The organism is Lacibacter sp. (genome assembly GCF_035299325.1).
GTDB lineage: Bacteria > Bacteroidota > Bacteroidia > Chitinophagales > Chitinophagaceae > Lacibacter.
In genome coordinates, this window is record NZ_DATGWT010000004.1 from 173,015 (window position 1) to 288,357 (window position 115,343).

General features: G+C 40.5%; 77 protein-coding genes and 2 tRNA genes (2 of these 79 running past the window's edge). 20 read left to right on the forward strand and 59 right to left on the reverse strand.

Going from position 1 to position 115,343, the window contains the following annotated elements; genetic code table 11:
- Both VK159_RS02550 and VK159_RS02555 read right to left on the reverse strand, forming a co-directional pair.
- A protein-coding gene (locus tag VK159_RS02550) for a hypothetical protein (protein ID WP_324228569.1) crosses the window boundary here: on the reverse strand, positions 1-59 show its 5' end (the start). The gene continues 337 nt to the left of window position 1, outside the view; the window shows 59 of its 396 coding nt (coding positions 1-59); the start codon lies at positions 57-59; its stop codon lies off the left edge, out of view.
- Between the two features lie 54 nt (positions 60-113).
- Positions 114-184, reverse strand: a tRNA-Cys gene (locus VK159_RS02555).
- Between the two features lie 95 nt (positions 185-279).
- Here VK159_RS02555 and VK159_RS02560 point away from each other — a divergent pair.
- The 5 genes from VK159_RS02560 (at position 280) to VK159_RS02580 (ending at position 4,792) form a co-directional block, all read left to right on the forward strand.
- Positions 280-1,155, forward strand: coding sequence for a nucleoside phosphorylase (locus tag VK159_RS02560; protein WP_324228570.1), 876 nt, complete (start codon positions 280-282; stop codon positions 1,153-1,155).
- An 818-nt stretch (positions 1,156-1,973) separates the two neighbouring features.
- Positions 1,974-2,753, forward strand: coding sequence for a diaminopimelate epimerase (gene dapF, locus VK159_RS02565; protein ID WP_324228571.1), 780 nt, complete (start codon positions 1,974-1,976; stop codon positions 2,751-2,753).
- A gap of 31 nt (positions 2,754-2,784) precedes the next feature.
- Positions 2,785-3,357, forward strand: a complete 573-nt coding sequence (locus tag VK159_RS02570) for a DinB family protein (RefSeq protein WP_324228572.1) — start codon at positions 2,785-2,787, stop codon at positions 3,355-3,357.
- Positions 3,358-3,383: 26 nt separating this feature from the next.
- Entirely contained in the window at positions 3,384-4,322 is a 939-nt protein-coding gene (locus VK159_RS02575) for a magnesium transporter CorA family protein (RefSeq protein ID WP_324228573.1), read from the forward strand.
- 14 nt (positions 4,323-4,336) lie between these two features.
- Positions 4,337-4,792 (forward strand): NUDIX domain-containing protein, encoded by a 456-nt coding sequence (locus VK159_RS02580; RefSeq protein WP_324228574.1) that lies wholly within the window; start codon positions 4,337-4,339, stop codon positions 4,790-4,792.
- 75 nt (positions 4,793-4,867) lie between these two features.
- Here the strand turns inward: VK159_RS02580 and VK159_RS02585 are convergent, their stop codons facing one another.
- Together VK159_RS02585 and VK159_RS02590 are read right to left on the reverse strand one after the other, a co-directional pair.
- Positions 4,868-5,653: a queuosine precursor transporter gene (locus VK159_RS02585; RefSeq protein WP_324228575.1), complete on the reverse strand. Its 786-nt coding sequence runs from the start codon at positions 5,651-5,653 to the stop codon at positions 4,868-4,870.
- Positions 5,650-5,925, reverse strand: coding sequence for a hypothetical protein (locus VK159_RS02590; protein ID WP_324228576.1), 276 nt, complete (start codon positions 5,923-5,925; stop codon positions 5,650-5,652). Before VK159_RS02590 ends, VK159_RS02585 begins: the two co-directional genes overlap by 4 nt.
- 269 nt (positions 5,926-6,194) lie before the next feature.
- On the opposite strand from VK159_RS02590, the gene VK159_RS02595 reads away from it, so the two are divergent.
- Both VK159_RS02595 and VK159_RS02600 read left to right on the forward strand, forming a co-directional pair.
- Positions 6,195-8,702, forward strand: coding sequence for a YfhO family protein (locus VK159_RS02595; RefSeq protein ID WP_324228577.1), 2,508 nt, complete (start codon positions 6,195-6,197; stop codon positions 8,700-8,702).
- The gene (locus VK159_RS02600; RefSeq protein ID WP_324228578.1) at positions 8,703-9,809 is read left to right on the forward strand and encodes a glycosyltransferase family 4 protein; all 1,107 of its coding nucleotides are present in this window, start codon (positions 8,703-8,705) and stop codon (positions 9,807-9,809) included. It abuts the gene before it with no gap.
- A gap of 6 nt (positions 9,810-9,815) precedes the next feature.
- Here the strand turns inward: VK159_RS02600 and VK159_RS02605 are convergent, their stop codons facing one another.
- The 3 genes from VK159_RS02605 to VK159_RS02615 all read right to left on the reverse strand — a co-directional run bounded on the left by VK159_RS02605 (position 9,816) and on the right by VK159_RS02615 (position 12,532).
- Entirely contained in the window at positions 9,816-10,691 is an 876-nt protein-coding gene (locus VK159_RS02605) for a glycosyltransferase family 2 protein (protein WP_324228579.1), read from the reverse strand.
- Between the two features lie 104 nt (positions 10,692-10,795).
- Entirely contained in the window at positions 10,796-11,938 is a 1,143-nt protein-coding gene (locus tag VK159_RS02610) for an NAD-dependent epimerase/dehydratase family protein (protein ID WP_324228580.1), read from the reverse strand.
- Positions 11,939-12,532 carry an acyltransferase gene (locus VK159_RS02615; protein WP_324228581.1) on the reverse strand — a complete coding sequence of 198 codons (594 nt, stop codon included), beginning with the start codon at positions 12,530-12,532 and terminating at the stop codon, positions 11,939-11,941.
- A gap of 157 nt (positions 12,533-12,689) precedes the next feature.
- On the opposite strand from VK159_RS02615, the gene VK159_RS02620 reads away from it, so the two are divergent.
- A complete protein-coding gene (locus VK159_RS02620) occupies positions 12,690-13,592 on the forward strand; it encodes a hypothetical protein (protein ID WP_324228582.1) in 903 nt (300 codons plus the stop codon).
- A gap of 56 nt (positions 13,593-13,648) precedes the next feature.
- Entirely contained in the window at positions 13,649-14,380 is a 732-nt protein-coding gene (locus VK159_RS02625) for a class I SAM-dependent methyltransferase (RefSeq protein WP_324228583.1), read from the forward strand.
- A gap of 63 nt (positions 14,381-14,443) precedes the next feature.
- Here VK159_RS02625 and VK159_RS02630 read toward each other — a convergent pair whose 3' ends face one another.
- A complete protein-coding gene (locus VK159_RS02630) occupies positions 14,444-15,358 on the reverse strand; it encodes an FkbM family methyltransferase (protein WP_324228584.1) in 915 nt (304 codons plus the stop codon).
- A 128-nt stretch (positions 15,359-15,486) separates the two neighbouring features.
- Here VK159_RS02630 and VK159_RS02635 point away from each other — a divergent pair, with 128 nt between their 5' ends.
- Together VK159_RS02635 and VK159_RS02640 are read left to right on the forward strand one after the other, a co-directional pair.
- Positions 15,487-16,221: an FkbM family methyltransferase gene (locus VK159_RS02635; RefSeq protein WP_324228585.1), complete on the forward strand. Its 735-nt coding sequence runs from the start codon at positions 15,487-15,489 to the stop codon at positions 16,219-16,221.
- 61 nt (positions 16,222-16,282) lie between these two features.
- Positions 16,283-19,843 (forward strand): LamG-like jellyroll fold domain-containing protein, encoded by a 3,561-nt coding sequence (locus VK159_RS02640; protein WP_324228586.1) that lies wholly within the window; start codon positions 16,283-16,285, stop codon positions 19,841-19,843.
- Between the two features lie 334 nt (positions 19,844-20,177).
- Here the strand turns inward: VK159_RS02640 and VK159_RS02645 are convergent, their stop codons facing one another.
- The 4 genes from VK159_RS02645 to VK159_RS02660 form a co-directional block, all read right to left on the reverse strand.
- On the reverse strand, positions 20,178-21,455 hold the full coding sequence (locus VK159_RS02645; protein ID WP_324228587.1) for a PKD domain-containing protein: 1,278 nt from the start codon (positions 21,453-21,455) through the stop codon (positions 20,178-20,180).
- Between the two features lie 788 nt (positions 21,456-22,243).
- Entirely contained in the window at positions 22,244-22,993 is a 750-nt protein-coding gene (locus tag VK159_RS02650) for a LytTR family DNA-binding domain-containing protein (protein WP_324228588.1), read from the reverse strand.
- 118 nt (positions 22,994-23,111) lie between these two features.
- Positions 23,112-26,063 carry a sensor histidine kinase gene (locus tag VK159_RS02655; protein WP_324228589.1) on the reverse strand — a complete coding sequence of 984 codons (2,952 nt, stop codon included), beginning with the start codon at positions 26,061-26,063 and terminating at the stop codon, positions 23,112-23,114.
- A 31-nt stretch (positions 26,064-26,094) separates the two neighbouring features.
- On the reverse strand, positions 26,095-26,835 hold the full coding sequence (locus tag VK159_RS02660; protein ID WP_324228590.1) for a menaquinone biosynthesis protein: 741 nt from the start codon (positions 26,833-26,835) through the stop codon (positions 26,095-26,097).
- A 152-nt stretch (positions 26,836-26,987) separates the two neighbouring features.
- Here VK159_RS02660 and purB point away from each other — a divergent pair, with 152 nt between their 5' ends.
- Positions 26,988-28,334: an adenylosuccinate lyase gene (gene purB / locus VK159_RS02665; protein WP_324228591.1), complete on the forward strand. Its 1,347-nt coding sequence runs from the start codon at positions 26,988-26,990 to the stop codon at positions 28,332-28,334.
- Positions 28,335-28,405: 71 nt separating this feature from the next.
- Here purB and VK159_RS02670 read toward each other — a convergent pair whose 3' ends face one another.
- Complete coding sequence (locus VK159_RS02670; protein WP_324228592.1) at positions 28,406-28,759, reverse strand: YraN family protein; 354 nt, start codon at positions 28,757-28,759, stop codon at positions 28,406-28,408.
- Between the two features lie 109 nt (positions 28,760-28,868).
- Here VK159_RS02670 and VK159_RS02675 point away from each other — a divergent pair, with 109 nt between their 5' ends.
- Positions 28,869-29,429, forward strand: coding sequence for a DUF6580 family putative transport protein (locus VK159_RS02675; RefSeq protein ID WP_324228593.1), 561 nt, complete (start codon positions 28,869-28,871; stop codon positions 29,427-29,429).
- A 58-nt stretch (positions 29,430-29,487) separates the two neighbouring features.
- Here the strand turns inward: VK159_RS02675 and VK159_RS02680 are convergent, their stop codons facing one another.
- Both VK159_RS02680 and VK159_RS02685 read right to left on the reverse strand, forming a co-directional pair.
- Positions 29,488-30,042 (reverse strand): hypothetical protein, encoded by a 555-nt coding sequence (locus VK159_RS02680; RefSeq protein WP_324228594.1) that lies wholly within the window; start codon positions 30,040-30,042, stop codon positions 29,488-29,490.
- Positions 30,043-30,070: 28 nt separating this feature from the next.
- Positions 30,071-31,696 (reverse strand): acyl-CoA carboxylase subunit beta, encoded by a 1,626-nt coding sequence (locus tag VK159_RS02685; RefSeq protein WP_324228595.1) that lies wholly within the window; start codon positions 31,694-31,696, stop codon positions 30,071-30,073.
- Positions 31,697-31,811: 115 nt separating this feature from the next.
- Between VK159_RS02685 and VK159_RS02690 the strand changes: the two genes are divergently transcribed.
- Complete coding sequence (locus VK159_RS02690) at positions 31,812-33,134, forward strand: GntP family permease (protein ID WP_324228596.1); 1,323 nt, start codon at positions 31,812-31,814, stop codon at positions 33,132-33,134.
- 46 nt (positions 33,135-33,180) lie between these two features.
- Positions 33,181-33,254: transfer RNA gene (locus VK159_RS02695), tRNA-Ala, on the forward strand.
- 59 nt (positions 33,255-33,313) lie between these two features.
- On the opposite strand, the gene VK159_RS02700 is transcribed toward VK159_RS02695, so the two are convergent.
- The 15 genes from VK159_RS02700 to VK159_RS02770 all read right to left on the reverse strand — a co-directional run bounded on the left by VK159_RS02700 (position 33,314) and on the right by VK159_RS02770 (position 51,662).
- Positions 33,314-34,711, reverse strand: coding sequence for a c-type cytochrome domain-containing protein (locus tag VK159_RS02700; RefSeq protein WP_324228597.1), 1,398 nt, complete (start codon positions 34,709-34,711; stop codon positions 33,314-33,316).
- A 113-nt stretch (positions 34,712-34,824) separates the two neighbouring features.
- Positions 34,825-35,760, reverse strand: coding sequence for a sugar phosphate isomerase/epimerase (locus VK159_RS02705; protein WP_324228598.1), 936 nt, complete (start codon positions 35,758-35,760; stop codon positions 34,825-34,827).
- Positions 35,761-35,787: 27 nt separating this feature from the next.
- The gene (locus VK159_RS02710; protein ID WP_324228599.1) at positions 35,788-37,296 is read right to left on the reverse strand and encodes a DUF1501 domain-containing protein; all 1,509 of its coding nucleotides are present in this window, start codon (positions 37,294-37,296) and stop codon (positions 35,788-35,790) included.
- Between the two features lie 17 nt (positions 37,297-37,313).
- A complete protein-coding gene (locus tag VK159_RS02715; protein WP_324228600.1) occupies positions 37,314-40,082 on the reverse strand; it encodes a DUF1553 domain-containing protein in 2,769 nt (922 codons plus the stop codon).
- A gap of 159 nt (positions 40,083-40,241) precedes the next feature.
- Complete coding sequence (locus VK159_RS02720; RefSeq protein WP_324228601.1) at positions 40,242-41,177, reverse strand: AraC family transcriptional regulator; 936 nt, start codon at positions 41,175-41,177, stop codon at positions 40,242-40,244.
- A 351-nt stretch (positions 41,178-41,528) separates the two neighbouring features.
- Positions 41,529-42,251 carry an alpha/beta fold hydrolase gene (locus VK159_RS02725; protein WP_324228602.1) on the reverse strand — a complete coding sequence of 241 codons (723 nt, stop codon included), beginning with the start codon at positions 42,249-42,251 and terminating at the stop codon, positions 41,529-41,531.
- A gap of 66 nt (positions 42,252-42,317) precedes the next feature.
- Positions 42,318-43,163 (reverse strand): methylated-DNA--[protein]-cysteine S-methyltransferase, encoded by an 846-nt coding sequence (locus tag VK159_RS02730; RefSeq protein ID WP_324228603.1) that lies wholly within the window; start codon positions 43,161-43,163, stop codon positions 42,318-42,320.
- Between the two features lie 156 nt (positions 43,164-43,319).
- Positions 43,320-43,523, reverse strand: coding sequence for a heavy-metal-associated domain-containing protein (locus tag VK159_RS02735; protein WP_324228604.1), 204 nt, complete (start codon positions 43,521-43,523; stop codon positions 43,320-43,322).
- A 76-nt stretch (positions 43,524-43,599) separates the two neighbouring features.
- A complete protein-coding gene (locus VK159_RS02740; protein ID WP_324228605.1) occupies positions 43,600-44,658 on the reverse strand; it encodes an iron-sulfur cluster-binding domain-containing protein in 1,059 nt (352 codons plus the stop codon).
- Between the two features lie 7 nt (positions 44,659-44,665).
- The gene (locus VK159_RS02745) at positions 44,666-46,081 is read right to left on the reverse strand and encodes a DHA2 family efflux MFS transporter permease subunit (RefSeq protein WP_324228606.1); all 1,416 of its coding nucleotides are present in this window, start codon (positions 46,079-46,081) and stop codon (positions 44,666-44,668) included.
- Between the two features lie 211 nt (positions 46,082-46,292).
- Positions 46,293-47,789, reverse strand: coding sequence for a hypothetical protein (locus VK159_RS02750; protein ID WP_324228607.1), 1,497 nt, complete (start codon positions 47,787-47,789; stop codon positions 46,293-46,295).
- 39 nt (positions 47,790-47,828) lie between these two features.
- On the reverse strand, positions 47,829-48,023 hold the full coding sequence (locus VK159_RS02755; RefSeq protein ID WP_324228608.1) for a hypothetical protein: 195 nt from the start codon (positions 48,021-48,023) through the stop codon (positions 47,829-47,831).
- Positions 48,024-48,049: 26 nt separating this feature from the next.
- Positions 48,050-48,283 (reverse strand): hypothetical protein, encoded by a 234-nt coding sequence (locus tag VK159_RS02760; RefSeq protein ID WP_324228609.1) that lies wholly within the window; start codon positions 48,281-48,283, stop codon positions 48,050-48,052.
- Between the two features lie 464 nt (positions 48,284-48,747).
- Positions 48,748-51,018, reverse strand: coding sequence for a heavy metal translocating P-type ATPase (locus VK159_RS02765; RefSeq protein WP_324228610.1), 2,271 nt, complete (start codon positions 51,016-51,018; stop codon positions 48,748-48,750).
- A 92-nt stretch (positions 51,019-51,110) separates the two neighbouring features.
- On the reverse strand, positions 51,111-51,662 hold the full coding sequence (locus tag VK159_RS02770; protein ID WP_324228611.1) for an AraC family transcriptional regulator: 552 nt from the start codon (positions 51,660-51,662) through the stop codon (positions 51,111-51,113).
- A 144-nt stretch (positions 51,663-51,806) separates the two neighbouring features.
- On the opposite strand from VK159_RS02770, the gene VK159_RS02775 reads away from it, so the two are divergent.
- The 4 genes from VK159_RS02775 (at position 51,807) to VK159_RS02790 (ending at position 55,479) form a co-directional block, all read left to right on the forward strand.
- Complete coding sequence (locus VK159_RS02775) at positions 51,807-52,382, forward strand: helix-turn-helix transcriptional regulator (RefSeq protein WP_324228612.1); 576 nt, start codon at positions 51,807-51,809, stop codon at positions 52,380-52,382.
- 142 nt (positions 52,383-52,524) lie between these two features.
- Positions 52,525-52,743, forward strand: a complete 219-nt coding sequence (locus VK159_RS02780; RefSeq protein ID WP_324228613.1) for a heavy metal transport/detoxification protein — start codon at positions 52,525-52,527, stop codon at positions 52,741-52,743.
- A 64-nt stretch (positions 52,744-52,807) separates the two neighbouring features.
- Positions 52,808-53,290 (forward strand): DUF3347 domain-containing protein, encoded by a 483-nt coding sequence (locus tag VK159_RS02785; RefSeq protein ID WP_324228614.1) that lies wholly within the window; start codon positions 52,808-52,810, stop codon positions 53,288-53,290.
- A gap of 5 nt (positions 53,291-53,295) precedes the next feature.
- Entirely contained in the window at positions 53,296-55,479 is a 2,184-nt protein-coding gene (locus VK159_RS02790) for a multicopper oxidase domain-containing protein (protein WP_324228615.1), read from the forward strand.
- 139 nt (positions 55,480-55,618) lie between these two features.
- Here the strand turns inward: VK159_RS02790 and VK159_RS02795 are convergent, their stop codons facing one another.
- The 21 genes from VK159_RS02795 to VK159_RS02895 all read right to left on the reverse strand — a co-directional run bounded on the left by VK159_RS02795 (position 55,619) and on the right by VK159_RS02895 (position 100,128).
- On the reverse strand, positions 55,619-57,640 hold the full coding sequence (locus VK159_RS02795) for a DUF2264 domain-containing protein (protein ID WP_324228616.1): 2,022 nt from the start codon (positions 57,638-57,640) through the stop codon (positions 55,619-55,621).
- A 27-nt stretch (positions 57,641-57,667) separates the two neighbouring features.
- A complete protein-coding gene (locus VK159_RS02800; RefSeq protein WP_324228617.1) occupies positions 57,668-59,806 on the reverse strand; it encodes a family 43 glycosylhydrolase in 2,139 nt (712 codons plus the stop codon).
- Between the two features lie 6 nt (positions 59,807-59,812).
- Positions 59,813-60,670 carry a glycoside hydrolase family 16 protein gene (locus VK159_RS02805; RefSeq protein WP_324228618.1) on the reverse strand — a complete coding sequence of 286 codons (858 nt, stop codon included), beginning with the start codon at positions 60,668-60,670 and terminating at the stop codon, positions 59,813-59,815.
- A gap of 4 nt (positions 60,671-60,674) precedes the next feature.
- Positions 60,675-63,815 (reverse strand): glycoside hydrolase family 2 TIM barrel-domain containing protein, encoded by a 3,141-nt coding sequence (locus VK159_RS02810; RefSeq protein ID WP_324228619.1) that lies wholly within the window; start codon positions 63,813-63,815, stop codon positions 60,675-60,677.
- Between the two features lie 123 nt (positions 63,816-63,938).
- Complete coding sequence (locus VK159_RS02815; RefSeq protein WP_324228620.1) at positions 63,939-66,344, reverse strand: BNR-4 repeat-containing protein; 2,406 nt, start codon at positions 66,342-66,344, stop codon at positions 63,939-63,941.
- 21 nt (positions 66,345-66,365) lie between these two features.
- On the reverse strand, positions 66,366-68,138 hold the full coding sequence (locus VK159_RS02820; protein ID WP_324228621.1) for a RagB/SusD family nutrient uptake outer membrane protein: 1,773 nt from the start codon (positions 68,136-68,138) through the stop codon (positions 66,366-66,368).
- A gap of 22 nt (positions 68,139-68,160) precedes the next feature.
- Positions 68,161-71,289 carry a TonB-dependent receptor gene (locus VK159_RS02825; RefSeq protein ID WP_324228622.1) on the reverse strand — a complete coding sequence of 1,043 codons (3,129 nt, stop codon included), beginning with the start codon at positions 71,287-71,289 and terminating at the stop codon, positions 68,161-68,163.
- Positions 71,290-71,320: 31 nt separating this feature from the next.
- The gene (locus tag VK159_RS02830) at positions 71,321-73,084 is read right to left on the reverse strand and encodes a RagB/SusD family nutrient uptake outer membrane protein (protein WP_324228623.1); all 1,764 of its coding nucleotides are present in this window, start codon (positions 73,082-73,084) and stop codon (positions 71,321-71,323) included.
- Positions 73,085-73,095: 11 nt separating this feature from the next.
- On the reverse strand, positions 73,096-75,813 hold the full coding sequence (locus VK159_RS02835; RefSeq protein ID WP_324228624.1) for a SusC/RagA family TonB-linked outer membrane protein: 2,718 nt from the start codon (positions 75,811-75,813) through the stop codon (positions 73,096-73,098).
- A gap of 380 nt (positions 75,814-76,193) precedes the next feature.
- Positions 76,194-80,294, reverse strand: a complete 4,101-nt coding sequence (locus VK159_RS02840; protein ID WP_324228625.1) for a hybrid sensor histidine kinase/response regulator transcription factor — start codon at positions 80,292-80,294, stop codon at positions 76,194-76,196.
- Positions 80,295-80,444: 150 nt separating this feature from the next.
- The gene (locus VK159_RS02845) at positions 80,445-82,748 is read right to left on the reverse strand and encodes a family 20 glycosylhydrolase (protein WP_324228626.1); all 2,304 of its coding nucleotides are present in this window, start codon (positions 82,746-82,748) and stop codon (positions 80,445-80,447) included.
- A gap of 21 nt (positions 82,749-82,769) precedes the next feature.
- On the reverse strand, positions 82,770-85,346 hold the full coding sequence (locus VK159_RS02850; protein ID WP_324228627.1) for a family 20 glycosylhydrolase: 2,577 nt from the start codon (positions 85,344-85,346) through the stop codon (positions 82,770-82,772).
- A gap of 9 nt (positions 85,347-85,355) precedes the next feature.
- Entirely contained in the window at positions 85,356-87,734 is a 2,379-nt protein-coding gene (locus tag VK159_RS02855) for a glycosyl hydrolase family 95 catalytic domain-containing protein (protein ID WP_324228628.1), read from the reverse strand.
- A complete protein-coding gene (locus VK159_RS02860) occupies positions 87,731-89,227 on the reverse strand; it encodes a sialate O-acetylesterase (protein WP_324228629.1) in 1,497 nt (498 codons plus the stop codon). Before VK159_RS02860 ends, VK159_RS02855 begins: the two co-directional genes overlap by 4 nt.
- A 34-nt stretch (positions 89,228-89,261) precedes the next feature.
- Positions 89,262-90,497 (reverse strand): AGE family epimerase/isomerase, encoded by a 1,236-nt coding sequence (locus VK159_RS02865; protein ID WP_324228630.1) that lies wholly within the window; start codon positions 90,495-90,497, stop codon positions 89,262-89,264.
- 26 nt (positions 90,498-90,523) lie between these two features.
- Positions 90,524-91,684, reverse strand: a complete 1,161-nt coding sequence (locus VK159_RS02870; protein WP_324228631.1) for a sialidase family protein — start codon at positions 91,682-91,684, stop codon at positions 90,524-90,526.
- Positions 91,685-91,711: 27 nt separating this feature from the next.
- Positions 91,712-92,944 (reverse strand): MFS transporter, encoded by a 1,233-nt coding sequence (locus VK159_RS02875; RefSeq protein ID WP_324228632.1) that lies wholly within the window; start codon positions 92,942-92,944, stop codon positions 91,712-91,714.
- On the reverse strand, positions 92,941-94,086 hold the full coding sequence (locus VK159_RS02880; protein WP_324228633.1) for a Kelch repeat-containing protein: 1,146 nt from the start codon (positions 94,084-94,086) through the stop codon (positions 92,941-92,943). Before VK159_RS02880 ends, VK159_RS02875 begins: the two co-directional genes overlap by 4 nt.
- 6 nt (positions 94,087-94,092) lie before the next feature.
- Positions 94,093-95,034, reverse strand: coding sequence for a dihydrodipicolinate synthase family protein (locus VK159_RS02885; protein WP_324228634.1), 942 nt, complete (start codon positions 95,032-95,034; stop codon positions 94,093-94,095).
- 97 nt (positions 95,035-95,131) lie between these two features.
- Positions 95,132-96,694 carry a RagB/SusD family nutrient uptake outer membrane protein gene (locus VK159_RS02890; protein ID WP_324228635.1) on the reverse strand — a complete coding sequence of 521 codons (1,563 nt, stop codon included), beginning with the start codon at positions 96,692-96,694 and terminating at the stop codon, positions 95,132-95,134.
- Between the two features lie 23 nt (positions 96,695-96,717).
- Positions 96,718-100,128 carry a SusC/RagA family TonB-linked outer membrane protein gene (locus VK159_RS02895; RefSeq protein WP_324228636.1) on the reverse strand — a complete coding sequence of 1,137 codons (3,411 nt, stop codon included), beginning with the start codon at positions 100,126-100,128 and terminating at the stop codon, positions 96,718-96,720.
- 172 nt (positions 100,129-100,300) lie between these two features.
- Between VK159_RS02895 and VK159_RS02900 the strand changes: the two genes are divergently transcribed.
- A complete protein-coding gene (locus VK159_RS02900; protein ID WP_324228637.1) occupies positions 100,301-101,008 on the forward strand; it encodes a FadR/GntR family transcriptional regulator in 708 nt (235 codons plus the stop codon).
- A gap of 8 nt (positions 101,009-101,016) precedes the next feature.
- Here VK159_RS02900 and VK159_RS02905 read toward each other — a convergent pair whose 3' ends face one another.
- The 8 genes from VK159_RS02905 to VK159_RS02940 form a co-directional block, all read right to left on the reverse strand.
- Positions 101,017-102,099 carry a sulfatase-like hydrolase/transferase gene (locus tag VK159_RS02905; protein WP_324228638.1) on the reverse strand — a complete coding sequence of 361 codons (1,083 nt, stop codon included), beginning with the start codon at positions 102,097-102,099 and terminating at the stop codon, positions 101,017-101,019.
- A gap of 127 nt (positions 102,100-102,226) precedes the next feature.
- Positions 102,227-105,148: a GH92 family glycosyl hydrolase gene (locus VK159_RS02910; RefSeq protein WP_324228639.1), complete on the reverse strand. Its 2,922-nt coding sequence runs from the start codon at positions 105,146-105,148 to the stop codon at positions 102,227-102,229.
- Positions 105,149-105,167: 19 nt separating this feature from the next.
- Positions 105,168-106,490 carry an alpha-L-fucosidase gene (locus VK159_RS02915; protein ID WP_324228640.1) on the reverse strand — a complete coding sequence of 441 codons (1,323 nt, stop codon included), beginning with the start codon at positions 106,488-106,490 and terminating at the stop codon, positions 105,168-105,170.
- Between the two features lie 35 nt (positions 106,491-106,525).
- Positions 106,526-108,523 carry a glycoside hydrolase family 2 protein gene (locus VK159_RS02920; RefSeq protein WP_324228641.1) on the reverse strand — a complete coding sequence of 666 codons (1,998 nt, stop codon included), beginning with the start codon at positions 108,521-108,523 and terminating at the stop codon, positions 106,526-106,528.
- Between the two features lie 112 nt (positions 108,524-108,635).
- Positions 108,636-110,549, reverse strand: coding sequence for a SusD/RagB family nutrient-binding outer membrane lipoprotein (locus tag VK159_RS02925; protein ID WP_324228642.1), 1,914 nt, complete (start codon positions 110,547-110,549; stop codon positions 108,636-108,638).
- An 18-nt stretch (positions 110,550-110,567) separates the two neighbouring features.
- Positions 110,568-113,696 (reverse strand): SusC/RagA family TonB-linked outer membrane protein, encoded by a 3,129-nt coding sequence (locus VK159_RS02930; protein WP_324228643.1) that lies wholly within the window; start codon positions 113,694-113,696, stop codon positions 110,568-110,570.
- A gap of 72 nt (positions 113,697-113,768) precedes the next feature.
- The gene (locus VK159_RS02935; protein ID WP_324228644.1) at positions 113,769-114,989 is read right to left on the reverse strand and encodes an ROK family protein; all 1,221 of its coding nucleotides are present in this window, start codon (positions 114,987-114,989) and stop codon (positions 113,769-113,771) included.
- Positions 114,990-115,283: 294 nt separating this feature from the next.
- On the reverse strand, positions 115,284-115,343 hold the end of the coding sequence (locus VK159_RS02940; protein WP_324228645.1) for a DMT family transporter. Its footprint extends 822 nt past the window's final position; 60 of the gene's 882 nt are visible here — the last part of the coding sequence; the start codon falls outside the window, past its right edge — the gene reads right to left on this strand; the stop codon is at positions 115,284-115,286.

Sequence of the window (115,343 nt, forward strand, 5' to 3'; positions counted from 1 at the left end):
ACGGCTGCTATGATCATAAGCAATCCGGCAAAAATTCCGATATAATTTGAATTACGCATAGTTTACAAACAGAAAAAGCGCAGGATGGTTTCCAACGCTTTTCATTTTTTTTGAGGTCCCGAGCGGATTCGAACCGCTGTACGAGCTTTTGCAGAGCTCTGCCTAGCCACTCGGCCACAGGACCAATTTGTGAGTTCTGTCTATCCGCCAACGGCGGACTACAGGACCAATTTGTGAGGTGCAAATGTAGTATATTCGGGTAAATACTCCCAAAGAACTATGCAAAGAATTGCAGAAAGTGAACTGATCATCAATAACAGAGGCGCAGTTTACCACCTGAATGTCAGGCCCGATGAATTGGCAAACACCATCATTACCGTTGGAGACCCTGATCGTGTAAAGGAAGTGTCCAAACATTTTGACAAGGTTGAACACACGCTGCAACACCGTGAGTTTATTACACACACCGGTTATATCGGCAGTAAACGCATCTCCGTTGTATCAACAGGCATCGGTCCCGACAATATAGATATTGTGGTAAACGAACTTGACGCCTTGGTGAATATTGATTTTGAAACAAGAACCATCAAACCCAATTTAACGTCGCTTCATATCATCAGGCTGGGCACTTCGGGTGCTTTGCAGGCCGGCATACCTGTTGATGGATTTGTGGTATCAACGCATGGTTTGGGTATTGATAACCTGCTGCATTTCTATCGTCATGATAACAATGAAGAAGAGAAACAATTACTGCAGGCATTCATCACACATACACAATCGCAAGACAGTTTATCTTATCCATACATTACAGGCGCAGGCTCTCAACTGCTCAAACATTTTGTAGAAGGCTATCATCATGGCATCACTGTAACCTGTCCGGGTTTTTATGGTCCACAAGGCCGTGTGTTGCGTTTAGGTCTCTCCAACCCTGCTCTCATCGATCAATTAACGCAATTTCAATTCGGTCAACACCGCATTACCAATTTTGAAATGGAAACCTCAGCCATTTACGGTTTGGGTAAAATGATGGGGCATCAATGCCTTTCCATCAGCGCCATTGTTGCCAACCGGGTAAAGAAGGAATTCAGTAAAGATGGCGGTGCGGCGGTTGAGAATCTGATCAAAAAATCGATGGAGATTATTGCTACTATTTAGTTTAACAGAAACGGACTTTAATTTACCCCTGATTTAACGGATGAATTAAGATTGGTTTTTGCTTCACCATACCCGTCGAATATCTTCTTTATGGCAAAAGCAGTATTGCAGTTGAACAGACTTTCACTACCAGTTTGAGCGCTTTTAATACGGCGTAAGGTGGCTTAAGAGTAGCTTTAGCCTGCCAGTATCCTCCTTTTTTGGGGAGAACCTAACAACAATTCATGTGTGCAAAAGCGGCATAAACAGTCAAAAAGTGGCAGAGCGGCCGATTGAGTTTCATGCTGCGACCGGATTTTCTATCATGTACATATGGCGACGCAAAACGGTTATTAAAAATTACGGGGGCGATTGTCAGTATTTGTTTTACTGTATAGATGGCGTGAACTATGCAAGGGGGAAGAGTTTACTTTCCGGCGAGCGGGTAAAACATGATCCTGCTTTTGCGGAGACAATGCGTTGTGCAAAACGGATGCGCAGTGCTTCGAAAATTACTTCTGTTCTTTACCGGCGGGCTGTGCCACAGCATGAGCGAAGCAGGGAGATGATGAGAATAGTGAAGCTGGGGGGACACAGATGGACATTGAGTAATGAACTATGCTAAGTTGTAACCAGTGAATATAATCGTTGATTTTATTGCAAAAAGATTACCATCTCACTTTGCAAGCTGTTTGCGGTTCAATCAATTATCCGGGCAGGTTTGTGCCCGTTTCTATAGTACAGAGCTGAACGTTTAATGTTTAACGTTTTCAGGCATTACAACGAACAGGTATCAGTTTAATAAGTTGTAATTTTAACCTCCAACTTTAAACTGATTCATGACCATTCCTTTCTACAAATACCAGGGCACCGGAAACGATTTCGTTATTCTGGATAATCGTACAGGTAATTTTACGCAATTAACCAGCGTAGAAATAGCCAATTTATGTGATAGAAGATTCGGCATTGGAGCCGATGGTTTGATGATGTTACAGCTGAAAGAAGGCTATGATTTTGAGATGGTTTACTACAATGCCGATGGTAAGGAAGGCAGCATGTGCGGCAACGGCGGACGCTGTTTAGTGGCCTTTGCAAAAGACCTAGGCGTGATCGATAAAACCGCTGCATTCCTTGCTACAGACGGGTTTCACGAAGCCATTGTGAAAGAAAACGGCTGGGTGGAATTGAAGATGAAAGACGTGGATAAAGTTGAAAAATTTGCAGACCATACCATTTTAAATACGGGTTCGCCCCATTACATACGGTGGGAAAAGGATATCGCAAAAACCGCAGTTTTCGAAGAAGGCAAGCGCATTCGTTACTCACCCCCATTTTCAGAAGTGGGTATCAATGTTAATTTTGTTCAGCTTCATGACGATGCTCTCAGTGTACGTACTTATGAACGGGGTGTAGAAGCCGAAACCCTGAGTTGTGGTACGGGTGTTACAGCCGCAGCAATTGCTGCAAGCAGCAGCACCATCGGCCAGCAGGAGAAAAAGATCCTGACGCCGGGCGGAGAGTTAAAAGTGAAGTTTGAAAAAAAATCCGATACGTCCTTTGAAAACATCTGGCTCTGTGGACCTGCCACATTTGTCTTCTCGGGTAGTATCGAACTTTAATCCAAATCCTAAACCCTAACCCCAACACCCGATGATTGCCAAACGGTATCATTTAAACAAATTTCAGATCATCAGCCATGCTGAGAACACCATTGACGATATCGTCAAGCAGTGCCGGCAAATGGATGAGTCTCTGTTTTTTTATAAATCAGAGCAATGGTCTGTTGCAGAAAATCTTGAACATCTCTCCTTAAGTCTTCATAAAAGCTGGCTTGGTTTATTTGCTCCTAAGTTTTTTCTGAAATGGAAATACGGCAAACCCGATCACGCATCACGTTCATACGAAGAACTGCTACAAGACTATTATCAAAAGCTTGATGCAGGTTACGAGCAGGATAAGCGTTACATACCGAATGTAAAAGAAGAGAAAGGTGCTAAAGAAAAACTCATTTTCAGGTTTGAACATATCTGCACAAAATTCCTCGACCAGATAAGATATTATTGGGAAGATGATTCAATGGACGAATACCAGGTGCCACATCCTGTACTTGGTCTCATTACCATTCGTGAGTTACTTTATTTTAACCTGTTTCATAATACGCATCACTACAAAACCATCCGAAACAGGAAAAACGAAGCCATCGAATTTTCAACCGCAGATTAACAACGGGCACTTACCTTTGCGCCGCTATGCTGCAATTTTTTAAAAACGAGAACGGCAAAACACTTGCCATCGAAAAACCTGAATCAGGTGCGTGGGTAAATATTGTGCCCCCTCTGAAACAGGAAGAGTTTACAGAGATTGCAGAAACATTAGATGTTCCCCTCGATTTCTTAACCGATTCACTGGATATTGATGAACGTTCACGCTATGAGCTGGAGGATAATGTAAAGCTCATCGTCATTAAAACGCCGGCTGAGAACAATTCGTTCAACGATAGTGATGCCTTTTACATCACGATTCCTATTTGTATTATTCTTACACATAACCAGATCGTAACAGTAAACTCGTTCGATAACGGTGCCATCAAAAAGTTCCTGAATACATTTCAAAACCGTCACCCCGATAAACGGAACATGATGGTGTTGAAGATCTTTGAAAAAGTGGTGCAGGCTTATATGGAATTTTTGAAAGAGATCAATCACCGTCGCAACTTGTTAGAGCAAAAACTTTATGACGCCAACAGAAATGAAGAACTGCTCGACCTGATGCGCATCCAGAAAAGTCTTGTATATTTTGTAACTGCATTACGCAGCAATGAAATGTTGTTGATGAAACTGCAACGAACAAATTTCCTTGCATTGAATGATGAAGAAGATGAATTTTTGCAGGATCTGATCGTTGATACCAGCCAGGCATTGGAGATGGCAAATATTTATACCAATATCCTGAGCTCAACCATGGATGCATTTGCCAGCATCATCAGCAATAACCAAAACCAGGTGATGAAGCGTTTGACGTCTGTAACAGTAATGTTACAATTACCAACATTGGTTGCAAGTATTTATGGTATGAACGTGCCTATTCCAGGCTCTCATTCTGCTTTTGCATTTTATTTCCCGATCCTGATATCACTTGGCTTATCGCTTTTACTCGGCATCTATTTTCTTCGGAAGAAATTATTTTAAATAGCTGAACAATTATGACACTGACGGTTCGTGTTTACGGCATTATTATTACTGACGATAAGAAAGTTTTGGTAAGTGATGAATATATTCGTGGAGCTTACATCACAAAATTTCCCGGTGGTGGTTTAGAAATTGGCGAAGGCACGAGAGATTGTTTGAAGCGTGAGATAAAAGAAGAACTGTTTATCGATTCAGAGATAGGTGAACATTTATATACAACCGATTTTTACCAGCAGAGTGCATTTAATACTGCACACCAGATACTCTCCATTTACTATTATGTAAAACCTCTTGAGCCGATCTTGCTCCCTTTCAAAACAACTCCTTTCGATTTTGAACCACACCAGGTGGCAGATCCAAAAGGTGAATCGGAAGTAATACGATTAATTGATTGGGAACATTTCAATGAGGAAACAGTTACACTTCCTATTGATAAATTGGTTGCACGGATGCTGAAGGAAAAACATTAAAAGAAAAGTGAGTGACGAGTAGTGAATGGCGAGTTATCTTTCTGTCGTCCGTGGTCTATCGTCCATCGTCTTTTCTTAATCCAACATTGCAGCTTTTTTCATTTCAGCTGCTTTTTCATGCCCGAGGTATCTTTCAATAACACCGTGAATCAGATAGATCACCGGCGTAAGTACAATTGCCACAATAAATTTATAGATGTAGTTACCTGTTCCTGTAACCAGAATCTGTTTTAAACTCCATGCATCTCCCTGCCCTTCCTGCAGTCTCCGGCCAATATAAAATGCGATAAATAATACCACAAAACTATCAACCAATTGAGAGATCAACGTTGAGCCTGTTGCACGCAGCCAGATACTTTTCTCCCCGGTTACTCTTTTTATCCGATGGAATACAAATACATCAAGCACTTGACCTATTAAAAACGCCACCATCGAACCGATGATAATCCATAACCCCTGGCCAAAAATCCCTTTAAATGCATTGTTGGCATTATCAATATCATTTCCAATTGTAAAGTATTCAGATGGCTTTAAACCAATTGCACCCGAAAACATAAGAAAAGAATACGCAATCAGGGTAACAGTTAAATAGGAAAGAAACTTCACCCCTTTTGAACCGTAATACTCATTTATAATATCAGTCATAATGAATACAACCGGCCACAACAAAACACCGGCGGTAAGATGAAAGCTGAAGTTACTTCCAAACAAAGGCAGCTCTAAACGTTTAATACCAACCGTATCTTCTAATGAAAAAATCTTAACACCAATAAATTCAGCGATCATCGCATTGGCGATAAAAAATCCCGACAGGATCAGAAACAGTTTGGTCGACTTGTCAGAAAGTATCTGTTTGATCATATAAAAAAGATGAATAATTGAATAATGAGCACCACAAGGTTTATAAAGAAAATGCTGTTGATCTTTAGTTCAATTCTTTTTCTAATCAACAGAACTACAAACCAACTGTTGATGAAAAGGTTCACGATCAAGCTCAGGAATAATCCGCCAATCACAAGTATGGCCGCAGCAGATTGTGGCAGGTCGACACTTATATATCGAAACCCTAAAGCAACAAAGAATAACACATTCAGAATAAAGGCCACCTTGCTGAAAAACAAAAATCCGTTCATCCGTTCATTGATATTTTGGCTATTGCCAGATGGTATTTACCCTAAAAGAATATTCATTTTGTAAGGTGAAACTAATGAATATTCTTTCCGGGACATTTCATACCGTTAAAAATGCTGTCAATCCCCCAAAATACCATTATTTTGCCTCACTGAAACTGAAAATTTTTCCTCATGAAATGAGTCCTGAAATTTTCATTGGTAGTTTCCCTTTCAGCAATGAAAATTTCAGGACGAATTCTATGTGACCAAAAAGAAATAAAAAATAGCACATGAACTTTGATTTCAAAAAGCTGATTCCACACGCCATTGCAGTAATCGTTTTCGTTATTGTCGCAATCGCTTATTGCAAACCTGCACTCGATGGACAGGTATTGAATGCACATGATAATATTGGCTGGAAAGGAATGGCTCAACAGTCGTTTGAAAAAAAGGAACAGCTTGGTCATTTTCCAAAATGGACAAACAGTATGTTTGGAGGTATGCCTACCTACCAGATCGCATTGGAAGGCACACACAATATTTCGTTTCACTATGTGAGCTATATCTTAACCCTCGGCTTGCCGAAACCAATCAACTTCTTTTTCCTTGCCTGTTTATGTTTTTACTTACTGGCATTGGTATTACGAATAAATCCATGGATCGGTATTATGGGTGCGTTGGCCTATGCTTATTCAACCTACGATCCGGTTATCATCGGTGCAGGTCATGATACAAAAATGCTGGCCATCGGTTATGCACCACTGGCAGTTGCAGGCTTGTTACTCCTGTTTCAGAAAAAATGGTGGCTGGGAAGTGCAGCACTGGCAACAGGTCTTGCACTACAGCTTGGTACCAACCACTTGCAGATCGTTTATTACACCCTACTCATTTTAGGCGCTGTTACTGTTGGCTATTTCATTGACAGCTTTAAGAAAAAAGAAATTGCAGCTGCATTAAAAGCAACAGCACTTGCGGCAATCATTGGTATTATCACTTTAGGTACAAATGCCATTGGCACACTCACCACATGGGAATATGCTAAAGAAAGTATGCGTGGTGGAGTGAGTGAATTGAAAGAAACAAAAGATAAGAATACCACCAGCGGTGGATTGGATAAAGACTATGCATTTAAATACAGTGTTGGTATAGCAGAAACATTCACCTTACTTGTGCCGGGTATTTATGGTGGCAGCAATGGTGGCAATGAATACAAGACTTCTCAGTTTGCTGATGAAATGCAGAAAGTAGGTTATCCTGAAGACCAGGCCCTTCAGTTTGCAAATGGCATTTCATATTGGGGACAACAGCAACCAACATCAGGCCCTGTTTATTTTGGAGCTGTTATTATGTTGCTGTTCATATTTGCGATGTTCTTTGAATCAGGCTGGTTCAAATGGAGCCTGTTTGCAGCAGGTATGTTCGGGATCATTCTTGCCTGGGGTAAGAACGCAGAAGCGATCAACTACTTCCTGTTCGACTATCTTCCTTTGTACAAGAAATTCCGTGCGCCTTCAATGGGTCTTGTAATGCCACAACTTTGTTTTGTAATACTTGCAGTTGTTGCTGTCAATAATTTGTTGTTTGGTGATAACAGTGCAGAAAAGATCAAGAAAGCATTTAAGCAAACAGCTATTGCTACTGCAGCCATTGTAGCTATTCTCGGCGTTCTTTATTTCTCGTTCGATTATGCATCACCAGGTGACGCACGTTTAAAAGAAAATATGAGTACGGCCATGTTACAACAAGCCACTCAACAAGGACAGCAACCAACAGCTGAATTGCAACAACAGGCCGAACAGTTCGGAAAAGGTTTTGTAACAGCTATTCAAACCGACCGTAAAGGATTGTTTGCAGGCGACCTTACACGTTCTGTCATTTTATTATCACTTGCATTAGTCGTATTATGGCTTGCCGCAAATAAAAAACTGAAGCCATTACCTGTAATGGTCATACTGCTGCTGCTTAGCAGCTTCGATCTGTTATCCGTAGGTAAACGTTATTTGAATGATGGCAACTTTGTTGATCCATCTGATTTTGACAATGCATTTGCGATGACAGATGCAGATAAAATGATTAAACAGGATAAAGGTTATTACCGGGTATTAAACACTACTGTTGATTTCACCAATGAATCAGTTACAGCTTATCATCATAATTCAATTGGAGGTTATCATCCGGCTAAGTTGCAGATCTACCAGGATCTGATCGAAAATCAGATCGGTAAGAATAATATGCAGGTGTTAAATATGCTCAATACAAAGTATTTTATAGTACAGAATCCGCAGACCGGTAAGCCCATTGCACAACAGAACCCAGGAGCCTTTGGGCCAGTTTGGTTTGTGAAAGGAATTAAATATGTAGCTGATGGTAAAGAAGAAATGAAAGCATTGGACAGCACTAATCTGCGTGATACAGCAGTTGTGCAAACAAAATTCAAATCATTAATCGCAAACCAACCTGTCGCTGATTCCACAGCAAGCATTCAACTGATCGAAAATAAAAACGACATCATCAACTACGAATCAAATGCTGCAACCAACCAGTTTGCTGTATTCAGTGAAGTGTATTACACAGCAGGATGGAATGCATTCATAGATGGCAAGAAAGCTGAGATCGTTAAAACAAACTACGCTCTTCGTGGACTGGCAGTTCCTGCAGGCAAACATAAAATTGAATTCCGCTTTGAACCGAAATCTTATGAGCTGGGAGATACGTTGAATCTTGTATCATCAATTCTTGTTTACCTGATCGTACTTGGCGGTTTATTCATGGCCTGGAAAACAAGCAAGCAGGCATAAATGAAGAAGGTATTGAATATTGTCCCCTACCAGTATCTTCCTTATTTCTCCGGCGGACAAAAACTCATTGCTCACTTCAATCAATACGTGGGTGAGCAATGCGTTTTACATGTTGCAGGAACAGCAGATAATGATGCTGCACTTGCAAACACATACACATTACACCCGATTTTAAAGAACACTCGTTTCCGCTATGCGGATATTGGTTCCTTTTTTCGCCTGCAAAAACTGATAAAGAAAGAACAGATCGATACTGTTATTATTGAGCATCCCTATCTCGGCTGGCTTGGTTGGATGTTGAAAGTAACCTGCAAGATCAAACTCATTGTTCATACACATAATATCGAATACGAACGCTTCCGCACGCTTGGAAAAAGCTGGTGGCCTATTTTGAAGTTCTATGAAAGCTTTGTGTTGCGCCAGGCTGATAAAGTATTTTGTATTACAGAAGATGACCGGCAATGGATGATCAACAACATGAAACTGCAGGCAGAGAAATGTATTGTTGTTCCTTATGGCATCACACAAAAACAAATGCCGGATGATAAGCAGCAGTGCAAGCAACAGGTTTGCAATAAGCATAAACTTGATTCGACGGCATCGCTTTTCTTGTTCAACGGCTTGTTAGACTACAAACCAAACCTTGATGCCTTACATGCAATTCTTGAGCAGATCAACCCTCTTCTTATAAAATCAAATCTGCATTGTAATATTATCATCACCGGTAAGCGGCTACCCGCCGAGCTAAATGAATTGAAAGCATGGAATCAACATCATATTCATTACGCAGGATTTGTTGATGATATTGATCTTTACTTCAAAGCAGCCGACCTTTTTCTGAATCCTGTACAAAGTGGTGGTGGTGTGAAAACAAAAATGATCGAAGCTATTGCCTGCGGCACAACCGTGATCTCGACAGAGACCGGCGCAATTGGCATTGAGCATGCTGTAACAGGAGAAAAACTGATAAGAGTTGCGGATAACGATTGGAATGGATTTGCAGAGGAAATCTTGAAACACGCACAGCAACAAACTGACACTCCGGTTAATTATTATAAGTATTACAACTGGCAACAGATTGCTGAACAGGTTGTACGCTCCGTCTGACGGAAATTAGACAGGATAAGTCATACCATTTTTCAACGCCTGCACCAATTTCTTCCGTTGATCTTTATTGAAGCGAAGCCAATAAAAAATTCGTGTAAAGAACGTGTATCCGATTGCGAAGTATTTTAAGAAGCCGGAGAAATTCTTACGGATAAAATAAAGCTTATTCCGGTTAGAGTAAAAAATGTAGAAAGAGGAATCGCCACCTGATGAATGCGATACTTTATGAATGATGGTCACCGATGGATCGTAATAAAGTTTGTAGCCGGCATCACATGAGCGATACACAAAATCAGTATCATCATAATAAGCGAAATATTTTTCATCCATCATCCCAACCTTTTTAAATACTGATGCATCGACCAACATATAACAGGTAGGTGCGTAGGTGATATATTTTGGCAGATTATACGCTTCGCTATCGGCTTTGTTATACCCATAATGAATACCCAAGGCCCGCCATTTCACCATTTCCCCTCCCGCCATCCAGATCGTTCTGTCGGGATAATAGATTTTCGGAACAATGATCTTCTCCCCTTTTTCCATCAACAGCAACTGTGAAGCAAAAGCTGTTTCCTGTTCTATTTCAATATCATTATTCAGTATGAGAACATGCGTACAGCCATCCTTTAATGCAGCTTCAATACCAATATTATTTCCTTTGGCAACACCAACATTATCTGTATTCTTAATGTGCTGATAAGCTGAGATGGGATGTGCAGCAAGACAATCGGCAATGACTTTGTTTGATTGTTCATTTACTGAATTATCAACAAGGTACAGGATGTAATCTTTATGTGTTTGCCTTGAAACACTTTTAAAAAAGCCATCGAGCACCTCATCGCTTTTAAACAACACTGTAACTAAGCCAATTTTTGCCATAGCTTTATTTCATGCGTTCTTTTAAAAATTTTTTTGGCCGCATGTTATTCGCCATAAAAACGAACCTCGTAAGTTGACATAATTTACTCGTTCATTTTTGTGGCTCATTTCATTAAACCTTTTGCTTTCATTTCACGTATCGACTCTTCGTACTTACTGCTTTGCACCTGTTGCCCATTCACCCATTCAGTAAATTTCTTTAAGCCTGTTTTAAAATCAACGGAAGGTTTAAAGCTAAGTGTTCGTTCAATCTTACTAATGTCTGCATAATTATGACGGATATCGCCCAGCCGATAATTACCACTAATCTGAAGCGGAACTTTCACATTGTAATATTCAACCAACAAAGACGCCACTTCCTCAACTGTTGTAGCAACGCCTGTTCCTACATTGAATACCTGGCCGTTTGCCTCGTCTTTTTCAATACCAAGAAATGTTGCGTTCACCACATCATCAATAAATACGAAATCACGACTTTCTTTCCCGTCTTCAAAAATATTTATGGGCTTGTTATTCTTAATGAGTGTAGAAAAAATGGAAAGAATACCTGTGTATGGATTGCTTAATGATTGTCCCGGTCCGTACACATTCTGGTAACGGAAAGCAACCGCTGCAATACCAATAGATGAACAAACCGTCATCACCATTTGTTCCTGGTTATACTTTGTAATTCCATAAACTGATGAAGGATGGACTTTCGACTCTTCATCAGTAGCAGTTAATTGCAACGGACTTGTTGCGCCGGGATATGTTACTTCAAAATCACCTGCATCCATCAAAGCAGCCGTACGATGTTCAGGATAAACAACACCCAACTCTTTCGAAATGTATTTTCCTTCACCATAAATAGCACGTGAAGAAGCGATCACTACTTTCTTTACATTAGTTTTATGATTGGCCAACAGATCGAGCATAATTGCTGTGCCACCAATGTTCACATCGACATACTTACTTACCTGGTACATCGATTGACCTGTACCTGTTTCAGCAGCCAGATGAACGATCACCTCATTATCCGCAATGGCTTTTTTCCAATCATCAACAGAGGTTACTGTTCCTTTAATGAAGCGAACCTTATCTTTTATTGATCGGTATAAAGGAGATGTTGTTTCAGCATCAGTACCATGTATCTGTTCGGAGAGGTTATCCAGCACCGTTACCTCATATCCATGCTCCAGCAAGTGTAATGCAAGGTTTGAACCTATAAAACCTGCTCCTCCGCTAATTAAAACTTTACGATTACTCATTTAAATAAATTGTCCTTCTTTATCTGTTTTGCACCACTGTTTTGCATCAAAATTATAGCGCTTGATAATAACAGCCGGACTGCCAACTGCCACACAATAATCAGGAATATCTTTTGTTACAACTGAATTAGAACCGATCACGCTGTTCTTGCCAACACTGGCCCCAATCACACAAACATTTTCACCTAACCATGCGCCATCTTTTATGATCACAGGATTGGCTTGACGGATTGGCTGATCGATAACAGACAATTCAACATTTTCATAGCCATGCAGGTTATCGCTGAGATAAACCTTATCTGCCATCAACACCTTCTTCCCTATTTCAATTTTTGATGTGGCATAGATATGACTGAAACGACCAATGTATGTTCCATCGCCAATTGTAAGTGCAGCATTTGCATCACCCGTTAATGGTTCGCAGGCCAACCACGCTTTATCATTGACGTAAACTTTTGAACCAATGAAAATGCGGCCGTGGCCTGTAATTGTTGGCGAAATTAAACGGGATGAAGAACCGATCTTGCCCAGCATCAATTTGTAAACAGGATAGCGAAACAGGTAGTAAAATAATAAGCCTATTTTCCTGAGCATAGAAGTCGGTCGTTTCTTGATTGTGTTATCTGCAAAAGCCTGATTATCGGTCGAATTGCAGGCTGGCAAGGTAATACATTTCCATTTAATCACATGGAGGACTGCTGATTACAATGGCGTAAAATAGCTACTTTTGAGGGGCACAGTAAAACAGCATATGAACATTTTAGAGCGGCTCTACATTGCGGTATTTAAACAGGAGGCAAAAAGAAAACTATTTACCAAAGCTCTTTCGAGTGTACGTCAGCCTGACCTGTATCCCGCAACTGAGCCCACTGCTGTTCACTTCAAACATTTTGGATTGGTGGGCGATATCATCTACGCCATACCTGCCATGAAAGCATTGGCAGGCGATAAAAAGATCCATCTTCATTTGCAGATCAATCAGAAATCGTTGTACAAAAAGAGCATGAAGCATGCGAATGAAGGCAAGATCCTCACGGAGAAAAGTGTGGAGATGATCGCCCCTCTTTTACTTTCACAACCTGAGTTTGCAGTTTGTGATGTATTGACTGATCAAAGGATCGATTACGACCTCGATGAATTCAGAAATTTTCCGTTTGATTATAATACCAATCATATCTGTCGCTGGTATTTTCACATGTACGGAATTAGTGCCGATCTTGGAAAACCCTGGTTAGCTGTTGAGCCTGACAGATCATTTGCCGATGAAATTGTAATTGCCCGCAGTTTTCGTTACAGGGCACCTGGTATCAGTTATCAATTTCTGAACACGTACCCGAACCTTACATTTGTTGGGCTGAAAGAAGAATATGAAGATCTGAAACAATCGATTCCAAAGCTGAAATACAAACCCGTTCAAAATTTTCTTGAATTGGCGCAAGTGATTGCCGGATGCAAATTCTTCATCGGCAATCAATCATTCCCTTTTTCATTGGCAGAAGCATTGAAAGTAAAACGTGTGTTAGAAGTTTGTTTCGAATGCCCCAATGTAATCCCTGAAGGGAAAGATGCGTATGACTTTGTTTACCAGGGACAGTTTGAAAAGATTGTGAAGCAGTTATCAATCCCGGCTAAACACACTAATAGTAACGGGTAAAAAATAAAAAACATTTACATTTATTAATTAGTATTAAAACTCATTCAATATAAAACATGCCTGATCTCATTAATGATGAAATAAAAAAAAGTGCCTATTTCTCAAACAGAAATGTGGATGCAAGTTTATATACCAACTATAATCTTCCAAGATACCTTACGCCATATTTCCAGCAAAAAGATAAGGTCTTGAACATTCTGGATATTGGCTGTGGTCTTGGTCAAGCATTAAACTATCTGAAGAATAAAGGGTTTGAAAAATTATTCGGAATAGACATTAATGACGAGTCAATTGATATATGCCGGAAGAATGGTTTAGCAGTTGAGAAAATAACAGACATCAGAGAATTTGCTAAAAACTATACAGGCGAAAAGTTTGACCGTATTATTATGAGTCATGTTCTTGAGCATATAGACAAGAACTTGATCATCGACACTTTAATTCATATCAGGAAATTTCTTTTGAAAGAAGGCGGAGTGTTTTTATTGATGGTACCCAACGCACAATCATATACCGGGTCCTACTGGCGTTACGAAGATTTTACACATACCATTCTTTTTACAGCCGGCTCATGCAATTACGTATTAAAATCTGCAGGCTTTACAACCATTGAGTTTATTGACCCTGATGGCACGAAGCATATGTCAGCCATAAAAAGGTTTATAATTAGAAGCTTGCTTGGTTATCACAAATGGAAGGAAGATGTATGGAATAAAATTCTACAAACATCATTTCACAGAACAAGCCCGAGGATATACACGTTTGAATTGAAAGTGGCTGCCAGCTGATTAAACGGGAGCTATACTTCTATCACTGATACATTGATTCATAATTCAATCAGGGAATTTTTGTTATGAATTCTTCCTGCAATATTCTGCCTCTCCATCGAAGAATTCATCGGCCAACAGATCATCCTGTTGATGAAAAATGCAAATATCGTAATACCCTATCAGGTTGTTTTTCCCGATAGCATATTCATGCAAGTAAGTAATCTCTTTTTGATTTGACATTGAGGTTACTAGTAGCAGCCTTCCATGATAATCAAAAAAAGCAATTTTGTTGTAGCCATATTCAGTAAATGAAAGTAACGTGGATAACCCATCTTCATTTATTGCTTTCATTACATCCCGGTTGTATTCAAAAAAAAGAGCCGGCTGGTCTTTCCTGATACGTTCGTAAGCACCTCGCAAAACAATTGTATCAAAACCTTCAATATCTAATTTTATCAGTTTGATGACTCGGTCATTAAAACCCTCCTGCAATACTTCATCCAATGTTTTAAAGGCAATCACTCTCGTCCCACTTTCTGAAGGGATAACAGTGGTATTAGCACCACTGCTTTCCAATTCAACTTTAAGTTCCTGCCTCTTATCTCCTAGAAAGCTGTTAATAATTGAAATATTAGAAAATTGTTGAGCATTTTGTTTCAGAAAACTGTAGGTAACCTCATCACCCTCAATTCCAATTATCGGCACTTCAACAACAGATTTTACAATCGCAATAGTGTCACCCACATTTGCACCTATGTCAACAATAGTCATTTCAGGATACTTTTTAGCAATTGAAGCTGCAAGCCGCCCTATAATACTATTAAAATCCGGGTAAATGTCATAAGTTCTGGAAAGCGTATTATTGCCTGGCATATTGATAGAATATTTACCAACCTGCACCACATTTTTCTTTCCGCTTTTTGAAACATACCAATCATCTGTTTTAATGACCTCGTATCCAAAACGGTTTAATATTTTTCTGATTATCTTTCTCATTTTATAAAATTAGCTCACGCCAGCTTACTGCAGATCGCCGTTTTTAATATTGTAAAGTATAGCTATTTGCAAATCCCCAACAACCGTATCTTCGTTCAGTAAGAAAGAATCAAAATCGATCCATCTTTATGAGTTTTTTCAACCTAAAGGAATTTAAAAAAATCATCACTTCCACTTTTTTCAGGCACTTAAGATCCAGCTATTCACAAAGTGGCGAAGATATAATTATTAGCGATTTGTTTGCCAGATTGAATATTGTTCAGCCCAGCTACTTAGATATTGGAGCAAATGAACCAGTCGCATTAAGTAATACATACCGCCTTTATACCAAAGGCAGCCGGGGTGTATGCATTGAACCAAACCCCGTTTTGTATAAAAAATTGCGTCAAACCAGGAAAAAAGATGTTTGCATTAATGCCGGTATAGCTTTCAACGAAAAAACAGAAGCTGATTACTATGTTTTCCAGGATGATGCGCATGGACTTAATACTTTTTCAAAAACGGATGCAGATTTTTGGGAACAAACCGGCATTGAAGCCTTGGGCAGGTTTCAGGTAAAAGAGGTTATTAAAACAAAGCTGATCAACATCAACGAGATAATTGCCAATTATTTTAATCCCTACCCCAATTTCATTTCACTTGACGTGGAAGGTCTCGATCTGCAAATTGCACAAACGCTGGATTTCGATAAATACAAACCAGAAGTCTTTTGCGTTGAAACTTTGATGTATACGAGTAATAAAAAAGAAATTAAAAACCTTGAGCTCATCAATTTCTTTGAAGACAATGGGTACTTTGTTTACGCCGATACGTATATCAACACAGTTTTTTGCCGAAAAAGCGCATATAAAAATTTGGCATAAATAAATTATGTTGCTTTAGATGGTAATGTTATTTTTTGACTATTTTAGGCAATACTCCTCTATGACCAGACTACTAATCCTGTTGCTTTTTATCTCTGAAACGCTTTTTGCTCAGGTAAACTTAACTCAAGGCTTAATCGCCCATTACCCATTTTCAGGAAATGCAAATGATGTAAGTGGAAACACTATTAATGGTACTGTTACGAATGCAACTTTAACAACTGACAAAAACGGGAATCCTAATAGTGCTTACTATTTTAATGGGACAAACGCTTACATTCAATTACCTTATTCAGCTCTGTATAACTTTTCACCTCAGGATTCCTTTTCTATCTCTGTTTGGATATTACCTGATCCCGGGAATCAAACTCCAGCTCAGGCACTCGTGGTAAAATCGCCTCCTCATCCTGATTTTACCTTGTCACTTTGGAATTATGGAAGCTACATGATTGATTATAAAGCTATGAGTGGGTATGCCTATACTCACATCTTAAATGGCTCAACAGTATTTACTAATTCACCATGCTGGTATAACATCATAACTACTTACAAAAATGGAGTTTGGAAACTTTATGTTGATGGGAGACTTGAATCAACAGATGCATCTCAAACAAAATTTATACTTCAGGATGGAACTTCCAGAATTAATTTTGGAAAAAAGGGAGAATCATTTGGCAATTTTTATCAAGGCAAAATGGATGATGTCAGACTTTACAATCGTGTATTAAATACGGACGAAGTAAATGCCATTGTTGGCAACTGCCAGGTTCTTCAAACACCGTGTAACAATTGGTTAAAAACAACCAACCCCGGTGATGCAGTTAAAATCGGTGATCTTGATATCACAGGAAACAAAATAACAGTAGAAGCAAGCTTTAACCGAACAGCTCCTTACACAGGTGGCTATTTATACGGAGGTGACCTGGTATCAAAACACGCCGACCCAACTGATTGTAACTACCTGTTAAGACCAAATAATGCCGAAATCACCACAACTAATGGCTTTTTTCAAACACCTCCGGTTTGCGAGATAGAACTTAATAAAACCCATCACGCAGCAATGACCTATGATGGAGCGAGTTTAAAATTTTACAGAAACGGTTTCCTCTTAAAGGAAATCCCGGCTTCAGGCAACCTTATCCTTAACAATTGGCTTACGACTATTGGAGATTTTGCACCCGGCACTCTTGGGGTTACTGAAAACCTGAACGGCTTTATCAATGAAGTTCGCATCTGGAATGTGGCCAGAACACAGACAGAGATAAAAACTTACATGAACTCGCCATTACCAAATCCTGCAGCACAAACCGGGTTACTTGCATATTACAGCTTCGATAATCTGCTTAATAAACAAGGAAATCCCAGTTGGAACGCAACGCTTCTTGGAAATGCATCAATTAATGCAACCAATACTTCATGCACATTTGTAGCAGACTCTTGTTCACTCCCCCTTTGCCCGGCAAAAAGTGATTTTTCTTTTAAGCAAAACGTTTGCAGCCCTTATGAACTTACATTCTCAACAACTGCCAACGGATACCAAAATGTTTTTTGGGATTTTGGTGACACAAATACTGCTACAGGCTCTTCAACTATATCTCATACTTATGCATCGCCGGGCAACTATCTTGTGACAATGATCCTGAAGTATCCAAACTGTTCCGACACGGTGCGTAAAACATTTTCTGCCGCAATACAAAACGACAATCAAACAATTTCAACAGCTGACACAACAATTTGCATTGGCAGCAGCAAACAGTTAAAAGCAGCGCCAGCATTATCTTATTGCTGGTCGCCTGCCACGCATTTAAACAACCCTACAATTCAAAATCCAATAACATCTTCTCCGGCAAGCATTACTTATTATCTTACTTCAGAGAAAAAAGGAACGAACCTTGTGGTGAACGGTAATTTTTCAGCGGGTAACACAGGCTTTTCGTCAGATTATTTATACTCCCCTTCGTCAGGCTTTAATCCCGGTGTTTATACCGTGGGCAACAGCCCTGTAGCATGGCATCCTCAAATGCCAAGTTGTACCGACCATACCGGTGCTGGTGGAAATGGAAATATGATGTTGGTAAATGGAGCTGAAGTATTAAATGTGAAGGTATGGACACAAACAGTTGCGGTGCAGCCTAACACTAATTATGCATTTGAAACATGGTTACAGCATGTTACTAGCGTAAATCCTGCGAGCTTGCAATTTTCAATTAACGGCGTTACGATAGGCCCGATATTCACAGCAAATAATACCAGTTGCGTATGGGACAGGTTTTACACTACATGGAACTCTGGGAATAATACATCCGCTACGATTTCAATTGTAAACCAAAACCAGATCTATACAGGTAATGATTTTGCATTGGATGATATTTCTTTCTCCCCTATAATCATTTCAAGGGATAGTGTAAAGATCACAGTTGACACTCCGCTTATCAGCACCAGTTCTGATTCTGCTATCTGCACAGGATCATCCATCCAAATAAATACATCCGGCGCTTTAAATTACCAATGGTCGCCTGCAAGCGGACTTTCAAATACTGCTATTTCAAATCCGCTCGCTTCTCCATCTGCAACCACAAAATATATTGTTACAGGAACAAACAGTTTTGGTTGTATAGCCAAAGACAGTATTACTGTTACCGTAAAACCAAAACCAACCGTAAGTATTTCGAACGACACATTGATCTGTAGTGGCAGTGGAATACAATTAACCGCTGGCGGAGGCGCTTCTTACAGTTGGTCGCCGGTTAATACTTTAAGCAATGCTGTTATTGCCAATCCTATCGCAATCCCATTGGTTGGTACAACGTATCATGTTACTGTAATAAACGCAGATAATTGCAACAGCACCGATTCTGTTCGAGTAGATGTAAGGCAGCCAAATACATTCAACATCAGCCCATCAACACCAGTTTGTATTGGAGACAGTGTTCAACTAGCAGCTAATGGCGGCGATATTTATAACTGGAGTCCCGCATCAAATCTTTCGAATACTAATCTTGCGAATCCGCTGGCATATCCAACAAACACAACCAGCTATGATGTAACAATTACAGATACCCTTTGTAATATTTCTCAAACATTAACCACAACCGTTGTTGTTAATCCATTACCTGTACTTACTACATCAAAATCAAATGATGTTGATTGCAGCAATGCGACCAGTCAGCTGAATGTTTCCGGAGCCATTCAATATGCATGGATGCCCTCAGGCACATTGAACAATGCAGCAATCCAAAACCCAATTGCATCACCATCAACAACAACAAACTACATTGTTACCGGGAAAGATATAAATGGCTGCAGCAATACCGATAGCATTACAGTTTTAGTAACGGCTGCAAATTCCGGCAACTATTTAATGCCAAATGCCTTTACACCAAACAATGATGGAATAAATGATTGCTTCGGAATTAAAAACTGGGGGCCTGTTACTGATCTCGAATTCAGCGTTTATAACAGATGGGGAGAACGGGTCTTTTACACTACAGATCCTAATAGCTGCTGGAATGGAAATTATAAAGCAACAGCTCAAATTCCGGGAGTTTATTCTTATGTGATCAACGCAAAAAACGCATGCGGCATCATTAAAAGAAGTGGGATTGTAACACTTGTGAGGTAAAAAGTATAGGGTTTTTCACAAAAGGTAAAAAACTATAATGATGCAATGGAATATAATTTGGGGATGTTTCTTTTATTCAATTTAGATGTATTATTAGTTAGCGAGATAATAAAAGTAATAATCTCGATTAAAAGAGCTCTGTCGTATTAAGGCACAGAAAGAAAACAAAAAACACTTCAAACTCATTAAATATTATTGGCTTGTTTACCATATCAGACAACTACAGTAAAACTCATATTTTTCGTTAGCAGCATTATTATACTTTCTGAATATGGAAGATCTATAAAACAGGAAAGGGGCATTGCCCCTTTCCTGTAATTGCACCTCAATTAACTTATCGATATTCTATTACAAGCTTAGGTCTTTTAGCAGCATTTGTATTATTAGAACTTCCAAATGTCATGGAGCGATAATATGTTTCATTCTGAAGCATGAAACAAAATCCATAATTAGCATTACTTGTATTTACCATCGATTTTACCATTTCTGTTACATCTATGTCTGTAACAGTATAACCCCATTGTGAGGTAGAAGCTGGTATAGCTACTCTGTTAGTTTCTGTAACACTTGGTTGTGTATTCCAGGTAACGGAACTTTCTGCCCAGTTACTTGTAACTCTCTTAATCCAAAGCTCGTTAGTGCCAAATGCATTATAACCAGAGCCCGGATAATAAGAATTGCCTACTGTAAATGTCCCACTTGAAGATACCCCGTATAAACTTAGTTTCGCCGATATGATAGTAGCATTTTGAGGTATGGCATTTAAACCTGGGAATTTAAGGAATGATCTAATTTGTCCGGTTGCGCATCCATTATTATCAAATGTCCACGCTCCCACTGGCATATCCTCAACCTGAGGCTGTAAGGTATTGGCTGCATTGGCAAAAGGTGTGCCTGTAGTACAACTTTGTGTAGCAAAAACGTACCCCACCTCTGCATCCGCTGCAGCAGGCTGAAGCGTAAGTAGCTGAATTACCGGTTTTTTCACAACAATCGATGTGGTATCCACACCAACAGCACCTTCATTATCGGTTACCATCAATTGAAAAATGTATTTGCCCTCACTCAAACCAGAAATTTGTGTTGAAGCAGAACCTGGGTTACCAACAATAGAAACTGAAGGACCAGAAACCTGGCTCCATAAATAAGCCGTAATAGTTCCATCACTATCTGTTCCGGACCCATTTAATGTAGCTGTATTTGTTGGCAATGTTATCTCAACGGGATTTCCAGCCTCCGAAGTCGGTACTTTGTTAAATGGCGCCAATACTGTAACAGATATAGTATCGCTTCCTGTTAAACCTTCGTTATCGGTAACAGTAAGCTTAAAAATGTATTGCCCTTTTGTGAAGTTATTAACCACCGTAGCGGCAGTGTTTGCTGATACGATTACCGGGGTTCCTGGTCCCGATACCTTACTCCACAAGTAAGATACTACGGAACCATCAGCATCCTTCCCACTTCCTGAAAGTGTAACTGAGTTGTCTGGTAATTGAATGACTCGGGCCAAACCGGCATTTGCAGTTGGGGGGCTCGGAACTCTATCTTTTTTCTTGCAACTAGAGAATATTAAAAAAGCCGTACATAAGGTAAAGAGGAATTTTCTTTGCATATTTTTTTAAAGTTTTTGACTCAGGCTTAATTTAAAAATTAAGACAACTGCTAAAATATTTACCGAAATAAAAGTAATTGTTTTGTATTTAAAAGATAATCTACTGCTTAAACATATTATGGACGTGCAGATTTCGGCTATATGTGTGCGCAAAAGATATCGTTTGATGATTTACTTGTGAGTATAAATGGATGATTGTCCATTTTTATTAAAGTGCTTTTTTCAGATTGTTGTTTGAAGCAGGTACCTGGTAATTAAGCCCACTCCCAATTTTGGACCGATATTAAATCAGTGAAAAAACGGCTCGGCATGAAAAGATAGGCTTAAGAGCAAGATATTTTTTAAAGTTTTCTTGGTGCCATCATCACATAATAGCACTGAGATAGTTCAAGTTCATCGTTGACACTCCGCTTATCAACGCAAGCTCTGATTCTGCTATTTGTATAAGATTAAAATTGTTACCAATACCGACTGCATTAGAAGATAAGCACAAAGTTTATTTTATATTACATATCCTACTACTTGCTTAACTGGAAATTATAAAACAATGGCTCAAGTTCCGGGAACTTATTCTTATATGATCAGCGGGAAAATGCATACGACTTCATTAAAAGAAGTTGAATGCAAAACTTGTGAGGTAAAAGTATAGGGTTTTTCAAGGGTGGTTAAACAACGGCCATAAAATAATAGGTAATGCGAAGCTAGCCCTAATTCCATAAACATAATGAACAGAGACAGTTTACTTGGCAGGCGTGTAAATAGATAAATAACTGTGTATAAATGACTGGTCAGAAGCCGATACGCCTCAGGAATTCGTCTTTTCGGCGGGTAGCCACCTCAAGAAAGACCCCATTGTCCATTTCCACTTCCCCGCCCCTTCCTTTATGGTATTTTTTCACTTTATTGAGGTTAATAAGATGCGAATGATGAAGCCTGAAGAAAATACTTTCGGGCAGCATTTCTTCATATTCTTTCAGGCTTTTAGCCGATACCAGTTTATTTCCATTCTCTGTAAAAATAAATGTGTAAGCACCGCTTGCTTCACAATAAAGGATGGAATCTGTTTCAATAAATTCCAATTGATCTTTAAACGTAGGAATGGCAACTTTCTGTAAAGCGACAGATGGCTGCTTCATGTTCTGCAGTAAAAAACTCAGTTGCTGATTAATATTTTTTTCATTAACCCTGTGTTCAGCTTTTGTAACAACAGCTTTCAGTTCATCAATATTAACTGGTTTTAAAATGTAATCGAGGGCAGAATATTTGAAAGCCTTAAGTGTATATGAATCAAACGCTGTAACAAATACGATTTCGAAATTTACAGGCATTATTTTATCAAGCAGGTCGAACGCATTGCCATGTGGCATTTCAATATCAAGCAGAACAAGATCGGGTTGCAATTCATTGATCAGTTGACGGGCAGTTTCAATATTATCTGCTTCGCCAATGTGTGTCGCATTGGGACAATACAATCGCAGCAATTCTTTTATAATCCTTAAATTCTTTGGTTCGTCGTCAACTGTTAATACTTTCACCATATGCAAATTATTATTTGTCTGATGCCGGAAAGCGACGCTTTCCATACACAAAAACACTGCCAAGGGTAAAATTAGATAATAATCACACGTTGAACTTTATAAAGATTTTTTAAAGTCATTAAACGGGAAACAGCACCCTTATCCTTGTACCGGAAGCATTCCCGTTCGGGTCTTTCAGGTCTTCAATTACAACTTCAATTTTTCTTTCCTGGCCTTCATTTAAAAGCGTGATACGCTCAGCAGTTAACGACATGCCACGTGACTGGTACTCGATCGGGTTTACTGCCTTTAATTCCATGGCCTTGTCCCTTCCAATACCATTATCTTCAATAATACATTCAAGCAACCCCGGATATTCAATAAATGACAGCGAAATTACACCATCAACATTTTTCAGATAGCGTACACCATGCCGCAAGGCATTCTCCACATATGGCTGCAAGAGCAAAGGTGGAATTTCAAGTTGAGACCCGGGCTGCTGCGTTTGCACGTTTACGTTATAAGTAAACCCACTCTCCATTCTTGCTTTCTCAAGATCAAGATAAGTGGAGAGATAACTAATCTCCTCATCAAGAGTTATAAGCTCCTTTGATGAAAATTCAAGTGTTTGCCGAATTAATTTTGAAAAGCCTGATATAAACTCATTAGCACCTTTCACATCACTGTCTATTACATACTGCTGAATTGAATTAAGACTATTGAAAATAAAATGCGGATTCATTTGTGCTTTTAAAGCCATTTGCTCTGTATCATTGATCTTTTGTTTCAGATCTTCCTGTTGTTTTTGCCGCAACCTGATATCGCTGATCCTTTTCCTGAATAGCAGAATTACGAGAAACATCAATAAAGAAAAAGCAGCTACCCAAAACCAGGTTGTGGCCCAAAACGGAGGCTTACACAAAACTGACAGTTGAATAAAACTCACTGAGCTGCTCCATGCATCGTATTCCCTTTTTGCCTGTATTTCCAGTTTATAACTGCCATAGGGCAATGGATTGAATTGTATCTCCCGGTTATTTGTATAGATCCAGTTTGAATCGTAGCCTGACAATCTGTAGCGGTAATTATTTTTACCGGCAGCACTATAGTTCAATGCTTCAAAGCTGATATTAAGATTCCGCTTTCGATAGCCAAGTTTTAGTAATTCGTCAAGAACAACGGGCATGTTGTTCAATTTAGTCTCTTTTATATACAATGGAAGCCCAGAAACCTCCTTAGACATAACCGCCTCGGGGTTAAGAAATGAAATACCATTATTGGATGCCACTACTACATCTTTGCCATCCTTAATAATCGAGTTTATTTCATTTGAAAGAAGCCCGTCCTGCACTGTAATATTTCTAACCACATAGCGAAATGGCCGTAATGAATTTATTGTGACTATGGAAATACCATTGTTTGATGCCAGCCAAATATCATTTTTGTCAACATAGACCTTCCGGATGTTATCACTTACTAACCCGTCAGAATGCTTAACCTGGTAAATACTATCATTCACCATCAGCAACATACCATTCCCTCTTGTTGAAAGACATAGAAATTTGTTTTGAAAATATGCTATATCTGTTATACGGGAACTAAGGATTTTCTTTGTTGAATCATATGGGGTAATATCCCTTTTAGCATAACGCCACAGGCCGAAATGATTTCCTACGAGTATTGTTCCATTATTTTCTATAAACAATTTAGCTGTTCGGAAACCATTCAATGAATATGTTTCGTAATTTTTAAAATTACCGAACTTATACTCATAAATACCTGTTGCCAACCCGCTGTAAAGGGTGCTATCTCTAATAACAAAATTTGAACTATTAGGTATCTGGAAGTAAGTAACAGGACCAAACTCACTACCACTATCTTCGTCCCATATCTTCAAATTAAACCAGCCTATTGATCCACCAACCAAAATAAAAGACCGGTCAACTTCATATAATGCAGTAATATCTTTTAGCCTGAGTCGAATGCTTTCCAAATTTGAACCGACCTTGAACCTCAGTAATTCATTACCATGCACAGCGGCCAATATTGAGGAATCCTTTAATTTGTATAACAGGTTTATTCGTTTATCAATTATAGTCCCTTTTTGCGCCAGATGTTTTATTCTGAAATGATTCAAATAATAAACTCCATTTGTGAGTGTAGTAAACCAAACACCTCCTTCATAATCCTTTTCGATTGAAGTAACATGTATTCCTCCAAGGTACTTTTCAACCTCTTCCCCTTTCTTATTCAAAAGCTGTATGCCTTGCTCGGTTGCGAGAAAAATATTATTATCAATTTCTTCGACATCGTCAATTGTATATTGTGTTTGTACTAAGCTAAAATCAGTTTCGGATCTAATGATCACATAACAATCTTTGGTATACAATATAAACCTACCGTCGGCCAGCTGTTTCAACCTGCATCGCTCATGTTGAATAAGCTTTGGTATTTTCACTAGTAAGCTTCTGCCTGCTGCATTAATATTGAACTCAGTAATCGTATCATACTTTTGAATAGTATTCAGAAAACCTTGAGGGAAAGTGACTACACGAACAAAAAAGTCTGTTTTTTTTATCTCAATTGTAGTGTATCTCGCCCTGCTTTTAATTTCCATCTGCCTCTTTAGTATACCTTCGGCATTAACAGTGATATAAATTGGCCCCGACGAAGAAACATGCACCACTTCACTACTATCAACATACATTGACTGTATTACACCGGGTTTAATTGCTGCAACCAATTTATCATTCCACTTGTAAATCTCAAACTTCCCATTCTCGTAATAGAACAACCGGCCAGAAAATGTGAAGGCCCATACTCTTTTCTTCCAGTCTTCAAACAAGCCCATGATCGAATTATCAGGCAGGTTGAATGTTTCAAATTCATAACCATTATACCTTGTTACTCCATGATCAGTAGCAAACCACATATAATGATTGGCATCCTGCAATACCTGGTAAGTTTCGGAGCTGGGCAATCCATCTGAGGGGGTGTAATTTTTAAACTGATACCGTAACTCCTGTGCATGAAGAAACACTGTTAAGCAAATGAACAGGAATACGAAACAAAAGCGGAGAATGTAATGCATCCGGTTAACAGGCATATTTAAAAATAAAACTTTACACATTCAAAAACTCAAGGAATTTTTGCATCCCTTTTCGTTTTTCATCATCAAGTAAATAACTGATATTATGTGTGTAATACTTACGCAGATCGTAAACCGGATATTTCTGTTGCTCCGCAATTTCATCGATCACAGTAAAACCCACTGCATTGGCGGCATTAAAACGATCGATCCATTCTTTGCTCATCGGCTTTAAGCTCACCCACAACGCAAATACAAATGGCAAATGCGTCATTGCCTGCCATTCCGCTGCAAGGTCGTAGATATAGGTTGAGAGACGGCGTTGTTCCAAAGCCCTGTCGCCTATAACAACTGCACCTGTAGTACCTTCTATTTTTGTACGATAACTTTCATCTGTTGCATTAATTAGTTCTGGTGAAATACCCCAAAATTCTTTCATCAGCAATTTGGCCAACGCTACCGAAGTGCGGCTTTGGTAATCGAGATAAACAGTGGTTAGTTCATGTACAGGCACTTCGCTGAACAAACAAACTGAAGCCACTTCAAAGTCAGAAGCTATACAGTAATCGCTTACAATGTAATATTCAGGCAAATCATGCAGCAATGCCACCGGTACCAGTGCTACATCCACCACACCGGATTTCAGCATTTCAGCCACTTTCGACGGATAATCGGGCACCAATTCATGATCCTGCAGAAATGCTTCGTTCTGCATACCATACATCATGGGTTTTGTGTTTAAATAACTGACTGCTCCAACTTTTATCTTCTTCAATTCATTTACTTTTGCGCTGCAAAGAAAAGGATTTTTTGGTGGGCAGGCTGTTTGCTGCTAGGGAACTTTGGTTGCGTCGCACACTTGTACCGCAACAACCATACGCAGCAATACTTTTGTCAACTGATCAACTACAAACCATACATTTTTACATGGAACTTCAGAATCTGACAGCCATCTCTCCGGTCGACGGACGTTATCGTAACCAATTGCATCAACTCGATGCTTATTTCTCCGAATTTGCACTTATCCGTTACCGTGTGCTAGTTGAGATAGAATACTTCCTGTTTCTTTCTGAAAAGAAATTCTTTAAACTCACTGCACAGCAAAAACAGTCGTTGAAAGATGTAGTGACGAATTTTACCGTAGCACAGGCGCAGGAGATTAAAAATCTTGAAAGCATTACCAACCACGATGTGAAAGCTGTTGAATATTTTCTGAAACGTGAACTGGAAGCGCTCAACTTAAACGACCTGAAAGAGTGGATCCATTTTGGTCTTACTTCGCAAGACATCAACAATACTTCTATTCCATTATCATGGAAAGAAGCATTGGAAAACGAACTGCTCCCCTCTGTTTCAACATTAATTTTAAAGTTGAAAGGTTTTGCAAAAGACTGGAAAAACATTCCGTTGCTTGCACGCACACATGGGCAAGCAGCATCTCCTACCAAACTCGGTAAAGAGATTATGGTGTTTGTTGAGCGACTCGAAAATCAATTGCAACAATTATCTGCCTTACCAACATCAGCAAAGTTTGGCGGAGCAACGGGCAACTTCAATGCACACTACGTTGCCTTCCCGAAAAAAGACTGGGTGAAATTTGGTAACGAGTTTGTTGAAACAAAACTTGGGTTGCAACGTCAGCAATACACTACACAAATTGAGCATTACGATAATCTTGCTGCGCAAATGGACGGTATTAAACGCATCAATACTATTCTTATTGATCTTTGTCGTGATATCTGGACCTATGTATCGATGGATTATTTTAAACAAAAGATCAAGAAAGGCGAAGTGGGCAGCAGTGCTATGCCGCACAAAGTAAATCCTATTGATTTCGAAAATGCAGAAGGTAATCTTGGTATTGCCAACGCCTTGTTCGAACATTTATCGGCCAAGCTTCCTGTCTCCAGATTACAACGTGATCTTACCGATTCAACAGTATTACGCAATCTCGGGGTTCCGTTTGCACATTCTATCCTTTCACTCAAATCAATTGAAAAAGGATTAAACAAACTCTTGCTGAATGAAGACAAGATCAAACAGGATCTTGAAAACAACTGGGCTGTAGTTGCAGAAGCCATTCAAACAATTCTCCGTCGGGAAAATTATCCAAACCCATACGAAGCATTGAAAGAGTTAACCAGAGGCAACGCTGCTATTACACAAAAATCAATGCATGCGTTTATTAAAGGGCTAAAAGTAAATGCTGATGTGAAAAAAGAGTTGAGTGCCATTACACCCTATAATTATACCGGCGTTAATCCAAAATATTAATACAAGCCGATAGTTGGTATTGGTGAGTAGCAAGTAGTCCTGGCTACTCACTATCAATTATAGGCTATCAGCTAAGAAACATCTTCCAAAAAGAAATAGTCCGGCGCTTTATACCGGTGCAGGCGAATGCTGAGTATGTCATACTGGATTCTTTTCCATTCCGGATATTGATAAAGGAATTCTTCGCCGGCTTTCATCAACCGTTCCAGTTTTTTAGCTGTCACGCCTTTTTCCGGGTGACCAAAAAGATCGTTCGTTCTTGTTTTGACTTCAATGAAATGAAGGATGTTGTCTTTGGAGGCAATTACATCCAATTCAAAATACGAATGCTTCCAATTGCGGTGCAGAAGTACAAAACCCTGTGCCAGCAGCCATTCAGCCGCCAACTCCTCTCCTTGCCTGCCGGTTTCAAGGTGTTTTGCCATTGCACTAAAATAATCCTTTCGGCATTATCCACATATCTGGGAAAGACAATTTCCGAAATGGGTTTTCGGGAGCTGTTTTTAGCTATTTTTGTCGTTCAATACAGGATTTATGAAGTTGAATAAAACATTCGTTTTTACATTGGCAGCACTGATTGTTGTAGCTGCACTGTACCGCATCTTACCAAACCGTCCCTTGGGTTTTGCACCACAAATTGCAATTGCTCTTTTTGCCGGTTCAATTATGAAGGATAAAAAATATGCCTTTGCATTACCAATTCTGAGTATGTTCATCAGTGATGCATTGTATCAGGTGTTGTACAGCGCAGGACTTACTTCCATTAAAGGTTTTTACGGCGGACAGTTGACTAACTATATTTTATTTGCAGGTTTAACTGTGATTGGTTTCTTTATCAATCAAAAGAAAGTATGGCAGATCGGTTTAGGTGCTTTAGCCGGACCAACAGTTTACTTCTTTGTAAGTAATTTTTTGGTTTGGATCGGCGGTGGTGGTTACCATCATCCAAAAACAATGGAAGGATTGATGCTTACTTTAACTGACGGTATTCCATTTTACACCGGCAGCTTGTATGCTACCGTTGTATTTTGCACCATGTTATTCGGCGGTTATGCCTTGTTGACATCAAGAGAATTAAAAGCAGCGAGAGCGTAAGCAACAGCTGTTTCTTTGATATAAAAAGCTCCATCATAAGATGGAGCTTTTTATATTTTTACTTTTTCAGGATGGCATTCTCGTACATATGCAACAAAATCTTATCTGCAATTTTTGAATACGGCCGTTTACTATCAATTGTAATATGAATATTTAGTCTCGCTCCCCACACCGGCTTTTCATCTTCATCGTAAAGGCGTACGTCATACCGCTGACTTGTTTTAGCCTGTCTGGTTTCTAAGCCCTGAATCCCTCCATAATACTCTTTAACTTTTGCTCCGTTTAACGGAGTAAATACCATTACTGCATCCGCTTGCTTTTTATTTATCACACGTAAAAGGTGGTTCGTTGTTTTACTGTTTTCATCACTGAAGTATTCAGTTGTTACAACGATATTTTTCTTTTTTAATTTTTTGGTCAGCTCCAACCCTAGATTCTCCAGAATTGTTCTATCAACAGCAGTACCGGTAAAAACCAGTAATACCGACTTATAATCCTTTAATTGCTTATTGAGATAAGTATCGCTGAGCATTGCTTTGTCAGAAGGCGGACTAAAGCAACTCACTGCAAAACAAAATAAGCTAAGAAAAAAGACGCTATAGAAGCTACGCATAAAATACCGGATAATTGAAATTGTAATTCTATACTTGAAACACTCCCACTCTCAACGCATCCATATCCGGATTATGATCTGCTGCATGAATTCCCTCGCTGATCACACGGCGTGTTTCAAGGGGATCAATAATTTCGTCTACCCATAACCGTGCAGCAGCGTAATAGGGCGTTGTTTGTGTTTCGTATCGTCCTTTTATTTCATCCAATAAAGTCTTTTCATCTTCTGCACTCACTTCTTTGCCTTTTGCTTTCATAGCAGCTACCTGGATCTGCAATAATGTTTTGGCAGCCTGGTCTCCACCCATCACTGCAATTTTTGCGGTCGGCCATGCATAAATAAAACGGGGATCGTATGCCTTGCCACACATGGCATAGTTGCCGGCGCCATACGAATTACCAATAACAATGGTGATCTTCGGCACCACACTATTCGCTACGGCATTCACCATCTTGGCTCCATCTTTAATAATACCACTGTGTTCACTTCTGCTGCCCACCATAAAGCCGGTAACATCCTGCAGAAACACCAACGGTATTTTCTTTTGATTACAGTTGAGAATAAAACGAGCGGCTTTATCGGCACTGTCGTTATAGATCACACCACCTAACTGCATTTCATTCTTTCGATTCTTAACAATAGTCCGTTGATTGGCCACAATGCCCACTGCCCAACCATCAATGCGTGCATAACCACAAAGAATTGTTTTACCATAATCCTGTTTGAACTGATCGAAGTCACTATCGTCTACAATCCGTTCAATAATTTCCAGCATATCATAGGTTTTCCCATCGGCGGGAAACAAACCGTATAACTGCTGTGGATCTTTTTTGGGTGGCTTCGAAGCAATCCGATCGAAACCTGCTTTCTTTTTTTCACCCAACTTGTTCATCAGCTTCTTTACTTCATCCAAACATTCTTCTTCTGTTTTGAATTTGTAATCAGCGATGCCTGATATCTCGGTATGAGTTGCAGCACCGCCGAGTGTTTCAGCATCAATATCTTCACCTATGGCCGCTTTTACTAAATACGGTCCTGCTAAAAAGATCGAGCCATTGCCTTCTACCATCAATGTCTCATCGCTCATGATGGGCAAATAGGCGCCACCTGCTACACAAGCTCCCATCACCGCCGCAATTTGTGTAATACCCATTGCACTCATCCTTGCATTGTTTCGGAAAATGCGTCCGAAATGTTCTTTGTCAGGAAAAATTTCATCCTGCAGGGGAAGAAATACACCGGCACTATCAACCAAATAGATCACCGGCAATCGATTCTCCATCGCTATTTCTTGCAAACGCAAATTCTTTTTACCACTGATTGGAAACCACGCTCCTGCTTTTACTGTTTGATCATTTGCTACGATCACGCATTGTCGTCCGCTTACATAACCAATCCCTGCAACAGTTCCTCCCGCCGGACAACCGCCTTGCTCTGCATACATTTCATACCCGGCAAATGCACCGATCTCAATAAATGGTTTATCTGCATCACGCAAATACTCGATACGTTCACGTGCAGTAAGCTTATTCCGCTCACGCTGTTTTTCAATTGATTTTTTTCCGCCCCCTTCATAGATCTTTTGCAGGCGTTTCCGCATTTCGGTGAGCGACAATTTCATCACATCATCATTCTTATTGAACTGAATATCCATAAGGCTAAAGTTTATTTAAAACAATCGTTAGTGCAAGATAAGGGCAATTCAGTTGAAACGTAAACGCTGTCTGTTTTCTGCCAACAGTGTTATCTTTAAAACATAAACCAAATTCATGATCATTGCCATATTAGTGCTGGCCATAATTGTATTGGTGCTGTTGATTACAAAATTAAAACTGCACCCTTTCCTTGCGTTGCTGCTGGTAAGCCTCGCAACCGGTTTGGTAATGGGAATGAAAACCGATGCATTACTATCAGCCATACAAACCGGATTCGGCGACACACTTGGCAAAATAGGTCTTGTGATTATTCTTGGTGTACTCATCGGTAGCTTTCTTGAACACACCGGTGCTGCCATGGTGCTGGCAAAAGCAATCTTGTCCATCGTTGGGCAAAAACGCATCATCACTGCCATGGGTGTAATTGGCTATATGATCTCGATTCCTGTTTTTTGCGATAGTGCTTTTATTCTGTTGTCAACATTAAACAAAACACTAAGTCGCAAGGCTGGTGTAAGTATTGCCGCTACCTCTGTTGCGCTGGCACTTGGTTTATTGGCAACACATACGCTTGTACCGCCTACACCGGGGCCCGTAGCTGCAGCAGGTATTCTTGGTGCAGATCTAACCAAAGTAATATTGCTGGGCTTTGTTATAGCAGCAGCGGCAACTGCAGCCGGTATTTTATTTGCAAGTAAAATTGCTGTGAAAACGATTATTGAAACAACAGAAAAACTTGTTGAACAAAATCAAAGCAAGCCGCCATCAACATTCAAATCAGCATTACCTGTGTTGGTTCCCATCTTGTTGATTATTTTAAAATCAGTAAGTATTTATTTTGCTGATGCCGGCTGGCAATCAACACTGAAAAGTATCTTTTTATTCACAGGCGAACCATTTATTGCACTGTTGATTGGATTTGCATGTTGTTTATTGTTACCCGAACGCATCGTTAAAAAAATGTTTGCGGCTGACGGATGGACGGGCAAAGCATTAGAAAGTGCGGCATCAATTTTATTTATTACCGCTGCGGGTGGTGTATTTGGGAAAGTGTTGCAACAAGCCGACGCAGCAGGCGAATTAGGGGAAGCATTGACCGCCTCATCGTTGGGATTATTCCTTCCTTTTTTATTAGCTGCAATACTTAAAACCGCACAGGGATCTTCAACCGTTGCAATGATAACAGCAGCTTCAGTATTATCGCCACTTATGGCTTCACTTGGTTTTATAAGCGAATGGGATAAAGCAATGGTGGTAATAGCGGTTGGAGCCGGATCGATGGTTATTTCGCATGTAAATGACAGCTTTTTTTGGGTGGTTACACAGTTCACCGGTATGAACGTAAAGACGGGATACAAACTATTAAGTCTCGGTACGTTCATTGTTGGAACAGTTGCAATGATTGCCCTTTCAATTGTATCTTTTTTCTTTCGCTGAACAATCATTCATGTGTTGCAAATTCGTTTATATTTGCAACCCAACAGGGGAATTAGCTCAGTTGGCTAGAGCGCTTGCATGGCATGCAAGAGGTCACCGGTTCGACTCCGGTATTCTCCACAGCTTTAAAAGTCGCCTTCGGGTGGCTTTTCTTTTTCATTTACTCCCCTTACATGAGGTCATTGTTTGGGCTTTGTAAATACCGTCGTATCGCCTGCAAGTGTCGGCACACTATAACCGCCTGTATCAATCGTTACTTTGAGTAGAGATTTTTTTAGAGATGCATACGCCTTTTTATCAACTGCCGATTGATAAATGTAAACCGCCTGTAACTCTTTATGATTATTTAATTGCATCAGTCCGTTTGTTGTAACGGCTGTGCCAACCAGGTTAAGTGTTTGCAGGTTTGGCAGCTGTTGCAGATGCATGAATCCTTTGTCAGTGATTTTTGTATAGCTGATGTCTAAACGGGTAATCGCTTTGCATTCGGCAATGGCAGCCAGCATAGCATCGTTCACCGGTTGGTTGGCGAACTTTACCCAAACAAGTTGTTTTTTTACTGACAGCAATAGTTTGATGTCTTCTTCTTTTAAATTCTGTAGTGTTACAAAATTTGCCATCAGATAATTACTGTTTTGTGCAACAGGCAACACTACTACTCCCCTGTCCGCCAGTTTTTTTATGGCAGCAGCATCGGCTTTTTCAACCGGGGCTTCCGGGATCTGTGGTTTTGCTTTTACTTCATTGCTTACTGCAGATTGCAAACTCAAGAGCAATGGTTTTATTTTTTCTGTTTGTGCAAGGTCTTTTACTTTTTTATCGAATGACAAACCAGAGTTGATCCACCAATGTAACAACGCAATTTCTTTTTCATTCATCTGTGGTTTTTCTTTTGGCGGCATGTGGTCTTCGTGTTGCTTCGGTAACAAAAGCCGTTTGATGAGTTCACTTTCATCAGCCTTACCAGTGATTACCACTTCACCCTGCTTGCCTCCTTTGCTGATCCATTCAGGGCCATCGAGCCGGAGCTTTCCTTTTTGTTTGGCTGCATTGTGACAGCTGTAACATTTTTCTTCCAGGATAGGCTGCACTACATCTTTGTACACTACAGCTTCCTGCACGTTGGAAATGGGTTTACGTTCTGCTTTTGCTGCAGGAGTAGTGATTGATTTAGTAAGATAATCGGAACCATGTGTAAGTGAGCCACCTGAATGTCCTGTAATAAAAATCAGCAGTGTCATTAACCCGATCGTCCACTTGACAGCATTGTTTTTTCTTGTATGAAGGAAATAGGAAACAATGGCAACAGTAGCAACAGCAAAACCCATCCATTTATGTGTACTCACCATATCGGCTTCATAATCGCCGCTGATGGATAACAAATAACCACTGATGCAGGAACCGACAGCACTCAACATGCCCAGCAACAAAGCAACTGTCGTTGCCTGTTGCAATGTCTTGTATTTTTCACGCAACGACAGCACATAAAATACAGCTGCAATCAATAATATTCCGATTGGCAAATGCACCAGCACCGGATGAAAGCGACCAAGAAATTCTGAAACAGTTAAAAGCATGATAGAAAGCTGCGAGTATTTTACTTTAACTAAAGCTGTTTGTTTTTTTATTCTTTGTAGGATGCCCGTCGTACGTGAGCACACTCATTACTGATCATTCATTACTTATCATCTCATTCATATCTCTTTTTCAACATTTGCATCATGTAAACATTAATCGCCCATTGATCTGCAAGCGGCTGTTTCGTATACGGCAACACAGGCATATAATTTGGCGGACCAAATTCTGTCAGGATCGTCATTTGCTCACCGTTTGCTTTCTTGCGTTTAATTACTTCATCCCACCAGGCCAGGTGTTGTTTCACGGTTGCTTCCCATTCAGGTGCACGTGGATCGTTTACCTGCGGCCCTTCCTGGTGACCAACACGTGAATGGATATGCCCCACTCTGCTCAATGCCAAGTCAACTGTCTCTTTCTGATCGGCCAATAAACTTTCATGCACATTGCACCAATGCGATATATCAAGTGTCAAACGCAACTCCGGGTTCTTTTCAATGAACTGCCGGGTAATGTGTGCAGCAAACAGCATACGGCCTCGATGTGTTTCATGGTAAATGGGAATACCCGTTTCTTTATGTTTCTGCGTGGTATAACTGATGAATTGCTGGTTCTGATCGAACGTAAAATAATCTCTACCCGAATGACAATTAATATACACCGGTTTTTGAATGGTATTACTTGTTGCCGCATCCAGATTTTTTTTGAATGTTGCCAGATGTTCCTGCCAGTTGCTTTGGGAACCACCGCATAAAAATCCAACTTGCAAATTGTGTTTCTTTAATGCAGCAAATAATTCATCCTGTGCTTTTTTATCATCAGCTGGCCACCAGACTTCAATGCCATCATAGCCTTCTTTTTTTGTAGCTGCACAAAAAGCATCTATGTTACCTGCAAAGCCCCAGCTTGTTTGCATGAACAACAATTTGAATTGATCGTTGGCAGGAAACAAAGGCTTTTCTGTTTCAGCCATTGCTGCAAATGGCGCCAGCATAGCTGCAGCTGTTGCAGATGAAGTTGATTTAAGAAAGTTGCGACGGTCTTGTTTCATTGTAATGATGGGTTGTCTTGAATGTGATTAAGCAAGAATATCGGTGATGACTTTTCCGCTCACATCTGTTAAGCGGAATGGTCGACCTTGAAAATTGTACGTAAATTTTTCATGATCGAAACCAAGCTGGTTTAAAATGGTTGCCTGTATATCGAATGCTTCTGTTTTGCCACTTGTAATACTGTAACCGATCTCATCTGTTTCGCCATACGTGGTACCACCTTTAATACCGCCACCGGCCATCCACATACTGAATGCTTCTGCATGATGATCTCTTCCTTTAAAGGGCATTTCTTTTCCATCACGGTTTTCCTGCATCGGTGTACGACCAAACTCTCCTCCCCAAACCACCAGCGTTTCGTCTAACAGTCCCCGTTGTTTTAAATCAAGTATCAATGCTGTCATGGCTTTATCAACCTGTCTGCATTTATTGATCAAACCAATATCCACAGCACCATCAGCACTTGTACCATGTGTATCCCATCCCCAATCGAACAACTGTACAAAGCGTACACCTTTCTCTGCCAGCTTGCGTGCAAGTAATACATTATTGGCAAAACTTCCTTTGCCCGGTTGTGCGCCATACATTTCACGAATGTATTCCGGCTCATCATTAATATTCATCACTTCCGGAACAGAGATCTGCATCTTGTACGCCATTTCATATTGCGAAATGCGTGAAAGAATTTCAGGATCATTAAACTCTTTATACTGCTCCTGGTTCACTTTATTAATTGCGTCGATCGAAGCTTTGCGTAAATCTCTGTCCATACCTTGTGGATCGTTAATGAACAAAACCGGATCACCTTCGCTTCTGCATTGTACACCTTGGTAGACACTCGGCAAAAATCCACTGCCCCATACACTCTTCCCTGCATCGGGATTATTACCGCCCGATGTCAACACCACAAAGCCGGGCAGATTTTGATTTTCTGTTCCTAAACCATACGTCACCCAACTGCCAATACTTGGTCGTCCTAATCTTGCACTACCGGTATGCATCAACAATTGTGCAGGTGCATGATTAAACTGATCGGTTGTTACCGATTTAATGATCGACACATCATCAACAATTGTAGAAAAATGCGGCAGGTAATCACTCACCCACAAACCACTCTTGCCATGCTGTTTAAAGTTTGCCTGCGGCCCTAACATTTTAGGCACACCACGAATGAAGGCAAACTTTTTTCCTTCGAGTAAAGAAGGCGGACAATCCTGTCCGTTGAGTTTTGCTAATTCAGGTTTATAATCGAATAGTTCCAGTTGCGATGGTGCGCCTGCCATGTGCAGATAAATAATGGATCTTGCTTTTGCAGGAAAGAACGGCATGCGTGGTGCCAGCGGATGTGCCGCATCAAACACAGGCGATGAAGCCATGCCCATGTTATTACCGCAACTCCCAAGCAAAGAGCCAAGTGCCAATGCACCAAAACCCATGGCGCTTTCTTTTAAGAAATGCCTGCGGGTAAAGAACTGCAGTTCTTTTTGTTTTGCTTCTGCAGCAAGTCGCTCGTTATTTAATTCGTTACGTGTCATAGTATACGTTTACAGAATTAATTTTTTGTGATCCATTCGTCCAGGTTCAGCATGGCATTCATTACCACTACCAGTGCTGCTGTTTCAGGATTATTGTGTTTACTGTCCATGCCTATCACTTCGCATGCCTTCAGTTTATCTTTACTGAATGTTTGCAATGCTTGTGTGTACAGATCTGTCAGTGCTTTTAATTTTTCTTTGCTGATGGGTTTATACATCATCTGCTCATACCCTTTGCTGATCTGTTGTGTTGCATCTTTCACTCCTTCTTGCTTCAACTCATACGCAAAGTTTCTTGCCATATCTAAATAAGAAGAGTCGTTTAATGTAACCAGCGCCTGCAATGGCGTATTGGTATTAATGCGTCGTGCCACACAAACATTACGTGCTGCACCATCAAACATCATCATAAACGGATAAGGTGCACTGCGTTTCCAGAAGGTGTATACTGCACGGCGGTATTTATCTTCTCCGTCACTCATCTTCCATTTCTCTCCGTTATACGGTGTGAGCCAGATGCCTTGTGGCTGGTAAGGCATAACACTGTGGCCAAACATTTTTTTACTCAACAAACCACTTACTGCCAATGCCTGATCACGCAACTGTTCTGCAGATAAACGAACCCGTGGACCTCTTGCATACCATTTATTGGTTGGATCTTTTTCAATCAACTCTTTTGAAGCAATGGAACTTTGACGATACGTTGCTGATAATACAATTTCTTTGATGAGTGTTTTTAAACTCCAGTTATACTTGTGCATCAGCTGCCACGATAAATGATCGAGCAATTGCTGATGCGTGGGCGGAATACCTTGCGTGCCGAGATCTTCCAATGTTTCTGCAAGACCATGACCAAACAACTGTTCCCAAATACGATTAACAATCGTGCGTGCAACCAACGGATTCTTTTTATCTGTCAGCCACATGGCCAACCCTAAACGGTTTGCAGGTGCATTTGCCGGCATTGTATTTAATGTGTATGGTACACCTGGTTTTACTTCTGCTCCTTTCACCATCCAGTTACCACGTTCAAACACATGTGTTGTTCGTGCAAAACTGTTTGTGCCATCAACCATGATGGGTGTAGATGTATATTGTGTAGAACTAATGAGATCGAAATACTGTTGCCGTACAGAATCATAACCTGGCTGCTCTTTGCCCGGAAAACTTTGTGTAAAATAAAACCAGCTGAAGTTTGCACCGTTATCTTCAGGCTTTTTGAGGTTTGGATTTTTATACGTCAACCAAAGATTATGAACGCCTTCGGTAACAGGTATTGATGCATTTGCAACAGCCCAGCCTTTGGTTATTTTCAGTGGAACACTTGCAATCACTTTACCATTCGTACTATCAAGATGAATTGTCCAAACACCACCTTCAACGCCGGTTGCATAACGAAACAGCAATTGATCTTTTGTATGCAGATCGACTTTCTTAATGCGTGTGCTTCCGTTATTTCGTAATGATAACCATTTCGTATCTGCCAATGCGCTATTGGTAAATGCATCGCACACCACAGAGTTGATAACCGGCTGTCCTGTTTTAAGAAAGCGGATGATCTCTGCTTTCTTCTCTTTTGATACATGTTGCTGCAACCATGCACTCAGCTTTTCAAATTTCAAACTGTCAGCATTTTTATATTCACGCAACACAGGATACTCTTCGTACGTGTCTTCATCACGTGTGTTGTTGAAGAAGGCAAGAAACTGGTAATACTCTTCATGCCTGAACGGATCGTAAGGATGGCTATGGCATTGCACACAGGCGAATGTTGTACCCATCAACGTTTCCCATGTTGTGTTTACACGATCCATTACTGCTGCTGTGCGATACTCTTCATTATCAGTACCACCTTCATCATTTGTCATGGTGTTACGATGAAAAGCAGTCGCAATGTATTGTGCATCGGTTGGGTTAGGCAGCAGATCGCCTGCCACTTGCTCAATTAAAAAGGTATTGTAAGGTTTGTCTTCATTAAACGATTGAATCAACCAATCACGGTAACGCCAAATGGAGCGATAGCCATCACGCTCATAACCTTTTGTATCGGCATAACGGGCCATGTCCAGCCACATCGATGTCCAGCGTTCACCGTATTGCGGAGAAGCCAATAAACTATCCACTAAACGTTCATACGAACCTGCTGTGGAATCATTCAAAAACTGTTGTGCAATTTTTTCTGATGGAGGAAGACCTGTTATATCCAAACTTACACGACGTAACAATGTTGCTTTATCAGCCTCTGGTGAAGGCGTAAGTTTTTGTTCGTTCAGTTTATCGTACACGAAGTAATCAACATCATTCCGTACCCATTCGTTTTTCTTTGCAGGCAGCAAACCAAAGAAACGACTGTTGCCTTTGGGCACTTCCTGTTCTTCCACCGTTGCATAGGCCCAATGTGTTCCCCACTTGGCTCCCTGTTTAATCCATGTACGAAGCACATTGATTTCTTCTTCAGCAAGAGGATGTTCTTTGTAAGGCATGCGCTCTTCTTCATCTTTCAGCGTCAACCTTCTGATCATTTCACTTGCATCAGGATCACCGGGAATAATAGCAGGCTTACCGCTTTTTGTTTCGGCCAATGCTTCTTCTCTGAAGAGTAAACTGAAGCCTCCCTGCTTCTTTACACCACCGTGGCAGGAGATACATTTTTTATTTAGAATGGGCTTAACATCCACATTATAATCGATGCGATGGTTGTCTTTGAACATGAAGGCAACAACAGCGATCAGTGCAACCAATGCAGTTGTAATAAGTAAATACTTTTTACGAAAGAGATTACGCATGATGACGAAAGCAAACGTTGGTTGATCTGAATAACTGAACCGGTTATCACGAACAAGGTTCTATCCTGTTTCAAATATCCTGATTTCAACAATAGAAGCAATGCATTTCCTGCTGATTATGATGGACAATCTTCTGATTTGAATACCGTATCAAAATGCTTACTGATTATCTGATGCGGCCATTCCTGTTGGCTTATTCCTACCCCTGTATTCAGTGGGCGATACTTCCATCAGCTTGGTAAACATCCGTGAAAAGTAATACGGATCATCAACACCCAGTTCATGAGCGATCTCTTTTATCGACTGATCAGTAAACAACAGTAACTGGCAGGCTTTCTGAATTTTTAATTGATTGAAGTATTCAATAGGTGGATAACCTGTACCTGTTCTGAACAAAGCAGAAAAATGCGAGGAAGACAGATTTGCAAAAACAGCCAGTTCCTTCAATGTAAATACACTGTCGAGGTTTTGCTGCATATGTGCAATTACAGCAGCGATCATATCGTTCTTCCGCTTCGGGCTTTCATAGCTGAATTTATCTTCATATAAAATGGAGGTGAGAAAATAATGAAGCGTCATGTTGATGAACCGGAGATTATCGGCACTGTAACCTTTCTCAAGATTGCTGTACATTGCTTCAAATAGCCTGATCTTATTTTCTGCATGTGCAATGTGCAGATGCTCCGTTTTTGCCTTCTGAACAATAAGCTCAACAATATTCGCTGCCAGTTTTCCTTTGAAATGAAACCAGTAAATGCTCCAGGGATCTTTTTCATCGGCTCCGTATTTATGTGCGGTGTTGGCGGGTATGATTATAAATTGCGAAGGTGAAAGAATAATATGCCTCTTGTTGAATTCAACCCAACCCTTCCCCTGTGTGCAATAAATGAAGATGAATTGATCGGCTCCGTTTTTTCGATGCACATAATGATAACGGGCCTTGGGATAATGACCAATGTCCGTAACAAACAATTGGCGGCTTACAGCATCACGTAGCAAAAAATCCCGTTCGATCTTTCTCGGCAGCACAATCATGCGCTGCCCTTCGAAGCCTTCCTGTTTTTTAACCCGAATTTGCCGTTTTTTTGTTTCCATTGAACGGTAAGTTAAGAAACATAAGATAATCCATCCTTACCTAAACCCTGAATGGTTAAGCATTTTCAGTTTAAAATTTTGGTATTCTATCTAATTCTATAAGGTCGATTTTTGGGGTAACTTGGGAAATAACTGAATAATTGTGAGCAAACCACAATTTCCAGTGAAACATCGTTTGCTTATTTCCCTTAGAGAAGAAATCTGCAAAGGTTGCGTAAAGTATTTAATTGTGGAAGGAGAATTCGCAGTTGAAATAGAATCCTATTTCAGTAGTTTAACATCACTCCGTATAGTTAAGGAAGGCAATTCCGCCGAATCGCCTTCCTTAAATTTCTAATTGATCATTCGTTATCAAAGGGAAGCTATTTCCAGAAATAAATCGCAAAGCTCCTTTGGCTTACTAAAGAATGGCGAATGACTTGTATGTATCTGGTAAACTTTCTCGCAAACAGTTTCATTGTACATTTTCTGTTGAATAAATGGCGTAACAGCCCGGTCGTCGGTACATTCAATATAAAATCTACGGACAGATCCAAAATTCTCGTCGGTTAACTGCAACGGTGTGATTCCCGACTCTACCGGTTCATGGCTTAACAACAGTTTGGCAAGCTCAGTAATAGAATCATCACAATCGTGGTAAAGACCTTCTTTATAAATTGCTGTTTGCAATGTATGCGCATTCAGCTCCGGATATCGTGTAACATAAGGCTTCAAAACACCATTAACATCTAATGCAGAATACTCTGCCTGTGTTTTCCCGTTTGGTATTAAATATGCTGCGAGGTAAATTAATTTTTCAATTTTTTGAGGACGATATTCTGCAGCCTGGGAAATAACAATTCCGTTTTTACTATGCCCCACCATAATTACTTTTCCTTCAATACTGTCTATTAACTCACAAACCTTTTGTACTGTTGAGTGAAGCTTTACCTCGTTGACAGGCGTTTTGTCTCTACCCATACCCGGCAAATCAATTGCATAAACTTTATGCCCAAACTTTTCTAGAATGGGAATTACTTTGTGCCAGTTCCACGAGCTGTGCCATGAGCCATGTATTAAAATAAATGTTTTCATTTTTTGTTTTTATTCAACACAAAGTTGAACAATCAGCAAAACCAATAAAACCCGAAACTTGCGCAATTACTGTGGATGTGTTTTCGCTCCTTCCCAACCAATGATGGCAGTTTTTCTTGTGGCACCCCACATATATCCTCCCGTTACACCGGAAGATTGAATAACACGATGACAGGGAATTAAAAATGCAACCGGATTACTGCCAATAGCAGTACCAACAGCCCTTGAGGCATTCGGATTTTCAATCTTGTCTGCAATAGTTCCATAGGTTGTAAGCTGACCCATTGGTACTTTCAACAATGTTTGCCAAACCTTTAATTGAAAATCGGTTCCTTTTAAATGCAATTTTATTTGATTGAGTTTGGTCCAATCCTGTGAGAAAATGTGCAATGCGTTTTGTTGTATGAAGTCAACCATTTGTCTCAAACGGCCATTTGGAAAATGATTTCGCAGTGCATCAAATGCAAGATGTTCATCGTCGGCAAAAGCCATATAACAAATGCCTTTCTGTGTTGATGCTACCAGGATGTTACCGAATGGACTTTCCGCAAAACTGTAGTTGATATCAAGATTTTTACCGCCATTTTTATATTCGGCAGGAGTCATTCCTTCAATATTTATAAACAGATCATGAAGCCTTCCTGTTCCTGAAAGACCCGCTTCGTATGCTGCATCAAACAATGTTGCCTGGTTCTCTTTTAAAAGCGATTTTGCATACTCCAGCGTTGTGTACTGCAAAAACTTCTTCGGACTTGTGCCGGCCCATTCGCTGAACAAACGTTGAAAATGAAACGGACTTAAATGCACCTTCTTGGCAACTTCATCCAGATTTGGTTGCTTCTTGAAATTTGCCTTAATGTACTCAATTGCTTCTGCAATTCGTTTATATGTGAACTGTTGTTGCTCCGTCATATCGCTGTCATTTCATACTGTAAATGTCGAGAGAACTTTGGCACCATCAAACCCGAAACTTGCTGAAGATTTGATGGTATCAGTTTTTTCTTAAAGCATTGAATGAATTCTTTGCGTAAAGTTCCGTAGCGCCTGGCGCACTTGGCATCATCACTTTTATCTTTCTACTTTATAACCCATTTTTTCGATCGCCGCTATCACATTACTGTGTGAATTTAAAGACTCATCGATAGTTACTGTTGCTTTGCCTACTTCAATTTGATGAATCGTGACACCTTGTTGTTTTGAAAGGATTGTTTTAATCACATTTACACAATGCTCTCCACCCATTCCCTTAATAATAAATGTATACTCTTTCATAACTTCTAATTTTACTGTAAAGCTACTATGTCATGTAGCCTTTTATTTATACAATTCAAACATGTAAGTATAAAATTTACCACTTCCCCACCTCAATTGTAACATCGGCAGTTAATGGATGTGATTGACACAGCAATACCAACCCATTATCTAGCTGCTCCTGTTGTAGTGCATAATTCTGTTTCATATGCACTTTTCCTGAAGTAAGTTTACCAATACATATTCCACAGGTTCCGTTTTTACACGAGTATTGCACAGGCACATGATCTTCCAATGCAACATCAAGAATTGTTTTTCCCGGAACGATCTCCAATAAATTGGTTCGTTCGTAGTGATGCAGTAGTACTTCCTGTGCAACATTTGGCAACTGAACATAATTTTCTTGTTCCGCAGGCTGAAATGTTTCTTTAAAAACCTGTAGAGCCGGAATTTCAAGCGACTGCAATGCATCTGTCGCCAATTGCAATAAACCATTTGGGCCACACAAATAATAGTGAGCATTAAGATATTCTACACCCGTAAACTCCTTAATAAGTTTCTTTAAACGAATGCGTGTTAATCTTCCACCACCAACTTCATCAGAAAACCGGGTATCAGCCGGCATTTCTTTTGTAAAAGCATAAACCGTTTTAAAGCGATGTAAAAAAGATCGCCTGATATGCATTAACGCTTTTCCGAAAATAACATCTCGTTCTGTTTTGTTCGTATTGATAAGCAGAACATTTACTGATGTTGATCGCAAAAGATATTTCAGGATAGAATAAAGCGGTGTAATACCACTTCCACCACCAATCAATACAACCCATTTACTGCTTTGTGTTTCAGCTGTCACATGAAAGAAACCATGCGGCCCTTCAATGTCCCACTCTTCTATTTCTTCAGCATACTTAAGAATGTAAGTACTCATCAAACCGCCATCAACCTGCTTTACTGTTATAGCAGGATGTTCATCATAACCCGGACAACTGCTCAACGAATAAGCCCTGGTAACTTTTTCAGCATTGATCGTTAATGTAAGATTGATAAATTGACCTGCTTTAAAATGGAACAGCTCACTACCTTCATTAAATACGATGGTAACTGTATCTGCTGTTTCACGATAAATGCAAGCTGTTGTCCAGGTGTATGAACGCATGCTGTTATTATTTTGGTTGTTTGATTTTTAACACTGCAATAAATACACTTACTGCACTTACAAGAGCTGCACTGATGAAGGCAGTTTGAAAACCACTGTTCAAAGCAGCTGCTTCTACTACACCTGATGCAGTAGCCGACTTTGTTACAGCATTAGCAATTACGGCAATGACTGCTAATCCTATTGCCGAACCTATCTGGTAACTTGTATTTACAATGCCTGACGCAAGCCCGGTTTCCTCTGGTTTTGCACCGGACATTGAAGCCATTGTTCCCGGAATGTATGCGAGAGACATTCCCAGTGCACCTAATAAAGAAGCAGGCAATACATTCAGCCAATAAGTTCCATCGGTTGGAACCAATGCAAAAAGAATAAGTGATGCTGTTAATGAAATTAAACCGGCAACAAGATTTCGCTTAAAACCAAATTTAGCAACCAGTTTACCTGTGAGTCCAACCATTACGATCATGATCACAACCGTCATAGGTAACAGGGCAAGGCCACTATTAAAAGCGTTTAACCGAAGTATCTGTTGTAAATAAAGATTCAGAAAAAACCAAAGCGGTATCCATGCAGCCGCCATCAACCCCATTACAATATTTCCTGCCGTTAAATTGGGCACTTTAAATATGTGCAATGGAAGCAACGGTTCCTGCTTTCGTTTTTGTGAGCTGATAAAAACAACAAACAGGATTACAGCCACTGCCAGCAAGCCAATTGTTTGAAGTGAAAACCAACCGGCAGATTCGGCAGTAACGATGGCATAAACAAACAGTATTAAAGAAACTGTTGCCAGAATTGCACCTGCCCAATCTACATTACCAATGGCTTTACGTCCTGCAACTAGATATTGTTTGCTGAATGCAAGTACGATAAGTGCAATAGGAATGTTGATATAAAACACCCAACGCCAATCGAGCCACTCTGTAATAACACCGCCAAGAAATACTCCCGCTGAACCGCCTGCAGCTGCCGATGCTCCCCAGAAGCCAAATGCTTTGCCCAGCTCTTTCGGATCGGTAAAGGTTGTCATTAACAAGGTCATTGCGGCAGGAGCAATTAATGCCGAACCCAAACCCTGCAATGCACGGCTTGTATTTAATAATTCAGGCGACCATGCTGCACCGGCAAAAAAAGAAGCTGCTGCAAGAATGGCAAAACCCCACATGAAAACTTTACGTGCACCGAACAGATCAGAAAGACGGCCACCTAATAATAATATCCCACCGAACAGGATTACATACGCATTGAAAATCCATTGCAGACCACTTTGTGTGTATCCTAATTCACTTTTAATGGCGGGCAGGGCCACACCAATGATGGATGTATCCATAATTACCATGAATTGCGCAGCACATAATAAAGCCAGTGCTGTCCATCTTTTTTCATACTTCGTTGATGAAAGGTTTAATGTTGTTTGCATAATAATTTATTTGAGTACGAAAATAAATTCATGTAAAGCCCAAGCTGTTACACTAAACAGTGTGGATTGTATATAATTTTCTATCTTATAAAAGCCAGGTGATTATCGGTTATTTCCACAAATACCATTTTGGAATTTTTTAAAAACAAAAAAGGGATTGAAAATAATCCCTCTTGTTACTGATAAAAAACATCAGCACTGAACCTAAAACCTACTGGTAACGGAAAACTTTTTTAATTCTGTATAAGTGTTGTTGGGATGAATATCCCTTATAGCTTACATATGATTCTTTGGGATAACCATCTTCATCATACACATATTCGTAACGATAAGGAATTACTGTTGGAAAACCACCGGCATATCCTTTTGACATCGACAGTAAATTATTCTTTGATGCATTGGTAAAATATAAATCGTCGTAGCCCATTTGATGATAAGGATTAACAGCATCATCATATGAATAAGTGCCTGACTCTACTCCACCCGTTGAAGTTTGTGCACGATCTTCTACTTTATTACCGTGCTGGAATTTTAGTTTGTACTGCATGCTGTTGTTATTACTGAATAAATAGTCAACCAGGATTTCTTTATTTGCGTTTACCATGCCATAAGTAACTGCAGCACCGGTATGCTGATCGTAACTTTTATTAAACATCGAATGAATCCCGTTGTTGTTACGCACTATACTTGTATAGCCGGTCAGTTGCTGGCTGGCATTGTAGCGGAATACGGTATCCCATGCATTGATTTGTGTATAATGAAAGTTGTAGACAAACGTAAGTGGCAATCCTTGAACCTGTAATGATCGTTGATAATAACGGATGGATTGCAGATTGCCGCTTTGATTATAGAAATATTCAGTTCTGCTGTCTGCTGTCAAGGATACTGAATTATCGATGAAAACAGACTCTTCAACCAGACGCTTGGCAGAACGGGTGCCAGCTAATGAAACAATCATATTGTTGTTTAACTCAATCCTGCTAAATTGTTTCTGAATGCTGGTATTCCATTTGGTGATACTGAAAGTATAGTTATCATACTCCTGCGGAATTTGCACACGTGTGATCCCTTTTCGTAATTCAACTTCTCTCAACCAGCGATCTCCATTCGACTTAACAGCTTCCAGTTTTAATAAACCGGGCAAACTGTCGTAACCAACATCTCCAACTTTCATTTGCAAATGTGCCAGAAGAGTAAAGTATGCTTCAAAACCAAAATCAGCAGTCGTATATCCAAACGATGAAGGGTCTTCAGATATAGAAACAGGTAACACAGAAATCTGAACTGCATGAACCCCTGTTGCAGTGATATTTACTGGGAGCGGTAGTGATACATTTACCAATTCAGACTTGGCAGATTGTATTTGAGGTGTTGCAAACTTTGCTGTGTCAGACGATTTAACAACAACAAGCTTACTTAGTTTATAACTGTTCTTACCCAGTTTTATCTTTTCACTAATGTATTGTTGATTTGATTGCGTAATGGCAACTTTCCGGTTGGTAAACACCGAATCTCCATTTTGCTTTATAATGCTGAGTATCGCATACATCGTTCCCAGGTTTTGCGACATACCGTTGAACGTAAGTTGCAGATAAGAGGAGCTGTCAACAATATCCGGAATTACCGGAAGGGGCTCAACCGGCTTACGGCAGCCCGTAGCAATCGTGAAAAAAAACAAGGCAATGATAAAACTGCATTTGAGATACATGAGATGAGGTTTAATGATTAATAGATTTTATGAAATGGATTAATGAATCAAATAATATTCTTCAGCTGACACCGAATACACGCCACCTTTTGGCATTGCGGCAGGAGCATGCGTTGAACAGTTCGCTTTCAATTCCTGTTTCTTTAACCAATTAACTGTGGCAGCGTTGGTTAAAATGGCTGTACCTGCAACTGAGCTGACAAACAATAGAAATATCATAATTAAAGAATACATAGCAGTTAATTTTTCGATGAATAATATTAGAAAATGGCATAGAAATCTTCAATGTTAACAGCATAAAACCCTGCTTTGTGGACCGCATCAATCACCTGCATTTCATTGATACTGCCAGGCGAATAGACCATCAGTTTGTTCCCGGCTCCCGACACATCCAATTGCCAGTTATTAGAACCAACTGCGTTATTCAGTAATGGAGCAACACGTTGTAATGCTTTTTCGTTGCTGATGTTTGTTTTGAAAGTTATCAGTTCCATATAGTTGTTGCCGCATGTTAATCGCCCCGAAATTTTTCATCGCCAGATATATAAATTGGCCGAAAAGTTTCTTGACTCATTCCATGTCTTATTTTTTTAGAATACAAAAATCGATATAGCACAGAACTTGGTTCTTGGTGTTTACCAAGATTTTAAAATTGCCACAGAATCAGGCAGCAAAAGATTGATTGCTACTCTTACCCCCCGTCTATCTTTACTCACCGGTCTGCACAATTGCAATTTGCTGTACAAATATTGCATAGCTGGTGAACGAAAAAAATAAACTGGCTTAAGTTTTCCCTGTCTCCGTGATCAGAATCACCATTCAAAGCTACAATGGCAAAAAAGCCTTTCTGTTACACTATACGCCCCCTGTTGTATATAATTACAACGATCATCAAATAAAAAACCCGGTAAGAATACCGGGTAATAACCAAAACCAACCATGTATGTCTGATTTATTCTCAGGACAATGATGAATATTTTAAACGGAGACTGTTGCTCACAACACTAACACTACTCAAGGCCATGGCAGCACCAGCGATCATTGGATCCAGTAAGAAACCATTAACAGGATATAACACTCCTGCCGCAATAGGGATACCGATAAGATTATAAATAAAGGCCCAGAATAAATTTTGCTTAATGGTGTTTACTGTTTTCTTTGAAAGATCGATTGCTTTTGAAATGCTGCTAAGATCGGATGTGATCAATGTCATCTTTGCTACATCCATTGCAATATCACTTCCCTTACCCATGGCAATACTTACATCGGCCTGAGCAAGTGCATGGCTATCATTGATCCCATCGCCTACCATTGCCACCACTTTTCCCTGCTGTTGCAAAAGCTGCACAAACGCAGCTTTATCAGCAGGCATTACTTCTGCCTTATACTCTTTCAATCCAACTTCTTTGGCAATTGCAGCAGCCGTTTGCTTATTATCGCCGGTAAGCATATACACCTCAATTCCCTTTTTTTGTAAACTTTCAATCGCTGCTTTTGAACTTGCTTTGATTTTATCAGCAATGGCAATAACTGCAACCACCTGATCATTTTCTGCAAATGCAACAACTGTTTTTGCCTGCTGTTGCAGTTCGCTGATTCGCATTGTAAACTGTTCACTTATCTTAATAGCTTTATCCTGTAACAGCCTGGCATTGCCAACAAAGTATTGCTTGCCGTTATAGAGAGCAGCAACACCTTTACCTGTAATGCTTTCAATTTGCTGCAGTGAAACAGGATCTATTTTTTCTTTTTTAATAAAACGCACCACAGCTTCGGCAAGCGGATGTTCCGACTGCATTTCAATTGAAAGCAGAACTGATTTCAACTGAATGATATTCGAACTTTCATTAAACATTACATCACTCACTTCCGGTTTACCCTCGGTAATGGTACCTGTTTTATCGAGAATGATTGCATCTACTTTATGCGCAAGCTCAAGGCTTTCTGCATCTTTAATAAGAATATTATGCTCTGCACCTTTACCAACACCAACCATGATGGCTGTGGGTGTTGCCAGTCCTAATGCACAAGGGCACGCAATCACCAATACCGTAACAGCAGTTAACAAGGCATGTGTAAATGCATTTTCGCCACCAAACAACATCCAGGCAGCAAATGTGAAAATAGAAATTCCAATTACGATCGGCACAAAGATGCCGGCAATTTTATCGACCAGTTTTTGCACAGGTGCTTTACTGCCCTGCGCTTCCTGCACCATTTTAATAATTTGCGAGAGTAAGGTTTCTGCTCCAACTTTTTCTGCACGAAAGCGAAAGCTTCCTTTCTGATTAATGGTACCTGCAAATACTTTCTCACGGGATTTCTTTTCAACAGGAATAGGTTCGCCCGTGATCATACTTTCATCCACAAAAGATTCACCACCTGTAACTTCACCATCAACCGGAATCTTCTCACCTGGCTTTACTAATAATATAAAATCCTTTTTCACCTGGCTCACAGGCAATTCCTGCGTTTGCCCGTCTTCCAGCATCAGCGTAACAGTTTTGGGTTGAAGACCCATTAATTTTTTGATAGCAGATGATGTATTTGATTTTGCTTTTTCCTCCAGCATTTTTCCAAGCGATATAAACGCTATCACTACTGCGGCAGCTTCAAAATAAACATGTGCATGCAAGCCACGTGCATGCCAGAACTCAGGAAAGAAGCTGTTGAATGCACTGAAGAGCCAGGCAATACCGGTGCTCAGTGCAACCAATGTATCCATGTTCGCTTTTCCATGACTTGCCTGTTTCCAGGCATTCATAAAAAAGCTTCTACCGAAATAAAATACAACAGGTGTGGCTAGCACCATCATGATATAATTACCATACGGCATATCCATAAAAAACATACCAATAATAACTACGGGTACCGACAAAATGGAAGACCATATTGTACGTTGCTTTACTGCCTCATAATGTTTTTGCTGTGCTTCTTCTTTGAGTTCATTTTGATTTTCCTTTTCAATAATGATATCATAACCAATTGAACGGATCGTTTCCTGGAATTGTTCAGGAGTGGCAACCGCCGGATCATACTCAACCCATGCATCCTGGTTGGCGAAATTCACACCTGCATCTTTAACGCCTTCAACTGACTTCAACATTGATTCAACACTAACAGCGCATGCTGCGCAAGTCATTTCAAGCACTGGGAATGTTTCTTTCACAAGTGTTGAGCCTTTTGTTTTTGTTGAAACTGATTTCTTATTGAGCGTTTCCTGTTTCATAAAATTTCTTTGTACAAAACTAATTTGTGCTATCCCGTTTTCTGTTATACTATTTGCCCTGCGATGTATATAATTTCAACCGGTAAGAAAATCTAACTCCGGCTATGGCGCATTGTCTTAAAATGAGATGGATTTAATCCAGTCTGTTGTTTAAACTGCCGGGATAAATGCGCAACGCTGCTGAACCCCAGCTGAAAAGAAATATCGGCCAGTGACAGAGAGGTGTACACCAGCATTTCTTTAACTTTTTCGATACGATAATCAATGATGAATTTTTCAATGGTAGTTCCCTCTTCTGCGGAGAACTGCTGACTGATGAAGTCATACTCTTTCTCCAGCCTCTGCGCTACCAGATCAGAAAATCGAAAATGATGCGGAAAGTCAAACTCACCAGAGTATACTTCGGCTGCCAGTTGTTTTACTTCCTTTACCAGTTTTGTACGCTTGTTTTCCAAAACACTAAAGCCAAGCGGCGCAAGTTTCTTATTCAGCACATCATGATCCGTAAACGGGGCATTTATAGCAAATTTCACTTCACCCAGGTTTACTTCATCCAGTTCAATACCCAGTTGCCGGAGTTCTTGTGTAACGGTGGTAATGCAGCGGTTGCAAACCATCCCCTTGATAAAAACTGTTTGTTGCATAGCATTTTGATTTGGTACAACAAAGTAAAAAAAAGGACCTTCGGGTATTGTTATATGATTAGCTGAGATTTGTATAAAATCTGCAGGTACACTTGCACTACCGCCTGTCGGTATATTCTTATTCGTGACTATATTTGCAAAACGATGTCAGCAATTCTACATATTAAGAATATGGTATGCGACCGTTGCGTAATGGTGGTTCGTCAACAATTTGATGAATTACAGCTACAGTACAAAAACATTCAGTTGGGCCAGGTTGAGCTGAATGAAGAACCCGGTGCAGCGCAACTTGAACAACTGCGGACAATGCTGCAACAGCAAGGCTTCGAACTACTGGACGATAAGAAAGCAAAAACCGTAGATCGTATTAAAACAGCTATTGTGTCGCTCATACATGGCAAAGATGCTGATGAGTTTAACCTGAAGCTATCGGCCATGCTGGAAGAAAAGATCGGTATGGATTATCATTACCTCAGCAGCCTGTTCTCATCGGTAGAAGGCATTACCATAGAAAAATATGCAATTCTTCAACGTATTGAAAAAGTCAAGGAACTGTTGATGTACGACGAAAAGAACCTCAGCGAAATTGCCTATGAAATGGGCTACAGCAGTACACAACATCTTTCGCAACAGTTTAAAAAAGTAACCGGCTTAACACCATCGCATTTCAAGCAGCTGAAAGAAAACAAGCGTAAACCTCTCGACAAAATCACTGAATAGACGTCATTTGTCATCATGCCGAAATTATATACATCTCCCTCCTTATTATGTAACAGTCGGCCCTTCTCCTCTTTCTAATTTTACATCGTAAACAAACCGGCAATTAGCCGGCAAAAAGATTGAACGATTAAATTTTTGAAAGATGGACGCATTAACATTCAAAACAAACATTAAGTGCTCAGGCTGTATTGCAAAAGCAACTCCTTTTCTTGATCAGGTGGCAGGCAAAGACAATTGGGAAGTAGACATTACGAATCCTGATAAAATACTGCGTATTGAAACTGATGAACCCATCTCAACTCAAGACGTTATTAAAGCAGTTACAGAAGCAGGCTACAAAGCCGAAGCTATTCAACAGTAAACAGTATAGCTGGTAAGGATCACTACCGGCTATACTTTCTTATTCAACTTCAATTCAAACAGATATGAAATCATTTCTTCTTGCACTTGCTGTTTTCACCTGCACAGCTGCATCGGCACAAAGCAAGTCAGTCTCCGGAGTATTGGATGCGTACTACAAACTAAAAAATCAACTCGTTGCCGGCAACAGCTCAACAACAGCTACTGCCGCAGCAGATTTTAAAACAGCCGTTGAGGCTGTAAATAATTCAAACGCTTCTGCTGCTGAAGTAAAGGCATTTGAAACTGTAAAACAAAAACTGCAATCCGAAGCAGCTTCAATTGCTGCAACAAACGACATCAGTAAACAACGGGAAATGTTTTCATCCCTGTCGAACAATATGATCAGTTTGGCAAAAGCAACAACACTGTCAGATACGGAAATTTATATTGATTACTGTCCTATGAAAAAGGCCTCATGGCTTAGTGCTGAGAAAGCGATCAAAAATCCATACTATGGAAACAAAATGCTTACCTGTGGAAACGTAAAAGAAACGATTAAACAGTAATCAACATGAAACCGATCTACAGTCTTTTGGCGGCCGTCCTTTTCGTACTGCAAACCAATGCACAACATGGCATGCAAAAAACAACAACTGCAAAAGAGCCGTTCATGACAAGACACGGCAATAAGATTGTTTATCACTTGTATGTAACTGATACAATTGTTAATTACACAGGTAAGAAAGCGAAAGGCGTTGCCATTAACGGAACTATTCCGGCACCAACCCTCCATTTTACGGAAGGCGACACTGCCGAAATTCATGTGCACAACAAAATGCATATGGAAACCTCCATTCATTGGCACGGCTTGATCTTGCCGAATGAACAGGATGGTGTGCCGTATTTAACAACAGCACCTATAAAAGACCACAGTACTCATATTTTCCGTTTCCCTATTGTGCAGCATGGCACCTATTGGTATCATTCGCACACCATGTTGCAGGAACAAAGCGGTATGTACGGTGCAATTGTTATTCATGAAAAAGTAAAACAAACTATAGCTGAAGAAGTAGTACTGCTCAGTGACTGGACAAATGAAAATCCCAACCAGGTAGAACGTTCACTCCATTATGCTACCGATTGGTATGCTATAAAAAAGAAAGCAACACAGGATTACCTGCAAGCATTGAAAGAAAAAAGACTCGGCGTAAAGATCACGAACGAATGGAAACGCATGCTTGCAATGGATGTAAGTGATGTGTATTACGACGCACTGTTCACCAATGGAAATATTACAGAAGAAAAGAAACAATACAAAGCAGGCGATAAAGTTAGGCTACGTGTCATCAACGGGAGTTCATCAACTTATTTCTGGGTGCAGTTTGCCGGAGGAAAGATGAGTGTTGTTGCAAATGATGGTGCAGAAGTTGAGCCGGTTGAAGTGGACCGTTTTATTGTGGGTGTTTCCGAAACGTATGATGTGATGGTTACTATACCTGAAGACGGCAGTTACGAGTTATTATCAACTTCAGAAGACCGCACAAGGAGCACATCGCTTTGGTTAGGTAGCGGTACAAAACATGCTGCAGGTGCCATGCCCCGCTTAAAATATTTTGAAGGCATGAAGATGATGAACGACATGATGAATATGGATGGAAGCATGAATGACATGGATATGAACATGAGTTTGCAGCAGATGGATATGAACACGGTGATGTATCCCGAAATTGTTGACAGCAATAAATCCATTGTTACACTCAACTACGCCATGCTGAAAGCACCAAAGAAAACAACATTACCTGAAGGCCCGGTTCGTGAAATGAAGTTTGAACTTACCGGCAACATGACAAGGTATGTATGGACGATGGATAATAAAACGATTTCTGAATCGGATAAAATATTGATCAAACAGGGTGAGAACATCCGCATTATTCTAACCAACAACTCCATGATGCGCCACCCCATGCATTTGCATGGACATTTCTTCCGTACGCTGAACGGACAAGGTGAATATTCTCCACTAAAAACCGTGCTTGATATTATGCCAATGGAAACGGATACCATTGAGTTTCATGCATCAGAAAAATATGGCGACTGGTATTTTCATTGTCACATTCTCTATCACATGATGAGTGGTATGGGCCGCATATTTACCTATGAAAACACGCCTCCTAATCCACAGTTACCCGATCCAAAGAAAGCATTGAAAAAAGTGTATCATGATGACCGTCGTATGTATTTTTCAGCACAGGTTGGTATGGAAAGTACCGGCAGCGATGGTGAGATCATGTATTCCAATACTCGCTGGATGTTGCAGAACGAATGGCGACTCGGGTTAACGGCCGAAAAAGGATTTGAAAATGAATTACACATTGGTCGGTTGATTGGGCGTAACCAATGGCTGATGCCTTATGTTGGTTTCGACTGGCGCTATCGTAAACATGGAGAAACCGAGAAAAATCTTTTCGGGCAAGTGAATACAAAAGACAAACGTGGAGTCATCTGCTTTGGTTTTCAATACACATTGCCCATGATGGTAAGAGCTGATGCAAGGATTGACACGGAAGGAAAGTTGCGTGTGCAATTAGGCAGAGAAGATATCCCTGTCAGCAGCAGGTTACGTTTCAACTTTATGGCGAACAGTGATAAGGAGTACATGGCTGGATTCAGGTATATCCTTACGAAATACATTTCTCTTTCTACCCGCTATGATAGTGATATGGGACTTGGTGGAGGATTGACCATTACTTACTGACGTCATTCATTGTATCATTCATGAGTGCTTCGCATTATACTCAAATTAAAAGTGCCGAGGTTCGCAAGGAGATATAATGAGAGCAAGAATAAAACGGATATCCCGGTTGGGTTGCCGTTTTACTACATTGAACAAAAACTCAGTTAAGATCAAATAACATATTTACACTTTTCATTTTCACCTCTACTTTTCCAGTTGCTGTCACTACACTCACTTTCATTACAGGAACCAACTCATCGTCCGTCCACTTCTCACCACTCTTCTTCCACAACATCAGCGTAACAAAAACAGATTCTTTCTTTGGATTCAACTGCTGCATAGTATTGATGACCATACTTTCTTTACTCTCCGGATGTACATTGGTTGTAGCAATTGCTTTTGCTACATTCCAGTCATTTACAGGTACCAATGCCAGCTGGTATTCACCGTTATCGATGATGGTTGCTGTGTAGCCTTTTACTTTTCGTATGGTGGTTTTAATTGAGTTCTTCAGCTTAGGTAATGCATAATGACCTAAACGGATTTCTGTTGCAGTATCGCTTATTACTTTATCAACACGGAGAATACCGTTGGGCAAAGGCATATCAGCAAGATGAAATTTAATATTACTATTTGTTTCAACTACCGCATCACGGTAATAAACTCCCTTCTCAAACTTTTTAAAATCGTATAAACGTAAGGGCTCCCATTCATTTTTTTTATTGAGGACGATGTAATTCATGGCAACGACACCTGCAACACTATCGGCCTGCCAGGGAAATGCACTATTGTATGAAAGACGATTGTAATTTTCACTTGCACGGAAAGGTTCGTTTGCGCCAATGGCTTTTACTTTACACCATGCACGAATTTCGGAAGCACCAATATTTGGATAATCGGTGATGAGGATATGCGAACTGTCCTGGTATTTGTTGTACACTTTTCCTTTCTGCAATTCCTTTTCCCAGGCACCTTCGTTTTCAGTTGCCGTCCAGAATGGATTATCTGCCGGAATCATCAACGCAACAAATGCTTTCCCCATCCAGTAAGCCGAACCTCTGCAACTGTAAGGTTGTACAGCTGGTTCAAATGCGCCATAAAAACCAAGAGTAGGTACATTGTCCTGCAAAAAATCAGGGTGCTGTAAAAATTGCAAGATCACACCGGAAGAAATTCTCCGCATCCAGCCATAATTAATCGTTGGATCATTTTCATAACCCATCAGCGGAAATGGTGCAATGGATCCAATGCGGTAACTCATGCTTCTTCCCCACATTACCATCTTACCATCACGACTGAAGAGATATGGATAGTTGTTCTTTACATCTTTAAAATTGTTCATGAATTTCTCTGCATACTCAGGGTAGTATTTCTTTCCAAAGTATTCGCTCCATACCGGACCATACATCTGGAAAGCCCACATACTGTAGTAATCATACGCAGGCGCATCGTTATACCAGCCATTTCCACGGTAATGTGCCAGTGATTTATCAAGGTATTCGATTAATAATTTTTCATTAACTGCGTATCCTTTGCTCTTGAAAAAACTCAACACAAAAATGTTGAAGAACTTCCAGTTGCTTCCAACAGTTTTGCCATCGCCATAACTGATCATCGTTGCTGCGAGTTTATCTTTCTGTTCTTTGGTCAACGGATCGAATAATACTTCCGGTGCATAAAACATCGATACAGATAATGCACCAAACTCAACCAATATCTGGCTGGGCCCTCCACCCTTTGCCTGTGGCTTGATGTAAGATGGATGTGTCGGATCAAGTAAATTCAATATCTGGTGACGATAATAATCTGCTACTTTAATATTGTTGACAATAAGCTCAGGATTTTCTTTCAGTAATGGTGCTGCAATAAATAACGTACGCACAAGACCTTCGAGTTTTTCTGTGGGCACCTGCGCTTCAATTCTTGGATAGCTTTTGCCCGGCTGTTTTGGAAACTTCATCGGATCATCCAACGAATGAATATAACTGAATGCACCTTCGAGCAAGTACATCGCCGCATCTTTCCAATGCTTTCTTGTAACACCTGTATGTGGACTTAGTTTATAATCGGGAGCTGCAACTTTAAATACTTTTTTGCCATTTGTATATTGTACAAAATCAGAAGACTGACCTTTTGCCCCAAAACAGCAAAGAACCAAAGTAATGCATAGTAGTTTTCTCATCAAATTCCGCATCGCTACAAATTGATTTTATTTAAGTGCTTTTACACCCGCATGCGTAGGCGTTACCAGTTTTATACTTCCATCGGCATTGAATTCCATTTTATCAATACATACTTCACGGTTGAAGCCGGCAGCACCACCCATCGTAATTCCTTTTGGATAATTGAAGCGATGATACACGATATACCATTCATCTTTACCGGGGAGTTGTAAAACTGAATTATGTCCTGTGCCGTAAATACCTGTTGAAGGATCTTTTGCTATTACTAAATTATCTGTTGGAATATTAATTGGACCCAGTGGTGATGTTGAAGTTCCGTAACGCACCCGATAGTTTTCACTTCTTGTATCATCTTCACTCCACAAAAAATAATAAAGACCATTGCGATAGAAAACAGTTGTTCCTTCTCGGAATGTTCTATCAACCTTGATCGTTCTCAACGTTTCCTGTTTCAACGAAATCATATCATCATTCAACTCAGCAACAGCCATGTAGCCATTACCCCAATACAAATAACTTTTTCCTGTTTGCGGATCAGTAAATACTTCGGGATCAATTTCCTGGCCGCCTCGAACGCCTTCCGGTTTCTTATCGATCAATGCTTTGCCCATATCTGTAAACGGACCTGTCGGATCATCCGCAACAGCTACACCAATCTTTTGAGCAGCTGTGAAATAGTAAAAGTATTTGTACTGACCATTTACTTTCTTTTCAATTATGCAAGGTGCCCATGCATTTCGTTTGGCCCAACTTACATCTTTATGAAGATCAAGTATCACTCCTTCATCTTTCCAGTTGACGAGATCGGTTGATGAAAAAGCTTTGAAATAAGTTCCTGACCAACCATCAAACCCATCGCTTGTCGGGTACATGTAATACTTTTTTGTTTTTTCTGAATACAATACATCCGGATCAGCAAAGTAACCTTCGAGCACAGGATTATGATTTTCCTGTGCAATCACTTTCCATGTTTGTGGTTGCTGTCCTTTAATATTTACCACATACTTAACTGCAGCTTTTGTAAAATCCTGCGGCGTTGCAGGCGAAACAGTTGTTGCAGGTAATAATCTGAAAGCAGGATTAAATGATTTGAGATTCGTGCCTGGTTTTACTGAGAGATAAACTGTTTTATTAACCGTATCAATTCTTGTGTTGATCTTCTTGATTTGTTTTGATGTAGCATTACCCAGCACATCTTCTGCAGCTCCCCACTTCTTCATCAACCTTTCTGCTTCTGCAGCAGTAATCGGCATCACAGTTCCATGACGTGGATGAAAATTCATATTCACTTCTTCATCAATAACGGTAAAGGTTTTCAGATCTTTTGTTTTCGTGAATTGATATTTCCCTTTGGTGTACACATCATACATCAAAATATATCCTTCACCATTGTTTAATTTAAATACACCTGCACCTTCAACCGGATCTTTGGTTTGCTGCACATATTTATCCTGCAACACGTATCCTTCTGTTAATTTATCTGACGCTGCAATTTTAATACCTGCACCCTCGCCTTCCGTTTTAAAGAACAAATGATACTTACCGTCTTTAAAAACGATGTCGCCATCAATGCATGAACCGTTGGTTGCACTGAAGAATAATTGCTTAGGTTCAGTTTCGAGATCTGTGAACGCAGCATTGGCATATGCATAATAAATAATGTCAGCACCTTTGCCATGCTTCATCGACCAATAGATCATATACTTCTTGGCCTTAGGATCATAAATCGTTTGTGGTGCCCATACACGTAACAGACTATCGTTACCTGCAAAACGTTTCTGCATATTGATAATGCTGGATGACCAGTTAATCAAATCAGTTGATTTAAGCAATACCATTGCCCTGTTTGAATTCCAGCCATTGGAGGAAACCATATCGGTTACCACCATGTAAAAGGTTTTACCATCGGCACCACGCAGAATATGCGGATCACGCACACCACCTGTTTCACTTATTTCGGACGATTGAATTACTGGCTTATTGCCGTTCAATGCACGGTAATTATATCCATCAGTACTGATAGCAAATCTTATCTGTTCATCAGCTTTTGCATTACCCGTAAAATAAGTGAACAGGTATGCTTTGTATTGTGCTGATGCAATGCCTGAATATAAAACAACAGCGCAAAGCATCGCTGACATTCTCTTACTGTAAGTCAAATTCATACTTAATTATTTCTTCTGGTACACCCGAACGTAATCTATTTCAAATTTCTGTGGAAAGCTTGTTCCTGTAATATCGCCGCCATTCATTCCACCCATGGCAAGGTTCAACAGCATATAATGTTTTTGTTTGAAGGGATTAAAACCGCTGCCATCCTTATTTACCAACTTATCCAGGCTTACTTTATTCAATAACTGTTCATCGCAATACAAGGCAATAAACTCTTCCGTCCAATCCATTCGCCAAACATGAAACTTACTTGCCCATGCTTCTCCACCCAATGAATCTGTTTTAAATGTATTGCTAAACCATTGTGCTTTACGATCACTACCTAAGCAAGCAATATTCGCCAGCAACATCCCACGATAATATTCCATAATATCGATCTCGCCATTGCCCGGCCAACCTTTATCAACTCCTAATGTCCACCATGCAGGCCACATACCTTTACTGATGCCGATCTTTGCACGCAATTCAAAGCGGCCATACAACCAGCTTTGCCTACCTCTTGTGAGCAAACAAGATGATGTGTATTGAATTGTTGACCGGTTTGTTCGCCAGCTTTTAGTGTTTTCTTTATAATCAGGATTTGGTTTTTCTTCCTTCCGTGCTTCGATCAACAACAATCCATTACCAACACTTGCATTCTCCGGTTGGTACCATTGCAACTCTTCATTGCGCACAAATCCATATTCATAATTCCAGTTGGCCGTATCGGGTTTGCCGTTACTGTTAAACTCATCTGCCCACACTAATGTATAACCATCTTGCGTAACAGTTGTTTGTTTTGTTTTTACAGCTGCATGCCTGTTACATGCTGCAATGAGCAGAAACAAACAAAGGAATTTACTATTGCGAACGATCATGATTTTAATTCAATAAACGAATGATATAACTGTAACTGTATTTCTTCTCTGTTAAACGATATTCAGGATGAGGCAATGCACCCCAACTGTCATCGCCGCCAACACCACGTTGTTTGTAATCTATTTGCAGATATACATTATTATCCGGACGCAGATCACTTGGATGCTGTTGCTTCTTCGTCATACCCGGATCCATGCTTTCTGTTGAATAAGGCAATGCACTAAAACAAATTGGCTGTACCCCTTCAATCAACAAACCACGTCCACTGTTATTAGTAAGTGATAACCAACGCACATCAGTTTTATAGCCATTCTCTTGTGGCCGGATATAGTTAGATGTAAACTGATCCTTTACATTATCATTATATAATCCGACGAAAGAAGATGTTTTACGATCGCTGTAATTCTCCCATGGTCCACGGCCATAGTATTGTAAGCTATCGAACATAGGCGGCAATTGCATACGCATACCAAAACGTGGCAGCTCAGGCAAGTCTCTTCCGCTCATATCCATACTTGCAGTTAGTTTAATACTGCCATCGTTCTGTATAAAATACTCAATGGTATAAGGAACTGCAATGCCTGTTAATTCGTATTCTACTTTTACTGCCACCCCTTCTTTTGTTTGTTCACCTGCAATTACACTCTTCACTTTTTTTGTTTGATGTGCCGAGCGCCAGATTCCGAGATTAGCCGGCATGCCGCTGCCAAAATCATTATCAGTTGGTGCACGCCAGAAATAGGGCTCAGGAAAACGATTCAACTGCATACCATCTTTTATACGGTAATTTCTTACCGCACCTGTTTTCAAATCAATTTCACCTGTTACATTGCCTGCTGAAAAACTCAACTTCCCGTTTTCATTCTTTACCTGCAGATTTCCGGTTACAGCTTTACGATTTGTAAAGTAATCGCCGTTCAACTTGAATTGCTCTCGTGCAATTTCATGTGCCACCGGCAACATTTCAGTTGTACTTCTTGCAGAAATATTTGCGTATACACCTATAAAATATTCACCTGCCTCCAGTAATTTATCTGCAGGCAACGCAAGCTTTACCTCCTTATTTGTGTGAGGAGCAGCATCAACATTAAATGTACCTGTATGAACCACCGTTCCGTTTTTTGTTAACATCCAGGCAAAATCATATTCTTTGAGATTTGTAAAATTGAAACGGTTACTTATGTTAATAACACCTGTACTGATATCTTTTGCTGAGAATAGAATGTCCTGGTACACTTTCTTTACTTCGAATAAACCCGGATGTGGAGTACGGTTAGCAGCAATCAAACCATTTGAACAAAAGTTTTCATCATTGTGCAAATTATAACTGCCAAGATCGCCACCATAAGCCCAAAATATATTCCCGCTTTTATCTGTTTGTTTATAACCCTGATCAACCCAATCCCAGATAAAACCACCTTGCATATGTGGACTGTTGCGGATGATATCGAAATACTCCTGGAAATTACCATTGCTGTTGCCCATCGCATGCGAATATTCACACATGATGTACGGACGTGTTTTTGTTTTGTTCTCTGCATAACGTTTCATATCACTTACTCTCGGATACATAGGACAAACAATATCTGTATTCCAATCTTCGCCCGCCTGTTCAAATTGCACAGGACGACTTTTATCCCGTTCTTTGATCCATTTATATCCGTCATGAAAAACCTGGCCATTACCACATTCGTTTCCTAAACTCCAGATAATGATGGATGCATGATTCTTATCACGTTCAACCATGCGCTTCATACGATCTAAATGCGCTGCGGCCCACTCAGGTAAATAGGCAGGATGTTTTGATTTATCGAACCCACCTTGCCATTCTGCACCCATACCGTGTGTTTCTATGTTTGCTTCATCAACCAGGTACAAACCATATTCATCGCAGAGTTTGTACCACAACGGATCGTTGGGATAGTGCGACAAACGAACAGCATTCACATTAAACTGCTTCATCAGTTTTATATCTTTCAACATTAACTCCTTTGAAGTAGTATGCCCAGTAACATCATCATGTTCGTGTCTGTTTACACCATGCACTTCAATAGCCATACCATTTACAAGCAGTTGCGCATTTTTAATTTCAACTTTTCTGAACCCAACTTTAGCTCCTGCGTATGTTGCAAACACAATACCTGTACCGTTAGCGTTGGTAATAATACAATCGTACAGATTGGGGGTTTCACCTGTCCATTTCAACACATTTTTGATCGTGCCGGAAAATGAGACAGTTTTCATGCTATCTGTACCCAACACATAATTTTTACTTTGCGAAAACACTTTCTTGCCCTGCTTATCAATTAATGCAACGGTTAATACGCCTGTGCTTAATTTATTACCTGCAAACTGACGAACATCAACATCGGCACTGAACACTCCGTTTTTATATTGTGGATCGAGATCTGCTTTTAAATAAAAATCCCACACTGTTGCTTTTGGCATGGCGAATAAAAACACATCACGTTCAATACCACTTAAACGCCAAAAGTCCTGGTCTTCGAGATAACTTCCATCATGCCAGCGGAACACTTGTACTGCTAACAGGTTCTTTCCTTTTTGCAAATACTTTGTGATGTTAAATTCTGCGGCTGTTTTTGATGCCTTGGTCATTCCCACTTTTTGTCCGTTCACATACACAAATGCACAACCTGTGATTGAACCAAAATGCAGAAGCACTTCATTACCACTCCAATTTTCAGGAACAGTAAATTCCTTACTGTATGTGCCAACAGGATTATTCTCTCCGATGTAAGGAGGATTTTTTGGATGGGGGTAAACGACATTGGTGTAGATAGGAACACCAAAACCCTGTAACTCCCAGTTGGAAGGAACAGTAATATCTTTCCATGTGGAAGTATTAATATCTGTGCGGTAAAAATCTTTGATACGGTCTGCATGTTTATCTACATACGTAAATTTCCATGTACCATTTAATGATTGATAGAAGGGCGACTTACTGTAATCATCTGCAATTACATCCTGTTGCGATTCGAACAACATAAAGGAAGCATGCGCTGCTTCTTTGTTTACATCAATCAGTGTTGGGTTCTCCCAATCATTTGCTGTGCTTTGCGAAAAAACATTACTTGCCAAAAGCAGCATTGCTGCCATACCTAACCTAACTGCTCTGCTTAACATGTGTACTAATTAAAACTGTTTGCTTATTAAATTACTTATTGAAAAATCGATTTCATTAAAAAGAAACCGGTTGTAGAAACAGCCGGTTATTGATTAACTGCTGATATGAAAATGCTCGTTTAATTATTTTTTGGGTTCACTAAAGCGAACCATTTCACATGCTGCCAATAAGAAAGCACCAACGCCGAAATTTGCAGTAGAGTTTTTATCAACCACCTGCCCCGGAATTGCCCGTTCACCAATGGGCTGCACATAACCAATTTTCCCATCGGGCTGCATCGCAATATTTTTCAAATAGCTCCACCCTTTTAATGCAACTGAAGTGTATGCTGCTTTGTCCAGGTATCCATTATTCATGCCCCACAAAAAAGCATAGGTAAAAAATGCAGTACCGCTTGTTTCATAACCGGGTGCATGTGCAGTGTCGAGTATGCTTCTTGTCCAATGCCCTTCTGCTTGCTGATGATCTTTTAACGTAGCTGCCATTCCTTGGAACTTCTCAACATACTCGTTGTAATGCGCATCATCTTTTGGCAAATCCTGTAACACTTTTGCTAAACCTGCAAACACCCAACCATTACCACGTGCCCAAAAATCTTTCTTGCCATTGACGCTTTTATGTTTTGGATATACATACTTTGCGTCACGGTAGTAGATCTTTTCATCCGCATCATACATAATGCTGTTAGCATAAGTATAATACTCGTAGAGTTTATCGAGATAAATTTTATCACCGGTGAGCTTATACATCTTCGTCATTACCGGCATCACCATGTACAAACCATCGGCCCACCACCAGTATTTATTTTCTGCAGTGCTCACCTGGTAACTCATCACTTCTTTTGCACGGGCTACTTTCATTTCTTCAGGTTGCAGATTGTAGAGATCGATATAGGTTTGAAAACAGATCTGCCAATCGCCAAACAACACATAATCATCTTTCTCACCGTAGTTGAATTTCCATTCGGCCTTGTTATTACTCTTTGCTCCTTTCCATTCATTTTTGATGGCCCATGATTCAGAATAATTCTTATACGCTTCATTTTTTGTGAGCGCATACGCCTCCATATTACCGGTATGATAAGCTGCATTATCCCAGAAAGCACGGCCATGAACAGGGTTTGCTTTTTGCCAGTAATTATTTACTGTTTGTATTACCTGCAACAATTCGTTCTTCTTTGCGATTTGTTCTGCTTGTTTTTTTGCAGCAAGCGGCAACCACTCTACAATACGTACCGGTTGCGGTTCAACTTTTAATACGCCTTCTCCATCGCCTTGCTGTACATCCTGTACAAACAAATGCAATTGCTTTTGTTGCTTCCATAATTCTATATCATAGGTTGGTTCCCATGAACCTGTACTTGTTTGTAACAGATCAGCAAGCTTCCATGTTGATTTGCTGTTCAGTTCGCCATAAGCAACCGACACTCTGTTGCCACGCTCTTCATCACGAAAAATAACAGCAGCATTTTTTGTTTTGCCTGATTCAATGGAAATGATCTGTGGGCGAGAAATCGGTATCTTCTTTGTGCCTGCTCCACTTAAACTAAAATCAGTTGTGCGGAACGCAAGATCTTTTACTGCCCAACTCTTCGTTATTTTATAAATAACATGATACTGCGGTATTCCATTTCCATCGTTCCAATAACCGGCGATAATGGGATTCCCTTTTGTATCAGTACTCATTGATGTTTGATTGATCAACTCGCTTTTCTGTGGTATGGTCAATACTTTTTCTGCAGTTGCCATTGTAATTGGCAGTACATATTTCTGGCCGTTTGATCTTTGCCATGTAACACCGCCATCTTTTGATACAGCATAGCTCATGTCATGATTACTTGCTACATCAGGGCTCTCCCGCCAAACCCATGAAATATGGACGGCACCTTTTGCATCAACACATGCCTGCCAATATGCATTGCGTTTGTTTTCACCATCAATTAAATTGGTTTGCAAACGGCTCCATTGCTTTTGTTGTACATCGTATTTATTCAATACCATGTTGCCATTACCGGAAGCACCATCCCTGTAAAAAAACAACAGATTACCATCGGACATATTATAGAATTCAGGATACGTTACTTTCTGTTCGTCTTTGTTCAGCATCGGCATCATGACTGTCAACTCCAGTGACAATGGTTCTTTACTTTTTGCATAACGTAAAGGATTGGCATGATGATCCCATGCAATATGCAGATAACCATCTCCATCAATTGCAATACTGATGCTGTTATGTGCATCTTTAATATTCCCTTTGTATGTTGTGCGTTTTAATTGCCAGTGATTTTCACCGATGTTTCGTTTACCAAGTACAACAAATCCATCTGCATCATAATAACTGATAACCTGTGTGTTTTTGTAAGATGCTAATGAGTTTTTTCGAAATACAACTGTGTTAACAGAATTACCGGCCCATCCTTTGCCAACTTCAGTAACGGTTACCGCAGTATTAAAAGATGTTTGTGCTGTTACTGAACATTGTAACAATACAAGTAATGATAAAATCAAAACACAGTTTTTACTCAACATAAACACAAGTTTATTTAATGTTTACCAACCCGGGTTTTGTAACATGGCCGGCATTTTATTGATCTCTGCATCAGGCAAAGGCATCAAATACATTTCCGGACGGAAGTTATGACGACGGATTGAAGATCTCCGTTCGTACGTATAAGTCCCGTTTGAATTTTTTGTGATTTTCATCACGTTATTAAATCTGTTATTCGTTACCATGGCGATCTTCCAGCGACGGATATCATGCCAGCGATGATCTTCAAATGCCAATTCAATACGACGTTCATTACGCACCACTTCACGCATTTCTTCCTTCGTCATACTTTCTTTTAATCCATACATGTTATTGGGACCGGGATCAATACCAGCACGTTGTCTTAATTCAATGAGCTTAGGATATGCGAGATTGGTTTGTCCGGTTTCATTAATTGCTTCGGCGTAGTTCAATAAAATTTCAGCATAGCGGATCAACGGCCATGCTCTGTTTGTGTTTGCACTACTGTTTGCACTGATCATAGAATCGCACATTTTGCGGCTGAAGTAGCCGGTTGTTGTACCTGCATCGAATGCGTCGATGGTTTGTGTTGGCGCAGGAATTGTTCCGGAACCATTTACAAAAGTGTACACGGGCGACAAACCACCTGATGCATTAAAATAACTTGAGCCATTAAAGATAATGGAGTTATTAAAACGGGGATCACGGTTTACATAGGGATTGGTTGCACTGTAGCCTGAAGCAACGTTTACAGTTCCATCAGGATTCAACGGTTGCAAACCATTTTTCATAGGGAAACAATCAACCAGGTCTTGCGTAGGTAATGAGCGGTTGGTGCTGCCACCTCTGGTGCGTGGATTGTAATAACCTTCAAAATCTCTGTTAGCAGCACGGTAGTAACCAAAAATGTATTCAGAATTTACCCGTTGTAAAAACACATTATAAAAACCATAGCCGGGTTTTGTAGCATTATCAACCATCAATGAATAAGTACCTGTGTTGATCACTGCCTGTGCAGCATCAGCAGCGGCCTGCCAGTAAGTTGTGCTTGCAGCAGGATAACTTACAATTGCCTCAGCCGGATGACCGGGAATAATACAACCGCCATTAAACAATGGGCTTGCTGCATATAACAATGCTCTTGATTTTAATGCAAGACATGCGCCTTTAGTTACACGGCCATAATCAATATCATCAGGATAAACAGCGGGTAATAACGCAGCCGCTTTATCTAACTCTTCTGAAATATACTTAACTGTATTTGCAAAGGTTTCTCTTGGTAAGTTGATGAGATCATCTTTTGCATACACTTTATCGCCCACAACAGGAACACCACCATAAGCGATCATCAATTGAGTATAATACCATGCACGCAAAAACAATATTTCTCCTTTCACTCTTGATTGCAGCGAAGCAGAAAGCGGGGTTGAAGGAAGTTTTGAAAGCAACAAATTTACCCGCCTGATATTGGTATACGGAGTATTCCAGAAATCACCTACAATACCTCTTGTATTATAAGTTGTTGGCGAAATAGAACCGTTGTATAAAATAACAGCGATCTGTGCAACACCAGACAGTGTGTACTCAGCGTCATCTGTTGCCTGTTCAGTATTGCCATGCGAATCCCAACGGCCTTTGTTAAAACTGAACGCAATATCAGAGTAGATGCCAGTTAAAAAGGCCATCGTTCTTGCACTATCAGTAAACACAAGCTCTTCACTGAGTGTGATGGCTTGCCCATCGAGAAACGCATTTTGCTTTTTGCAAGCCTGTAAGCTTGAGAGCAGAACGAGTAAAAAAAGTATCTTCTTCATATCTTAATGATTTCGGAATAAATTAAAAAGTAATGCTTAAACCAAAGTTGACAGTACGTTGTGGCGGATAGATCGTACGATCAGTATTGGTACTGATCTCCGGATCAAATTCATACAACTTATCAAGCTTTGTCCATGTTAAAAGATTGTAACCATTAGAATAAACACGGATATTATCCACTTTCAAACGCTTGGTGAATCTTTGAGGAATGGTATAAGCGATCTCTGCAGTTTTTAAACGCAGGTAATTACCGGATATAAAATAGAAGGTTGATGGAAAACCGAGTGCATCACTTACTCCTGCACCCAATGTTAACCGTGGGAAACGAGCATTGTTACCTAACTCCGGTGTCCATGAATATTTATGAATTTCCTGTAGGTTAGATGAAAATGGACGAATAGCTTCAGCAACTGCTCTTACATTAAAGTTCATTGCTCCCTGGAAGAAGGTGTTCACTGAAAACCCTTTGTAGGTGAATCCGATCTGGAAACCATAGGTTGTGTTCGGCACATTTGAATAACCTGTTACTTCCTGATCGAAACCATCGATCTTACCATCTTTGTTCAGATCAGCATATTTAAGATCGCCGGGGTAAGCCTGCTGTGCAGTTTTAGGACTGTTAGCAATATCAGCGCTATCCTGGTAATATCCGATCCAACGATACACACGTTGCATACCAATACTATGACCTGTATATGCCTGGTATCCGTTTGCAAAAGTTGGTTCGTCCTGGAAAATGATTTTATTTTTTGCAACAGAGTAAGTTCCTTTTAAACGATACTGAAAATCACGACCGATCTTCCCGGTATAATTCAACTCAATTTCATAACCTGCGTTGTCAACAACACCAAGGTTAACCGGTGGCAAACCCTGACCAATCACTGCAGATACAGTTCCTCTTGTTGTTAAGATATCATAACGTTGGTTTTTGAAATACTCGATAGTACCAAAGAACTTATTACCAAACATGCCGAAGTCTAAACCAATATCCATTTTCTTTTCTTTCTCCCATGTTACCTGGTCGTTACCAAGTGTTCCTTCACGGATACCACCGAAGTTGTTACTTACTGTACCGAAGTTGATAGAACCAGAATTACTCCATGTTGGTAAATAGTAATAGTTAAATCCGCTACCAAGCTTGTCGTTACCCACCAAACCATATGAAGCACGGATTTTCAGGTTATTTACATTACGCATTGCATTCTTCAGGAACTCTTCTTTTGAAATGTTCCAGCCAACAGAGGCAGCAGGGAACAATCCAAAACGATTTTCCTTTGCAAAACGATCTGATCCGTTATAAGCTGTATTAAATTCAACCAGGTATTTCTCTTTATAGTTATAACCCACACGACCGGTAAAGCCACGATAGTTGTTTGGTATAAAGTTGTAGACAGCGTTTGAGCTGAAACGAAGATCAGTGCCCTGGCTGTACAATGCAAGACCATATATGTGGTGTTTGTCAAAGGTTCTGTCGTAATTTAAAATAGCCTGTGCAGTTAACGTACGAATGGTTGAACCTGCTCCGTATCCACTAAAGAAACGACGCACACGATACACGTTCGGATCTCTTGGTGAGTATTTGTAAGAAGAAGTGGCAGAATCATAAGCAGGAATAAAGGAAGGGAACTGATCCCTTGTCATACTTCTTGAGTAACCATAGCTGCTTGCATAAGCGATCGTTCCTTTTAAGGAAAGACCTTTTGTAATGAAGTTTAGTTTTTGTGTTGCAGTTGTAATTAAGTTGATATTATTTTCATAGTTACGGTTGTAACCATACATGGTCAAACGGCCTACTACGTTGTTTGTATTATATGCAGCGTTGTTATAACCACCATTCACCTGCCATGTACTGTAACCATAAGTTCCATTTGGATTATAAACAGGATATGCAAATGGAGCTAACGAGAAGAAGCTGCTGTATTCATAGAACACATCGTTATAGCCAAATGCACTACCAACGTTTGGTGTATTGATCTCACCAATATTACCGTAAAGATCTAAACGCAGATCTGTGGTGTTGGTCACTTTAATATCGAGGTTACTACGATAGTTGTAACGCATATGATAATAGTTGCCGTTCACATCCTGCGACTTACTGAAATTCTTTACCATACCATCCTGGAACAAACCACCAAGCGATACAAAGTATTTTACCCGTTCTGTACCACCACTGATATCGAAGTTGGCCCTGTACTGTTTGCTGAATTGTTTGAACAAGGTACTGTACCAATCAACTGAAGGATGACCGTAAGGATCAGTTCCATTTTTATAATGAGCAAGATCAGCTTGAGAAAAACGTGGAGTAAACCCTGAAACAGGATTCACCTTGTTATCATTTATCTGCGCCTGGTTATATAACAAAGCTGTTTCATAAGCATTCAGGTATTTCGGAATACGTGTAGGCTGTTGTAAACTTGTTTCTATACGTGCAGAAATTTTTGGCGCACCTATCTTTCCTCTTCTTGTTGTAATGATCACAACACCATTTGCACCTTTAACACCATACACGGCTGTCGTGGATGCATCTTTTAAAATACTTAATGATTCAATTTCATTTGGATCAAGTCGTGCAAACTGATCGTAGCTGAATTCAATATCATCTACAATGATCAATGGTGAATTCGATCCGTTATTGTAAGAACTTTGTCCACGAATAAAAAACTGTGCACCATCTGCACCTGGACGACCGGAAGGTTGCACTGAAAAGAAACCAGGCAAACGACCTGCTAATGTATTCTGTAAACTTGCTGAAGGATTCTCCCGCAACTCTTTACCTGCAACGCTACTCACCGAACCTGTTGATGTTACTTTCTTTTGTTTGGCATAACCAACAATCACTACATCTTCCAATCCACCTGCATCAGGAGAAAGCGTAACACTTACGTCAGAACGGTCGGCTACAGGCACCTGCATTTCCAAATAACCTACACCTGTTATGATAAGCGTATTACTTTTCCCCTTCAGAGTAATTGTAAACCGTCCGTTGGAGTTGGTAACAGTACCATTGCTGGTTAGATTTTTTTCAACCACACTTGCTCCCACTACAGGTCCGGCAGAATCTGTAACAACACCTGTAATAACCCTGTTCTGCGCCTGCAATTGTGCCATTGCAAGGAGTTGAATAAAGAGTATATAAATTAATTTTTTCATTGTACTTAGTTTAAGCTGTTAGTTTGAATGATTACCATCCCTGGTTTTGAATAAGCGTTGTATTCTTGATCATTTCATCATAAGGGATGGGCATGTGATACAGTTTCGGATCGAATTGTAACACACCTAACTGCACTTTCTCGTAAGTGAGTGTTGAACCGGTTTTTGTGATCTTCATACCATATACAGGTGCGGCAAGGTCAACAGCTCCTGTTTTCCATCTGCGTATATCCCAGAACCGATGTTCTTCAAACGCTAATTCAATGCGGCGTTCATTACGAATGACCTGGCGCATCTCATCTTGTGTAATACCAACCCTGATACCGTATCTTGAATTAGCACCAGCTGTAATACCTGCTCTTTTTCTGATGAGACCGATCTGCGTTACTGCATCTTCAACACGACCTACTTCATTCAATGCTTCCGCATAATTCAACAGAATTTCTGCATAACGGAAAATGGGAAAGTTGTGACTTTGATTAGAGTAAGTTGAACCTGTTGGAAAATTTCCAAGGAACTTACGCAGGTAGTAACCTGTTTTTGTTTGCACCGCAGTAACAGATGTGTTGGGCTTATCTCTTCCTCCTTCAAATGTTTCTACTGTTCTTCCTAACCATGCATATCCATTACGAAATACTGTTACATCTAAACGTGGATCACGGCTTGCATAAGGATTGCTAGCGCTATAACCTGATGCAACATTGATGGTTCCATCAGCATTGAATGGTTGTAATCCATTCAGCATAGGAAATGCATCTACAAAATTTTGCGTTGGGCTTGTAAGACCCTGGCTTGTTGCTGTACCTGCAAAACCAACAGGCGCCTGTGTGTTTTCTAAACTTGTGTTGTTAGAACTTTGCTTGGCAAGGATAATTTCAGCATTTCGTTTGGTCGTAAATGTTGCAGCAAAAAAAGTAGGTGAGCCTGCATCGTTCAATTTATAAAAACCGATACTACGCAATTCCTCTGCAGCAGCAATCACAGCATTCCAGCGTGTGGCATCGTAGCTAAGATAACCGCTTAATGCTTTTTTTACAGGATCGGTTTCAATACCGCCTCCATTAAACAACGGACTTGCAGCATACAATAACACACGGCATTTTAATGCAATGGCTGCACCACGCTGTACTCTTCCCCAATCACCATCAGGCATGTTTTCCCTGCGCAAACTGTCTTTTACAGCATCGCATTCTGTTACAATATAGTTTACACAATCTTCAAACGTATTACGTGGTATCTGCAGATTATCATCAAGTGTAAACACTTTATCGCCAACAAGCGGCACACCTCCGTAACGTTTCAATAATTCAAAATACATAAGTACACGAATGAAACGTGCTTCTGCTCTCCAGTACTGGCGTGTAAGTTTTGCATTGGCAATTGTTGCGGCATCCGTTTCAACAATAGGAACATTGTTGATGTTTTTCATAAAAATATTTGTTCTGCGTATGCCGGCATAACTGTTTGCCCAATAAGGATCGGGGTTACTTACCACACTCACACGGCGGTTGGTATAATACTCCACCAATGTATTGTTACGGCTTGGTATTGCATCGCCACTTGCAGCATCTAAAAAATCGCCACTGATGCGTGCAAAGCCACCGGGAATATAATTATAAAGATCATTCAGATTGAATGCTGCAACAGTACCAAGACGATCCAATGTATCAAATACAAGATCAGAACCAAACCAGTCTTTCGGCACTGTTTCAATTTTTTTACAACTGTTGGTAAACAGCATCACCAGCAACAGACTGCAAAGAGCGCCTCTTAAAAATAAATTTCTTTTTTTCATATAGCAGAGTATTACAGTTTAATGTTAATGCCAAAGGTGAACAGGCGTTGCATGGGATAACTGAATGCGCTGATCACTTCAGGATCACGGTCATCCAACTCTTTTGATTTTAGTGTAAAGAGATTGTATCCTCTTGCGAACAGACGGATGTTTTCCAAGTTGATTCGTTTTAACCAAACTTCGGGAACACTATAGCCAAGTTCAATTTGTTTTAAGCGTACATAATCGCCATTGCGTAACCAGAAAGAAGATTGCGCATGATTGTTTCCGTTGCTGCCAATATTTAAACGGGGGTAAGTTGCTGTTGCTGCTGTGGCAGGTGTCCAACGATCGAGATTGTTTTCGTATGCCTGTCCAAAACCATTGTTCTGAAATGCCCAGATGCTTGAACCGCCAACATACACATCACGATTTGCTACACCTTGAATAAGTGCACTGAAATCAAAACCTTTATACTCTGCACCTAACGACAATCCGAAGAATAACAATGGTGCAAACTTGCGACCAATTTGCGTTACGTCAAACTGATCAATTACACCATCTCTGTTAAGATCTATGTATTTAATATCACCTGGTTGAGGCGTATACCCAACTGTTGTTGCACTGTTATTGATCTCTTGTTGTGTTTGAAAAAATCCATCTGCTAAATAGCCAAATGTTTGCCCAACTTGCGAACCTGTTCGTTTCATCCAGTAATATGGACGATAAACCTCATCAGCAAACACAACTTTGCTGCGTAGTAAACTTGTGTTTAACAAAGCAAAGTATTGCAAGCCGCCTGATGTTTTTTCCTGCCAGCCTAATTTAAACTCAGCACCGGCATAACGGTTGGTGCCAATGTTTTCTCTTGGATAATCATTTCCGAGAATTGTTGTGCTGCGTCCACGTATCTGTAAGAGATCGTAATACTTATTATTAAAATATTCAACCGAGAATGTTAAGCGATCATTTAAGAAAGCAGCATCAATACCTGCATTGAATTTAGTCGCCTTTTCAAAATCAATATTCGGATTTGCAAGAGGCTGCTCAGTAATAGCTGTTTGTGAACCTGCCGATGTTCCAAAGAACACACTGCTTGCATCAAAAAAGCGTTGATAGTAGCTAAAATAACCTGGATCATCCCAACCTGTTTTACCCAACGAGCCATATAATTTTAAACGACTGACGAAATCGGAAGATGAGAGAAACTCTTCACGATCCATATTCCATGCTAAACCAACAGCAGGAAAAAAAGCACGTTTAAAATCGCCTTGTGGCGGATAACGGTTTGAACCGTTGTAACCAAAAGCAGCTTCAACAACATACTTCTCTTTAAAGTTATAAGCAAAGCGACCGGATATACCACTGATCGTATAAGGCAGATCGCCACCGTTAATACTATTATCGTTATTAGCAAGCAGCAATGCATTTACACCATGCTTTTCGCCAAACACTTTATCGTAACCAACTGAGAGTTCCACATAATTACTGCGGCCCTGGTAAACAATACCGTTACCATTTGCCTGCGCACCGTTTACACCATATTGGTTGTAGGTTGCAGGAGTTGTTGTGGTGATCATTTGATACACCGCATAGGTTTTGCTGCGGTTATTATCTTCTGATAAATTTGCATTGAATGCTGTTTTTACCTGTGCCCATAAACCCGGCGTAATACCATCGAGTTTTTGTTTGAGGTAGAAATTAGCCAGCATATCACGCTTGTAGTTTAAGCGGTAACCTGAACCGATGGTTTGTGCCATGATGTTATTCTGGAACAGGTTTGTACCACCAAAAGAACCATTGGGATTATAAACAGGATATGAATTATTTGGAGTATTTACCAACGCACCCAATATTGAACCGGTTGTACTGCCGGGTTCTGTACCACTGAGGATACGTCCTAATAAATAGATACCACCGCTCAATGATTTGTTTACGTTGATATCAACATTGCTGCGGATAACATAGGTCTTGAAACTATTGTTGGTGTTGTATTTATTCTGATCAGATGTTACAAAAAAACCGGTTTGATTCACATGCTCAAGTGAAACATAGTAACGGGCAAAGCCATTACCACCAGACGCATTTAATGAATAACGATCGAAACGTGAACTGGACTTCAACACTTCATTTCGCCAGTTAACATCCGGATGACCGTATGGATCTGAACCATTTTTAAAGGCATCCAGATCTGCCTGCGTGTAACGCAAAGGCAACCCGTCATTTGTCAACGCTTCATTATATAATGTTGCATAATCATAAGCATTCAATGTTTTTGGCGCACCCAATGGCTTTTGAAAACTTGTTTGTGCCGTAAAAGAAATGCTTTGTGTTTGCGGCTTTCCTTTTCTTGTGGTGATGAGCAATGCACCGTTGCTGCCACGAACACCCATCATAGCTGAGCTGAGGGCATCTTTTTGCAGCGTTACGCTTTCAACATCATCGAGGTTGAAAATGGACAGGTTGGCCACCACCCCATCGATGATCACTAATGGATCAAAGCCACGAAGTGAGAGCGAAGCACCATCTGCACCGGGCTGACCGGAACCCTGAAATGAATAAAGACCAGCCATTCGACCGGTAAGTGTGCTTTTCACGCTCGTAACAGGCGACTTTAAAATGTCTTTTGAATAAAGTGCTTCGGTTGAAGTTGCAGTTAAGTGCGGCTTGGCGCTGGTATAGATCAACTGCACCGGCGGCTTTTGCGGAAGACTGTCTTTTTTCTCAGCAGTTTGGGCAAATGTTCCCATGCTTATCAGGGATAGGCATGTACATAGAAGTGTCGCCCGTTTTGGTAACATTGTCATGATCGAAGGGTTTAAGGGCTTATGAAAAAGTAAATGAGGGTTGATTGGCAAAGCGACAGAGCTTCTCTTTTGTCGGTTCCTGACAAGGCTCGGGAACTTGGAATTGAACAATCTCATACAGCAGTTATTTAATTAGCAATCGAAGTTTTTAAAATTGCGAACTAAAATTACCATTTCGGGAGGGGGTAAATGGGGGATTCTGCGGTACAAAAAGGGGGTAAATTCGGATTCCACCCCTGAAAATGGGGTTAAAGCGAGAAAAAGAAACCCCGGCTGACAGAAAAGCTGAAGAGATACGAAGAGCGAGAACTGTAAGGTTTGAACTAGTCCTTTTTTACCTTTTCATTGAGCTTATAATTTTTGCCCAGGTTCTTCCGGTACTTTTCAATGTACTCGGATGGCTTCATGCCGAAGGTTTTGGCAAACTGCTCACGGAAGTATTTGATGTCTTTAATGCCCACATAAAATGCCGTTTCGTTTACATTATAATCGGAGTTAATAAACATTTCGGCAGCTTTGCGCAACCTGATGAACCGGATAAATGCGTTGGCACTTTGCCCAGAAATGGTCTTGATCTTTTTGTAAAGCTTGCTGTGGCTCATACCCATTTCAGAAGCCAGGGTCTGGATATTGAACTCATCCCGGTCCAGATTTTTTTCAACAGCGGCAATACAGGCTTCCAGAAATTCCTTGTACTCACCCGAAATGTTGAGGGTATTTTGCTGATGCGTGATCTCGTTATAAAAGTACTTCTGCAGGTTTTCCTGTTTTTTGATGAGACTTTGCACCCTGGCCACCAACATATCCTTTTCAAACGGCTTGGTAATATAATCGTCGGCCCCTGCTTCAATTGCTTTCAGCTTCGATTCTGGTGAGAAACTTCCTGTAACTACTATAAAAGGTATATGACTGAGTGCCGGGGTTTCTTTTACAATCTTACAAAAATCGATGCCCGACATTTCGCCCATCACCATATCGCTGATGATCACATCCGGCAATATCTGCTTTGCCATCGTTAATCCTTCTTCTGCACTTTTGGCTTCGTAAACAATAAAGGTTCCCTTAAATACCTGCACCAGGTAACTACGCAACTGTTCATTGTCATCTGTGATCAGTATCGAAAGTTTTTCACTAACGATCGATTCAAGACCATCAGTGCCTGTTGCCTTTGCTGCACCCATTGGCTCCATACCTGCACTGATCTCTTCAAGCAACAGATTTTCCTGTATAGAAGCATGTTGTTGTATAGACACTTTGCCAAAATGCTCCTTACCTTTTTTCAACTCAACAATAAAACTTGTGCCCTCTCCTTCTTTACTATTATACTCAATAGTGCCGAGATGGTCTTCCACTAATTGCTTTACCAGGTACAGGCCAATTCCAAAACCTGGCTTAGGAGGCATATTACCTTCACTTACCTGGTAAAACTTATCGAATATTTTGTTGCCTACATGCGCAGGTATTCCCTGGCCACTATCTGAAATTCTTACTAAGACTGTATTGCTATCTTCTTTTATACTGATCATGATTCTGCCTTTATCGGGCGTGTATTTAAATGCATTCGACAGAAGATTATAGAATACGATCTCCAATTTGGCTTTATCAGCAAACAACTCCAACGACTGGTTGCTGCATTCAAATGTGTAATCGATTTGCCTTGCTTTTGCCTGCTGCTTAAAATACAGGAAAGCATCGTGTGTAAGATCATAAAGGTTGATAGCAGTTACCTGCAGCTTGCCTGTTTCACTTTCTGTTTTCCTGAACAACAACAACTGATCAACCAAACTTAATAAGCGACGGGCATTACGATATACTGCATTCAATTCATCTTTTTCTTCTTTATTATCATCACGCTTCAAAAGATCTTTTACAGGATTGATGATGAGTGTTAACGGCGTTCGAAATTCATGCGTGATATTTGTAAAGAAGGATTGACGTTTTTCATTCACTTCTTTTTCTTTCTCTGCATTTAGCTGCGCCAGTTTCACTTTATACTTCAGATCTGTTTGCTGCATCCTGTAACGGTACCATAAATAAATAATTGAGCCGGCGATCAACGCATAGAGAATATAAGCAAGAATACTTCTGTACCACGGCGGCAGAATTGTGATTGCCAACACAGCTTCTTTTGTATTCCAATCGCCATTTGCATTTGTATTTTTTATATAAAGTTTATAGCTGCCTTCACTGATATTATTATAGTTGATGTTCCGTATGTTACCTGAATAGTTCCAACCCTTATCCCAACCTTCGAGATAATAAGCATAAGATATTTTTTCCGGTGAAGAATATTCCAACGCTGTAAAACTGAACGACAGAACTGCTTCACGAAAAGGTATTCTTAATGCAGTTACCTGCACATCATCTGAACGGTTAATGAAATCATTTAACTCGCCTGCCGATTTATTATTTACAAGTATTTTGGTAACATAAACCGGTGGCATATAATCACGCCCTGTAACCTGACCGGGAGCAAAGAGGTTAAAACCATTGATGCCACCAAATACCATTTCGCCTGAGCTTAACCGTAAGGCAGCGTTGTATGTGAACTGGTTACTTTGCAAACCATCGCTCTGGTAAAAGTTTTTAAATGTTGCTGTTGCCGGATCAAACCTCGACAGCCCATTAAATGTACTCAGCCAAATAAAACCATTTCCATCTTCCTTAATATTCAGCACAGCGTTGTTACAAAGACCATCAGCATAGGAATATCGTTTTTTGATCGCTCCTTTTTTGCTGTCAAATAAGATCAGCCCGCCTCCTTCTGTTCCAATCCATAAGTTTTTTTGACTGTCTTCAAAAATAGCTCTTACCGGTTTGTTTATGCTATAGTATGAATGTTGTTTCTTAACCCTGTCAATTTTTACTAACTGACTGGAATTGCCTCCCCATAAATTTCCATCACTGTCTTCTTTAATAGAGATAATATCGGTAAGAGACTGATCAAATACTTCAAATCGGTTTGCTGCTCTGTTAAACGTATAAACCTTACCATCACTGAAGGTTGTTACCCAAAATATTTTAGCACGGTCTTCATATAACAACCAAACATTCCTGTTTTCAATACCCGTTACTTCGTTTACGCAACGGAAGTGTTCAAAACTTCCGGATGCCTTGTTGAATTTATTGATACCACCACCATAAGTCGACACCCAAATACTGCCGGTATGATCCTGCATAATACTGGTGAGTGCATTATGGCTGATGGAATTACTATTGCCTGCACTATGCCTGTAATTTGTAAATCTGCCTGCTTTCCTGTTCCAGACACTTAAACCACCACCGTCTGTACCTATCAACAAGTCTTTGTCCTTATCTTCAAAAAATGCATAGATAAAATTACTGGGCAATGTATTTGTAATAAACGGATTCCGCTCGATGGTAAGAAAGCGATTTTTTTCTTCATCAATAACATTGCAACCACCTTTTAATGTTCCGATCCACATCCTTCCTTCTTTATCGGAAATGATGGAATAAACTGATTCGCTGGAAACGTTTTCTTTCTCTAAGCCTGGTAAGATGTATGTGAATTTTCCCGTTGATGTGTTGAGAATGTTTACTGCGCCGCCATCAGTGCCTATCCATAAATTCTGTTTACGATCAAAACAAATACTGATCACATCGGTAGCACTTAACTGTCCGGATGAAGCATTGAAATGTTGAGTATAAGAATTTGATGAAGGATTATATTTATGCAAACCATTCTCTGATCCGATCCAGAGGTTCCCTTCCTGATCAACCTGCATGCAGTTGGCCGACCTGATGGTATTATTTACAATTGTTACTACACCGACTTTCGTATCAACATGAGCAAGACCTCTCCCTAAAATAAAAGCCCAAATTGTTTTCCCGGTAATTAAGATATCACGCACATTATATCCATCTTCCATTTGCGCACCTTTCTTCAACGGAATTTCTCTTGCATATTCTTCCCCCTTTTTTTTCACCATCAGGCCCCATCCATTTGTACCGATGAGAATATTTCCATGAGCATCAGACTTAATTGCATTGGCGTTGATCGTGACTTTTACAGGTTGTTTCGCCAGGTAAGGAAAACCATACAGCTGTTTAAAGTTGGAATAAATATGATTGTAGATAACAACTCCTTGTCCGGTACCAACCCATAAATTATTTGCCTGATCTTCATGCAGAGAGTAAATATAATTGTGTGGTAATGATGTGCTGTCGTTCAGCTTATTCCGGAAAATTTTAAACTCGTTTCCATCATAACGATTCAACCCATCATACGTGCCCAGCCAAATGAATCCCCGTTTATCCTGGTAAACAACCCGTACAGAATTATTTGAAAGTCCCTTTTCAATTCCTAAACGGGTAATGGGTGGAATAGCTGCTGCATCTCCTGCTATCAACAGAAAAGCAAGTAAGATAAAATAGTAACTATAAATGTTCGACAGTCGCTTCACGTATCAGTAATTGCACCAAAAGTATGTAAATACTGATGCAGAATTGTCAGTGAAACAATTTTACCGGCATCTCCCACCTTATATATCGAATGCCATATTACCTGCAACTGATCATTCAAAAGTGATCATTCGTATGTTTTTTACGTTTACTTATTCTACAATAAGTTCATCTGCAAACGTCCATGCAGGTTTTCCTTCACCCGGATGACCTTTCGGACAAGCTTCCAACGTATACGCTGTTACACGCACATAACGGCCATTGGTTGCTGCAAACTTTGCTGTAAAATCTTTGATGGTGAGCGCAAGGGTATTCACCGGCACATCGTTCTGCACCGTTGTTACTTCAGTGAATATTTTTCCATCAAGTGATACTTCAAACTTTACAGCAGTTGGTAAAAAGATCCAGTCACGGTAATGTTGCAAGCAACCAAGTGAAATACGGCTGATATTTTTTTCTGCACCCAGATCAACTGTTGCAACAAGATTATTTTTATTGAAACCATGCCAGAATTTATTGACTGCTGATTTTCCACGCACCCCATCTGTTAACGAATTGATGCCATCGGCCATGTACGAACGTGATGGAGCAAACGCATACTGCACATTGGCACCAACTGCTTTGTGCATCACAAAACGTTGTTCAACGGGTTGCAGGTTCATGATCTTTCCGTTCTGCACGGTTACTGCACGAATCGTTTGTGTACTTTCAACAGCAATGGGTTGTGTGTACACCGCACTAGATACAGTTGGTACCGATCCATCAGTTGTATAAAGAATGGAAGCAGTGGGCACTTCCGAAAACAACCCCACTTCCAGTTTTCCATTTTTGGCAGCAGGTTTTATATCAACTGTAAAATTACCCGGTGAATAATGCAACCCTTTTGCATCAAAGGCTTTAAAATGAAAATGTAAACGTCTGCTGAAATCATTCCAGTTTTTTGTTGCTGCAGGCGACCAAACCGTTTCTGCCAACGCCAGCATTCGTGGCAACACCATGTATTCGAGATGTTCTGCAGTGGAAATATATTCTGTCCACACATTGCCTTGTGCACCCAATACATACTTATGTTGTTCTGCACTTAATTCTTTTGGGATGGGTTCATAATCGTACACTTTCTTTACGGTATTAAATCCACCAATGGCCAACGGCTCACCTTCGGGCCCTGCCTGGTAATGATCGAAGTAACAAGGCGAACCGGGAGTCATCACCACATCATGATGCATCTTTGCCGCTTCAATGCCACCTGCTTCACCACGCCAGCTCATCACCGTTGCTTCAGGTGCTAATCCACCTTCCAGTATTTCATCCCAGCCAATCATTTTCCGTTTTTTGCTGACGATGAATTTCTCCATGCGTTTAATAAAATAACTCTGCAGTTCTTCTTCATTCTTCAATCCTTCTTTTTTCATACGAGCCTGACAACGCTCACATTTTTTCCATGGACCTTTATCCACTTCATCGCCACCAATATGAATATAGGTTGAAGGGAAGAGTGCGATCACTTCTGTTAGTACATCCTGCAAAAATGAAAACACTTCTTCGTTACCTGCACAATAGTTTGAGGACACGTTATTGTAATTACCACCTGTTAACGGCAGCTGCGGCTGTTGCGTACAACTCAGTTGCGGATAAGCTGCAATGGCCGATGCCACATGACCCGGCATTTCTATTTCGGGAACAACGGTTACATTTCTTGTCTTTGCATAGGCTACAATTTCTTTGACTTCCTCCTGCGTGTAGTAGCCACCGTAAGTAGCCGCTTCACCCGGTTTTGCCTGCGGACGACTGCCCCACACTTTATCATTCTGATCAACACGCCAGGCACCTGTTGAAGTAAGCTTTGGATATTTTTTGATTTCAATACGCCAGCCCTGGTCATCTACCAAATGCCAATGAAAGGTATTCATCTTGTACATCGCCATCAGGTTGATGTATTGTTTCACTACATCTGCTGAAAAGAAATGACGGCTCACATCAAGATGCATGCCTCTCCATTTAAAACGTGGTTCATCGTTAATCTGCATACAAGGCACCTGCAACGCTGCATTGGTGCGTACCTGTGGCAATGTTTGAAGCACAGATTGAATGCCGTAAAAAATACCGGCATAGCTGCTTGCTTTTATCTGAATCAGTGACGGCGTAACCGTTAAGCTGTATGCTTCGGGCTTGAATGCATTTTGTGCAGCAAGAATAAACTCCACTTTTTTCGCCGCCGGTTTATTCTGCTGCAATGCTATGCCGGAAATATCTTTAACAGCATTGAGAAAAAAATCAACAGCCGGTTTTAATGCAGCCTGCGAAGCATTGAACTGTACAGTTGTATTTTTATCGATACTAAAATTTCCTTCGTTCAGTTTTAATTCAACCGGTTGCGGAATAATAGAAACCTGTTGCGCAAACAGAGTTAACGGACAAGCAAGCAACAACAGGAACTTTACAAATTTTAAGGACATAATCAATACGTGTTTATTTATTTAAAATTGAACAGGTGCAAACGTAAACATCCACTTCACCGGATTCTGCCAGTCTTTCCCTCTAAAGCTGCCAACCGGCGCTTTGATCAGGACCGTGTTCCAACCTTTCTTTAAAGTAATAATTGTTGGCATACGATATTCATACCCTTCATCGGCCAATGGTAATTCACTGTTTCCTTTTTGTCCTGCATGTTTCCATTTCGGCGCAGGAATCAATTGTCCATTTACCCATACTGCACTTTGTTTCGCATCCCATGCATTAGCAGGTGGCGCATCGGTAGCAGGTGAGCGGGACAAATTATTAAAGCCGATCCAGAACTGTTTTGTTTCATCTTCATCGCTCCAGATTTTTGCAGTGGCATACCAGGTCGTACTGTCTTCTGCATTCGGTATTGCAGCTTTAATCAACGGTGCCCACCAATGACGCAATACAACTGTTGCACCAACCTGTTCTGTTGCTGGCTTTGTTTTATCTGCATCAAAACTTTTTTGTTCCGGTGCAAATTGTTTGGATAGATCGCCTTTGTTATCAAATGGCCCGAATAATTTCCAAACAAGATTTGATTGCTGCACATAAGGAAATGAAAGTGTAGAATAGTACTGCTGCTGATGATCAAGTAATCTGTTTTCGAACTGAGTGAATGCATTTGCTCTTGCTGTATTCGGTTCGCCGATGTTTGCTACCCAACCATCAATACCCCCACCCTGCCAGCTGCGTTCTGCAAATGCCAGCATACCGGGATAAACAGGATTCATATTCAGTATATCTTCTTCTTTACTTACTGCTCTGTCGTGCCACATACAGATGGTGCCGCCGAGTGTTGTTGCATCGCCTTTTTCTTTATCAGCAATCTTTCGGTTGAAGATCGTTGTCACCGCTTCCAACGGATCCATATGATTCAGGTACAAATGCCGGGAATCAATGAACTGAATTTGATTGTTTGATGTGTGATGTGCATTGTCATCCATCCACAGTTGACGGATGGTGCTGTTGCTGAAATTACCACCGGGTTGCCAGCCGATCACTTTCTTGCCCATACTTTCAATGAATGCTGTTACTTCGGGAACAAAGTTTTTGTTGATGATCTTTACTTCGTCTGCACCAATATGGATGTACGGCACATCATAGGTTGTACAAAATTCTTTGAGGATATTTTTTACAATCGCCAACCCGCTATCACTCTGCATATCGGTTTTCATGGCACGTTTAAACGCTGCACTATGTCCGGGCATATCAATTTCAGGAACGAAAGTTATATGTCTGTCTTTACAATAGCTGATCAGTTCTTTGATCTCCGCTTCGCTGTAATACATGCCTTTGTTCCGCAGCATGTGTTCGGGTGCAGTAAGTTGCGGATATTGTTTACTGGCGATGCGCCACGCTATATCTTCTGTTGCATGAAAATGAAAAATATTGAGTTTGTTCGCCGCCATCACATCGATCTGTTGCTTCAGCAATGGCACCGACATATAATTCCGTCCCACATCAATCATATAGCCCCGCCAGCTGAACGCAGGCCAATCGGTAATACTTACCGCATCAATCATTGTTTCGCTGCGCAGCAATTGTTTGAGTGTTTGCATACCATTGAACATACCGTGTGCAGTATTCGCAACCAGCTTTACGCTTGCTGCATTCACATCCAGCTGATACGCTTCGCTTTCATGTTGTGCTGCTTTTACTTTTCCAAGACTTAACTCAATAAACAATTCACCGGCTGCTGCTTTATCAGTCAACTTCATTTCCCAACCAATCGATTGAAGATAGTGCTGCAGTTGCGTTGCTTCCTTCAGCAGACTTTTATCTTTCAGTACAATCGTCTTGCAATTGTACAAAGCAAACGCACCTGTCTTCCATTGTACTTGTTGTGGCTGCGGAATCAGTGAAGCTTTTGGTTGCAGATCGTACACATACGGATAGATGATGTGCTTCCACAACAGATAGGCATTACCCATTAAATGCAACCCATCGTTGCTTAACTCCGGTTTCAGTTTTCCGTTTTCATTGCTGAATGGCGTATGCAGATCAACATACTGGTACAGATGAGCCGCAGCATTTGCTTTTAACTGCTCATTTACTTGCTGGATGAGTGCTGTGTTTTTTGTATGGCCCCCAAACTTTCCATACAGTTCATTCACCGGTAAAATACTCTGCACATACAATTTTGTTTTGGGCGATTGCTGCTTTACATAATCAGCAGTCAGCATCATATTCTTCAGTACACTATCCGCACTGATTCCTCTTGAAAGATCATTTGTACCGATGAGCAAAAAGATTTTTGAAGGCTTACGGTTTATAACAACAGGTAATCGATGCAATACTCCGGCTGTTATATCGCCGCTGATGCCGTGATTCTTCATACGCAGATCGTTGAAGAGTTGCGCCCACTCCGAGCCATCGGTAATGCTGTTGCCCAGAAAAATAATCTCCTCTTTTGTTTGCGGCATCGACTTAAACAACGTCACCCGCTGATGATAATAAGTGGAGAACAGACTATCATGTAATACCGGCAATTTCACCTGTGCATGTAACTGCAGCTGTGTTAAAAGAATAAAGGCAATCAGCAATCGCTTCATCATCATATGTTATTTAAAATCGTTCAAGGCAAACTTGTAATTTTTACCTTTCACTGTTTTCAACCGAATCGTTTTCCCTTTGTATAATAGAGTAACATCATTTCCTGCTTTTGACAGCAACGAACAGGAAACAAGTTGTCCGTTTTTCCATTCAATGTTTACATCAAATCCATTTCTTGCACACAATCCTTTTATTGTTCCGGTATGCCAGGCAGCAGGCAATGCAGGTAATAATTCTATTTCTTCATCATTGCTTTGCAGCAACATTTCTGCAAGACCTGCCGTTCCACCAAAGTTGCCATCAATCTGGAATGGCGGATGCCCGCAAAACAAATTGGAATAAGTACCACCACCACCGCTCATCTTAATTTCATCGCCACCTGCAACAGGCTTCACCAATTGCTTAAACAATTGCAATGCATGTTCCCCATCGTGCAATCGTGCCCAGAAATTTATTTTCCATGCCATACTCCAACCGGTACCGGCATCGCCACGTTGCAACAATGTTTGTTTGGCAGCTTCGGCTAACGCAGGTGTTTTATTGATCGAAATTTCATCGTACGGATGTAAGCCATACAAGTGCGATACATGACGATGATGCGGTTCTGCATCTTCCCAATCGTTCACCCATTCATTCAAATCGCCTTTTGCACCAATCTGATTCGGCGCTAATTGTTTTACAGTTGTTGCTAATTCGTTCCGCCATTGGGCATCTATTTTTAAAACAGTTGATGAACTGATACAGGCATTGAATAATTCTCTGCAGATCTGCATATCCATTGTTGGACCCATACAGGTATTACCCACAAAACCATTGGGCATTTTGTATGCATGTTCCGGTGAATTCGATGGTGCAGTTACCAACCATCCATGTGTAGGCTCTTTAATTAAGATGGATTGTAAAAATTGGGCGGCACCTTTTAACACCGGATAATATTTTCTTAAGAAGGCCGTATCCTTTGTGAAGCGATAATGTTCCCAGATATGTTCGCACAACCATGCGCCACCTGTTAAGGTTGATCCCCATGCTGCACCTTCGCCGGGTGATGTAAAGAACCAGGGATTGCTGATAACATGCGCCACCCAACCATTTGCATTGTAATAAGCCTTCGCTGTTTTTTTTCCGTTGTTTACTAAGGAAGAAGTGAAACGATGCATCGGCTCGGCAAGTGTACTTAAGTTGGTTAACTCTGCCGGCCAGTAATTCATTTGTATGTTGATGTTGAGATGATAATCGCCGTTCCATGGTGTTTGGTATTCCACTGCCCACAATCCTTGCAGATTAGCAGGCAATAAACCCGGACGTGAAGAAGAGATAAGTAAGTATCGACCGAAATTGAAATACAAAACAGGCAACTGCAGATCTTCTTCGCCTTTGAAATAATTGATGAGGCGTTGATTTGTAGTTACTGCTGTTCCGGGTTTACTATCGGGCATGTTCCAGCGGCAACGGTTAAAGAGTTGCTGATAAGCAGCAGTACTTTTTTGTTGTGCCGCAGTAAAGGAAGTTTGTTTTGTTTTTTCGATGTACTGAAATGCTTTTTCAATTATATCGTTTGCAAAAAGATTGCCTGTTGCATACTCATAATTCGTAACCGAAGAAATTTTAATCCAGCATTCAGTTGCATTTTCAATCACCAATTCGTTTCCTTCCTGCCTGATCGTTCCATCTTTTACTGTTGGTTGAGCTAAAGTCACAAACTGCATTCCTTTATCAGCGCCTGATGGAAGTTGTCCCATCATCGCAATGGTATTCTTCTTGGTTTTGATCTGTGCATGTTCTTTTCTATACAATGCAAGCACAACATTGATGCTGCCTTTCTTTGTGGTTGACAAACGCACCCATGTAATATCATGTACAAAATCGGTAAACAGTTCTTCTGTAAACGTTGCAGCATTGCGGGTGAATATGGTCGTGGCAGTTGCCTTCTCCAGGTCAAGCACACGACTGTAATTGCTCACAGCTGCATTACTGTCTTTCCAGCTGATGAACAGATCGCCCATGGTTTGGTATGCACCATACTTATCATTCGCTCCTCTGCCACGTCCTGAGCCTTTTCCTTTTGCAATAAAATTCTTTTGCAACAACTCCTGTGCAGCTTTATTATCGCCTGCAAGCAAATAATCCTGGATAGGTTTTAAGAACTGATAGGCATTTTCATTGTCTGCATCCTGCGGACCACCACTCCACAACGAAATTTCATTGAGTGCAATACGTTCTTTCTTTGTATCGCCAAACATCATCGCACCAAGTCGTCCATTACCCAATGGTAAACTTTCGGTGAAATGTGTAGCAGCAGCATTAAAACGAATGGTTACGTCGTTACGTTGTGCAAACAAAAATTGCTGCATCAGCAACAGCAGGCATGCAATGTTGATCTTCTTCACTCGACTAATAATTTAAAAGTTGATGCAGGCAGTTGTTCCCCATTCACCAGGTTACCCTTACTGAATGGCTGCCAGCCATAATAAATATAGGCAGGCTTTTGTTTCGATTTCACTAACACCTGTTTATCGCTGATAATTGCATCACTCATTTCTTTTCCGTTAACTGAGAAACCATTTAAAGGTTCTCCATCACTGGTTTGTAAACCTGCAGCATATTGAAAAGAAATCTTTACAAAACCATTTTTATAGATTGCCTTCAGCGGTAACGGACCTGAAGGAATTATTTTTTTCTGATAGGTTTGATGCAAAGCCCATCTTGCCAAACGTTCGCCCACTGCTTTTTTATTGGTGGGATGCACATCGTTTGCTGCACCGTGATCACTGCTTACAGCCATACCGCTGTTGGGTATCAGTGCAAGCATTTTCCGTTGTTCATTCCTGAACTGCGGCCAGAGTTGCCCTTTGTACTGCAACGTATCAATTGATGATAGCTGTACAAAATAATACGGCAGGTTCTTTTTCCATTTGCTGCGGTAATTGTTAATCATAACAACAGATAAAGCTGCATATTCTTCTACCCGTTCTGTTTCCTGCGCATTACTTTCGCCTTGGTAATTGATAATTCCTTTAATAGCTAACCGAAACAAAGGTTCAATACCTGCTTTGTATGCAAAGCCCGGTTTGTACGCATGATTCTTACCATATCCATCTGACGGAACATTTGAATTACTTCCAATGTTTTGCTGTCCACGTTCTTTTACCCAAACAGGTAGAGAAGTATTCCGCAACCAATCGCCATTTATTTTAGAAGAGAATTGTTTATGTTTTTTTAATGCAACCGGATCGATAAACGTTTCAAGCGGTGCACCACCAATAGACAGATTGATCAAACCAATGGGAACATCAAGCGATGTTACTAATGTCTTGCCGAAGTAATAAGCAACTGCACTCATCTGCTTTACTGAAACACTGTCACACTGCTGCCATACTCCTTTGTAGAAATGCTCAGTAGTAAGCAACTGTGTAACAGAATCAGTAAAGGCATTGGCAAAAATACTTTTACCGGCATAGTTTGGATTATAAAGACGGAGCTGATGCAGATTACTTAATGGCAATTCACTCTTGTAATGCACTTCACGTTGCAAGGGCCATTCCATATTACTCTGCCCGATACAAAGCCATACATCACCAATCAGAATATTGTTTAGTTCGATCTTTGAATTTCCACTTTCAATACGTATCGATTGTGGTTTTGCATTTGCAGATTGTTTTTGAAAGTAAACAACCCAACCCGAATCGGCAGCCGCAATGATCTTCTTCGATTCACCGGCAAACTGAACAGTTACTTCATTACCCGGAATTGCTTTTCCCCAGACAGTAATTGGCTCATCTCTTTGCAACACCATATTGCCCGAAAAAAATGTTGCCACCGACAATTGACCGATGGCAACATAGGGAAATAAAAAAAGTAAACAGAATGACAATCTTTTCATTGATGAGAACAATTAAAAAATTGCTGGATTGAAACTATAAAATAAAATCTTTAGATAAATGCTCAAACGTATGCGCAAAATTCGTATCGGTTTGGAGATGCTCATTCAGCAATTGCATGCAATACCATTCCTGCCTTGGCAAATGGAACGGGCCTTTGAATAAATTTCCTTTGGCTGTTTGTGCAATGCTGCCATCACGATGGAGATAACCAAACCATTCTCCGTTTTCTTTATCGTGGAAATGACTGTATGCATAATCATGTACCAGCTTGTGCCACTGTGCATATTTTTCATTGCCAGTCATTGTATAAGCAAGCAAAGTAGCAATGATCACTTCGTTATGAGGCCACCAGAATTTCATATCCTGCCAGTATTCCTGCACCGGCTTATTGAACACATCACGGAAATACAAAATACCTCCGTATTCTTTATCCCAGCCACGCTCCCACATATAGTCGAGCATTTTACAACCCAGTGCAATCAAATGCGGATCGTTGTTGCGATGTTTAGCTTCGTGCAGAATAAACCAGGCACCTTCAATGGCATGCCCCGGGTTGAGTGTGCGTCCATCAATATGATCAATGATGCTGCCATCAGGCGCCACCTGTTCCATCACACATTGAATATCATCCTTTACAAAGTAGGTTTCAATCTCATTGATCCATTTGCTGATCCATTCATCGCAACGCTCATCCCCGATCAACTCTCTTAATTGTTGCGCCGTATTGGTCATAATCATGGGCACGCCAATACCACGTGTGGGTCTCGTACCTGTGAACTTTGGTTCCAGTTTTTTTTCACCGCTTGCGTATGCAATACATTCCCCAAACACTCTTCTTGCATTGGCGGCGGCTTCTTCACTGCCACTTGCTTTGGCGTAAGCTGCGGCGGCAATTACATAAAATGTTTCGGAGAAATAATACCTGCGTTTACGAATCGGTTGCCCATCACGTGTTACATGAAAGAACATTTGTCCGTCACTATCAAAACAATGCTTATTCAAAAACTCATAGCCGAGTTTGGCACCATCAAGCCACTCCTGCTTTTGTTCAACTGTATTGTACAAAGTTGATAAGAGCCATGTAGCCCGCCCTTGAATCCAAACGGCCTTGTCATCATCGATGAGTGAACCATTTGAATCACGCATTAACAAAAAGCCACCGTGTTCAGTATCGAAGGAACGGGGAAACCAGAAAGGAACTGTATCATTCAGTAACTGGTTTGCATAAAAATCCCGTAACGAAATTAAATCGTTTGTTGTGTAAGCCATATCTCTTTATTATTTAAATAGAATGATCAGTTCCACTTTACAACCGTGAAAATGATCTTTGCATAATTATCTTTTTCGTAGAGGATGCCGATCTTCTTTTTCGAAATGCGAACGATATCAGAATAAGCTGCATTATCTCTTTTACCTGTTGAATCGATAAGAATACTCTTCTTCCAGGTAAATCCATCGTTGTAGCTGATGCGAAGTGTAAGATTATCCCTGCTCTTTGTATCGGCCGCATTGCAGAACGCAACAATATGTTTGCCTTTCTTTTTACCAACCGTTAAAATACTTCCCTGGCAAACAGGATCGGGTAAGTTGTTATCGAAATAAACACTATCCCAATTCGCTCCACCATTGTTGCTGATGGCAATTAGTCTTGCACGCACATCACCTTTCTGGTTGCGGATATTCATCATTAAACGATTGCCGGAAATCTCAGTCGCCATTGCTTCGTTACCACCGACACGATCAACGGTTTCACTTAACTGAAATGTTTTACCATGATCATCGGTATAAAATCCATGTGCTTTATAATCTTCCGATTGCTTCAAGGGTTCACCTGCAGAATGATTGGCTGCTACAAAAATTCGTCCTTTGTATACACCTGTACTGAACTGCATCGCATGACCCGGTGTGTTAGCATAACTCCGCCAGTCTTCGTTAAAATTGTAAGCAGCATTTGTTGCCGGTTGTTTCGGACGGTGCACTTGTGTAGTGATGTTCACTGCTTCGCTCCATGTAACACCGCCATCGGTGGATGTTTTGTACCACACTTCACGCAAACCTTTTCCTTTACGTACTTCGCCTTCGTGATTATTACCGGTGTTGTAAAATAAAAAAACTCTTCCCTGCGGATACATTGGATCTGCTACGTCAACAACAGGTGCAGGATTACCTGCCTGTAACTGATCGTAGTTTACGACAGTTTGTATGGCACTCCATGTTTTACCTTGATCGGTGCTGCGTTTTAATACAATATTGATATCGCCGAAATCGCCTGCATTGTTTACACGACCTTCGGCAAATGCAAGCAGCGTTCCGTCTTTTAAATTTACAATGGCAGGAATACGGTAACTCTTATGTCCTTCTTTCCCCGATTCAAATACTGTAACCGGTGTAGTTTGTGCCAACAGCGCTGTTGCTGTTATCAACAAAACAAAAGCACTCAAATAAAATCTTTTCATGTTCGATTATATAAAACTGATGAATGATTATTCTTCTGTTACAGTGGTGGCTTTCGGTCTCAAGAACCACAACTGTATGATCAACGCAAATGCAACAATGCCCCCGAGCATTGCAAAATCTTTTTCCAGGTTACCCGCATCGGTTGATTTACCTAACCAATCGGTGATGAATGCTCCTGCAAAAACACCTGTCATATTCATAATGCCATACGCCGTTGCCCGATACTTCGATGAAGCAAACTGACAAAGAATAGGCATATTATTCGCATCGAACATACCAAAGCCGAAGCCAAAACAAAAAGCTGCAGCTACTACATGAAACACGGTATCACCCAAACCAATAAATAATAATGAGGGAATGGTTAATGCCAAACCAATAGCACTTGTATAAATCCGTCCACGGATATTTTTCTGCACCCAACGATCGGATAACAAACCACCGAAGATGACACCGATGAAAGAAGATGCCGCAATGGTAATGGTTGACAATGGACCGGCCTGTGACATATTGATGTTGAGATTATTGGCAAACAATGTCGGTAACCAATTCTTTACTGCCCAACCCGGTAAACTCGGTACAGCGAAATACAATAAGATGATCCAGAAAGAAATATTGCTGAGTAGTAATGCTAACCCTTTTGTAACAGATGGTTTTGTTGTTGAGCTGATTGCTGATTCAACTGTATTTACTTTTTTCTCCCGTAAGAAAAGGATCAACACAACTGAATAACAGATACCGATCAAACCAAAAGAATGAAAGGCCGTTTTCCACGAGAATGCTGATGCAATGGTTGCACCAAAACCACCTAATGCCTGGCCCATATACAAACCTGTCATATGAATACCAATAGCGAGTGATCTTGTTTTATCGCTGTGATAATCGGCAATGAGAGAGAGGCCTGCCGGGATGTATAGCGCTTCACTAACGCCCATGATTGCACGAAGCCAGTACAATTGTGTAAAGTTTTGTGCATACCCCATCGCTAAGGTAACTGCACTCCAAACAAACAAACTTCCAACAATAAGCCATTTGCGGTTTACTCTGTCGGCAATCATTCCTGCAAACGGACTCATGATACCATAGATCCATAAAAAAATCGCCATCAGTCTGCCGAAGTTGGCAGCTGTTTGCAACTCAGCAATATCAATCATCATCGATGGCTTCATGGTGCTGAGCATTTGCCTGTCCATGTAATTGAGTAATGCCACTACCCAAAGCAAACCAACAACGATCCAGGGATATGATTTTGAGTTACTCATTTTCTGGTTACTGGTTTAACAGATAGTATAAAAGGCGAACGTACTCCTGCTTTTATTTCTCCACTTGGAATAAAAAAACAGTTGTTCCATTTGACAGCTGTTGTTGTAACAGGTGTGTCATAAGGAATATTTCCAAGAACCTCCCAGCTATCATTTATTATATTGTACGATAAAATTTCTTTGTTGAAACCCGGATGAGCTGATTGCAAAGCTGTTTTCTCATCGGTTAATTTCTTTTTCGTTGATTCATCGTTAGGAGCATTAATCGCTGCAATTAATTCTTCTGTACGTTGAAAGGTTGCGCCTTTATCGCCGCCAAATACAAGCAGTTGATCTTTATACACTGCTCCCGTGCCGGCAGATAAAGCATAGGGTAAGGATTTTTTTTCAGTCCATTGATGGGTTAACAGATCAAATGCAAAAACAGAATTGTACAGCGTGCTGATGCCATTACTGTTTCGCATCCTTCCACCAATTAAATAAAGTATATGCTTATTTATCAACAGCACGGCATGCGACACCTTGTTTACTGTTGTTGATAATTGCTTCCATCCTGCGCTAAGATTATTGAGATTGAGTACAAGCAGCTGATTGCTTACTCCATTGGTCATTTCACCACCTGCTAAGTAAACGTTCTGTCCGTCAACCGCAATTGATGCATTGGTTAGGGCAAACGGAAGATCGGGCAGATTTTGAATGGCAAATACGGATGCATTGTTTGTAAGCCGTAGCAGAAATGTTTTATTAGTTAGGCCGCCTTCGTTTTCACCACCGGCTGCAACAATTCCTTCATCAGTTGTGCAGGAAGCAGCATAAGCAATGGTAAACGGAAGTTTTATACGTTGTTGTAATACAATACCCTTCCCTTTTTTAGCATACACATATAAAGCATCTTCATATTTTTTCTTACCGCCCAACCAAGGCATAGCAGCAGGAAAATTTGCACCGCCTGCAACAATGAGTTTATTTTTATACACACCAGCAACAGCACCTGCAACACCCAGCGCTTTCGCTCCGTTTGCGGCAACAGGAAGCTCAGCAGCAACATTCCATTGCAGTGACAGCTCCTGTTTTTTTTGTGCATGTATGGCTGCATTAAAAAACATGGATAAAAGAAAAAGTGATATGTGAAAGCGATTCATTTCAGTTTATACATTCACGGCTGTTTGTAAGCGTGATGAGAATTGATTGAACCCGATCTGCTCGGTATCTTTTTTAAATAATTCAAATTCGGTTGCCGTCATGTTTTTTACAGGTAAACGAAACTCACCACAATCGATACCCAGCAATTTCATATAAGCTTTGCCTGTTGCAATGCCGCCGTACTTACCCAACAATGTAATCATATCGATCGACTTTTGCTGCAATGCATTGGCTGTTTTCAGATCGCCGTTATTAAACGCATCAATCAAATCGTAATACAAAGGCGCTGCATAGTTGAAGGTACTGCCTACTGATGCTTTTGTACCCAATGCCAATGCTGGTAACATATTCTCATCTCTGCCCCACAGCATATCGTACTTGCCCTCTTTAAAATTCATGCAGGAAAGAAAGTCCATAAAGTCTTCGTGTGTGTATTTAACACCGGTGAAGTTGGGAATAAGATTGTCAACTGCCTTCAATAATTCAATCATAGGAAAACCTACTCCAGTAAGCACCGGAATATGATAATAATAAAACGGCATATCGGGCACTACCGATGCTACTTCACTGCAAGCTTTCGCCAACATTTCAACAGAAGCCGGTTTAAAATAAAATGGTGCTGTAAAAGAAATCGCATCTAAACCAATTTGCTGTGCATGCAACGCCAGCTCTTTACAATCGGTTAAACAGGTGCCGCCTAATAAAGGCATTACAATAAAATCTGCATCATCTTTTGCTACTGCAGCCCATGCTTCTGCCACGGCTTTCTTTTCGTTCAATGATAACGAAACTCCTTCTCCTGTTGACCCGCAGATGAATGCACCTTTAATGCCGTTTGCTTTCAGCATTTCATAATAAGATGGAATGATTGCAAGGTTCAATGAACCATCTGTGTGCATAGGTGTAAAAGGCGCTGCAATCAAGCCCTGTAAATGTTGTTTGTTCATGTGCTCGGTTAATTGCTAAAAAATTAATAAACATTAAAAAAAACCGGGAGCAGGAATACTCCCGGCTAAAACTAACTGCTGATTATGAAAATTTTTTCTACGGTTTTGATGTCGGGTAACCCGGGGTCTGATTAACCAGAGGGTCGTTGGTCCATATTGCAGCTTCAATTGGCCAGAGAATTTTGTGAGCCTGTGTTGCTTTATCCAAAACACCGTAAGGATGATTCAGGCTTTTAAACACTAATGGTTCTGAGCCGAATTTCATTCTCCGTAAATCGTACCAGCGCTTGCCTTCATAGACAAACTCTTTACTACGTTCTGCAAATATGGCCAGTTCATTTGCATCTTTTGATCCGTTCACAAATGGTGCAGGGTCATTAACAGCGCCACCAAATGCCCTGTCACGTATAGCTTTAATATATTGAGTAGGGTCTCCACCTTCAGCATTAACAATTTCTGCCAACATTAACAACCTGTCCGCTTCACGGTAAATTGGCCAGTCATCTGTAAATACCCTTATGTTTGCTGAATTCATAATTCCGATGAATTTTACCAATGCTGTATTCCTGATATTAACCACCACACTCGGGGGCGTACCACTTGTTCTGTAATAATCGTAAAAAGTAGCATTACGGCGTGTGTCTGACAGGCTATACGACTGAAACAATTCAAATGTGTAGCCATAGCGCTGAATCGGTTGTGCAGTGGAGGTGCCAATATTGAGCGGATCTATTAAAGTTGGCGATACCGTTGTTGAGTCCTTTACATGTCTGCTATTGAAGTTAAACAAATCATAGAGGAAAAAAGAATAACCGGTGCCCATATTTGCTTCTCCATCACGGTAACGAATGGCAAAAATAATTTCACTATTGTCTTTGGTTTTAAACACATTGGCGAAATTGCTAAGTAGTGAACTGCCGGCTACGGCATTTAGTGCCGTTTTTGCCTCTGTAAGGTCGGCGGTTGTGTTATATACTTTCGCAGACCATAGGTACACTTCTCCTTTCAGCATTAATGCTGCCTTTGGATTCCATTGTGTTTTGTCAGAAGAAGCGGACGTTCCAAACAGCCTCAATGATTTGTTTATATCTGATTTTACTGATGCTAAAATTTCTGCTTCTGTGGATCTTGCCTTACGAAGCGTAACTGCATCAATGTTCCCTTTTAAAGCTTCCGGTTCCAATACTAATGGCACACCGCCATAGGTACGAAGTAAATGAAAATAGTAGTACGATCTCATGGCATAGGCTTGCCCCAATAAGAAGTCTTTTTTAGCGGCGGGTATGAAATCAATTGCAGTTACCTTGCTAATAAAAAGATTAAGTTGAAGAATGGGGCCGTAAAAACCAGCCCAGCTACCAACCCCTGCAGAAGTTTCCTGGATAGCCTGATTAATAATTGTCAATTCATTCAACGATGCCCCTGTACGGTCCACATTGCTTAAACTACCACCTCTCATTTCGCCAAGGCGAAAAAACATAAATTGATTATTGCGGAAGTTGTTGTGAAGGCCTACCATAAAATTGGTTACCTGACCTTCTGTTTTCCAAAAGTTACCATCACCATAATAGTCCTCTGGAGCCAACTCCAATGTTTTACGGCATGATGACATAGCAAGCGCCAGCATCGATATGCATAGTATGTATCTAAATTTTTTCATTATCTGATAAATTTATGTATTGATTAAAAGGTGAGGTTAGCTCCAAAAACCAATTGTGTTGGTATAGTGTAAGCGCTGCTTTGAACCGCTGTACGTTCGGGCAAATTCAACAGACTATTTGTGATATAGCCCAGGTTTTGCCCAGTAATGGTAAGTCTCAGGCCACTGATTTTAGCCTTGCTTAAAATTTTAGACGGCAAAGCGTAACTCAATGAAACTTCCCTGAAGGCGAGGTAGCTTGAATTCACAAAAAACATACTGCTTGGTCGATCCATGTTTTTGGTATTGAGTTGATCGGCCCAGGTATAGCGTGGGTATTTCGCATTCGGATTATCCGGCGTCCATGTTTGTTTTACAAGGTCGGTTGCATTAAACTCACCCTGTGCCATTGTCATTGACCACATCTGCTGGAAATCCTGTTGAATATGACCTAAGGCAAAATCAAGACGGGCAAAAAGACTGAAACCTTTCCAGGATACAGTTGTGTTGAAACCACCTGTCCAGCGGGGAAGTGTACGACCTAATGAAACCCTGTCACGGTAATCTATCGTATCATTCTTATCAATATCCTTCCACATAACATCGCCCAATTGTGTAGCAACATACAGCGGGTTGTTTGCCGGACGCCCTGCATTTAAATTATACTGATTTATTAATTTCTGACTGGCTACACCACGTCCAGCACCGCCATTCTGATAAGCGGCCTTGGCTGCTTCATCAACCTTGTTATAGTTTTCAAGATCTTTTTGTGTTCGTATAATACCTTCTGCAACGAAGCCAAATATTTCACCCCACTCCTGACCTTCCTGGAAACCGCCAACCCATATTACCTTCCCGGTTTTTGGATCATAAATCTGTTCTCCACCTTGCCTGTTTTTGTCATTGCCATTATACGGAAGTTTCAAAATAGTGTTCTTATTCCAAGCAGCATTTGCACTAACCTCCCACTTTAAATTTCTTTTTTGAAGTATTTTATAACCCGCTTCCATTTCAAAACCTCTGTTACGCATACTTCCATTATTTGTTCTTACACTGTTAACTCCGGAAGAACTGGGCAAACTCACAAAGGCAAGTTTATCATCAGTAATTCTGTTATAGTAAGCAAAGGATGCATTTAACCTGTTGTTGAATAAACCTAAATCAGCACCAACTTCTGTTGTATTTGTTTTTTCCCATCTTAATGTAGGGTTTGCTAATGATGACAATAAGAAACCGATGTTACCATTATAAGCAGTTTGAGAACCATAAGAACCCTGCACTTCATACAAGCCAATAGCATTGCTGGTTCCGATACCTATGTTTCCATTTTTTCCCCAGCTTGCTCTCATTTTTAAATATGATAACCAACTTCTGGCAGATGACATAAAGTTTTCTTTATGTACCAACCAGCCAATAGATGCCGCAGGAAAAGTTCCGTATTGATTGTCGGTACTTAATCTTGAAACACCGTCTCTTCTTACTGTTAAGCTGGCCAGGTATTTCCCGTCCCAATCATAAAGCAAACGGCCAAAACCAGACATGATACGTTCCCTGCTATGATATGAATCTGTACTGCGTGTTTGAGTGAGTGCATTGTTTAGTGTGTATTGTAAGTCGCCAAAATCATCTGAGGGAGCCTGGCTGCCACCTGCAAATATTCCTTTATTATATGCATCATAATATTCGAAGCCAACCATGGCATCAACATTATTCTTTTTCAGGAAGGATATACTATAATTTAAGGTAGCATTATAAGTTTGGCGGATTGTGCGGTCGAAACCTGCTGAGGTTTCTCTTGTCCTGTTCCAACCTGCATTGGGATTAGTTAGGCTTAAAAAACCAGTACGGAAATCTTTATTAAAAGATTCTGATTCACTTTCATCATACATCCATATAGCTCCCAGCTTTAAGTAAAGGTCTTTCCATATATCAGCTTTAAAAGACTGACCTAGCGTAAATTTATCTGACTGGTTATGACGTTTGTACTTATCAATATTAACTATTGGATTACCATCGCTTGCATCCCGACCAAGAATGAACTCGCCATTTGCATTGGTTCCTCGCATAGTCGGTGGTGCCGAAAGCATACGACCCCAATAATTTCCCTCGCCGTTTTGTAATGATTGATCTCTCCAATTGGCTTTATTGAATTGTATGCTGCTTTCCGACTTCAACCATTCTTTTATTTTATAATCGCCATTGAGTGTAAAGGTTAAACGCTTGTAAAAGGTTGCAAGTGACAGACCTTTTTCATCATAATACCCCACATTAGCAAAATATCCTCCCTTGTCATTTCCTCCCCTCATGCCTATATTATATTCCTGAATATTGGCCTGATCATGCAAACCGTAATCTCCATAATTAAAATCCTTATAAATCAGGTCTGCATAAGTTCCGTTAGGATCATAGTTCCCTTGTGCATTGGTAGGAACAGCATCTTTCATTGTTTTCCAGCCAGGCTGGCCAACTAAGTCGCTGTTTGTACTGTTCAGTCGCATTACGCTCCAAACAGCCCTGTTATCATAGTTGCCATCTAAGATGGCCCCTGTTACAGGATCTCTGTATAAATTTCCTGTTGCTCTTGGACCAACAACAGAAAGGGCAGTATTAGAAGCAACTGTTCCATTAGTGCCATTGATAAAAGATTGCACCAAACCCAAACGGCTCCATTTAATGTAATCTTCAGCGCTTAAAAAGTTATAAGGAACGTTTAGAAAGCTGACTCCGCTTCTAACATTTACACTAATCGACGAGGAACCAGCTTTGCCTCTTTTTGATGTTATAAGTATTACGCCATTGCTGGCCCTTGCTCCATAGATAGCTGTAGCAGATGCATCTTTCAACACTTCAATGCTACCAATATCTTCTGGATTTATATCACTGAGCGAACCTCTGACTTGACCATCCATTAAAATTAAAGGACTGCCTGAACCATCGAAATTGGTTCCTCCTCTTAGAGTGATCCCAGGCAAAGAACCCGGTCTTCCTGTTCCGGTGGAAACTCTTAAACCTGGAATAGTACCGGCCAATGCCTGTGCAGGGTTGGAACGCAATCCTGTTTCTAAGATTTTGTTGTCCAGTTTAGCAACTGATGACGTTAGTTTGTTTCGCCGGGTAGTACCATAACCCACAACTACAACTTCGTCCATTTTAGAAGCAGACGATTGTAGTTGAATGGTGATACTGTTTGCATTTTCCACTTTTACTTCCTGCGACACAAAGCCCACAGAGGAAATAACGAGGATGTCGCCGATAGCAGCTTCAATACTGAAACGGCCTTCAGCATCGGTTTGAGTGCCGGTGTTTTTTGCTTTTACCACAACTGAAGCACCGGAAAGGCCTGCATTATCATCTTTCGATATTACCTGGCCCGAAACTTTGATGGACTGAGCTCCCGCTATCAATGTGAGAAGCACAAAAGCGAACATCAACCCAATCTTTAAAAATACTTTCATACAGCAAGTTTTGTTTTATTTTTGTATTATGTATGACATAATAAAATTGAAAAACTTTCTGCATTTGACCAAAAAAAGTTTTCAACTATTTTTAAGTTATTAATAATCAATGCAGAAATTCTGCGAGGACTGGTGGATTTTCCTAATTTTGAATAATTAAGTAGTACATAATATGTCTAGCACACTTTTGAACGGACACTTTAAAACCATAGAAACCAGCAGCCTGGTTGATAAGGTAGAAGCCAACCTGGTGGAGTTACTTCAACAGCAAAAACTAAAGGTTGGGGATAGCATTCCCAAGGAAATTGAGCTGGCCGAAGCGTTGGGCGTAAGCCGCACCGTGATCCGTGAAGCTTTGCTGCGATTGCGAATGATGGGTCTGATCGAGTCAAAGAAGAAGAAAGGATCTGTTATTACGAGCCCGGATATTTTCGGCAACCTCAGCAAGAGTATGAATCCGCATATACTAGACCCAGGCACGTTGAAAGAAGTATTTGAAATACGGTTGGTGCTGGAAATAGGTATGGCTGATTTTCTCTTTCATCGTATTACAAAAGCTGACATAAAAGAACTGAAACAAATTGTAGCGAACGAGCCACCTGCCGCACAGGATCATTTATTTAATGTAGAACATGAAATTGCGTTTCACGGAAAGCTGTATGAAATCACAGGCAACGAAACAATGAAGAAATTCCAGAAGATGTTGTTACCGGTTTTTGACTATGTACACAACAGTGGTTTACTGAAAAAACAAACAGCACTCAAAACTTTCGTGTCGCATAAAGAGTTGGTGGAAATTTTAGAGAATGGTTCGCCTGAACAATTCAGGAATGGCATGCGGAATCACTTAGAGAATCATTTTGCACGAATATTTGAATAGTAAAAAGTTTATTGCTGCACTTCTTTAATTGCATCTGCTATCGGATGTTTCGCTTTATAGGTGAAGCCTAACAACTTCGCAATGGTTTGTGCAAACTGCTGCTGATAAAATTGCTGATCTGCTCTTACTTCTCCTTTTGCAGGAACGCCGGCACCTATTGCTGCAAACCAAATTTCAGAAGCATCTTTAATAGAATTACCATGGCTTGTCCATTCAGCTTTTACAACATCTCCTCTTCCATGATCAGTTGTGAAAAAGATAGCTGTCTTATTACGATAAGCAGGATCACTTTGTACATAATCCCATAATTGCTTGATCCATGCATCAACCTGGTGAGCTGCATCAAGATAAGAACGGTACTGCCCTGCATGCGCCCATTCATCAGTTTCACCATAAGCAATGTAAAGCACTTTAGGCTTTTTAGCTTTTAAATGCGTGAGTGCCGCATAATGTGTAAATACATCCAGGCATTCATCTTCATGCCAAGGCTTGTATGAATCTTTCAGCATTGCGTTCACCATTTTTTGCTCTGATGTCAATGATGGAACAGCAGAAGTATCGTAAGCCGACACAACAGGAAAACCGCTACGCTCTTCATTTAAGATACGATCGAATGCTTCCCATGCACCAAACGCAGCTACTTTGTTTTTATACAAGGGTTGCTGATGTAAAAACTCAAGCAGGGTTACATGCGGATTTGGTTTGTATGAATTTGAATTGATCGCTGTATCGGCATAACCCGTCATGATCTCACTATAGCCGGGATAACTGAACCAGTAAGGATTGGCATTGTTCACTTTGTTATTATACGCTCTGTTGCCATACAATTGTCCTTTTGCCGCAACAGTTGACCAGATGAATGGCATTAACTTCTTTCGTCTTTCTCCCGGCGTTGCAGCCCAGTAATGTTGATAGATATACGCACTATCACCTTTGTGAAATTTCTTATTATTTGCAATGGCGGAATCCATGCCTTTGTACAACTCCTGCCAACGTAATCCATCAGTTGTAATAATGATAATGTTCTCTGCCTTTTGTGCCTCGCTGCAAAGTGTCATCACAACAAACAGAAAACCGAAAATTGTACGCATACTTTTAAAATTAAATTGATTGAAAACGAACAGCAACCAAACTTACTTTTTTATTAACTCAATAAACGATGCAAACGGTTGAGCATAAAAGCAGCTTATAAAACAAAACTGCTGCAGGGCACATAATTTACTTCACAATTACTTCATCAATAAAAATATGTGAAGGCGATCCTGCACTTTCGTGCCATGCAGGCAACTCCCCTCCTGTTTTTGCACGCACACGTATATAACGTGCTGTTGCATTTACATTGGCGCCGAGGGTCTGTACTTCCGGCTCTTTTAATTCTGCTATTATTTTATTTTCAACTGTTGTTAAGGGTTTAAAAGTTTTGCCATCGTTACTGATCTCAAACACTACTTCTTTCGGATAAACAATCCACGGACTAACTTCCTGCAATACATGTACAGCAACATATTTTACCGGCCTCACTTTTTGCAGATCAATGACAGCCACAAAATCTTTTGCAAAATAACTTTGCCAGTCGCCTGTTTTCCAGTTGGCATCACCAATAATTCCATCGATCAATGCATCTTTACCGCCTGCTGTGTACATGGGGTGCACTTCACTCAACACGGTAATGCTTCTGTCGCTGGGTACTTTGTAAAACTTCTGTACAATTTTTGGACTTTGCTTTCCATTCTTGCTTGCAAACAATTCAATGTTTGCAGTTTCAGTAATAGCAAAAGGTTTTTCGTAACGATAAAACCTGGGCTTTGCGGCACCATTCACAATTGCATAATAGATCTCGGTCTGCGGATCAAGATGTTTCAGCGTAACCGACAAACTCCTTTTGAATTTATTTGTATTCATATGAAAGAACGGAACAGCTACAAACGCTTCATCATTCACTTTCGATGATGGCATAACTGCTTTGTCGATACCACGGTTTTTGTTAGGTGTTGCACTCATTTCAAAAACCAGTTCACCACCATTTTCTACATCCGTATTCTTAATAAACGTCGCTGAATGTGCTTTCCCATTCAACAGCACATTGTTTACATAAAAGTTTTTTGCTGTTCTGTTCTTAGCAGCGATAGAAAATGTTTTGCCATTCTCTAAATGAATTTTTACTTCATCAAACAAAGGCGTGCCTAATGCATAGACGCCACTGCCAGGTGTGGGTTGATAAATACCCATTGCACTCAACACAAACCATGCGCTCATTTGTCCGCAATCTTCGTTACCAATCAAACCATCCGGATTGTTAGGATAAAACTCTGTACATATCTGGTGAACGATCTCCTGTGTGCGCCATGGTTTACCTGCATAATTGAACAAATAAGCCATATGGTGGCTGGGTTCGTTGCCATGTGCATACTGACCGATCAATCCGGTTACATCGGCCTGATCACGACCGCTCAATGTTTGTTTGGTGGTGAAAAGTTCTTCCAGCTTGCGTAAGAAATTTTCTTTGCCTCCATATAATTTGATCAAACCATCAATATCCTGTTGTGCCGAGAACGAATAATGCCAGGAGTTACCTTCTGTGAAAAAGTTATTGACTTCTGTTGCATTGAATGGCGAAAACCAAAAGCTCTGCACTTTACCACGTATATGATACGTTGTGGGATCGAAAAGATTACGATAGTTCAATGCACGTGCTGCATATTTCTTTGCAACAGTTTCATTGCCTATCCATTTGGCGAACTCAGCAATACACCAATCATCATATGCATACTCTACCGTCTTCGATGCACTTTCATGATCATGATCGTTGCTAACAAATCCCTGGCGTGCATATTGTGTTAAACCATAGCGATTGCTTTCTGCATAACTCGTCATTGCTTCCAATGCCAGCTTTGTATCAAAACCTTTGATTCCTTTTTGATACGCATCAACAATTACCGGCACAGAATGATAGCCGATCATACAAAATGTTTCGTTACCGCTTAACTCCCAAACCGGCAACATGCCACCCTGTTTGTATTGCGCTAAAAATGTATTGATCCAATCTGCAGTTCTTTTTTGATTGATGATAGACATCAACGGATGTAAGGCACGGTGTGTATCCCATAAGGAGAATACAGAATAATTTGTGAACCCATCAGCTTTATGCACGTTCAGATCTGTGCCACGGTATTCGCCATTTACATCGGTATAAATATTGGGCGCTACCGATGCATGATACAACGCCGTATAAAATGCCACCTGCTGATCCTGCGTTCCACCTTTCACTTCAATCTTGCCCAGCTCTTTATTCCACTCGTCTTCCGCCTTCTGTTTTACGGTTGCAAAATTCCAATGTGGAATTTCTGTATCAAGATTCAGCTTTGCGTTTTCCATGCTTACGCCTGAAATACCCACTTTCACCTGTACGGCTTTGTTGCTGCTTACATCAAAACTGAAATACGCTTTGATGTTTTTTCCGCTGGCAGAACGCAAATTATTTTGCAACACATCGTTCAAAGCAATGCCATACGCTTTGATTGGTTTATCAAATTTCATGTAGAAGTAAAGCACCTGGTTTGATGCCCAGCTTTTGCTGCGGCGCATGCCTCTTACTTCGTAATCATTTACTATTTCAAACGATGATTCCAATACTTCATCTCGGTGTTTCAGATCGAGCAATACTTTTCCTTCTGTTGCAGCTGCATCAAATGTATATTGGTGCATACCCGAACGGAATGATGTGGTGAGCGCTGCGTTAATGTTGTGTTTCTTCAGCAACACTTCGTAATAACCTGCATGTGCTTTTTCATTTTTGTGTGAGAAGGGAGAAGCATATTCACTGTTCTTCCATTTCACCTCACCTGTAAACGGCATCAGCAATACATCGCAGTAATCCGCAATACCGGTGCCGCTCAGATGCGTATGCGAAAAACCATACATGATACTGTCGCTGTAATGGTAGCCGCCACAACCATCCCAGCCTTCCAGTCTTGTATCAGGACTTAACTGCATCATACCAAACGGCATTGTAGCGCCGGGATACGTATGACCATGACCGCCTGTACCAATAAAAGGATTCACAAGCTTTGCATAATTTGTTTGTGCATTAACTAAAACACTCAACATAATAAAACAAAAAACAAACACTACTCTTTTCATCGTCTTATATTTTCATTTCTTAATTAAATCCACCTTGTCCACGATAAAGCTTTACCGGTTTATCGAGTTTTATTTTAACAACAGTGATATACTTTTCCAACACATTTTGCGGAACATTCACATACACCAATCCGGGAACATGGCTCCACGATATTTTACCAACAATTTTGTGCGAAAGTTTTGCATTATTGCCCAGTACAGTAATGTCCTGAACTTTATTATCCAATCCTTTGATCATGATATTACCACCCGAACTTCCGTGCAGGAATAAATACAACGTTGAGGAATCTTTTGATAATGTTGTCGGACCATAAAAATGTCCCTGCGGAATACCGCCGATGGTATTAAAGATTGCTTCGCCGTTACGTTTGTTCCATGCACCCAGTTCTTTCAACACATTCACCTGTTCAGCAGGAATTGTTCCATCTTCCATTGGCCCCATATCGAGTAACAGGTTACCACCATTTGAAATGGCATCAACAAAAATGCTGATCACTTCATAAGGCGTTTTCCAGTTGTTGTCGTGATGAAAACCCCAGTTATCATTTGTGGTCATACACAATTCCCACCAGTTGAATTTTGGTCTTGATACCGGAAAATTCTGTTCAGGTGTATCATAATCGCCATAGCCCTGTAAACGCCCGTTGATAATTGCATTTGGATTAACAGACAGAATCATATTTCTTACTTTTTGCGACTCCCATTCTTCAGCACTGCGTTCCCAATCGCCATCGAACCACCAGAGGTCGGGTTTGAACATGGAATTAATTTCTTTAATCTGTCCCTGGAAAAAAGAACGAAAACGATTCCAGCGTTCGTAATCATTGACAATTTTATAACGACTGCTGTCGTTTAAGAAACCGGGATAATCGGGATGGCTCCAGTCGAGCAATGAAAAATATGCACCGCACTTGATGTTGCGTTTCCGCAGCTCTTCAAAGAAAGGCTTGATCATATCTTTTTTTGAGGGAGTAGCCTGTACTGTACTCAGCTTGTTCATTTTGGTATCATACATCGCAACACCATCGTGATGTTTGGTAGTGATCACCGAATATCTTGCGCCGCTTTCCTGTATCAGATCGGCCCATGCAGCAGGATCATAATTCTTCAAGGTGAATCCCTTCAGCTGTTTCATGTAATCGACATAACTGATCTTTTTGTTATGAAAGCTCCACGATTCATCAATACCATTCACCGCATAAATACCTGCATGAATAAAAATGCCCAGCTTGGCATCGGCAAACCACTGCATTTTTTCTTTAATCGTTGCGGGATCTGTTTTTTGCTGTGCATTTGTTTTTACCGAAACAAAAAACACAAGCACAATCAATAGTTTCTTCATCACTTTATATTATTTACTGATAGCTTTTTACATCATCATTTGCCCAACACATCAACTAGCGATTTTATTTTGATCGTTGGAATTTCTCTTGTTGAAAAATACCTGTTCTTCACATGCAGGTATTTCTTTTGCCCTGCTTTCAAATCAAAATAGTTATCGTCGATATCAAAAAACGATTGCTGTTTATGGAGGTACACATATTTCGCATCCACATTACTTACAATGCTGAACAGGTTCTCCCCTTCATGCCTGATTAAAAACGAAGGTTTCTTTAAAACGAGGTCTTTGGGATACACACTGTCTCTTACCAGTTTCACATCGTCACGATACGCTTCTTTTACAGCATACCAGGCAGCTTTAGGTTCACGGCTGTAGTCGGTAATACTCCAACTCGCAACCGGCCAGCAATCGTTTAACTGCCATAACAAGGTACCCATGTTATAAGGTTCTTTGCTGCGATGAATAGCAATAGCATTTTTAAAACTATAGTATTGCAGGCATTGTGTGAGGTAGGTATAATCCTGCAAAGAGAGATTTTTCACTTTCGAAGAATCAAGAAAATAACGATGCAGGTACGATTCTATTTTTGCAAACCCATTACCTGCTTTCTGATGATGATTGATCACATCTGAAAAAAGAAAACGTTCCTGCGGCAAGGTAAATTTTTCAATACTGCTATAATTGGGCATTGCCTGCATGCCATATTCGCTTACAAAGCGACCGGTCTTTTGCTCAAATACTTCCACAGGCTCCAATCCCCACCATACACCCCAGTAATGACTATCGCCTTCGGTAATACTTTTTGCACGTCCCCAGCCGTTTGTGGGCGATGTACTCACATAAGGCCTTGTCCCATCAAGCTCATTTACCCACGCTGTAATGCTATCACGAAATAAACGCACATACTCATTCCAAACTCTTGCAGAATCCTGTCCATGTAAGTTGAATTGCTTTTGCCATCCCCACTGATGCCATGCTTCATCCACTTCATTATTTCCACACCATACTACAATTGATTTATGATGTCGTAAACGTTTAATCTGATATTTGATTTCTTCTTTTACGTTATTGAAAAATTGTTCATCACCCGGCACCATTGCTCCGGCAAACATAAAATCCTGCCAGATGTAAATACCCAGCTCATCGCAGAGATCGTAAAACACATCATCTTCATAAATACCACCACCCCATATGCGCAGCATATTCATGTTTGCATCTTTCGCCAGCATTAATATTTTTCGATAATCTTCTTTTGTTAATCGTGTGGTGAACATATCAGAAGGAATATAATTCGCTCCCTTCATGTATACCGGCTTACCGTTTATTTTAAAGTAAAATGTTTTGCCGTATTGATCGGGCTCCTGTACTAATTCAACTTTATTAACTGCAGTAAATGGTTTTTCTGCAACAGCATCATCAAAAGCTTCGAGGTAAACATTTTTCCAAATGCCGCAGGTGATGAATGTCGGCCCCCAATCCCACCCGAAATGATATTGTGCTTTGCGTGCGTACGTTCGGGGATTATCGGGCAACACAAAAGGCAGTTTCGATTTTGCAATGGAATCAACTTTGTTTTTGGCTGATCCAAAGCGAATGAGTAATGTATTATTTGGTTTGAGCAATTGTTTTACATCAGCTTTCCACTGGCGAAACATATTATCAGCAGAAAAAAGAAGCTGACCATTCAAATACACATCAGCATAAGTATCTAACCCATCAAACACCAGTTCAATATTTTTTTTCTGTAATACAGAAGCAGTTGTTCTAAATGTTGTTTTGTATTCCCAGTTAGTTTCGCCGATCCATTGCAGTTTTTTTTCATTGTCTCTGTAGTAAGGATCGGGAATAAGTTTGTTATAAAGCAGATCGGTATGCACTGTGCCGGGAACCTTAGCAGTATACCATTTGTCTTGGTTGTGCTGGCTGAATTGCCAGTTTTGATGGAGTGGTATTTTCTGAACAGCAGGTTGTGCAGCTGCTGTTGCTGTGAGAAGGAAAATAAGTAGCAGTGAAAAATGAAATTCCTTGATCATAAAAAACAATTAACCACGAACACATACAGTTTTTAAAAAAGAGGCCAGCCAGGAATGGCCGGCCCGATAGTTTTGTATGCTAAAACTACTGATTATGAGAAAACTCTTTTGTTTACTTTTTAGCCCACCATAATGATGTAAACAAATTGTCGGCACCACCAAGTGCAGCGACAGCCTGTGTATAACCTTTGGCGTTACTGTTCTTCAAACCCGAAGGATATTTCAATCGTTGCGGGAAGAAGTTAGCAGCATTGGTCATGTACGTAGCAGAAGTTAATGCAGGGTTGTTTGGTAACGAACCGCTTTCAACACAAGGATTTTCCAGGAAAGGAAGTCCGAGTCTTCTGTGATCGCTCCATGCTTCTAACGGCAACCATGGATTTTGTGCAATATATTTTTGTGTGATGATCTTACTCAACAGATCATTTTTTACTGCACCGTTTTTATAAATCGTATTTACCGGATATAAAACAGTTGCTGTACCGGGAGTATTGGTGTAACCATCAACATAGTTTGCAGTGTAGCTGGCAGGAGGTTCTGCAACATGTGTCCAGCTTACAGATGTACCACAACGGTTATACTCAGTTGAAGCTTTGTAGGCTGCAAGATGAGAACTTACACCCCAGTAGCTGAAACTTTCTTCAATACCTTTTTCGTAAGCAGCTTGTCCGCTCATTGGAACAGTCCATCCACGCACTGAAGCTTCTGCAATCAGGAAATAAGTTTCCCATGAAGCAAAGAAAATGCGTTTGCTTTTACTGTTTCTGAAATTAAGTTTCAAACGTGGCATTGATCCACCCCATGCTCTTACAGTATTTCTGCTGCCCTTTGCACCCCAATCGCCACCATTGTAACCATTGAAAGTATTGGAAGCATTAATGTTTACTGCAACATTCGAAGCACCACCGGCTGCCAATGTACGGTTAGTAGTTCTTGAACTGTTATCCCATGATGGATAGAAGCAAAAACCGGGATCAGTAAAATCACCAGGAATTGCAAAAGCCTTATAAGCCCGTGGATCGATCATGTTAGGTAAACCATCCATCCAGTAAGGAGCTACAGGATTATTGGTAGTTGTTGGGAAATGATCAACCAAACGTAAACCTACATAATCAGCTGGCTTAACAGCTGTATGATATGAAGCAGGTAATTGAGCAGTTGTTTGAATACCGCCTAAACCGGTGTACAGATTATTTAACGACGCAGAAAGAACCTGCGGATTCCACTCACGGCTCATTACACCTGTTAACGGATCCCAACCATCTTTCTCCTGCACCTGGAAGAAATCTGCTGCAGATGCAATAAAGTCGCTGCCTGCAACAGCAGCTTCAAATTCTGTTTTTGCTTTTCCTGCATCTACTTCACTTAAACGCATGGCTAAACGCATACGCATTGAATTTGCATACTTTTTCCACTTTGCATAATTGTATGCATAAGCAGGATCTCCGTTTGCATCTGAAGGTTTTGCAGTAACATTTGTTTCCAGCTTTGCTGATGCATCTTTCAACTCATCTAACAGGAAATAGTAAACAGACTTTACATCTGAGAAGGTTGGATTTACACCCTGGAAACCATTGATAGGAATCGGACCGAAGTTATCGGACATTTCACTCATCAGGTAAGCTCTCCAGATCCTTGACATCTGCAGCAGGTTGTTTGTATAAGGCTTGATGTTGCCCGCTGCAACTTTTTCGTTTGCTACCTGGATGGCTGCATTTGCATTGTTCAGCCATTCAGAAATGTAGCGGTAATAATCACTTGTCCAACCATCATCATCGGTACCAATGGCAACAGTACTTCCTAATTGCTGGTGAGATGCATTGCGCCAGTAAAGTACAAACACACGTTCTGCAATATGCGGATCCATTTGTGCACCCACGATTGAGTTGGTGAGTAAGTACTCTACCTGCACCTGCTCGGATGTAGCCGCAGTAGGACTTACTGTCAGACTATCGAATTTTTTACAGGAAGGGATCATTGCTGCCATTGCCAGCATCATTCCTGTTGTTATGAATATTTTTTTCATATAAATCGTTTAATCAAATTAGAAATTGAGAGTAAGGTTAAACAAGATTGTTCTTGATGTGGGAGGACTTGCATTTTCAAAACCTAATGCGTTAGTGCGTGTTGCAAATACAGATTCTGGATCTAATCCTTTCATATGGCTTGAAATGAGCCATACGTTGTTGCAAGACACACCAACAGTTGCTTTTTGAATGCGGGCCTTCGACAGGAATGATTTTGGCAATTGATACGACAGCTGTACATTTCTTAAACGTACATTGCTTGCATCGTAAATGTTTGCCTCACTAATACCCATGTTGCCGGTTGTTGCAACTGCTGTCCAATAGGTTTGCGGCGTAACCGCAACTGTATTCTTTTTAAAACCCGAGCCATCAACTACCACACCATCCACCACAAAGTTTTCTCTTGCACCGTTCACCACTGTTTCGGCAGCAGTACCACTTGCCTGCATAGCTGCTAATGTTGAGGAGAACATTTTGCCGCCAAAGCGTGCATCAACCAGGAACGAGAGTGTAATGCCTTTGTAACCGAATGTATTGGTAACACCTAATAAACCATAAGCCTGCTGATTGCCAAGGAATACATTCGACTCGCCCAACTGCGGCAAACCTGTGGTACCATTCAAGATGAGTTGGCCATAGTAAGGGCTTTTGTCATCAGTTACACGTCTGAATGTTGTACCGTAAATAGCGCCATACTTTTCGCCAGCAGTTGCAGTAATAGCCAGGTTATCAAAACCACCCAACGGATACTTTGTGACACCTGAATCTCTAAGGATATCAATTATGGAGTTATCGTTGTGAGAGAAGTTGGCAGAAACATTCCAAACAAAATCTGATTTGTTGATTACACGAGCATCAACCATGATCTCGTACCCTTTGTTCTGGATGTTACCCGCATTAATCTTCTTATAATTATATCCACTTGTTGCATCAAGCGGCAGGTCGATCAATTGGTTTGTTGCATTGTTCTTATACATAGAGAAATCAACTGTTACACGGCTGCCGAGGAACTTCAATTCAGCACCAAGTTCTCTTGATTTGATCAATTCATTCACTACGTTTTCATTGTACAATGTATTGTTACGACCTGCGGTAGTTGCATTGTTCGGATCACGACCGATCCAATAAGAATTGTACAACTGATAAGGGGGCATGTCGTTACCAACTGAAGCATATGATGCCCTAACCTTCGCATAGTTGAACCATGACGGCATGTTTACATTCTTCTTCTCAAGCATTTCAGATACAACAACTGCCGCACTTATTGAGGGATAGAAATAAGAACGGTTAGCTTTTGCTAAAGCAGAAGACCAGTCGTTACGGAATGTAGCGTCGAGGTAGAGATATTCATCCCAGTTAATACCTGCCGTTCCAAACACTGAGTTAATGCGCTTTTCGCTAACCCATTCTGAGATACTGGGATTACCAACTGCATTACCTAAAGAGAACAGGTTAGGCACAACAAGATTTGCTGAACCGTCTATACCCGAACTCTTCGTCTGCATAAGGTTGCCACCAATCATTGCATTTGCGCTCAGCTTCGAAATGAGATTATCTTTCTTTGCTGATAACATACCACTGTAGTTCATTTCAGAAAAAACTGATTTACCAGTACCGTAACGGCCATTGGTTGCAATAGGACTTCCTGCCCGAACTTTTGTCGTATAATTGTTGGTGTACATATCAACACCGGTTTTTACTTCAGCACTTAACCATTTGGCTATATCATACTTCAGAGAACCTGTTAAAATAAAACGATCACGGCTATCCTTATTCAACGCATTTTTACTCATCCAATAAGGATTTACCTGCGATGACTGGTTCCACCAGATCATGTTATCAAACTTATCTGTTCCAGCTTTGAATTGAGTAACATCAAGTGATACGGGCATAGTGTACAACAATCTGGCAACGTTGTTAACATTGTTACCAGCCAATGGCCTGTTTTGAGCCGTTGTGTTTGAGTATTGCACTTTCATATCAGCTGTCCATTTATCTCCTCGTCCGAATTTTGCAACACTACGTGTGGTAAAGTTGTGACGTAACAGTTTTGCACCGGGGATCATGCTCTTATCTTCAAAACGGTTAAAAGAGCTGTACACCGAAATATTATTGAACTGTTGCTGGAAAGTAAGGTTGTAGTTCTGGTTGAAACCTTTATCGTAAAAATTCTTTACATTGTTATAATACGTAAGCTTTTCGCTTTGGTTATTCCAGTTTGGCGATACCTGTTGCCCCGCAATCTTTGGACCCCAGCTTAAATTTCTATCAGGACCAGTAGCATCGAATACACCGTTACTACCCTGTCCGAATACATTTTGCATTTCAGGATTGGTGAACACACTTTCAAAGCCAAATGTAGTAGCGAATGACATACCAAGACCAGCCTGCTTCTTACCTGTTTTAGTTGTAACAAGAATAGCACCGTTACCTGCACGTGAGCCATACAAGGCAGCAGCTGTTTGTCCTTTCAACACAGTGATCGATTCGATATCGCTTGGATTAAGATCTGCCAAACCATTACCATAATCCAAAGAAGGATTCCAGTAATCGTTGTTGTTACCACCGGTGAAATTATCAACGGGCACACCATCAACCACAATCAATGGTTGGTTAGAACCTGTAAGTGAATTACTGCCACGCAGGATAATTTTTGAAGAACCTGCAGGGCCATTGCTTGAACGCACAACCTGTAAACCTGCAACCACACCTGTAAGTGTGTTGGCAAGGTTTGGCTCACGTGCATCAACAAGTGTACTGCCTTTTACTTCCTGCACGGCATAACCCAGCGATTTTTTCTGGCGTTTAATACCAAGTGCTGTTACAACCACACCCTGCAATTCTTTTGATGCAGATTGCAGTTCAACATTAATGTTGGTTGATCCGGCTTTTACTTCAAGATCATTATAGCCAACTGAAGTAATTACGAGTGTTGCAGAAGAAGCAACACTAATTGAGAACATACCTTTCATGTCGGTTGTAACCGAATTGGAAGTTCCCTTTTCTGTAACGGTTGCAGCCGGCACAGCATTTCCGTCTGCATCCCTGACCGTACCTGAAACCATTCTTTTTTCCTGTGCATTTACCTGGATAAAGCACACGGCTGCCATGGTATAAAGCAGCAATCGTTTTAGCAACATTTTCATTGCAGTTTGTTTATGGGGTTTAAAAAATAAAAGAGACAAGTGAATAATGGGATAAGCAGTATGAGGTGTATTTTATAGTTCTACTTCATTGCCGGTGCTTTTGGTTTTGCGCCTTTCGAGAGAGTCAAAATGATCCATAACTAATGCGGCAGCTCCAATCAACTCGGCCTGAAATCCTAATGATGAAATTTCTAATTCGGTATTCTCGGCAATTTTAGGAATGCAATGTTCATTAATAGCTTGCTGAATTGGCGCCAACCAAACTTTTCCGCCCACAGAACCACGGCCACTTAATATGATTAACTCAGGGTTGAGCAAATGAATAAGAATGGCAATACCACGGCCAATATTGTAACCGGATTCAGAAAGTAATTCAATGGCATACTTATCACCTTTAACGGCTGCATCCATAATTGCCCTTGATGAATCTTCTGCGTTTTCCAGTGTTAAGTTCCTGAGCATAGAAACTTTTCCCTCCTTCAATCCCTGGATGGCTTTTTCTGTAACAATAAATAAAGATGATTCAGTTTCCAGGCAACCGCTCTTACCGCAAGAGCACATTTTATTATTGGTGAAAAGAGGAATATGACTGAATTCGCCGGCAAAACCATTGTTGCCACGAAACAATTCACCTTTCATGATCATTCCTAAGCCTATACCCCAGCCAACATTCACCACCATTACAGTTTGTTTATTGTGGGCAGCTCCAAATTTCAACTCAGCTAATGCAATTAAACTGGAATCGTTATCAATAAAAACAGGTACGCCAACTGCTGCTTCAACAATACTTACAATACTGCTGCCGCTTTCTGTTTTAAGAAATGAATGATTGATCCCTTTTGTTACATCAATAAAACCCGGCATCCCAATACCAATGCCTGCGATGGCTTGTTTGGAAATACCTGAAGAAAGTATATAACTGTTGATGTGTTGTGTGAGTTGTGCTAATGCATTGGGGTTGTTGCTCAACGGAAGTTCAATACGCAGCGGCTCGAGCACATAATTATTCTGCATATCCAGAATAGCAATACGGGTCACCAACTGATCCATTGCTACTGAAACAACATAAAGCATATCGGCTTTGAGGGAATAAACCAGGGGACGACGACCGCCTGTTGAACTGGCGTAGCCCGACTCAACTACTGAACCTTCTTCAATCAACTCGTTCAGCACACGTGTTGTAAGCGGAAGACTCTTATCGGTTAGTAAACTCAGATCAGCACAGGAAAGTTCCTTCTCAAAATAGAGATGCTTTTGGATCTGTCTTTTGTAACGGTTATTCTTTAGCAGCATGGCAATCATTTATAAACAGCGGGACTAAAGTAGCTAAACTTTCCAAACTTCTTAAAAAAATGATAGAAGTTTTTCCACTTTTTTATAAACACCCTCAAGTTTCATGTAAATTTTTGACTTTTCGGAGCGTTTTGGCCTTCAAAGTCTAACTGACCGGATGGAAATATTCCAATGATAAGCGGGATTAAGTCCATACTTTGATGATAAAATGAAAAGATTACAGCACCGGAAACAGATCATTAAAAATGCTGGTAGCGAGTTTGGGCACCTGTACAGGGCTTGTTAAAAGCTGAATCAATTTTTCTTTTTTACTGCAATATTCTTTTGTACCATATATAATCCAGCTGTTACAAG

Excerpts from the sequence above, each read along its gene's own strand:
- VK159_RS02560 (WP_324228570.1), top strand. The coding sequence starts at position 280 with ATGCAAAGAATTGCAGAAAGTGAACTGATCATCAATAACAGAGGCGCA.
- dapF (WP_324228571.1), top strand. The coding sequence starts at position 1,974 with ATGACCATTCCTTTCTACAAATACCAGGGCACCGGAAACGATTTCGTT.
- VK159_RS02570 (WP_324228572.1), top strand. The coding sequence starts at position 2,785 with ATGATTGCCAAACGGTATCATTTAAACAAATTTCAGATCATCAGCCAT.
- VK159_RS02575 (WP_324228573.1), top strand. The coding sequence starts at position 3,384 with ATGCTGCAATTTTTTAAAAACGAGAACGGCAAAACACTTGCCATCGAA.
- VK159_RS02580 (WP_324228574.1), top strand. The coding sequence starts at position 4,337 with ATGACACTGACGGTTCGTGTTTACGGCATTATTATTACTGACGATAAG.
- VK159_RS02585 (WP_324228575.1), bottom strand. The coding sequence starts at position 5,653 with ATGATCAAACAGATACTTTCTGACAAGTCGACCAAACTGTTTCTGATC.
- VK159_RS02590 (WP_324228576.1), bottom strand. The coding sequence starts at position 5,925 with ATGAACGGATTTTTGTTTTTCAGCAAGGTGGCCTTTATTCTGAATGTG.
- VK159_RS02595 (WP_324228577.1), top strand. The coding sequence starts at position 6,195 with ATGAACTTTGATTTCAAAAAGCTGATTCCACACGCCATTGCAGTAATC.
- VK159_RS02600 (WP_324228578.1), top strand. The coding sequence starts at position 8,703 with ATGAAGAAGGTATTGAATATTGTCCCCTACCAGTATCTTCCTTATTTC.
- VK159_RS02605 (WP_324228579.1), bottom strand. The coding sequence starts at position 10,691 with ATGGCAAAAATTGGCTTAGTTACAGTGTTGTTTAAAAGCGATGAGGTG.
- VK159_RS02610 (WP_324228580.1), bottom strand. The coding sequence starts at position 11,938 with ATGAGTAATCGTAAAGTTTTAATTAGCGGAGGAGCAGGTTTTATAGGT.
- VK159_RS02615 (WP_324228581.1), bottom strand. The coding sequence starts at position 12,532 with ATGCTCAGGAAAATAGGCTTATTATTTTACTACCTGTTTCGCTATCCT.
- VK159_RS02620 (WP_324228582.1), top strand. The coding sequence starts at position 12,690 with ATGAACATTTTAGAGCGGCTCTACATTGCGGTATTTAAACAGGAGGCA.
- VK159_RS02625 (WP_324228583.1), top strand. The coding sequence starts at position 13,649 with ATGCCTGATCTCATTAATGATGAAATAAAAAAAAGTGCCTATTTCTCA.
- VK159_RS02630 (WP_324228584.1), bottom strand. The coding sequence starts at position 15,358 with ATGAGAAAGATAATCAGAAAAATATTAAACCGTTTTGGATACGAGGTC.
- VK159_RS02635 (WP_324228585.1), top strand. The coding sequence starts at position 15,487 with ATGAGTTTTTTCAACCTAAAGGAATTTAAAAAAATCATCACTTCCACT.
- VK159_RS02640 (WP_324228586.1), top strand. The coding sequence starts at position 16,283 with ATGACCAGACTACTAATCCTGTTGCTTTTTATCTCTGAAACGCTTTTT.
- VK159_RS02645 (WP_324228587.1), bottom strand. The coding sequence starts at position 21,455 with ATGCAAAGAAAATTCCTCTTTACCTTATGTACGGCTTTTTTAATATTC.
- VK159_RS02650 (WP_324228588.1), bottom strand. The coding sequence starts at position 22,993 with ATGGTGAAAGTATTAACAGTTGACGACGAACCAAAGAATTTAAGGATT.
- VK159_RS02655 (WP_324228589.1), bottom strand. The coding sequence starts at position 26,063 with ATGCATTACATTCTCCGCTTTTGTTTCGTATTCCTGTTCATTTGCTTA.
- purB (WP_324228591.1), top strand. The coding sequence starts at position 26,988 with ATGGAACTTCAGAATCTGACAGCCATCTCTCCGGTCGACGGACGTTAT.
- VK159_RS02670 (WP_324228592.1), bottom strand. The coding sequence starts at position 28,759 with ATGGCAAAACACCTTGAAACCGGCAGGCAAGGAGAGGAGTTGGCGGCT.
- VK159_RS02675 (WP_324228593.1), top strand. The coding sequence starts at position 28,869 with ATGAAGTTGAATAAAACATTCGTTTTTACATTGGCAGCACTGATTGTT.
- VK159_RS02680 (WP_324228594.1), bottom strand. The coding sequence starts at position 30,042 with ATGCGTAGCTTCTATAGCGTCTTTTTTCTTAGCTTATTTTGTTTTGCA.
- VK159_RS02685 (WP_324228595.1), bottom strand. The coding sequence starts at position 31,696 with ATGGATATTCAGTTCAATAAGAATGATGATGTGATGAAATTGTCGCTC.
- VK159_RS02690 (WP_324228596.1), top strand. The coding sequence starts at position 31,812 with ATGATCATTGCCATATTAGTGCTGGCCATAATTGTATTGGTGCTGTTG.
- VK159_RS02700 (WP_324228597.1), bottom strand. The coding sequence starts at position 34,711 with ATGCTTTTAACTGTTTCAGAATTTCTTGGTCGCTTTCATCCGGTGCTG.
- VK159_RS02705 (WP_324228598.1), bottom strand. The coding sequence starts at position 35,760 with ATGAAACAAGACCGTCGCAACTTTCTTAAATCAACTTCATCTGCAACA.
- VK159_RS02710 (WP_324228599.1), bottom strand. The coding sequence starts at position 37,296 with ATGACACGTAACGAATTAAATAACGAGCGACTTGCTGCAGAAGCAAAA.
- VK159_RS02715 (WP_324228600.1), bottom strand. The coding sequence starts at position 40,082 with ATGCGTAATCTCTTTCGTAAAAAGTATTTACTTATTACAACTGCATTG.
- VK159_RS02720 (WP_324228601.1), bottom strand. The coding sequence starts at position 41,177 with ATGGAAACAAAAAAACGGCAAATTCGGGTTAAAAAACAGGAAGGCTTC.
- VK159_RS02725 (WP_324228602.1), bottom strand. The coding sequence starts at position 42,251 with ATGAAAACATTTATTTTAATACATGGCTCATGGCACAGCTCGTGGAAC.
- VK159_RS02730 (WP_324228603.1), bottom strand. The coding sequence starts at position 43,163 with ATGACGGAGCAACAACAGTTCACATATAAACGAATTGCAGAAGCAATT.
- VK159_RS02735 (WP_324228604.1), bottom strand. The coding sequence starts at position 43,523 with ATGAAAGAGTATACATTTATTATTAAGGGAATGGGTGGAGAGCATTGT.
- VK159_RS02740 (WP_324228605.1), bottom strand. The coding sequence starts at position 44,658 with ATGCGTTCATACACCTGGACAACAGCTTGCATTTATCGTGAAACAGCA.
- VK159_RS02745 (WP_324228606.1), bottom strand. The coding sequence starts at position 46,081 with ATGCAAACAACATTAAACCTTTCATCAACGAAGTATGAAAAAAGATGG.
- VK159_RS02750 (WP_324228607.1), bottom strand. The coding sequence starts at position 47,789 with ATGTATCTCAAATGCAGTTTTATCATTGCCTTGTTTTTTTTCACGATT.
- VK159_RS02755 (WP_324228608.1), bottom strand. The coding sequence starts at position 48,023 with ATGTATTCTTTAATTATGATATTTCTATTGTTTGTCAGCTCAGTTGCA.
- VK159_RS02760 (WP_324228609.1), bottom strand. The coding sequence starts at position 48,283 with ATGGAACTGATAACTTTCAAAACAAACATCAGCAACGAAAAAGCATTA.
- VK159_RS02765 (WP_324228610.1), bottom strand. The coding sequence starts at position 51,018 with ATGAAACAGGAAACGCTCAATAAGAAATCAGTTTCAACAAAAACAAAA.
- VK159_RS02770 (WP_324228611.1), bottom strand. The coding sequence starts at position 51,662 with ATGCAACAAACAGTTTTTATCAAGGGGATGGTTTGCAACCGCTGCATT.
- VK159_RS02775 (WP_324228612.1), top strand. The coding sequence starts at position 51,807 with ATGTCAGCAATTCTACATATTAAGAATATGGTATGCGACCGTTGCGTA.
- VK159_RS02780 (WP_324228613.1), top strand. The coding sequence starts at position 52,525 with ATGGACGCATTAACATTCAAAACAAACATTAAGTGCTCAGGCTGTATT.
- VK159_RS02785 (WP_324228614.1), top strand. The coding sequence starts at position 52,808 with ATGAAATCATTTCTTCTTGCACTTGCTGTTTTCACCTGCACAGCTGCA.
- VK159_RS02790 (WP_324228615.1), top strand. The coding sequence starts at position 53,296 with ATGAAACCGATCTACAGTCTTTTGGCGGCCGTCCTTTTCGTACTGCAA.
- VK159_RS02795 (WP_324228616.1), bottom strand. The coding sequence starts at position 57,640 with ATGAGAAAACTACTATGCATTACTTTGGTTCTTTGCTGTTTTGGGGCA.
- VK159_RS02800 (WP_324228617.1), bottom strand. The coding sequence starts at position 59,806 with ATGAATTTGACTTACAGTAAGAGAATGTCAGCGATGCTTTGCGCTGTT.
- VK159_RS02805 (WP_324228618.1), bottom strand. The coding sequence starts at position 60,670 with ATGATCGTTCGCAATAGTAAATTCCTTTGTTTGTTTCTGCTCATTGCA.
- VK159_RS02810 (WP_324228619.1), bottom strand. The coding sequence starts at position 63,815 with ATGTTAAGCAGAGCAGTTAGGTTAGGTATGGCAGCAATGCTGCTTTTG.
- VK159_RS02815 (WP_324228620.1), bottom strand. The coding sequence starts at position 66,344 with ATGTTGAGTAAAAACTGTGTTTTGATTTTATCATTACTTGTATTGTTA.
- VK159_RS02820 (WP_324228621.1), bottom strand. The coding sequence starts at position 68,138 with ATGAAGAAGATACTTTTTTTACTCGTTCTGCTCTCAAGCTTACAGGCT.
- VK159_RS02825 (WP_324228622.1), bottom strand. The coding sequence starts at position 71,289 with ATGAAAAAATTAATTTATATACTCTTTATTCAACTCCTTGCAATGGCA.
- VK159_RS02830 (WP_324228623.1), bottom strand. The coding sequence starts at position 73,084 with ATGAAAAAAAGAAATTTATTTTTAAGAGGCGCTCTTTGCAGTCTGTTG.
- VK159_RS02835 (WP_324228624.1), bottom strand. The coding sequence starts at position 75,813 with ATGGGAACATTTGCCCAAACTGCTGAGAAAAAAGACAGTCTTCCGCAA.
- VK159_RS02845 (WP_324228626.1), bottom strand. The coding sequence starts at position 82,748 with ATGTCCTTAAAATTTGTAAAGTTCCTGTTGTTGCTTGCTTGTCCGTTA.
- VK159_RS02850 (WP_324228627.1), bottom strand. The coding sequence starts at position 85,346 with ATGAAGCGATTGCTGATTGCCTTTATTCTTTTAACACAGCTGCAGTTA.
- VK159_RS02860 (WP_324228629.1), bottom strand. The coding sequence starts at position 89,227 with ATGAAAAGATTGTCATTCTGTTTACTTTTTTTATTTCCCTATGTTGCC.
- VK159_RS02865 (WP_324228630.1), bottom strand. The coding sequence starts at position 90,497 with ATGGCTTACACAACAAACGATTTAATTTCGTTACGGGATTTTTATGCA.
- VK159_RS02870 (WP_324228631.1), bottom strand. The coding sequence starts at position 91,684 with ATGAAAAGATTTTATTTGAGTGCTTTTGTTTTGTTGATAACAGCAACA.
- VK159_RS02875 (WP_324228632.1), bottom strand. The coding sequence starts at position 92,944 with ATGAGTAACTCAAAATCATATCCCTGGATCGTTGTTGGTTTGCTTTGG.
- VK159_RS02880 (WP_324228633.1), bottom strand. The coding sequence starts at position 94,086 with ATGAATCGCTTTCACATATCACTTTTTCTTTTATCCATGTTTTTTAAT.
- VK159_RS02885 (WP_324228634.1), bottom strand. The coding sequence starts at position 95,034 with ATGAACAAACAACATTTACAGGGCTTGATTGCAGCGCCTTTTACACCT.
- VK159_RS02890 (WP_324228635.1), bottom strand. The coding sequence starts at position 96,694 with ATGAAAAAATTTAGATACATACTATGCATATCGATGCTGGCGCTTGCT.
- VK159_RS02895 (WP_324228636.1), bottom strand. The coding sequence starts at position 100,128 with ATGAAAGTATTTTTAAAGATTGGGTTGATGTTCGCTTTTGTGCTTCTC.
- VK159_RS02900 (WP_324228637.1), top strand. The coding sequence starts at position 100,301 with ATGTCTAGCACACTTTTGAACGGACACTTTAAAACCATAGAAACCAGC.
- VK159_RS02905 (WP_324228638.1), bottom strand. The coding sequence starts at position 102,099 with ATGCGTACAATTTTCGGTTTTCTGTTTGTTGTGATGACACTTTGCAGC.
- VK159_RS02910 (WP_324228639.1), bottom strand. The coding sequence starts at position 105,148 with ATGAAAAGAGTAGTGTTTGTTTTTTGTTTTATTATGTTGAGTGTTTTA.
- VK159_RS02915 (WP_324228640.1), bottom strand. The coding sequence starts at position 106,490 with ATGAAGAAACTATTGATTGTGCTTGTGTTTTTTGTTTCGGTAAAAACA.
- VK159_RS02920 (WP_324228641.1), bottom strand. The coding sequence starts at position 108,523 with ATGATCAAGGAATTTCATTTTTCACTGCTACTTATTTTCCTTCTCACA.
- VK159_RS02925 (WP_324228642.1), bottom strand. The coding sequence starts at position 110,549 with ATGAAAAAAATATTCATAACAACAGGAATGATGCTGGCAATGGCAGCA.
- VK159_RS02930 (WP_324228643.1), bottom strand. The coding sequence starts at position 113,696 with ATGAAAATGTTGCTAAAACGATTGCTGCTTTATACCATGGCAGCCGTG.
- VK159_RS02935 (WP_324228644.1), bottom strand. The coding sequence starts at position 114,989 with ATGCTGCTAAAGAATAACCGTTACAAAAGACAGATCCAAAAGCATCTC.